Origin of the sequence: Amycolatopsis sp. NPDC047767 (genome assembly GCF_040704195.1) — a bacterium.
Taxonomy (GTDB): Bacteria; Actinomycetota; Actinomycetes; order Mycobacteriales; family Pseudonocardiaceae; genus Amycolatopsis.
Window position 1 is genome coordinate 113959 of the sequence record NZ_JBEYSJ010000003.1, and the last position, 112173, is coordinate 226131.

109 protein-coding genes, 3 tRNA genes and 3 pseudogenes (2 of these 115 cut by a window edge) are annotated in these 112173 nt (G+C 69.9%); 62 read left to right on the forward strand and 53 right to left on the reverse strand.

All coding sequences use genetic code 11. From position 1 onward, the window contains the following. The 5 genes in view from AB0878_RS06625 to AB0878_RS06645 are tightly spaced (at most 43 nt apart) and all read left to right on the forward strand, a layout consistent with a single transcriptional unit that may run on beyond the window. Positions 1 to 272, forward strand: the end of a protein-coding gene (locus tag AB0878_RS06625; RefSeq protein WP_366577180.1) for an SDR family NAD(P)-dependent oxidoreductase. The gene continues 460 nt to the left of window position 1, outside the view; 272 of the gene's 732 nt are visible here — the last part of the coding sequence; its start codon lies beyond the left edge, outside the window; its stop codon occupies positions 270 to 272. After that, on the forward strand, positions 269 to 1678 hold the full coding sequence (locus tag AB0878_RS06630; protein ID WP_366577182.1) for an AMP-binding protein: 1410 nt from the start codon (positions 269 to 271) through the stop codon (positions 1676 to 1678). Before AB0878_RS06625 ends, AB0878_RS06630 begins: the two co-directional genes overlap by 4 nt. Further along, positions 1675 to 2727: an acyl-protein synthetase gene (locus tag AB0878_RS06635; protein WP_366577184.1), complete on the forward strand. Its 1053-nt coding sequence runs from the start codon at positions 1675 to 1677 to the stop codon at positions 2725 to 2727. The genes AB0878_RS06630 and AB0878_RS06635 overlap by 4 nt, the downstream gene beginning before the upstream one ends. Next, positions 2724 to 3968: an acyl-CoA reductase gene (locus tag AB0878_RS06640; RefSeq protein ID WP_366577186.1), complete on the forward strand. Its 1245-nt coding sequence runs from the start codon at positions 2724 to 2726 to the stop codon at positions 3966 to 3968. Before AB0878_RS06635 ends, AB0878_RS06640 begins: the two co-directional genes overlap by 4 nt. Before the next feature lie 43 nt (positions 3969 to 4011). Further along, a complete protein-coding gene (locus tag AB0878_RS06645; RefSeq protein WP_366577188.1) occupies positions 4012 to 5007 on the forward strand; it encodes a lysylphosphatidylglycerol synthase transmembrane domain-containing protein in 996 nt (331 codons plus the stop codon). 4 nt (positions 5008 to 5011) lie between these two features. Here the strand turns inward: AB0878_RS06645 and AB0878_RS06650 are convergent, their stop codons facing one another. Beyond that, complete coding sequence (locus AB0878_RS06650; protein ID WP_366577189.1) at positions 5012 to 6940, reverse strand: DUF6541 family protein; 1929 nt, start codon at positions 6938 to 6940, stop codon at positions 5012 to 5014. Between the two features lie 293 nt (positions 6941 to 7233). Between AB0878_RS06650 and AB0878_RS06655 the strand changes: the two genes are divergently transcribed. From AB0878_RS06655 to AB0878_RS06665, 3 genes are all read left to right on the forward strand, one after another. Next, positions 7234 to 8772 carry a hypothetical protein gene (locus tag AB0878_RS06655; RefSeq protein ID WP_366577889.1) on the forward strand — a complete coding sequence of 513 codons (1539 nt, stop codon included), beginning with the start codon at positions 7234 to 7236 and terminating at the stop codon, positions 8770 to 8772. Beyond that, entirely contained in the window at positions 8769 to 10139 is a 1371-nt protein-coding gene (locus tag AB0878_RS06660) for a hypothetical protein (RefSeq protein WP_366577191.1), read from the forward strand. Before AB0878_RS06655 ends, AB0878_RS06660 begins: the two co-directional genes overlap by 4 nt. A 65-nt stretch (positions 10140 to 10204) precedes the next feature. After that, the gene (locus tag AB0878_RS06665; RefSeq protein WP_366577193.1) at positions 10205 to 10945 is read left to right on the forward strand and encodes a lysophospholipid acyltransferase family protein; all 741 of its coding nucleotides are present in this window, start codon (positions 10205 to 10207) and stop codon (positions 10943 to 10945) included. A 610-nt stretch (positions 10946 to 11555) separates the two neighbouring features. On the opposite strand, the gene AB0878_RS06670 is transcribed toward AB0878_RS06665, so the two are convergent. Further along, positions 11556 to 12341 (reverse strand): HAD family hydrolase, encoded by a 786-nt coding sequence (locus AB0878_RS06670; protein WP_366577891.1) that lies wholly within the window; start codon positions 12339 to 12341, stop codon positions 11556 to 11558. Positions 12342 to 12434: 93 nt separating this feature from the next. Here AB0878_RS06670 and AB0878_RS06675 point away from each other — a divergent pair, with 93 nt between their 5' ends. After that, the gene (locus AB0878_RS06675; protein ID WP_366577195.1) at positions 12435 to 13322 is read left to right on the forward strand and encodes an LLM class flavin-dependent oxidoreductase; all 888 of its coding nucleotides are present in this window, start codon (positions 12435 to 12437) and stop codon (positions 13320 to 13322) included. A gap of 200 nt (positions 13323 to 13522) precedes the next feature. On the opposite strand, the gene AB0878_RS06680 is transcribed toward AB0878_RS06675, so the two are convergent. After that, complete coding sequence (locus tag AB0878_RS06680) at positions 13523 to 15535, reverse strand: DUF6541 family protein (RefSeq protein WP_366577197.1); 2013 nt, start codon at positions 15533 to 15535, stop codon at positions 13523 to 13525. 88 nt (positions 15536 to 15623) lie between these two features. Here AB0878_RS06680 and glf point away from each other — a divergent pair, with 88 nt between their 5' ends. The 5 genes from glf to AB0878_RS06705 all read left to right on the forward strand — a co-directional run bounded on the left by glf (position 15624) and on the right by AB0878_RS06705 (position 20669). Then, positions 15624 to 16847, forward strand: a complete 1224-nt coding sequence (glf, locus tag AB0878_RS06685; RefSeq protein ID WP_366577199.1) for a UDP-galactopyranose mutase — start codon at positions 15624 to 15626, stop codon at positions 16845 to 16847. After that, positions 16840 to 17400 (forward strand): phosphatase PAP2 family protein, encoded by a 561-nt coding sequence (locus tag AB0878_RS06690; RefSeq protein WP_366577201.1) that lies wholly within the window; start codon positions 16840 to 16842, stop codon positions 17398 to 17400. Before glf ends, AB0878_RS06690 begins: the two co-directional genes overlap by 8 nt. After that, positions 17397 to 18446 carry a decaprenyl-phosphate phosphoribosyltransferase gene (locus AB0878_RS06695; RefSeq protein WP_366577203.1) on the forward strand — a complete coding sequence of 350 codons (1050 nt, stop codon included), beginning with the start codon at positions 17397 to 17399 and terminating at the stop codon, positions 18444 to 18446. The genes AB0878_RS06690 and AB0878_RS06695 overlap by 4 nt, the downstream gene beginning before the upstream one ends. A 113-nt stretch (positions 18447 to 18559) precedes the next feature. Beyond that, complete coding sequence (locus tag AB0878_RS06700; RefSeq protein WP_366577205.1) at positions 18560 to 19186, forward strand: hypothetical protein; 627 nt, start codon at positions 18560 to 18562, stop codon at positions 19184 to 19186. Positions 19187 to 19283: 97 nt separating this feature from the next. Then, complete coding sequence (locus AB0878_RS06705) at positions 19284 to 20669, forward strand: hypothetical protein (RefSeq protein WP_366577207.1); 1386 nt, start codon at positions 19284 to 19286, stop codon at positions 20667 to 20669. Here the strand turns inward: AB0878_RS06705 and AB0878_RS06710 are convergent. The 10 genes from AB0878_RS06710 to AB0878_RS06755 form a co-directional block, all read right to left on the reverse strand. Further along, positions 20666 to 22141 (reverse strand): beta-propeller fold lactonase family protein, encoded by a 1476-nt coding sequence (locus AB0878_RS06710; protein WP_366577209.1) that lies wholly within the window; start codon positions 22139 to 22141, stop codon positions 20666 to 20668. The two genes, AB0878_RS06705 and AB0878_RS06710, sit on opposite strands and share 4 nt — an antisense overlap. 23 nt (positions 22142 to 22164) lie before the next feature. Beyond that, a complete protein-coding gene (locus AB0878_RS06715) occupies positions 22165 to 22773 on the reverse strand; it encodes a hypothetical protein (RefSeq protein WP_366577211.1) in 609 nt (202 codons plus the stop codon). Beyond that, the gene (locus tag AB0878_RS06720; RefSeq protein ID WP_366577213.1) at positions 22770 to 23306 is read right to left on the reverse strand and encodes a sigma-70 family RNA polymerase sigma factor; all 537 of its coding nucleotides are present in this window, start codon (positions 23304 to 23306) and stop codon (positions 22770 to 22772) included. Before AB0878_RS06720 ends, AB0878_RS06715 begins: the two co-directional genes overlap by 4 nt. A gap of 99 nt (positions 23307 to 23405) precedes the next feature. Then, positions 23406 to 24041: a VC0807 family protein gene (locus tag AB0878_RS06725; RefSeq protein ID WP_366577215.1), complete on the reverse strand. Its 636-nt coding sequence runs from the start codon at positions 24039 to 24041 to the stop codon at positions 23406 to 23408. Positions 24042 to 24121: 80 nt separating this feature from the next. Then, positions 24122 to 24718, reverse strand: a complete 597-nt coding sequence (locus AB0878_RS06730; RefSeq protein WP_366577217.1) for a hypothetical protein — start codon at positions 24716 to 24718, stop codon at positions 24122 to 24124. Next, positions 24718 to 25422 (reverse strand): hypothetical protein, encoded by a 705-nt coding sequence (locus tag AB0878_RS06735; protein WP_366577219.1) that lies wholly within the window; start codon positions 25420 to 25422, stop codon positions 24718 to 24720. The genes AB0878_RS06730 and AB0878_RS06735 overlap by 1 nt, the downstream gene beginning before the upstream one ends. Further along, positions 25419 to 26909, reverse strand: a complete 1491-nt coding sequence (locus AB0878_RS06740; RefSeq protein ID WP_366577221.1) for a WXG100 family type VII secretion target — start codon at positions 26907 to 26909, stop codon at positions 25419 to 25421. The genes AB0878_RS06735 and AB0878_RS06740 overlap by 4 nt, the downstream gene beginning before the upstream one ends. A 2-nt stretch (positions 26910 to 26911) precedes the next feature. Further along, positions 26912 to 27415 carry a YbaB/EbfC family nucleoid-associated protein gene (locus tag AB0878_RS06745; protein WP_366577223.1) on the reverse strand — a complete coding sequence of 168 codons (504 nt, stop codon included), beginning with the start codon at positions 27413 to 27415 and terminating at the stop codon, positions 26912 to 26914. A 73-nt stretch (positions 27416 to 27488) separates the two neighbouring features. Beyond that, positions 27489 to 28244 (reverse strand): decaprenylphospho-beta-D-erythro-pentofuranosid-2-ulose 2-reductase, encoded by a 756-nt coding sequence (locus AB0878_RS06750; protein WP_366577225.1) that lies wholly within the window; start codon positions 28242 to 28244, stop codon positions 27489 to 27491. After that, positions 28241 to 29614 (reverse strand): FAD-binding oxidoreductase, encoded by a 1374-nt coding sequence (locus tag AB0878_RS06755; RefSeq protein WP_366577227.1) that lies wholly within the window; start codon positions 29612 to 29614, stop codon positions 28241 to 28243. Before AB0878_RS06755 ends, AB0878_RS06750 begins: the two co-directional genes overlap by 4 nt. A gap of 157 nt (positions 29615 to 29771) precedes the next feature. On the opposite strand from AB0878_RS06755, the gene AB0878_RS06760 reads away from it, so the two are divergent. From AB0878_RS06760 to AB0878_RS06770, 3 genes are all read left to right on the forward strand, one after another. Next, on the forward strand, positions 29772 to 30239 hold the full coding sequence (locus AB0878_RS06760; RefSeq protein WP_366577229.1) for a GtrA family protein: 468 nt from the start codon (positions 29772 to 29774) through the stop codon (positions 30237 to 30239). A gap of 5 nt (positions 30240 to 30244) precedes the next feature. Beyond that, on the forward strand, positions 30245 to 32155 hold the full coding sequence (locus AB0878_RS06765) for a glycosyltransferase (protein ID WP_366577231.1): 1911 nt from the start codon (positions 30245 to 30247) through the stop codon (positions 32153 to 32155). Positions 32156 to 32241: 86 nt separating this feature from the next. Next, positions 32242 to 33255 carry an acyl-CoA dehydrogenase family protein gene (locus AB0878_RS06770; protein WP_366577233.1) on the forward strand — a complete coding sequence of 338 codons (1014 nt, stop codon included), beginning with the start codon at positions 32242 to 32244 and terminating at the stop codon, positions 33253 to 33255. Here the strand turns inward: AB0878_RS06770 and AB0878_RS06775 are convergent. The 6 genes from AB0878_RS06775 to AB0878_RS06800 all read right to left on the reverse strand — a co-directional run bounded on the left by AB0878_RS06775 (position 33252) and on the right by AB0878_RS06800 (position 38085). Then, on the reverse strand, positions 33252 to 34448 hold the full coding sequence (locus AB0878_RS06775) for a cytochrome P450 (protein WP_366577235.1): 1197 nt from the start codon (positions 34446 to 34448) through the stop codon (positions 33252 to 33254). The genes AB0878_RS06770 and AB0878_RS06775 overlap by 4 nt on opposite strands. Positions 34449 to 34465: 17 nt before the next feature. Then, on the reverse strand, positions 34466 to 35266 hold the full coding sequence (locus tag AB0878_RS06780) for an ABC transporter permease (RefSeq protein ID WP_366577237.1): 801 nt from the start codon (positions 35264 to 35266) through the stop codon (positions 34466 to 34468). Next, on the reverse strand, positions 35263 to 36213 hold the full coding sequence (locus AB0878_RS06785; protein WP_366577239.1) for an ATP-binding cassette domain-containing protein: 951 nt from the start codon (positions 36211 to 36213) through the stop codon (positions 35263 to 35265). The genes AB0878_RS06780 and AB0878_RS06785 overlap by 4 nt, the downstream gene beginning before the upstream one ends. A gap of 27 nt (positions 36214 to 36240) precedes the next feature. After that, the gene (locus AB0878_RS06790) at positions 36241 to 37083 is read right to left on the reverse strand and encodes a DUF4097 family beta strand repeat-containing protein (RefSeq protein WP_366577241.1); all 843 of its coding nucleotides are present in this window, start codon (positions 37081 to 37083) and stop codon (positions 36241 to 36243) included. A 75-nt stretch (positions 37084 to 37158) separates the two neighbouring features. After that, positions 37159 to 37686, reverse strand: a complete 528-nt coding sequence (locus AB0878_RS06795) for a ribbon-helix-helix protein, CopG family (protein WP_366577244.1) — start codon at positions 37684 to 37686, stop codon at positions 37159 to 37161. A 156-nt stretch (positions 37687 to 37842) separates the two neighbouring features. Then, entirely contained in the window at positions 37843 to 38085 is a 243-nt protein-coding gene (locus AB0878_RS06800) for a hypothetical protein (protein ID WP_366577246.1), read from the reverse strand. Positions 38086 to 38220: 135 nt separating this feature from the next. Here AB0878_RS06800 and AB0878_RS06805 point away from each other — a divergent pair, with 135 nt between their 5' ends. The 3 genes from AB0878_RS06805 to AB0878_RS06815 are packed head-to-tail and all read left to right on the forward strand — an operon-like array spanning position 38221 to position 40522. Next, positions 38221 to 38967: an ESX secretion-associated protein EspG gene (locus AB0878_RS06805; RefSeq protein WP_366577248.1), complete on the forward strand. Its 747-nt coding sequence runs from the start codon at positions 38221 to 38223 to the stop codon at positions 38965 to 38967. A 32-nt stretch (positions 38968 to 38999) separates the two neighbouring features. After that, a complete protein-coding gene (locus AB0878_RS06810; RefSeq protein ID WP_366577250.1) occupies positions 39000 to 39428 on the forward strand; it encodes a hypothetical protein in 429 nt (142 codons plus the stop codon). After that, positions 39425 to 40522, forward strand: coding sequence for a hypothetical protein (locus AB0878_RS06815; RefSeq protein WP_366577252.1), 1098 nt, complete (start codon positions 39425 to 39427; stop codon positions 40520 to 40522). The genes AB0878_RS06810 and AB0878_RS06815 overlap by 4 nt, the downstream gene beginning before the upstream one ends. 53 nt (positions 40523 to 40575) lie before the next feature. Here AB0878_RS06815 and AB0878_RS06820 read toward each other — a convergent pair whose 3' ends face one another. The 3 genes from AB0878_RS06820 to AB0878_RS06830 are packed head-to-tail and all read right to left on the reverse strand — an operon-like array spanning position 40576 to position 43268. Next, positions 40576 to 41484, reverse strand: a complete 909-nt coding sequence (locus tag AB0878_RS06820; protein WP_366577254.1) for a glycosyltransferase family 2 protein — start codon at positions 41482 to 41484, stop codon at positions 40576 to 40578. After that, positions 41484 to 42299 carry an ABC transporter ATP-binding protein gene (locus AB0878_RS06825; RefSeq protein WP_366577256.1) on the reverse strand — a complete coding sequence of 272 codons (816 nt, stop codon included), beginning with the start codon at positions 42297 to 42299 and terminating at the stop codon, positions 41484 to 41486. Before AB0878_RS06825 ends, AB0878_RS06820 begins: the two co-directional genes overlap by 1 nt. A 3-nt stretch (positions 42300 to 42302) precedes the next feature. Further along, a complete protein-coding gene (locus AB0878_RS06830; RefSeq protein WP_366577258.1) occupies positions 42303 to 43268 on the reverse strand; it encodes an ABC transporter permease in 966 nt (321 codons plus the stop codon). 144 nt (positions 43269 to 43412) lie between these two features. Here AB0878_RS06830 and AB0878_RS06835 point away from each other — a divergent pair, with 144 nt between their 5' ends. From AB0878_RS06835 to AB0878_RS06855, 5 genes are read left to right on the forward strand one after another with little or no spacing between them, the layout of a single operon-like run. Continuing rightward, positions 43413 to 44042 (forward strand): hypothetical protein, encoded by a 630-nt coding sequence (locus tag AB0878_RS06835; RefSeq protein WP_366577893.1) that lies wholly within the window; start codon positions 43413 to 43415, stop codon positions 44040 to 44042. A 34-nt stretch (positions 44043 to 44076) separates the two neighbouring features. Further along, complete coding sequence (locus AB0878_RS06840; protein WP_366577260.1) at positions 44077 to 44523, forward strand: hypothetical protein; 447 nt, start codon at positions 44077 to 44079, stop codon at positions 44521 to 44523. After that, positions 44520 to 44981: a GNAT family N-acetyltransferase gene (locus AB0878_RS06845; RefSeq protein WP_366577262.1), complete on the forward strand. Its 462-nt coding sequence runs from the start codon at positions 44520 to 44522 to the stop codon at positions 44979 to 44981. Before AB0878_RS06840 ends, AB0878_RS06845 begins: the two co-directional genes overlap by 4 nt. A gap of 32 nt (positions 44982 to 45013) precedes the next feature. Beyond that, positions 45014 to 46063, forward strand: coding sequence for a pseudaminic acid synthase (gene pseI / locus AB0878_RS06850; protein ID WP_366577264.1), 1050 nt, complete (start codon positions 45014 to 45016; stop codon positions 46061 to 46063). A 10-nt stretch (positions 46064 to 46073) separates the two neighbouring features. Further along, positions 46074 to 46565, forward strand: coding sequence for a DUF4345 domain-containing protein (locus tag AB0878_RS06855; protein ID WP_366577266.1), 492 nt, complete (start codon positions 46074 to 46076; stop codon positions 46563 to 46565). Here the strand turns inward: AB0878_RS06855 and AB0878_RS06860 are convergent. Next, positions 46469 to 47605, reverse strand: coding sequence for an aminotransferase class V-fold PLP-dependent enzyme (locus AB0878_RS06860; RefSeq protein ID WP_366577268.1), 1137 nt, complete (start codon positions 47603 to 47605; stop codon positions 46469 to 46471). The genes AB0878_RS06855 and AB0878_RS06860 overlap by 97 nt on opposite strands. Further along, the gene (gene pseB, locus AB0878_RS06865; protein ID WP_364044034.1) at positions 47598 to 48581 is read right to left on the reverse strand and encodes a UDP-N-acetylglucosamine 4,6-dehydratase (inverting); all 984 of its coding nucleotides are present in this window, start codon (positions 48579 to 48581) and stop codon (positions 47598 to 47600) included. Before pseB ends, AB0878_RS06860 begins: the two co-directional genes overlap by 8 nt. A gap of 62 nt (positions 48582 to 48643) precedes the next feature. Here pseB and AB0878_RS06870 point away from each other — a divergent pair, with 62 nt between their 5' ends. The 3 genes from AB0878_RS06870 (at position 48644) to AB0878_RS06880 (ending at position 51630) form a co-directional block, all read left to right on the forward strand. Further along, a complete protein-coding gene (locus AB0878_RS06870) occupies positions 48644 to 49381 on the forward strand; it encodes a glycosyltransferase family protein (protein WP_366577269.1) in 738 nt (245 codons plus the stop codon). After that, the gene (locus AB0878_RS06875; RefSeq protein WP_366577270.1) at positions 49378 to 50349 is read left to right on the forward strand and encodes a spore coat protein; all 972 of its coding nucleotides are present in this window, start codon (positions 49378 to 49380) and stop codon (positions 50347 to 50349) included. Before AB0878_RS06870 ends, AB0878_RS06875 begins: the two co-directional genes overlap by 4 nt. Positions 50350 to 50487: 138 nt before the next feature. Beyond that, the gene (locus tag AB0878_RS06880; protein WP_366577272.1) at positions 50488 to 51630 is read left to right on the forward strand and encodes an epoxide hydrolase family protein; all 1143 of its coding nucleotides are present in this window, start codon (positions 50488 to 50490) and stop codon (positions 51628 to 51630) included. A gap of 984 nt (positions 51631 to 52614) precedes the next feature. On the opposite strand, the gene AB0878_RS06885 is transcribed toward AB0878_RS06880, so the two are convergent. Further along, positions 52615 to 53184, reverse strand: a complete 570-nt coding sequence (locus tag AB0878_RS06885; protein ID WP_366577274.1) for a bacterial proteasome activator family protein — start codon at positions 53182 to 53184, stop codon at positions 52615 to 52617. 112 nt (positions 53185 to 53296) lie between these two features. Here AB0878_RS06885 and AB0878_RS06890 point away from each other — a divergent pair, with 112 nt between their 5' ends. Then, positions 53297 to 54496 (forward strand): cysteine desulfurase-like protein, encoded by a 1200-nt coding sequence (locus AB0878_RS06890; RefSeq protein WP_366577276.1) that lies wholly within the window; start codon positions 53297 to 53299, stop codon positions 54494 to 54496. Here AB0878_RS06890 and AB0878_RS06895 read toward each other — a convergent pair. Continuing rightward, positions 54493 to 55470 carry an NAD(P)H-quinone oxidoreductase gene (locus AB0878_RS06895; RefSeq protein ID WP_366577278.1) on the reverse strand — a complete coding sequence of 326 codons (978 nt, stop codon included), beginning with the start codon at positions 55468 to 55470 and terminating at the stop codon, positions 54493 to 54495. The two genes, AB0878_RS06890 and AB0878_RS06895, sit on opposite strands and share 4 nt — an antisense overlap. A gap of 83 nt (positions 55471 to 55553) precedes the next feature. On the opposite strand from AB0878_RS06895, the gene AB0878_RS06900 reads away from it, so the two are divergent. Continuing rightward, positions 55554 to 57050 (forward strand): M28 family metallopeptidase, encoded by a 1497-nt coding sequence (locus AB0878_RS06900; RefSeq protein WP_366577279.1) that lies wholly within the window; start codon positions 55554 to 55556, stop codon positions 57048 to 57050. Positions 57051 to 57105: 55 nt separating this feature from the next. On the opposite strand, the gene AB0878_RS06905 is transcribed toward AB0878_RS06900, so the two are convergent. Then, positions 57106 to 58038, reverse strand: coding sequence for a neutral zinc metallopeptidase (locus tag AB0878_RS06905; RefSeq protein WP_366577281.1), 933 nt, complete (start codon positions 58036 to 58038; stop codon positions 57106 to 57108). A 575-nt stretch (positions 58039 to 58613) separates the two neighbouring features. Between AB0878_RS06905 and AB0878_RS06910 the strand changes: the two genes are divergently transcribed. Together AB0878_RS06910 and AB0878_RS06915 are read left to right on the forward strand one after the other, a co-directional pair. After that, complete coding sequence (locus AB0878_RS06910; protein ID WP_366577283.1) at positions 58614 to 59144, forward strand: MarR family transcriptional regulator; 531 nt, start codon at positions 58614 to 58616, stop codon at positions 59142 to 59144. Beyond that, positions 59108 to 59192 (forward strand) — tRNA-Ser (locus tag AB0878_RS06915). Before AB0878_RS06910 ends, AB0878_RS06915 begins: the two co-directional genes overlap by 37 nt. Positions 59193 to 59482: 290 nt before the next feature. Here AB0878_RS06915 and AB0878_RS06920 read toward each other — a convergent pair. Beyond that, positions 59483 to 59764, reverse strand: a complete 282-nt coding sequence (locus AB0878_RS06920; protein WP_366577285.1) for a DUF2277 domain-containing protein — start codon at positions 59762 to 59764, stop codon at positions 59483 to 59485. A 92-nt stretch (positions 59765 to 59856) separates the two neighbouring features. Here AB0878_RS06920 and AB0878_RS06925 point away from each other — a divergent pair, with 92 nt between their 5' ends. After that, a complete protein-coding gene (locus AB0878_RS06925; RefSeq protein ID WP_366577287.1) occupies positions 59857 to 60798 on the forward strand; it encodes an Ldh family oxidoreductase in 942 nt (313 codons plus the stop codon). Here the strand turns inward: AB0878_RS06925 and AB0878_RS06930 are convergent. Together AB0878_RS06930 and AB0878_RS06935 are read right to left on the reverse strand one after the other, a co-directional pair. Beyond that, positions 60795 to 61022, reverse strand: a complete 228-nt coding sequence (locus AB0878_RS06930; RefSeq protein ID WP_366577288.1) for an RNA-binding S4 domain-containing protein — start codon at positions 61020 to 61022, stop codon at positions 60795 to 60797. The genes AB0878_RS06925 and AB0878_RS06930 overlap by 4 nt on opposite strands. A 25-nt stretch (positions 61023 to 61047) precedes the next feature. Beyond that, positions 61048 to 61801: pseudogene (locus tag AB0878_RS06935) on the reverse strand (serine protease). A gap of 68 nt (positions 61802 to 61869) precedes the next feature. Here AB0878_RS06935 and AB0878_RS06940 point away from each other — a divergent pair. Together AB0878_RS06940 and AB0878_RS06945 are read left to right on the forward strand one after the other, a co-directional pair. Next, positions 61870 to 62703: an SDR family NAD(P)-dependent oxidoreductase gene (locus AB0878_RS06940; protein ID WP_366577895.1), complete on the forward strand. Its 834-nt coding sequence runs from the start codon at positions 61870 to 61872 to the stop codon at positions 62701 to 62703. Between the two features lie 138 nt (positions 62704 to 62841). Next, complete coding sequence (locus AB0878_RS06945; RefSeq protein ID WP_366577290.1) at positions 62842 to 63528, forward strand: hypothetical protein; 687 nt, start codon at positions 62842 to 62844, stop codon at positions 63526 to 63528. A 636-nt stretch (positions 63529 to 64164) separates the two neighbouring features. Here AB0878_RS06945 and AB0878_RS06950 read toward each other — a convergent pair. Continuing rightward, positions 64165 to 64821, reverse strand: coding sequence for a response regulator (locus tag AB0878_RS06950; protein ID WP_366577292.1), 657 nt, complete (start codon positions 64819 to 64821; stop codon positions 64165 to 64167). Beyond that, positions 64818 to 66401, reverse strand: coding sequence for a sensor histidine kinase (locus tag AB0878_RS06955; protein ID WP_366577897.1), 1584 nt, complete (start codon positions 66399 to 66401; stop codon positions 64818 to 64820). The genes AB0878_RS06950 and AB0878_RS06955 overlap by 4 nt, the downstream gene beginning before the upstream one ends. A 181-nt stretch (positions 66402 to 66582) precedes the next feature. Between AB0878_RS06955 and AB0878_RS06960 the strand changes: the two genes are divergently transcribed. From AB0878_RS06960 to AB0878_RS06975, 4 genes are all read left to right on the forward strand, one after another. Further along, on the forward strand, positions 66583 to 67389 hold the full coding sequence (locus AB0878_RS06960; RefSeq protein WP_366577294.1) for an ABC transporter ATP-binding protein: 807 nt from the start codon (positions 66583 to 66585) through the stop codon (positions 67387 to 67389). Continuing rightward, on the forward strand, positions 67379 to 68263 hold the full coding sequence (locus tag AB0878_RS06965; protein ID WP_366577296.1) for an ABC transporter permease: 885 nt from the start codon (positions 67379 to 67381) through the stop codon (positions 68261 to 68263). Before AB0878_RS06960 ends, AB0878_RS06965 begins: the two co-directional genes overlap by 11 nt. Beyond that, positions 68263 to 69315: an ABC transporter substrate-binding protein gene (locus AB0878_RS06970; RefSeq protein ID WP_366577298.1), complete on the forward strand. Its 1053-nt coding sequence runs from the start codon at positions 68263 to 68265 to the stop codon at positions 69313 to 69315. The genes AB0878_RS06965 and AB0878_RS06970 overlap by 1 nt, the downstream gene beginning before the upstream one ends. A 246-nt stretch (positions 69316 to 69561) precedes the next feature. Next, on the forward strand, positions 69562 to 70284 hold the full coding sequence (locus AB0878_RS06975) for a G1 family glutamic endopeptidase (RefSeq protein WP_366577300.1): 723 nt from the start codon (positions 69562 to 69564) through the stop codon (positions 70282 to 70284). Between the two features lie 40 nt (positions 70285 to 70324). Here AB0878_RS06975 and AB0878_RS06980 read toward each other — a convergent pair whose 3' ends face one another. The 4 genes from AB0878_RS06980 to AB0878_RS06995 form a co-directional block, all read right to left on the reverse strand. Beyond that, positions 70325 to 70633 carry an antibiotic biosynthesis monooxygenase gene (locus tag AB0878_RS06980; protein ID WP_366577302.1) on the reverse strand — a complete coding sequence of 103 codons (309 nt, stop codon included), beginning with the start codon at positions 70631 to 70633 and terminating at the stop codon, positions 70325 to 70327. Between the two features lie 40 nt (positions 70634 to 70673). Then, positions 70674 to 71279, reverse strand: coding sequence for a hypothetical protein (locus AB0878_RS06985; protein WP_366577899.1), 606 nt, complete (start codon positions 71277 to 71279; stop codon positions 70674 to 70676). A gap of 240 nt (positions 71280 to 71519) precedes the next feature. After that, a complete protein-coding gene (locus tag AB0878_RS06990) occupies positions 71520 to 72029 on the reverse strand; it encodes an O-acetyl-ADP-ribose deacetylase (RefSeq protein WP_366577304.1) in 510 nt (169 codons plus the stop codon). A 12-nt stretch (positions 72030 to 72041) separates the two neighbouring features. Further along, the gene (locus AB0878_RS06995; protein ID WP_366577305.1) at positions 72042 to 74921 is read right to left on the reverse strand and encodes an AAA family ATPase; all 2880 of its coding nucleotides are present in this window, start codon (positions 74919 to 74921) and stop codon (positions 72042 to 72044) included. 446 nt (positions 74922 to 75367) lie between these two features. Here AB0878_RS06995 and AB0878_RS07000 point away from each other — a divergent pair, with 446 nt between their 5' ends. Then, entirely contained in the window at positions 75368 to 76471 is a 1104-nt protein-coding gene (locus AB0878_RS07000) for a S1 family peptidase (protein WP_366577307.1), read from the forward strand. Between the two features lie 95 nt (positions 76472 to 76566). On the opposite strand, the gene AB0878_RS07005 is transcribed toward AB0878_RS07000, so the two are convergent. Both AB0878_RS07005 and AB0878_RS07010 read right to left on the reverse strand, forming a co-directional pair. Continuing rightward, a complete protein-coding gene (locus tag AB0878_RS07005) occupies positions 76567 to 76971 on the reverse strand; it encodes an SsgA family sporulation/cell division regulator (RefSeq protein WP_366577309.1) in 405 nt (134 codons plus the stop codon). Between the two features lie 266 nt (positions 76972 to 77237). Beyond that, complete coding sequence (locus AB0878_RS07010; RefSeq protein WP_360598817.1) at positions 77238 to 77708, reverse strand: Lrp/AsnC family transcriptional regulator; 471 nt, start codon at positions 77706 to 77708, stop codon at positions 77238 to 77240. A gap of 254 nt (positions 77709 to 77962) precedes the next feature. On the opposite strand from AB0878_RS07010, the gene AB0878_RS07015 reads away from it, so the two are divergent. Continuing rightward, a complete protein-coding gene (locus tag AB0878_RS07015; protein WP_366577900.1) occupies positions 77963 to 78922 on the forward strand; it encodes a beta-ketoacyl-ACP synthase III in 960 nt (319 codons plus the stop codon). On the opposite strand, the gene AB0878_RS07020 is transcribed toward AB0878_RS07015, so the two are convergent. Next, positions 78919 to 80397: an adenylate/guanylate cyclase domain-containing protein gene (locus tag AB0878_RS07020; RefSeq protein ID WP_366577311.1), complete on the reverse strand. Its 1479-nt coding sequence runs from the start codon at positions 80395 to 80397 to the stop codon at positions 78919 to 78921. The genes AB0878_RS07015 and AB0878_RS07020 overlap by 4 nt on opposite strands. 83 nt (positions 80398 to 80480) lie before the next feature. Between AB0878_RS07020 and AB0878_RS07025 the strand changes: the two genes are divergently transcribed. Then, complete coding sequence (locus AB0878_RS07025; RefSeq protein WP_366577313.1) at positions 80481 to 80969, forward strand: FBP domain-containing protein; 489 nt, start codon at positions 80481 to 80483, stop codon at positions 80967 to 80969. A gap of 957 nt (positions 80970 to 81926) precedes the next feature. Here AB0878_RS07025 and AB0878_RS07030 read toward each other — a convergent pair. Then, on the reverse strand, positions 81927 to 82625 hold the full coding sequence (locus AB0878_RS07030) for an FCD domain-containing protein (protein WP_366577315.1): 699 nt from the start codon (positions 82623 to 82625) through the stop codon (positions 81927 to 81929). Positions 82626 to 82690: 65 nt separating this feature from the next. On the opposite strand from AB0878_RS07030, the gene AB0878_RS07035 reads away from it, so the two are divergent. After that, entirely contained in the window at positions 82691 to 83032 is a 342-nt protein-coding gene (locus tag AB0878_RS07035) for a VOC family protein (RefSeq protein WP_366577317.1), read from the forward strand. Between the two features lie 212 nt (positions 83033 to 83244). Here the strand turns inward: AB0878_RS07035 and AB0878_RS07040 are convergent, their stop codons facing one another. Next, positions 83245 to 84201 (reverse strand): SDR family NAD(P)-dependent oxidoreductase, encoded by a 957-nt coding sequence (locus tag AB0878_RS07040; RefSeq protein ID WP_366577319.1) that lies wholly within the window; start codon positions 84199 to 84201, stop codon positions 83245 to 83247. A 22-nt stretch (positions 84202 to 84223) separates the two neighbouring features. On the opposite strand from AB0878_RS07040, the gene AB0878_RS07045 reads away from it, so the two are divergent. Beyond that, positions 84224 to 84868 (forward strand): TetR family transcriptional regulator, encoded by a 645-nt coding sequence (locus AB0878_RS07045; protein WP_366577321.1) that lies wholly within the window; start codon positions 84224 to 84226, stop codon positions 84866 to 84868. Between the two features lie 209 nt (positions 84869 to 85077). Here the strand turns inward: AB0878_RS07045 and AB0878_RS07050 are convergent, their stop codons facing one another. From AB0878_RS07050 to AB0878_RS07070, 5 genes are all read right to left on the reverse strand, one after another. Next, positions 85078 to 85842: an ESX secretion-associated protein EspG gene (locus AB0878_RS07050; protein WP_366577323.1), complete on the reverse strand. Its 765-nt coding sequence runs from the start codon at positions 85840 to 85842 to the stop codon at positions 85078 to 85080. A gap of 8 nt (positions 85843 to 85850) precedes the next feature. Beyond that, a complete protein-coding gene (locus tag AB0878_RS07055) occupies positions 85851 to 87227 on the reverse strand; it encodes a hypothetical protein (RefSeq protein WP_366577325.1) in 1377 nt (458 codons plus the stop codon). Further along, positions 87227 to 87850, reverse strand: coding sequence for a DUF3558 domain-containing protein (locus AB0878_RS07060; RefSeq protein WP_366577327.1), 624 nt, complete (start codon positions 87848 to 87850; stop codon positions 87227 to 87229). Before AB0878_RS07060 ends, AB0878_RS07055 begins: the two co-directional genes overlap by 1 nt. Next, positions 87847 to 88317 carry a hypothetical protein gene (locus AB0878_RS07065; RefSeq protein WP_366577329.1) on the reverse strand — a complete coding sequence of 157 codons (471 nt, stop codon included), beginning with the start codon at positions 88315 to 88317 and terminating at the stop codon, positions 87847 to 87849. Before AB0878_RS07065 ends, AB0878_RS07060 begins: the two co-directional genes overlap by 4 nt. A 149-nt stretch (positions 88318 to 88466) precedes the next feature. Further along, complete coding sequence (locus AB0878_RS07070; protein WP_366577331.1) at positions 88467 to 89081, reverse strand: DUF3558 domain-containing protein; 615 nt, start codon at positions 89079 to 89081, stop codon at positions 88467 to 88469. Between the two features lie 160 nt (positions 89082 to 89241). Between AB0878_RS07070 and AB0878_RS07075 the strand changes: the two genes are divergently transcribed. Beyond that, positions 89242 to 90003 (forward strand): sulfite exporter TauE/SafE family protein, encoded by a 762-nt coding sequence (locus tag AB0878_RS07075; RefSeq protein ID WP_366577333.1) that lies wholly within the window; start codon positions 89242 to 89244, stop codon positions 90001 to 90003. On the opposite strand, the gene AB0878_RS07080 is transcribed toward AB0878_RS07075, so the two are convergent. From AB0878_RS07080 to hisC, 3 genes are all read right to left on the reverse strand, one after another. Next, positions 89989 to 90171, reverse strand: a complete 183-nt coding sequence (locus AB0878_RS07080; protein ID WP_366577334.1) for a DUF397 domain-containing protein — start codon at positions 90169 to 90171, stop codon at positions 89989 to 89991. The two genes, AB0878_RS07075 and AB0878_RS07080, sit on opposite strands and share 15 nt — an antisense overlap. Next, on the reverse strand, positions 90131 to 91042 hold the full coding sequence (locus AB0878_RS07085; protein ID WP_366577336.1) for a helix-turn-helix transcriptional regulator: 912 nt from the start codon (positions 91040 to 91042) through the stop codon (positions 90131 to 90133). The genes AB0878_RS07080 and AB0878_RS07085 overlap by 41 nt, the downstream gene beginning before the upstream one ends. Before the next feature lie 105 nt (positions 91043 to 91147). Continuing rightward, positions 91148 to 92203, reverse strand: coding sequence for a histidinol-phosphate transaminase (gene hisC / locus AB0878_RS07090; RefSeq protein WP_366577338.1), 1056 nt, complete (start codon positions 92201 to 92203; stop codon positions 91148 to 91150). A 104-nt stretch (positions 92204 to 92307) separates the two neighbouring features. Here hisC and AB0878_RS07095 point away from each other — a divergent pair. The 5 genes and pseudogenes from AB0878_RS07095 (at position 92308) to AB0878_RS07115 (ending at position 97014) form a co-directional block, all read left to right on the forward strand. Next, a pseudogene (locus AB0878_RS07095) lies at positions 92308 to 92939 on the forward strand (dienelactone hydrolase family protein). Between the two features lie 49 nt (positions 92940 to 92988). Continuing rightward, a complete protein-coding gene (locus AB0878_RS07100; protein ID WP_366577339.1) occupies positions 92989 to 94980 on the forward strand; it encodes an acetoacetate--CoA ligase in 1992 nt (663 codons plus the stop codon). Positions 94981 to 95022: 42 nt separating this feature from the next. Next, entirely contained in the window at positions 95023 to 96732 is a 1710-nt protein-coding gene (locus AB0878_RS07105; protein ID WP_366577341.1) for a phosphatidylglycerol lysyltransferase domain-containing protein, read from the forward strand. Between the two features lie 76 nt (positions 96733 to 96808). Continuing rightward, positions 96809 to 96898 (forward strand) — tRNA-Ser (locus AB0878_RS07110). 42 nt (positions 96899 to 96940) lie between these two features. Continuing rightward, a tRNA-Arg gene (locus AB0878_RS07115) sits at positions 96941 to 97014 on the forward strand. A gap of 187 nt (positions 97015 to 97201) precedes the next feature. On the opposite strand, the gene AB0878_RS07120 is transcribed toward AB0878_RS07115, so the two are convergent. The 3 genes from AB0878_RS07120 to hxlA all read right to left on the reverse strand — a co-directional run bounded on the left by AB0878_RS07120 (position 97202) and on the right by hxlA (position 99304). Continuing rightward, a complete protein-coding gene (locus AB0878_RS07120) occupies positions 97202 to 97822 on the reverse strand; it encodes a GPR1/FUN34/YaaH family transporter (RefSeq protein WP_366577343.1) in 621 nt (206 codons plus the stop codon). A 449-nt stretch (positions 97823 to 98271) separates the two neighbouring features. After that, positions 98272 to 98562, reverse strand: coding sequence for a hypothetical protein (locus tag AB0878_RS07125; RefSeq protein WP_366577345.1), 291 nt, complete (start codon positions 98560 to 98562; stop codon positions 98272 to 98274). Between the two features lie 40 nt (positions 98563 to 98602). Next, positions 98603 to 99304, reverse strand: coding sequence for a 3-hexulose-6-phosphate synthase (hxlA, locus tag AB0878_RS07130; RefSeq protein ID WP_366577347.1), 702 nt, complete (start codon positions 99302 to 99304; stop codon positions 98603 to 98605). A gap of 502 nt (positions 99305 to 99806) precedes the next feature. Here hxlA and pqqB point away from each other — a divergent pair. From pqqB to AB0878_RS07175, 9 genes are all read left to right on the forward strand, one after another. Continuing rightward, complete coding sequence (pqqB, locus tag AB0878_RS07135) at positions 99807 to 100709, forward strand: pyrroloquinoline quinone biosynthesis protein PqqB (RefSeq protein WP_366577349.1); 903 nt, start codon at positions 99807 to 99809, stop codon at positions 100707 to 100709. Further along, complete coding sequence (pqqC, locus tag AB0878_RS07140; protein WP_366577351.1) at positions 100706 to 101401, forward strand: pyrroloquinoline-quinone synthase PqqC; 696 nt, start codon at positions 100706 to 100708, stop codon at positions 101399 to 101401. Before pqqB ends, pqqC begins: the two co-directional genes overlap by 4 nt. Then, a complete protein-coding gene (gene pqqD, locus AB0878_RS07145) occupies positions 101401 to 101676 on the forward strand; it encodes a pyrroloquinoline quinone biosynthesis peptide chaperone PqqD (RefSeq protein WP_366577353.1) in 276 nt (91 codons plus the stop codon). Before pqqC ends, pqqD begins: the two co-directional genes overlap by 1 nt. Beyond that, the gene (pqqE, locus tag AB0878_RS07150; RefSeq protein ID WP_366577354.1) at positions 101673 to 102779 is read left to right on the forward strand and encodes a pyrroloquinoline quinone biosynthesis protein PqqE; all 1107 of its coding nucleotides are present in this window, start codon (positions 101673 to 101675) and stop codon (positions 102777 to 102779) included. Before pqqD ends, pqqE begins: the two co-directional genes overlap by 4 nt. A 3-nt stretch (positions 102780 to 102782) precedes the next feature. Next, entirely contained in the window at positions 102783 to 105266 is a 2484-nt protein-coding gene (gene pepN / locus AB0878_RS07155; protein WP_366577356.1) for an aminopeptidase N, read from the forward strand. A gap of 380 nt (positions 105267 to 105646) precedes the next feature. Next, positions 105647 to 106798, forward strand: coding sequence for a LysR family transcriptional regulator (locus AB0878_RS07160; protein ID WP_366577358.1), 1152 nt, complete (start codon positions 105647 to 105649; stop codon positions 106796 to 106798). A gap of 43 nt (positions 106799 to 106841) precedes the next feature. Further along, positions 106842 to 107819: a class I fructose-bisphosphate aldolase gene (locus tag AB0878_RS07165; protein WP_366577360.1), complete on the forward strand. Its 978-nt coding sequence runs from the start codon at positions 106842 to 106844 to the stop codon at positions 107817 to 107819. Between the two features lie 153 nt (positions 107820 to 107972). Then, complete coding sequence (locus AB0878_RS07170; RefSeq protein ID WP_366577361.1) at positions 107973 to 108908, forward strand: fructose-bisphosphatase class II; 936 nt, start codon at positions 107973 to 107975, stop codon at positions 108906 to 108908. Further along, on the forward strand, positions 108905 to 109921 hold the full coding sequence (locus AB0878_RS07175; RefSeq protein ID WP_366577363.1) for an HAD-IIA family hydrolase: 1017 nt from the start codon (positions 108905 to 108907) through the stop codon (positions 109919 to 109921). The genes AB0878_RS07170 and AB0878_RS07175 overlap by 4 nt, the downstream gene beginning before the upstream one ends. Positions 109922 to 109923: 2 nt before the next feature. On the opposite strand, the pseudogene AB0878_RS07180 reads toward AB0878_RS07175, so the two are convergent. Continuing rightward, positions 109924 to 110395: pseudogene (locus tag AB0878_RS07180) on the reverse strand (ribose-5-phosphate isomerase). A 332-nt stretch (positions 110396 to 110727) separates the two neighbouring features. Between AB0878_RS07180 and AB0878_RS07185 the strand changes: the two are divergent. From AB0878_RS07185 to katG, 3 genes are all read left to right on the forward strand, one after another. Further along, a complete protein-coding gene (locus tag AB0878_RS07185; protein WP_360608428.1) occupies positions 110728 to 110904 on the forward strand; it encodes a hypothetical protein in 177 nt (58 codons plus the stop codon). A gap of 223 nt (positions 110905 to 111127) precedes the next feature. Next, the gene (locus AB0878_RS07190) at positions 111128 to 111682 is read left to right on the forward strand and encodes a manganese efflux pump (RefSeq protein ID WP_366577365.1); all 555 of its coding nucleotides are present in this window, start codon (positions 111128 to 111130) and stop codon (positions 111680 to 111682) included. Between the two features lie 24 nt (positions 111683 to 111706). After that, positions 111707 to 112173, forward strand: the start of a protein-coding gene (gene katG, locus AB0878_RS07195) for a catalase/peroxidase HPI (RefSeq protein WP_366577367.1). 1771 nt of this gene lie beyond the right edge of the window; 467 of the gene's 2238 nt are visible here — the first part of the coding sequence; its start codon is at positions 111707 to 111709; its stop codon lies off the right edge, out of view.

A 112173-nucleotide genomic window follows, 5' to 3' on the forward strand; every position in this document is an offset into this window, starting at 1 on the left:
CGAAGGCCGCCGTGGGCAACATCGCGCGGTCCGCCGCGAAGGAGCTGGGCCGGCACAACATCCGGGTCAACGCCGTCGCGCCCGGGGTCATCGAGACCGACATGACGTCCCACCTCGGCGAGAAGGTCATCGCCGGGCGCATCGAGGACACGGCGCTGGGCCGGCTGGGCAAGCCGGAAGAGGTCGCGAAGGCGATCCGCTTCCTGGTCAGCGACGAGGCGTCCTTCGTCACCGGACAGGTGCTGGGGATCGACGGAGGCTTGGTGCTGTGACGCTGTGGGGTGCGGGTGCCCGGCTGGTCGACGCGGCCGGGGGCCGCACGCTGGCGGGCGACGAGCTGGACGCGGAGGTCGCGCGCGTCGCGGCCGCGCTCGGTGAGCTGCCGGTGGGTGTGCTGTTCGCGCGGATGTCCGTCGACCTGGCGAGCGTGCTGCGGTACCTCGGCGCCGTCGAGGCCCACCGCGCGGTGGCGCTGATCGACCCGGCGCTCGACGCCGACGTGCTCGCGGGCCTGATCACGCGCTTCCGGCCCGCCGCCGTGCTGGCCGCGCCGGACGCCCCGGCGCCCGAGGGCTACACGGTGTCCGGCGAGAACTGGCTGCGCGAGTCGGCCGACGGCGTGAAACCGCACCCCGACCTCGCCGTGCTGCTGCCGACGAGTGGTTCCACCGGCAACCCCAAGCTCGTGCGCCTGTCGCGCAACGGCTTGCTCGCCAACGCCGAGGCCATCGCCGACGTGCTGCACGTCGATGCCGACGAGATCGCCCCCACCTGCCTGCCGCTGCACTACAGCTACGGCCTTTCGGTGCTGAATTCGCACCTCGTGCGTGGCGCGACCGTGGTGATCGAAGCGTCCGGCGTGCTCGGCCGCGGATTCTGGGACGCGGTGAACGAGTACGGCATCACGTCGCTGTCCGGCGTGCCGTACCACTACGAAATGTTGCGGCGCCTCAAGTTCGACCCCGCGAAGTACCCGACGCTGCGCACGCTGACGCAGGCCGGCGGCAAGCTGCGCGACGAGCTGGTGGTGGAGTTCAACGACAAGATGCGCGCGGTCGGCGGCCGGATGTACGTGATGTACGGCCAGACCGAGGCCTCGCCGCGCATGACCACCGTGCCCGCCGAGCGCCTCGCCGACAAGATCGGCTCCGCCGGTCCGGCGCTGCCCGGCGGCGCGTTCTCGGTGCGCCGCGACGACGGGGTCGAGACCACACACCCCAAGATCGTCGGTGAGGTCGTCTACCGTGGCCCCAACGTGATGATGGGGTACGCCGACGACGAGGCCGGGCTGGCCGCGGACGACGAGTGCGGCGGGCTGCTCGCCACCGGCGACCTCGGGTACCTCGACGAAGAGGGGTACCTGTTCATCACCGGGCGGCTCAAGCGCATCGGCAAGGTGTTCGGCAACCGCGTGAGCCTCGACGACCTGGAGCAGGCCGTGCGCCAGGCCGCGGTGGGCATCGACGTGGTGGCGGCCGTGCCGGCCGGTGACAAGGTCGTGTTGTGGGCCGAGCTGCCCGAAGGCGACGGCGCGAAGGCGATCTGCAAGGACGCGTCGCGCGCGTTGTCGGAGCGGCTGCACCTGCACACCAGCGGGTTCGACGTGCGGCCGATCGACACGGTGCCGCTGCTGGCCAGCGGGAAGATCGACTACCGGTCGTTGGAAGGACGGGTATGAGTGTGTTCACGCGCTCGCAGGCCGAGCGGGAGGCGCTGCTGCTTCCCGAGCTCGCGGAGCTGACCGCGCACCACCGCGCGAGCTCCGAGGGCTACGACCGGATCCTGACGTCGCTCGGAATCGCGCCGAACGCGCCGTTCGCCACGATCGCGGACCTGCCGTGGCTGCCGGTGCGCATGTTCAAGACCCACGACCTCAAGTCCATTCCGGACGACGAGGTGTTCAAGACGCTCACGTCTTCTGGCACCACCGGCGCCGGCGCGTCGCGCATCTACCTGGACAAGGACGCGGCGGGCGCGCAGACCAAGCAGCTCGGCGCGACGCTGCAGGAGGTCCTGGGTGGCGAGCGGCTGCCGATGCTGATGGTCGACACCATCGGCATCATCAAGAACCGCCGCTCGTTCTCCGCGCGCGGCGCCGGAGTGCTGGGCATGGCCAACTTCGGCCGCAAGCACACGTACGTGCTCGACGAGAACGACCAGCCCGACGTCGAGGCGGTGAAGAAGTTCCTCGCCGAGTACGGGGACAAGCCGTTCCTGATCTTCGGGTTCACGTTCATGGTGTGGCTCTACCTCTACGAGGTGGCGCGCGACCACGGGCTGGACCTGTCGAACGGCATCCTCATCCACTCCGGTGGCTGGAAGAAGCTCATCGACCGCGCCGTGGACAACACCGAGTTCCGCCGTCGGTTCAAAGAGGACACCGGCCTGACTCGGATCCACAACTACTACGGGATGATCGAGCAGATCGGCACCGTGTTCCTCGAAGGACCGTCGGGGAACTCCCTGTACTGCCCGGATTTCGCCGACGTCGTGATCCGAGACCCGGAGACGTGGCGGGAGCAGCCGGTGGGCAAGCCGGGCGTGATCGAGGTCGTCTCGACGCTGCCGCGCTCCTACCCCGGGCACGTGCTGCTGACCGAGGACCTCGGTGTGTACAACGGCATTGACGACGGCGACTGGCCCGGCAAGCACTTCTCCGTACTGGGACGGCTCCCGAAGGCCGAGGCACGGGGTTGTTCGGACACGTTCTCGGGGGCTGCCGCATGACTTCGCTGGAGCAGCGGTTCCCGATCGCGGAGCCGGTCGAGGTCGGTGCGCTGCTGGACGAGGTGCGTCTCGAGCCTGAGGGCGGCCGGCTGACCGTCGGCGACCCGCGTGTGGTCGAGTTCGTCACGAAGTTCGCGCGCAAGCTTCTCGCGCCCGCCCTTGCCCGCCGTTACCCGGAGCTGGCCTCGCTGGGTTTCTTCCTGCGCAAGGGAGAACTCGCGAAGGCACTGTCCACTTTGGAAACCACGGGCGACTCGCTGCGGTTCCCGCGCGGGCTCGTGTTCCACGTGCCGCCGGCCAATGTGGACACGATCTTCGTGTACTCGTGGGCCCTTTCGGCGCTCGCGGGGAACTCGAACGTCGTGCGTGTGTCGTCGCGCTCGGCCGGGGCGGCCGAGGCCGTGCTGGAAGCGCTGAACGCGGCGCTCGACGACGTCTCCCCGGAGTCGGCGGCGATCATCCGCGCGACGCAGCGCATGGTCACCTACGACCGCAGCGACGAGGTCAGCGGCGCGTTGTCGCTGGCCGCCGACCTGCGCGTGATCTGGGGTGGCGACGGTTCCGTCGCCGCGCTGCGCAAGTACCCGCTGGCGCCGCACGCGCGTGACCTCACGTTCCCGGACCGATCGTCGTTCGCCGTTGCGTCGGTGCGCGGCTGGCAGGAGGCCACGCCCGAGCAGCGGCGGGGCGCGGCCGAGGGCTTCTACAACGACTCGTACTGGTTCGACCAGGCCGCGTGCTCGTCGCCGCGTGCGGTGTTCTGGGTCGGCGACGCGGCCGGCGCGAAGGCCGCGGGCGAGGAGTTCCGGACGCTGCTGGCGTCGGTGCTCGAGGCCAAGCAGCACGTGACCGAGCCGGCGATGGCCGTGCAGAAGCGCGTGTCGGCCTACGGCGCGGCCGTCGACGGGCTCGTGTCCGCGATCTCGTTCGACGGCAACTCCCTGGCGACGCTGGAGCTCACCGACGCCACCGTGATGCCGCGCGAGTGGCTCGGCGCGGGCACTTTCGCCAACGCGCACCTCGCCTCGTTGGGTGAACTCGTGCCACTGGTTCTGCGCAAGGACCAGACCGTGGCCCAGTTCGGTTTCACCCGCGACGAGCTGGTGGAGTTCGTGACGGAGCTGGCCGGACGCGGGGTCGATCGGGTGGTGCCGTTCGGCTCAGCCTTGACGTTCGCGGGCGTCTGGGACGGTTACGATCTGCTTGCCGAGTTCAGCCGTCTGGTCACGGTACAGGCCTGACCAGCGGTGACGAGTCAGTGTTGCGCTGTGAGGAGACTGGTCAGTGACGACCGTTCGAACGCCTGAGGAGGACTCGCCGGCTCCTTCGCAGCCGAAGAAGGCGGCGAAGTCGACCAAGGCCAAGATCCTCGACGTGGTGCGGTGGCTCGCGATCGTGCTCGTGGTGGTCTTCGCGGCCAAGGCGCTCACGGACAACTGGACCGAGTTCTGGCACACACTGTCCGATGTGGCCTGGCAGTCGTCGGTGCTCAGCCTCGTCGCGCTGGTACTGGCGATCATGGTGTCGACCTGGGGCTGGCAGGTCCTGGTCGACGACCTCGGCAAACCCGTCGGCTACATCCGCGGCGCGCAGATCTGCCTGGTCGGCTCCCTCGGCAAGTACGTGCCGGGTTCGGTGTGGGCGTACCTGCTGCAGATGGAGCTCGGCCGGAAGGCCGGGCTCGCCCGCGCCCGGATTTTCACCGGCTCGCTGATCCAGCTGGGCGTCGGCGTCGTGTCGGCGCTGGTCGTGTCGCTGCTGGCCGCGCCGGCGGTGTTCAGCAACAGCCCGCGCGCGATGTGGCTGTTCGTGCTGATTCCCGTCGGGTTGGCGCTGCTGCACCCGCGCGTGCTGACCTGGGGCACCTCGCTGGTGCTTCGCGTGCTCCGCCGCCCGCCCCTCGAACGCCCCCTGACCTGGGGTGTTGTGCTCAAGACCTTCGGCGCTTCGACGCTGGCCTGGGTCCTGCAGGGCGTCCACCTGTGGCTGCTGGCCAACTCCGTCGGCGCGCCGGGCTTCAACGGTCTCGTGCTGTGCGTCGGCGCGATGGCCGTCGCGATGACCGTGGGGACCTTCGCCTTCATCCTGCCCAGCGGCATCGGCGTCCGCGAGGTGGCCCAGGTCGCCGTCCTCACGGCCAGCGGCCTCACGGTCGGCCAGGCCACCGCCTTCGCCGTGGCCTCGCGGGTCATGTTCACCGTCGCGGACCTCCTCACGGCGGGCGGCACCGCGGGTGCCGCCTGGCTGTCGAGCCGCCGCCTGAAGGTCGTCGCCGGCTGAGGCGTCAGCTCTTGATCCGGTAGATCACCGCGTCCGAGTTCCGGTACACCTGCTGCAGGAACGGCAGCTCGGCGATTCCCACGAGGCCAGGCGACGTGTACGGCGGGTCCGGCGGCGCCGCGGGCCTGCCCAGGAACACCCAGTGGATGTTCAGCCGGGCCACGGCGGCGCGGACCTGCGGGTTCGTCTCGTACTCCTTGAAGTGCCGGGCCAGCAGCAAGGCGTCCGACGGAGGCGCGGTGCCGTCGTCGTGGGCGGCGACCGTGCGGACACCCGAGAGCGCGTAGGTCCAGACCGAGCCGTCGAGCCGGTCGTTCATGACCCATTGACCCGCCGGCACGAGGTGGCCGAGCTCGACCATCGCGGCTTCCTCGTCCGGCGTGATGTTCTGGTTGTGGGGGTCGGGCGAGCGGTAGCCGGACGCGAGGCGATCGCCGTTGGTCGTCGCGTACAGGCCCTTCGTGACGCCCACGAAGCCCAGCAGCACCAGAACCGCCAGAATCACCGCGGGTACGCGCGGGGGCAGGTGCTCGCTGATCCACGCCTGCAGCGACGCGACACCGTGGCCCGCGATGAACGCCAACGGCACGATCGCCATGGAGATGAACCGGTACGGGTCGTCCCACCACGGCCGAGCCAGCGCCATCACCAGCGGCGCGTTCGACGACGAGACGGCCGCGTACGCGAGGCCGCTGATCAGCGCGGTCACCCCGACCCAGCGCAGGTCACCGAGGCGGCGGAAGAAGATGAAGCCCAGCAGCAGCGCGGCCGAGAGCCACAGCTGCGGGTGCGGCTCCCAGTGCTGGAACCCGAGCAGCGCGCCGATCGCGTTGGTCGCGCGCCACTCGCTCGGCCAGCCGAGGTAGGGCACGCCGCCGTTGGCCAGGCCGAGGGCGCCGAACAGCTGCAGCCACGCCACCAGCACGGACAACACCGCGATCGGCAGCAGCGCGAGCAGGTCGTGGCCGAATCGCCGCCGGCGCTCGCCCGGCGAAACCCAGCGCTGGAGCAGCAGCGGGCCGGCGAACAGAACCGCGCCGAACAACGTCGACGAGTGGATGCACAACAGCCCGACGGCCGACACGAGCAGCAGGAAACCCGTGTCCGGAGCGACGCGATCGAGGTAGCGCCGAAGCACCACCGCCGCGAGCGGCGTGAGGGCCAGCCCCAGCAGGAACGGGTACAGCGGCCCGCGGCTCATCGACTCGTACGTGCTCATCACCGGCGCCGCCGACGCGAGCGCCGCCGCGCCGGCCAGCACCGCGCGGCCGCGGAATTCGCGTACCAGCACGACCAGCGACAGGGCCAGAAGTCCCGGCAGCAGCACGGTGTTCACGTCGAGCGTCTGCGGGATCGATCCGCCGCTGAGCGTGTACTGGAGGGCTGCGAGCAGGTGGTAGGCGTTGGGGTAGAAGGGCGGCTTGCCGTCGCCGTACCAGTTGAGCGTGCCCATGCCGAAGAGGCTGCCGTCGCCGGTGGTGGCGATGTAGCGCACGCCGTTGGCCGCGTACGGCGCGTCACCGCCCTGCGCGATCGCGCCGAGGTGACCCATGCCGCGCACCGCGGCGTAGAACCCGAGCCCGGTCGCCAGCAGCAGGCACGCGATCACGCCCCACTGCCCGCGCGCGGACCACACCCGCGGTTCCGCCACCGGCGGCCACCGCCGCACCGTCAGCCGCCTCAGTCCGAACGCGACAGCCACGAAAACCACAGTGGTCAAGCAGAACGTGAGCGTGTTGAACGGCAGCCCCATCGCCGCGGTCCACGGCCCCGCGAGGCCGGCGATCGCGTAGCTCAGCAGCGGCGTCAGCCCGACCAGCACCCAGCCGCGCAGCCCCGCAGCGAGGCCGGTCAGCACCCCCGGCACGCCGAGCACGAGCAGCAGGACGGCAAAACTCGCCACATCGGACAACAGCGTGGGTTCGCTCGGCAACAGACTTCCTCGGCTGTGACGGATCCGCTCGGTACCCCCGGGTGGCGGATCGGAATCGGAGTCACAGATTAGCGGGCCCGATATACACCCGAACGGCTTATGTCCGGGAAGCGTAGTGAAGCGATTGACTGGACTGTGTGAAGTGACGACCGGAACCGCCCGACAACGCGGTGAATTCCGGTCAATCGCTCACCCGAAAGCGGGGTTTCACCGCGGGGATTCACCGTGGCCGCAGGTGGGCAGCGGGGTGGCGGCCGGTGGGGACCGGCCGGGGGCTGGAGGCGGGGGGTCGCGTGGTCTACGCGGTCGTGGGGGGCTGGCTGGTGCTGGGCGCGCTGGTCGTCTTGACCTGGCGCCGGATCGCCACCGACGCCGGGTGGCGGGCGTTCGTGGTGGTGCTCGTGCTCGCGTTTTCGCTGCTGCACCAGCTGTTGTTCGCCACCGTGACCGAAGATGCGCTCGTCACCTTCCGTTATGCCCAGAACATCGCCGACGGCAACGGGCCCGTGTTCAATCCCGGTGACCGGAACGAGGGTTACGCGAATTTCCTGTGGCTCGTGGTGATCGCGTTGCCGCGCGCGGCATTTGGTGCGGATATCGCGACGGCGGCCGTTGTGCTGGGTGTCGCCGCGACGTTGGGATGTGTTCTCCTCGCGTACTTCCTCACCAATCGCATCGTGCGCCTCGCGCTGCCGGAAGGCGCCCAGGTGCAGCCCGCGATCGGGGTCGCCGCCGCCGTGCTGACGGCCGGCGCGAGCGGCCTCGCCGTGTACGGGCCGTCGGGCACCGAGCTGCCGATGTTCGTGCTGCTGGTGCTGGCCGTGGCCAACGCGCTGGTCGCCCGCCGGTCCGTGGTGGCGGGTGTGCTCGTGGCGGCCGCGGTGATGACGCGACCGGAAGGCTTGGTGCTCGCCGTCGTCGCGGGGGTGTGGCTGGCGCTCGCCGCCTCGCGCGGCCGGCACAACTGGTGGACGCCGGCCGGGTACGTGCTGGGCGCGCTGGTGTTCCTCGTGCCCTGGACGGCCTGGCGCGCCACGTACTACCACCATTTCCTGCCCGACTCCGCCGTGCGCGTGCTCGGCCCCGACTGGCACTACCTCGCGGGATTTTCCTTGGCGCACCTGGGTTTTCTGGTGCTCGCCGGCGCCGCTGTGGTGGGATTGCTCGCGTTCCGCACGCCTGAACGTGCGGAAGAACCACGCTCGGCGCTGTGGCTGCTGTTCGCGTTGGCTTTGTGCTTCACGGTTTTCGTGGTCGTGCTCGACGGTGACACCGGCCCGTCGTGGCGGCTGCTGGTGCCCGTTCCGCCGCTGCTGGCCGTGGCTTCGGTGGGCGCGTACGGCGTGCTGACGGCCGCGAACCCGTCGCCGAAGCCGCGCACGGTGTCGCTGCTGGTGCCGGTGGTGGCGGCCGTGCTGACCGGATTCGCGGTACTCGTTTCGGTGGTGAGCCCGGACGTGCTCAAGAGCGTGCGGGCGTGGCACACGGACAGCGCGCAGCTCGCGGAAGTCGGCGACTGGCTGGCTTCGTACCTGCCGCCGGGCTCCGTGGTGAGCGCCGCCGCGCCCGGGGCCATCGCGAGCCGCGCGGGCTCACGGCTGCTGGTGGGCACCGACCTGATGCGCGCGACGCTCGCCGTGCCCGAGGAATCCGGTTACGCCAAGAGCCAGCACTGCGCCGACGACACCCGGGCCTGGTACCGCGTCGCGACGTTCCGCCGCATCGGCACCCCGTTCTGGATCTCCGTGTACCCGCGCGCCGACGAAGCGAGCCTGCTCATCGACTACCTCGATCGAGCGCCGGACTTCCAGTACGTATCGTGCCCGGGATGACGGTGACGCGCCGGTCCACGGCCCTCGGGCTCGGGGTCTTCGGCGTGTCCTTGGCCGTGTTGCTGGTGCGGTTCCTCGTGCCGCGCCCGGTGTCCATGTCCGACAACGGCGACGGCTTCCGTGTGCTGTGCGGTGCCGGGATCAAGTGGATCAGCAAGCCGGAAAAGTACGTCCACCTGGTGTACGCGGCGACACCCGGCGGCTGCGATCCGACGTATCAGCTGAGCCAGAGCTGGCTCGCCCGCCTGGCGGTGGCGTTCGGTTCGCACTCGGAGCTGAGCCTCGTGGTGCTCGGCGTGATTTCCTCGGTTCTCGCCGCGGCCGCGGTGGCCCTGGTGGTGGTCGGGTTGCCGTACGGCTTGCGCGTGCGGTTGCCGGTGGCCGTGGGGCTGTTGCTGGTGGTGGCGGATTCGGCGTTCTTCGGCTATTTCTCGTCGACTTTGGGCGAGGGGACGGCGTTTCTCGGCATTTTGCTCGCCGTCGGCGGCCTGCTGCTGATGGGGCGGCGGTGGCTCGCCGCCGGTGCGGTGGTGACCGTCGTCGGCGGGTTGATGGCGGTGAACGCCAAGGTGCAGACGTTGATGATCTTGCCGTTGCTGGTCATCGCGGTGCTGCTGGTGACGCGTTCTCGTTGGCTGCCGGGGATTCTCGTGGTTCTCGCGCTGGCCGGCGGGACTTGGTGGGCCCAGTCCGAGGTCACCCCGGCCGTCGCTCCGGACGGCACGGCGTCCGCGCGCCCCGGCGACGACTCGCGCGAGATCAACGTGGTGAACACGGTGTTCCTGAACATCATCGACGGCCACCACGACACCGCCGCCGACCTGGCGTCGCTCGGCCTGCCGGCATCGTTCGGCCAGTACGCGGGCAACGGTTGGTGGCACCCGCATCCCGTGACGCTGGATCCGCAGTACGCGCAGTACCGCGACCGCTTGAGCCGGCGCAACGTCGTGAAGTGGTTCGCCGCCCACCCGGACCGCACCCTGGGCATCCTCCACCGCGCGGCCGGCGACTTGCTCACGGCGCGCCCTCCGTACCTGGCCTCCTTCGACGCTTCGGCCGGCCTGCCGGCGGGGGCGCAGGAGTACCGGGTGCCTGTGTGGTCCGGGTTGAGCGGGCTGCTGGCACCGCTGGGCTCGTTTGCTTTGCTGCCGCTGTGGCTCTTGATCGGCTGGCGCGCGTGGCGACACCGGCGAGCCGCGCTGGGCGTGTCCCTCGCGCTCCTGCTGACGACTTCGGTGGGCCAGTTCGTCCTGGCTGCGCTGGGTGATGGGATCGAGAATGTGAAGCACCAGGTCGTGGCGTTGTTCTGCCTGCTGGTGGCGGTGGTCCTCGGCTGCTGCCCGGCGGTGGCGAAAGTTCCCGAATGACGGGTTTCGTGCCGACGATCACTTTGAGTAGCCGGGAGAAACCTACGGTCCCGTAGCCTCGCGGTATGGCTGACTTCGTGTACCCGCCCGTGCTGGTCGCCGCGCGGACGATGTTCCGGGTGCTGGACAACCGCATCCGCATCGACGGCGCGCACCACGTACCGGCGCGCGGCGGGGCGGTGATCGCGTGCACGCACGTCAGCTACCTGGATTTCATCTACTGCGGCCTGGGCGCCCGGCCGGCCAAGCGCCTGGTGCGGTTCATGGCCAAGCACGAGATCTTCGCGAACCGCGTCGCGGGACCGTTGATGCGGGGGATGCACCACATTCCCGTCGACCGCTCCGCCGGCCAGGCTTCCTACGACGAGGCCGTCGCCCGGCTGCGCGCGGGGGAGGTGGTGGGCGTGTTTCCTGAAGCGACGATCAGCCGTTCCTTCACGGTGAAGGCCTTGAAGACGGGCGCCGTACGGATGGCCGCGGAGGCGGGGGTGCCCATCGTGCCGATGGCGCTGTGGGGCACGCAGCGCCTGTGGACCAAGGGGCACCCCAAAAACCTCACGCGGCGCCACGTGCCGATCTCGATCCTGCTGGGCGCCCCGCTGCACCCAGGTCTTGGCGACGACTGCGAGACGGGTACCGCCGAACTCCGCTCCCGCCTGTCGGAACTCCTCGACCGCGCCCAGGCGGAGTACCCGGAATCCCCGGCCCCCTCCGAACGCTGGTGGCTCCCCGCCCACCTCGGCGGCACCGCCCCCACCCCGGAAGCCGCCGCCGCCCTGGACACCCGCCCGGCCACCCGGGACTGAGTTGCCACTCCGGTTGGCAAGTCGCCATGTCGATTGGCAAGCGGTCGCCCAATCGGCAAGTTGCCGCTGAAATGGCAAGGCGGGCTCGGTTGGCTGGCTTCGTGCCGCGGCAAGTGCGCAGGTGAGTGGCAAGTCGGGCCGGGTGGCTAGCTCCGTGCCGCGGCAAGCGCGCCAGTGATTGGCAAGTCGGCCCGTCGGCTGGCAAGTCGCCGATCCAAAAGCAATCCGCCGCTCGATTGGCGATCCTGATGCCCGGCAACTTGCCACTTGAGGTGGACCTTTGCCCAACGAATGGCAAGCGTCCACTCGTCCCGGCACGCTTCACCAACTTGCGGCAAGCCAGACCGATGAATGGCAACCCGCATCCGCGAATGGCAAGCCACGGCCCTATCGGCAAGGCCGGCATCCCCGGCAAGCGAAGGGCAAGCTCGCTGGCTGATGGCAAGTGCGAGCGCTGAATGGCAAGCCGGCGCGAAGGATGGCAAGTGCGTCGGCAAGTTGGCAAGTCGGCCTGTCGGTTGGCAAGTCAGGTCGCCGGGTGGCAAGAAGCCGCCACCGACGGCGAGTGCCGAAGCCAGCGGCAAGATGCCAACCCCACTGGCAAGCCCGCCTAAAACCACCGCTCCAAAACCTGCGCCACCCCGTCCTCCGCGGCTGGCCCAGTCACCTCGTCCGCCACTTCCAGTACCGCGCGGTGGCCGTTCGCCATGGCCACCCCGTGGCCGGCCCACTGGAGCATCTCCACGTCGTTCGGCATGTCGCCGAAAGCGATCACCCGCTCGGCCGGCACCGAAAACCGCTCGGCGACATCCGCGAGCCCAGTCGCCTTCGTGACGCCGTGTGCCGACAGTTCGATCAACCCGCCCGACGACGAGTACGTGATGTCCACGGCCCCGTCCAGCACCGCCCGCGCCGCCGCGGCCATCTCCTCCGAACCGAGGCCCCGGTGGCTGATGAGCAGCTTGATCGCCGCGTGCCCCAAGACCTCGGCGCGCGGCGCGGTCCGGCCCTCGCCGTCGCCCCACGGGTTGCGGTACTCGGGCTCGATCACGAAGCTGCGGACGTCCGTGCTGATGCGCTCCGCCGCGAGCCGGCAGCCCGGCAAGGCCTTGTCCAGCGCCGAAGCCAGATCGTTCAGCAGCACCGGCGAAAGCAACCCGTGCACGGCCACCACCGACGACGTGGCGATGTCCAGCAGTACCGCGCCATTGGCGCACACCGCGTACCCCGTCAGCCCCAGCGGTTCCGCGATCGGCGGGATCCAGCGCGGCGGCCGGCCGGTGCACAGGACGAACGGGACGCCATCGGCGCGCACGCGCTGCACGACCTCGATGGTTCGAGCGGAAACGACCTCGGTGGGGCCGAGCAGGGTGCCGTCGACGTCGGACGCGATCAAGCGGGGTTTCTCCACGGCCCCATTGTCCCCGAACCGGGCACGGGCACCGCCCGTTCGAGCGAATGTCGGTGGTTGCCGATACCGTCCACCCTCGTGCGAGCAGGCATCGTGATCCTTCCGGAAGATCGTTGGTGGGCGGCCGAGCCCAAGTGGCGGGCCGCCGAGGAGTACGGCTTCGACCACGCGTGGACCTACGACCACCTGGGCTGGAGATCCCTGGTCGACGGCCCGTGGTTCTCCGCGGTGCCCACTCTCACGGCCGCCGCCATGGTCACGTCCACCATCCGGCTGGGCACGTTCGTCGCTTCGCCCGTGGCGCGGCACCCGGTGCCGTTCGCGCGTGAGCTGATCACTCTCGACGACGTGTCCGACGGCCGCTTCGTGCTGGGCGTCGGCGCGGGCGTGGACGCGAAGAACTACGACGTGCAGGTGCTCGGCGCGCCCGACTACACGCCGAAGCAGCGCGCGGACCGCTTCACGGAGTTCGTCGAATCGCTCGACGGCCTGCTGATGACCGACCGCTTCGACTTCGAGGGCGAGTACTACCGGGCCCACGGCGCCCGCAACCTCCCCGGCACCGTGCAGCGTCCGAGGCTGCCGTTCGTCGTCGCGGCCAACGGGCCGCGCACGATGACGCTGGCCGCCCGCTTCGGCGCCGGCTGGGCCACCACCGGCCGCGGCGGCGCGACCACCGACGAGTGGTGGCAGGGCATCGCCGAGCTCAGCCGCGTGTTCGACGAGCGGCTCGACGCCGCCGGCCGCGAACGCGACTCCGTGCACCGCTACCTGAGCCTCGACGCGGCGCCGGTGTTCTCGCTGAGCAGCGTCGACGCGTTCCGCGAAGCCGTCGACCGCTCGCGCGAGCTGGGCTTCACCGACGTCATCGCGCACTGGCCGCGCTCGAGCGGCCCGTACGAGGGCCACGAGTCCGTGCTGGAGCAGGTCGTGGAGAACGTGCTGCCCACGCTCAAGGAAAACTAGGCCGATCAGGTGACTTCACCCCCGCCGGGAAACCGATTTCCCGACCCGGGCGTCAAGCAGGTGAGAAGAGGGGGACACGGCCCTTCACCGGGCCGCTCTTCTCACCTGTGAGCACCCCGGGGGTGCTGGGGAATGGGAGGTCCTCGTGACCGCGGCCGGGGCAGCCGCGGTCACGAGGCTCCAAAAAACCGCCACAAAACTCACTTCACGATCGTGTAGATCACCGCACCGGGATTCCGGTAGTCGACCCGCAGGAAATCGCGCCCGTCCAGGCCCTGCAGCCCGGGCGCGATGGGCGTGTCCTTCCGGATCGTGCCGCTGCCCACCAGCACGTGGTGCACGTCGAGCCGCCGCACGGCGTCGCGCACGCGCGGGTCCGTGTCGTAGTCGCGGAAGTGCAGGGCCAGGTACACGGCGTCGGGCGACACGCGACCGCCGCCGTCGTAGTGGCCGGCCACGGGGTGCACGCCGGCGATCGCGTACATCCACGCGGTGCCGTCCATGCGGTCGTTGAGCACTTTCTCCTGCGCGGGGATCCCCATGGTGCCGAGGTGTTCCATGGCGGTGATCTCGTCGGCGCTGACCGGCGGTGTCACCTCGCCCTCGGGCCCGTTGTAGTACAGGTACGAGACGGCCGTCGCGTTCGCGTTGCGGTAGAACCCGCCGGTCAGCACGGCCATCGCGGCCACCACGACCACGGCCGCCACCAGCCCGAGCCGCGCCAGCACCTGGGGCCGCGAGCGCACCCACGAGCCGCTGCGGGCCAGGCGCGCGATCCACCGCTGCAGCTCCGCCATGCCGTGGCCCGCGAGCAGGCACAGCGGGATCGCGGCCAGCGCCATCAGCCGGTAGCGGTCGTTCCACCACGGCCGTGACAGCGACACCACCCACGGCAGGTAGCCGTAGCAGGTGACCAGCACGAAGAACCCCGAAAGCCCGATCGCCGAGAGCAGCACCCAGCGCATCCGCCGCAGTGTGAAAAACGTGAGCGTGCCCAGTGCGAGCAGCACCGTCAGCCAGATCTGGGGCCGGCTGAGCACCTGCTGGAACGTCACGAGCAGCTTCAGCGCCAGCGGGATCGGCAGGTTCGAGTTCCACGAGTAGTACGGGTACGCGCCGGAGGTGAACCCGATCGCGCCCAGGATCTGCGGCGCCGCCAGCACGCCGCTGACCACCAGCACCGGCAGCATCCGCAGCACGTCGCCCAGGATCACGCGCCACGCCGGCACACCATCAGCCACGCCGTCGACCCGCTTGCGCCGCAGCGACCGGTACCAGCGCTGCACCACCAGCGGCAACGCGAACAGCACCGCGCCGAACAGCGCGCTCGAGTGCGCCGCCAGCAGCCCGTCGGCCACCAGTGCCACGATCAGGCCCGTGTCGACGCCGGGGCGCACCAGGAACCGCTGCAGCGCCACCACGGCCAGCGGCGTGAGCACGATGCCCAGTGCGTACGGCAGCAGCCCGCTCGACACGGACTCGTACGCGCCCGTCGTGGCGGCCGCCGCGACCAGCGCCGTGCACCCCGCGTAGACCGCACGGCCGCCGAGCTGGCGGATGAGCGCCACCATCGACAGCGCGAACAGGCCCGCGACCGGCATGGTGATGCCGTTGAGCGTCACCGGCACGCTCGTGCCCGAGATTTGGTAAACCAGCGCGCCGACCAGGTGATACGCGTTCGGGTAGAACGAGCCGTCGGGGTACCAGTTGATGGTCGACATGCCGGTGAGCGAGCCGTCGCCGGTGTCGGCGATGTAGCGGATGCCGTTCGCGTGGAACACGGTGTCCCAGCGCTGGAAGACGGCCGTCGTGCCACCGCGCGCCGAGAGCACCACGGCGATCGACAGGCCCACGGCCACGACCAGGCACCCGGCCACGGCCCAGTGCGCGCGGTTGCTCCACTCGATCGGCGGCTCCTCCGCACCGGGCCGGAGCCGGCCGCGGGCCATCAGCAGCCGCCGGACGCCGTACGCGAGAGCCGCCAGGCCCACGCTGCACAGGGCGGCGGAAAGTACGTTGTACGGGAGCCCGGCGTCGGCGAGCCACGGGCCGGCCAGACCCGTCACGGCGTAGCTGAGCAGCGGCGCGAGGCCGGCCAGTGCCCAGCCGCGCACGCCGGCGGCCCAGCCCACCAGGCCGCCGGGTATCGCCAGCACGGCCAGGTAGGCGACGACCGCTACCAAGTAGCTCCCCAAGGTGTCCGGTGCAGGCATGCTTCTCACGTGTGTCGGTGCGGTACGGCCGGCGGTATGCCGAGGTCGGTTCGGGCCGCGGTGTCAGGACTGCGTACCCTGGGCGCCCGTGAGCGAGCACACGAACCCCGCCAAGATTACTGAACACGAGTTCGCCGGCTACGACCTCGTCGTCGTCGGGTCCGGTTTCTTCGGGCTGACCGTCGCCGAGCGGGCCGCGGCCGAGCTCGGCAAGAAGGTTCTGGTGCTCGAGCGCCGGAGCCACCTCGGCGGCAACGCCTACTCCGAGGCCGAGCCCGAGACCGGCATCGAGGTGCACAAGTACGGTGCGCACCTGTTCCACACCTCGAACAAGCGCGTGTGGGAGTACGTCAACCGCTTCACCGAGTTCACCGGCTACCAGCACCGGGTGTTCGCCAAGGTCAAGGACCAGGTCTACTCGTTCCCGATGAACCTGGGCCTGATCAACCAGTTCTTCGGCAAGTCGCACACCCCGGACGAGGCCCGCGAGCTCATCGCCAAGCAGGCGTCGGAGTTCCAGACCGACGCCGCCGAGAACCTCGAGGAAAAGGCCATCTCGCTGGTCGGCCGTCCGCTGTACGAGGCGTTCATCCGCGGGTACACCGCGAAGCAGTGGGAGAACGACCCCAAGAACCTGGGCGCGAACATCATCACGCGCCTGCCGGTCCGCTACACGTTCGACAACCGGTATTTCAACGACACCTACGAGGGCCTGCCCGTCAACGGGTACACCGCGTGGCTCGAGAAGATGGCCGAGCACGAGAACATCGAGATCCGGCTGAACGTCGACTACTTCGACGTGCGCGACCAGATCCCCGCGGGCACTCCGACCGTCTACACCGGGCCGCTGGACCGCTACTTCGACTACTCGGCGGGCCGGTTCACCTGGCGCACCGTCGACTTCGAGTCCGAGGTCGCCCCGACGGGTGACTTCCAGGGCGCCCCGGTCGTGAACTACAACGACCAGGAAGTGCCCTACACCCGCATCATCGAGTTCCGCCACTTCCACCCGGAGCGGAACTACCCGAAGGACAAGACGGTCATCTTCCGGGAGTTCTCGCGCTTCGCGACGGAAGACGACGAGCCGTACTACCCGATCAACACGCCGGAGAACCGCGAGAAGCTCGAGAGCTACCGCGAACTGGCCAAGGCCGAGGCGCGCGAGAAGAACGTGCTGTTCGGCGGCCGTCTCGGCACGTACAAGTACCTCGACATGCACATGGCGATCGGCTCGGCGCTGTCGATGTTCGACAACAAGATCGCGCCGCACCTCACCGACGGTGCGCCGCTCGACGGGTCGATCGATGCTTGAGCAGACCACGGCGCCGGTTGACGCCGGCACTCCCGTGACTGCGCCCGCGGGCCCGGCGACCGGTGAGGTCGCCGTGTTGTCCCAGGCCCAGCGCTTCCTGAAGAAGCCGGGCACGGTGCAGGTCGCGCGCGGGATGTCGCTGTTCGGCGAGCACAGCGCGGGCTGGTTCGCGCTCGGCCTGATCGGCGCCGCGGTGGACAAGCCGCGGCGCAAGGACTGGCTCGTCGCGTCCGCCGGCGTCGTCGGTGCGCACGCCGCCTCGATCGCGGTGAAACGCGTGGTCAGGCGACGTCGTCCGGACCACCCGAGCGTCGAGGTCCTGGTCGGCACGCCGAGCAAGCTGAGCTTCCCGTCTTCGCACGCGACGTCCACGACGGCGGCGGCGGTGCTCTACTCGGGACTCACCGGGCGTAACCTGGTCCCCGCCCTCGTACCGCCGATGCTGGCCTCGCGGCTGTTGCTCGGCGTCCACTATCCGACCGACGTACTGGCCGGTGCGGCCCTGGGAGGCCTCGTCGGTGGTCTGATCCGACGGAAGCTGAAGAGACGATGAGCGAAACGACCGACGAGCGTGCCGAGAACTCGACCGACCCGGCTGAATCCGCGAAGACGGACGAAGCCGTGAAGGTCGAGACCGAGGAGGCTGCCGCCGACGCGGCCGCGTCCTCCGCTGCCGTTTCGGAGCCGGCGATCCCGGCTGCCGCTTCGGCCGGCACGAACCCCGTGGCGCTGCTGCTGGGCGTGATCAAGACCGCGCGCCCGAAGCAGTGGGTGAAGAACGTGCTGGTGTTCGCCGCACCGTTCTTCGCGTTCTCGAAGGCGACCAACCGCACCGAGCTGGTCATCGACGCGCTGATCGCGTTCGTCGCCTTCTCGTTGACGGCCTCGTCGGTCTACCTCATCAACGACGCCGTCGACGTCGAAGCCGACCGCGCCCACCCGACCAAGCGCAACCGGCCCATCGCGGCCGGGATCGTGCCGGTTCCGGTGGCCTACGCGGCCGCGGTGGTGTTCTTCCTGGCCGGTCTCGCGGTGTCGTTCACCGCGAGCTGGGAGCTGGCCGTGGTGCTCGGCGTGTACGAGGCTGTGCAGCTCGGGTACTGCTTCGGGCTGAAGCACCAGCCGGTGGTGGACCTCGCGATCGTCGGCTCCGGCTTCCTGATGCGCTCGATCGCCGGTGGTGTTGCCGGCGGGATCGCCATGTCGCAGTGGTTCCTGCTGGTCACGGCGTTCGGCTCGCTGTTCATGGTGGCGGGCAAGCGCTACGCGGAGATCATGCTGTTCGAACGCACGGGCGCGAAGATCCGGTCGTCGCTGAAGAAGTACTCGGCGAGCTACCTGCGCTTCGTGTGGGCGACGTCGGCGGCGATTCTGATCATGTCGTACTGCCTGTGGGCATTCGAGATTCGGCAGGCGGAACACGACTCGCTGTGGGCGGTCGTGTCGATGGTGCCGTTCGTGATCGCCGTGCTGCGGTACGCGGTGGACGTCGACGGCGGCAACGCCGGGGCGCCGGACGAGATCGCGTTGCGGGACCGGGTGCTGCAGGTGCTCGGGCTGACTTGGGTCGTGACGTTGTTCCTGTCGTTCTACCTGTGAATCGCGCTGGAATTTAGACAGCTGAGTATCAGGCTGCGCACAGAAATACCGGTCATCCTCGGAGGTGGGAGCGGGCAGGCCGCCCGTTCCCACTTCAGCCGGAGGAGCCGAAGATGAGTGACCAGGTCCCGCCGGAGCAGTCCGGCGAAGGTGGTTCGCCGCAGGACGCGACCGTCGAGAGCTCGCAGCCTGGTGTTGGTGGTTCTGGGGAAGACGCGCGGGGTGCTGCGGAGAACCAGCAGCAGGTCCCGCCGGGACAGCAGCAGGCGCCGGGGGCGCAGCAAGCTGCGCCGGGACAACCGGGGCAGCCGCAGGCCGAGGCTCCGCAGCCGGGTGTGCAGCAGCCGGGTGCCCAGCAGGTCCCGCCGGGGCAGCCACAGCCCGGCGTGCAGCAGCCTGGAATGCCGCAGCAACCGTACGGTCCTCCGCCTGGGGTGTGGGGCGGGCCGCAGCCGGTTCGTCAGCCGGGCGGGTTCCGCCGCTTCGTCGGCAATCGCGTGACCCAGCTGGTCGGTGTCGGTGTGTTGGGGCTGCTCGTCGGTGGCGGCATCGTGGGCGGTGTCATGGCCGCGACTCAGCACGACGGGCGGCCGGGGATGTCGCACTTCCGTGACGGTGGTGGCGGCGGGTATCGCGAATTCCGTGGCGGACCTGGGTTCGGCCAGGGCGGTCCCGGTGGTCCTGGTGGTCCCGGTGGGACGGGGACCAGCAGCGGAACCGGGACTGGTTACGGGATCTGATCGCTCGGCCCCGGGCTGGTTCGTGCGCGGCTGACGGGGCACAAGTCTTCGGAGTAGGTAACAGGAAGATCACGGCCGTTGTGTACGGTGTCGCGTGATGCGAAGCGACACCGTTGTCCGGCCGGCCATCGACAGGTGGCTGCCGTTCGGTGTCGCGGGCGTGTCGGCCGTGGTGTTCCTGCTGGCCGGCCGGCATTTGGTCGACGACGCCTACGTCACGCTGTCTTACGCCCGCAACCTGGCCCTGCACGGCCATTGGGGCCTCGTCGAGCAAGGTACGGCCAACACGGCCACCTCACCCCTGCACGTGTTCGCCATCGCCGCCGTGACGGTTGTCGTCCGGGACGCGCTGGTGGGGGCCGGTGTGGTGTTCGTGGTGTGCCAGGTGGTGCTGGCGATGGGGCTCAAGCGGCTGGCCGAACGCACCGGGATCCCTCGCCGTTTCGTGCCCCTCGCCTTCGCGGGGTTGCTGGTGAATCCGCTGCTCGTGTCGGCGGTGGGCCTCGAAGTGGTACCCGCGGCGGCCGGTGCCGTGTGGGTGTTGGTGTTCGCGGTGGAGCGGCGGCCGGCTGCGCTCGGGTTCGCCGCCGGCGCGCTCGTGCTGGTGCGCGTCGACCTGGTGCTGGTCGCGCTCGTGGTGTTCGTGGTGCGGCCGAGGTTTTGGGAGGGCATCTGGCAGACGACGTTCGCCGCCTTCGTCGCGGCGGTGCCGTGGTTCGCGTTCAGCTGGTTCGTGCTGGGGTCGGCGGTGCCGGACACCGTGGTGTTCCAGCAGCCGACGGTGCCGTGGCTCGACTTTCCCGCGGCCGCGCTGATCGCGTTCCTGCCGGTGCCGCTCGCGGTGATCGTGGCGCTGGTACGCCGCGACGAAGCCACCCGGCCGTTCGCCGTGCTCGCGGGCGCCGGCATTGTGCACGCGGTGGTCGTCGCCTCGCCCAACCCCTGGTCGTACGCACCCGCGATTGTCGGGGCGACGGTGTTCCTCGCCGCGTGGATTTGCCTGACGCCCCACCGCATCCCGGTGATGGCGGCAGCCGGGCTGGTACTAGCCGCCGCCGTCGGCGTCTACGTGGCTCCCGGCGTGCCCCGGCGCTTCGCGCCCATCACCGGCAACCTCGCCGCGACGGACGAGTACCGCGAGATCGGCACGCAGCTCGCCACGCTGGCGAAGGGCCGCGCCGTGGAGAGTCCCGGCGAAGCGGGCGCGCTCGCGTACGCGTGCGACTGCCACCTCGTCGGCGAGTTCTCCGACCGCGGTGCCGTCGACCCGGCCATCACCGAGACGAAGCTGCGCAGCAACGAGCTCGGCCGCGCCCTCATCGAAGCCAACTTCCACCACTTCGACCACGGCGTCGCACCCACGCCGCCGGACCTCGTGCTCGAAACGACGACGCACGCGCCGCCCCCGACGGCCCTGGCGACCTGGACCATCGACTCACCGCGCGCCGGCACCCAGCACCTCTACCTGGCGCCGGCGCGCTAGCAGCAGCAACACCCGCCGGTGTCGTCCATCGCCGCCTGCACCGCGCCCGTCGCGCCGGTGCTCAGCGCCACGCTCCGGCCGGTGAACACAGCGAAGGCCAGCACTTGTGGCGCGTTGCCCATCGCGTCGGTGCGGAAGCTGACCAGCGTCGTCCGTGCGCCGTGACTGTCCACACTGGACGCCGTGTAGGTCGTGTTCGGGGCCAGCCCGCGGGCCTGCAGGCCGATGCTGTCGAGGCCGGCGATCGGCCGCACGGTGACCTCCAGCCGGCGACCCGTGGCCGGGTCGAGCGTGGTGCCGTCCGAACCGTCCGGAAGTGTCGCGGCGACGTCGTGGCCCTGCTGGCCCAAGCCCTGTGTGCCGAGGTTCGGCGCGCCGCCGCCCGGTGCCGCGTTCGGCACGTACACCAGGGCCTGCGGTTCCTGCCCGACACCGAACGAGCTGACCACCCGCTGCGTGCGCGTGTCGATCACGTCCACGCTGTCGGACTTCTCCATGCCCACGTACATGCGCGAACCGTCACCACTGGGCCAGATCCCGTGCGGAGCGTGACCGGTGTCGTGGACGGTCGCGACCAGCTTGGGGGTGCCGGGGGAGCGGCGGTACACGAGCGTTTCGTCGAGGCCACCCACGGTGAGGTACGCGAAGTCGCCCGCGAAGTTCGGGTGGTTGGTGTCCGGCCCGGTGGTCAGCACGGCCTGCACGCGGTGGTGCACCAGGTCGACCACGCTGGTCTTGCCGGCGCGCTTGTGCGGCACCCACAGCTCGCGGCCGTCCGGGGAGATCGCCAGGTCGGACGAGAACACGTCGCCCAGGCCCGTGATGTGCCCTGTGATGCGCCGCGAGGCCACGTCGACCACGGTGATCTCGGGAAGCGCGATGTGGTTCACGTAGGCGGTGCGCCCGTCGGGGCTCATGACCACTTTGGACGGTCCAGTGCCCACCGGCAGGTTCTCGATCACCCCGCCGTGCAAGGCGTCGACGATCGTCACCGTGTCGCGGCCGCGATCGGCGACCCAGAACTCGCGGCCGTCGCGCGTGAACGAGCCCTCGTGCGAAGCGCGCCCGACGTCGGTGTGGCTGAGCACCTTGTTCGTGGTGGTGTCGATGATGTCCACGGTGTTGCTGCCGATGCTCACCACGCCGAGGCGCTGCCGGTTCGGGGAGTAGGCGAGGCCGTGCACGTTCTCGTCGTCGAGGTACTGCGGGTTCAGCGTGTTCGACAGCCGCTGCGCGCCGAGCGCGATCGTCCCCAGGACCTTGTTCGCCGAGGGGTCGATCACGGTCACCGTGTTCGACGTCTGGTCGGCGGTGTAGACGCGGTCGTGCGAGGTGACGGGGACCGGCGCAGGCGGCGGCACGGCACTGAACCCGTCGTCGGTCGCCGACGCGGCACTGCTCGCCACCGCCACGGCCCCACCCGCCGCGGCGACGATCGCGAGCGCGAAGGAGATCCGGCGTTTCCAGGGCATGGTTTGCCTTTCCGTAGGGACTTCTACCGAGGAGCGACCGCGAGCTGCGCGACGCTGTGGCCGGCGTCGTCGCGCACGAGCAGCGCGACGATGGTGTCGCGGCTCATCGCCGTGACCATGCGAGTGCGCACGGGCCCGGTCCCGTCGGCGCGGACGCTGCCCGCGGGCAGGCTGCGCCCACCAGACCCGACCGTGACCAGCTGGTAGGTCTCGCCGTCGCGCAGGCCGCTGAGCGTGATCGGCACCTCGGTGCCCCACGGGTGCGGAACCATCAGGCCGTCGCGGGTCAACGCGACCGGCTGCGGTGGCTCGCCGGACGACAGCACCACGGTCCCCGTGACGACCGCCGCCACCACGACCGCCGCGGCGGCCAGCACGAGCCGTCGCGTGCGGCGCGCCCCGTCCGCCGCGCGCACGCGGGCGCCGATGCGCGGCCCCAGCTCCGGCGGCGTGGGCACCCGCGGCCCGCCCTCGGTGTAGGCGAACGTGGCCGCGACCTCGCGGAGCTCGGCGGTGTCACGGGCGCAGCCGGCACACGTCGCCACGTGGCGCGCGAGAGGCTCGGGCAGGGAGCGGCCCAGCATCAGGGCCTCGGCGACCTCGCCGCGGACCCGCACGCAGTCGTCGGTCATCGCACGAGCCCTCCGCTCTCGTCCAGGATCAGCCGCAGCGCGCGGATGCCGTAGTAGAGCCGGCTGCGCGCGGTCGACGCGGAGATCCCCAGCTCGGCCGCGTAGTCCGCGCAGGTGCGGCCCTCCACGTGGACGGCGTGGACCACGTCGCGGTGCTCGTCGCTGAGCCGGCGCATGGCCTCGTCGAGCTGGATGCTCACGAGCAGCCGGTCGAACGGGTCGTCGGCCCGGTCCGGTTCGCCGAGGGCGGGTGCCGGCGCCGGCCGGGTCGCACGGCGGCGTGTGGCGTCGACGACGAGGTTGCGCAGGATGCCGAAGAGCCAGGTCCGCAGGCTGCCACGCGCCGGGTCGAAGCGGCGGCCGGCGCGCCACGCCCGCACGAACGTCTCCTGCACCACGTCCTCGGCCAGGTGCCGGTCGGCCAGCGCGTTGAGGGCGAAGCCGAACAGCTCGCCGCCGTAGCGCGTGTACGCGGCCTGCACGTCGCCTTCGCTGCGCATCGCCTCGGTGTCCGCCGACCGTTTCAGCCGCACCGCCCACCCCGTTCCGTTGTGCCGCGAGGGGATACGCGTGCCGGAGCCGGAGTGTTGAAGCGGAACGCGATCTTGTTCAGTGCAGCACGGCGGGACTCCTCAGCGCACGGCCGCGGGGCGCCCGATCACGGTGCGCATCGAGCCCTCGCGCACGAGCAGCACCTGGGTCACGACCTGCAGGAGCACGAAGAACACGATCGACACCACCGTGTCCAGCGCGGGGACGTCGTCGACGGGCAGCGTGTACGCCATGGCGACGCTCACGCCGCTGTGCACGAGGCCGCCGACGCCCCAGACCACGGTGAGCACCCGCCACAGGCGCCGGAACGACGGCCGCTGCTCCCACGCGTCGTCGAGCTGCGTGCCCTTGCCCGGAAGGAGCGCGCGGGCGGCCTCGTAGGTGACCGGCCGGCGGCCGATGACCAGGCTCGCCAGCAGCCAGACACCGGCGAGCGAGCTGAACCACGCGTTGCGCACCAGCAGCAGCCGCGCGTCGCCGGTGAGCAGCGTCGTCACCACGCTCACGGCGACGATCGCCAACACGAACAAGCCCATCCCGTCCACGCGCCGCCGCGTGACTGCCGCGTAGAGCACGCGCAACGCCGGCGGCAGGCCGCTCAGCAGCAGCGCCCACACGGGCACCACGCCGAACGCGCGCAGCAGGTAGTAGCCCCCGACAGGTGCGCCGATGTCGATGACCAGGGCGAACGCGGACGAACGGAAGTCTTTACCCATACGTCCGAGTGTTCGGGGGAACGCAGCGCGGAACCATCGTCGGTCCGGCCACCCGGCATCCACCGATCGGTTGATGCCCGTCAGCGGCGCGAGAGGGCCCTTCGCACCTTCATCGGTGCCAGCAGGTCACGCTGGGTCAGCGTGGAGCCGTCGGCGAAGGTGAACCGGATCCCCGGCTCGGGTGGGAAGCTGCGGCCGGGCGTCACGGCGTCGAGCCGCGCCACGACGTCGACCGGGAACTCCTCGGCCGTCACGAAGAAGTCCTTCGTGTCCGGTTCGGCCACGAACTTCGTGGGGTACACGAGCGCGAGCCGCCGATCGGTCCAGGTCAGGCGGGCGGCGCCGGCCGAGAACGCCAGGTGGTCGGCGATCCGCACGGCGAGTGCTGCGGGCGTTGCAGCTTCGACGCGGTAGGCCAGCGACGGGTCGTCGGTCCAGTCCTCGTCGGGCAGCCCGGCGGGCGTCGGCCAGCGGCCCGGCGCCGTCGTGACCTTCACCGGCTCGCGCGCCGGCGCGTACGGCAGGTGCAGCGCGCCGCCGACCCACGCGACGACGTGGCCGTGCGCGGGCGGACAGCCCAGCAGCAGCTTTTCCTTACGCCGCAACCACACCTTCGCGTAGTCGCGCTCGATGATCTCGTCGACCTCGCCGGCCTGCTTCAGCTCGACCGCACGCATCACGCGACCCCGTTCGTGCGGGCCAGCAGCCACTCGAACGCCTCGGGCTCCTCGGCGCCGAACCGCAGCTCGAAGCCGGAACCGTCCACAAGGGACATCCGCAACCCACTCCGGGCCACGGCGAACCCGGCGATCTGCTCACGCGGCAGCGCCGCCGCCTCCTCGAACTCCCGGGGAGCCACCGGCTCGCCCTCGCGGTTCTCGCCGTACGTCTTGCGCCGGTCCGTGACGATCTCCGCCACGTCCTTGCCGAACTTCGCCATCCCCCGCCCGAAGCCCATCGCCTTGCCCAGCAACGACTTCTCCGGTTCTACGGCCGGCTCTTCCGGTACGACGACCCGTAGCAGCAGTAGTCGCGAGGTGGTCAGCACCCACAACGCGGGCCGCGCGCCCCGCACCAGTTGCTCGGCGAGCAGCCCGGACCGGTCACCGAAAACGACCACCGCGGGTTTCGGGTTGGGGCCGGTCCCCCCGCTGCCGCTGTCCTCGTCACCGGACAACGCCGCGTCGACCACGCCGCCGGCGAAATCCGCCAGCCCCGAGCCGACCTTGCGCATGAGGCTCTTCGCGGGATTGCCGAACTCGTCGAGACCACGGACGTCGTACCCGGTGACACCACCGAAGGCAGCCCACAACAACCGCTCGTCAGCACGCAGGTGTGGCCGCGCCTGCGTGGCGGCACCCAGGGGATCGGCGAGATTCATTCTTCGAGTGAGAATCCTCGGTCGGTCGCCTCGCGGCGCTCGTCTTCACCTTCGGTCTGAGACTGGTTGTAACCGTACTTCACGCCCTGCTCGATGCCCTGCTCGGCGATGTTCCCCGCGCTGCCCCGCCACGCCGCCTTGCCCACGCTCGACGTCCCGCTCATCCCCGCCAGCCGCAGGCCGGTCTCCGTGAGGTTGGTGGTCAACGCATCGGCGCCGTTGCCTCCGACGCCCAGCGCGTTGGCGAACCGGTTGCCCGTCCGCGAAGCCCCGGTGGCCGCGTCGGCTTTGGTGAGGATCTTCGCGATCGGGTTCTTGTCGATCATGTCGGCCACGCGCTTTTCGAGGAAGTTGCCGTTGCGCAGGCCTTCCACGCGTTCCACGACCTTCTTCAACGGCCCCGTGCGCAGCTTCTGCAGGATCTTCTCCAGCTCCTCGATGAGCGGCTTCAGCTTGCCCAGCAGCTGCTTCACCTTCATCCCGAGCCGCCCGCCGGTCACCGCGACCTCGCCCGTGGTCGCCGCCCCCGCGGCCCCCACCGACGCGCCTGCCGTGATCCACGACGCCGCCAGTGCCGCGAGCCACTCGATGATCAGGCCCATCACCAGCTCTTGCAGGATGTCGATCACGATCTCCACGAACGCGTCGAACAGGTCCGCGGCCAGCTCCAGGATCTGCTGCAGCCCGCGCACCTCGTCCGCGAACGCCGAAGCACCCTCGGAGAACTCGCCCATCTGCTTGCGGAACGCGTCGCCGCCGGAGCCTTCCCACGGCTCCTTCGTGAGGTCCGCGCGCTTGCGCTCGTGCTCCCCGACGCCGTCGAGCCACTGCGCCACCTGCGCCCAGCCCTGCGCGGTGCTGCGCATCTGCTCGGGGTCGCCGATCGCCGGCTCCAGCACGAACTCCACGAGCGGGCTGATCACGATGCCGATGAGGAACCCGAGCCCGTTGTCCAGCAACGACTGCCCGGGACTCGTCACCAGCTGGATCTGCTCCATGCGCGTGTGCACGGCCGCGATCGCGACGTCCGGCGGGCTGCTCGCCTGCGACACCTCGGTCGACGTGGACAGCCACGAGCTGCCGTAGCCGCCGTTCTGCTCCAGGTAGCTCTTGCGGCCCGCGTCGCCCGCGTGGTTCACGTCCGACAGCGAGCCCGCGCCACTACCACCGTCGGCGAGCTCCTTGCCGAGCCCGGTCACGGCGTCGGTGGTCGCGTCCTCGTGGCCCTGGTAGGCCTGCGCGGCCAGCGTGGTCTTGTCCGCGATGGCGTCCAGGAACGTTTTCGCCTGGTCGGCGAGGTCCTGGCACTCCTGCAGTGAGTCGAAGTATTTGTACGCCATCAGCTCGCCGAGCGGGCCGAAGCAGTCGTCGCTCACCCGCGCCTGCTGCAGCAGCTGGGCGAGGCTGCCGAAGTGCCCGGCCGCTTCCTTCGAGCCGCTCGCGTGCGCGTTCAGCGCCGCCGGCTCGATCTTGAACCCACTGGTCACGATCACTCCCGCCGAAGAATGGGACCCCCGAAGTCGTCGTCTTCGACGGCTCGCGGGTTCGTCCGGTTCCGAGTGTTCTGCGGCGGTTGCGGCATTTGCGGCGGTGACGCGGGCTGTCCCGGCGCGGCCAGCGAGCTCGCCGGCGGCGGCGCACTCGGCCCGAGCGGCTCGACGTGCGCGTTGAACGCCTCGCGGAACTGCTCGGCCCGCTCACCCAGCACCGGCTCCACGGTCTGGTTCAGCGCCGCCGCGGCCTGCTGCGTCGCCGAGCGGATAGCGCCCAGGATCTCCTGCTGCAACGCGGTGTGCGAGCGGCGCATGGCCTGCGGGCTCAGCTGCAGTCCGAGCACGGCACCCGACGGGGCGACGGTGACCGTCACCGAGCCGTCGGCGTTGCGGGCGTGCCCGCGCAGGTTCGCGATCTGGTCCTTGAGCTCGGCGGCGCGGGCCGCCTGCTCCTGGAACCGCTGGAGCACGGCGTCGAGCCGCGCTGCCTGGTCCGGCATGGTGGAACCCCCAGAAAGGTGAAAGACCTTCGTCCACCATATGCGACGAAGGTCCCGCCTCGGGAGTTCCCGGTCAGATCGGCAGTTTCCGGAAAATCGGGCGCGGCACGTGCCGCAGCACCGACATGACCAGCCGGAACTGCGCCGGCGCCCACACCAGGTCCTTGCCGGTGCGCGCGGCGGTCACGGCGATGTCGGCCACCTGCTCGGCCGTCTGCGCCAGCGGGGCGTCCTTCAGCCCGGCCGTCATCTTCGTCTTCACGTGCCCCGGGCGGACGACGGTGACCTGCACGCCGTGGTCGGCGAGCGCCTCGCCGAGGCCCAGGTAGAAGCCGTCGAACCCGGCCTTGGTGGAGCCGTAGACGAAGTTCGAGCGCCGCACGCGCTCACCGGCCACCGACGACAGCGCGATGATCGTGCCGTGGCCCTGCGCCTTGAGCTTCTCCGACAGTGCCACGCCCACCGACACGGCGGCCGCGTAGTTCACCGTCGCCAGCTCCACGGCCTTGGCGTGGTCCTGCCAGACCTCCTCGGGGTCGCCGAGCAGGCCGAACGCGACCACGGCCACGTCGATGTCGCCGCCGGCGAACGCGCGGTCGAGCACGGCCGGGTGCGCGGCCGTGTCCTTCGCGTCGAAGTCCACAGTGGACACCTCGGCGCCGCGGTCCTTCAGGCGCTGCGCCGCGGCGTCGAGCCGGGGCGACGGACGCGCGGCCAGCACGACCCGCAGCGGCTTCTCCGCGAGGTACTTCTCCGCGATGGCCAGCGCGATGTCGGACGTGCCGCCGAGCAGCAGCAGGGACTGGGGGTTGCCAACGGCGTCGATCACAGTGCGAGCCTCCGGCTCATGTCAGAGGCGAAAACGCCTTCGGGGTCAACGGCGGCGCGGACCTTGCGCCACTCTTCGAGCCGCGGGTACATCTTCGCGAACGTCTCCGCCGTGGTCCGCGAGTCCTTCGCGGTGTACAGGCGGCCGCCCGCGGCGAGCACCTCGTCGTCGAGCTCGAGGCAGAACCGGCTCAGGCCGGCCTTGATCGGGAAGTCCACGCTCAGCATCCAGCCGGGCGAGGGCCACGACATCGGCGCCGGGTTGGCGTCGCCCATGCGCTTGAACACGTTGAGGAACGAGTAGTGCCCCGACGTCGCGATCCGGCGGCAGATGGCCTTGAGCTGGTCTTCCGCGCCGAACGGCACCGAGAACTGGTACTGCAGGAAGCCCTTGGAGCCGTACGCGCGGTTCCACTCCGAGATCATGTCCAGCGGGTGGTAGAACTGCGTCAGGTTCTGGACCTTGCCGCGCACGCCCTTCTTGGGCACGGTCTTCTGCCACAGCTCGTTGATCAGGCCGAAGGTGAGCTTGTTGCCGAGGCCGTTGGGGAACACGTCGGGCAGTGTCGCGAGCTTCGGCGCGTCGAACTTCAGCGGCTCGCTGCGCAGCTTCGCGGGCAGCTGGTCCAGCGTGGCGAGCGAGCCGCGCGAGAACGTGGCCCGGCCCAGGCGTGAGTCGGACGAGATCAGGTCCGGGACCGACATCGAGTAGTCGTAGTTGAGGTCCGAACCGTCGGTGAACAGCGCGAGCGTCTCGTCGAGGCTCGACGTGCGGTCGGCGTCCACGTAGAAATACGCCGACTCCGTCTTTTTCATCCGGATCGTGGCGCGCGTGATGATGCCGGTGAGGCCGATGCCGGCCACGGTCGCCCAGAACAGCTCCGCCTCGTCGCCCTCCGGAGTGAGCGTGCGGACCTTGCCGTCGGCCGTGAGCAGATCCATCGACACCACGTGGTTGCCGAAGCTGCCGGCCGAGTGGTGGTTCTTGCCGTGGATGTCGTTGGCGATCGCGCCGCCGATCGTCACCTGGCGCGTGCCCGGCAGCACCGGCACCCACAGGCCGTGGGGGAGCGCCTCGCGCATCAGCTTGTCGAGGCTCACACCGGCGTCGAGGTCGACCAGCCCGGAGCCGGGGTCGATCGAGTGGATGCGGTCGAGCACGGTCATGTCGACCACGAGCCCGCCGGCGTTCTGCGCCGGGTCGCCGTAGGAGCGGCCGAGGCCGCGCGCGATGACCCCGCGGGGGCCGGCCGACGCGACGGCGGCGGCGATGGTCTCGACATCAGGCGTGCTCAGGACGTCGGCGACGGTCCCGGCGGTGCGGCCCCAGCCGGTGAGCGTGCGTCGCTGTGTGTCGGGTGTCTGGGTCACCCGACCAGCGTATAGCCACGCCGAACACCGCCCGGAACGTGGCGTGCAAGTGACCGCTTCTACACTTTGCGCATCAAGGCACAAGCGTCCGCGCGTCAAAGTCGACACGGACAGGGCTTCCCGAGACGACGACGCATCGAGCCGAGAAGGTATTCCAGTGGTGGCTACGGAACCGCAGAGTGAGACGACGGTGACAACACCGACGGGCCCCGGTCTGCTCGGCCAGCTCATCCGCTTCGGGCTGATCGGCGGGTTCTGCGCGCTGCTGGACCTGGGTACGTACTCGCTGCTCAGGGCCGTCGGCATGGACGCGGTGCCGTGGGTCGACATCGCTCGCGCGATCAGCTTCGTCGTGGGCACGACCACGGCGTTCTTCCTGAATCGCCGGTTCACGTTCGCCGGCGGCCGTCGCGATGGCGGCACGCAGATCGGCAGCTTCATCCTGCTTTACGCCGTCACGTTCCTCGTGGCGGTCGGCGTGAACCAGTGGATGCTGCACCTGCTCCCGGAGTCGACGTGGAAGGCCACGTTCGGCTGGGTCGTGTCACAGGCGACGGCGACCGTGATCAATTTCGTCATGCTCAAGTGGGTCGTGTTTCGTGAGCGGCCGGTAAAGGAGAACTGAGTTCGATGCCCGGTAAAGCAGCCCCGGTCGCGGAGGCGGCCCCCGAAGGCGAGACCCGGTTCGCGGAGCACGCGCCCGAAGGGAGGCTGACGGCCCAGCGCGGGCTGTACGCCGGCCCGGCGCCGATCGTCAGCAAGGACCTCTACGCCGAGCTCGAATGGGGCTCCGCGGTGCGTGACCGCGACGCGCTCACCGTCGAACCGTCGTCGAAGGTCACCGGCAACACCTACTTCGGCCGCTTCCCGGCCAGCTACTGGCAGCGCTGGACCACGGTCACCTCGGTCACCGTGGAAGCTGTGGTCAGCGGCGACGGCCTGCTCTCGGTCGGCGCGTCCGACCTCCAGGGCGACGCCCGCGTGGTCAACGCCGAGCAGGTCTCCGGCGCCAAGGCCCGCAAGGTCACGATGGCCGCGAGCCTCGACAAGTTCTACGACGGCGGCGCGCTGTGGCTCGACCTCGAGACCGAGGGCGGCCAGACGCTGCGCGTCGAGCAGGTCCGCTGGACGGTCGACGCACCGGAGAAGATCCGCCCGACCGCGGTGACCATCTGCACGATGAACCGCGCGGACGACTGCCTCAAGAACCTGCAGGCGCTCGCCGCCGACGTGTCGTCGCTGCACACGCTCGACGCCATCTACGTCGCCGACCAGGGCACCGACCTCGTCGAGTCGCGGGACGGCTTCGAGCAGGTCGCGAAGGACCTCGGCGACAAGCTGCACTACATCAAGCAGCCCAACCTCGGCGGCGCCGGCGGCTTCACCCGCGGCCTGTACGAGGTGGCCGGCCACACCGCCACTGAGCACGCCAACGTGCTGTTCATGGACGACGACGTGCTCCTGGAGCCGGACCTCGTCGTGCGCATGACGGCGTTCTCCAACCGCTCGGCCAACCCGATCATCGTCGGCGGCCAGATGCTCAACCTGCTGCACCCGAACCAGCTGCACGTCGGCGCCGAGTACGCGCGCCTGAACACGCTGGAGCCGGGCCAGCCGGTCACGCACTCGCTGTCCACGGCCGACCTGCTGGGCGTCGACGAGGAGACCCTCAAGCCCAACCGCCAGGAGCGCCGCCTCGACGCCGGGTACAACGGCTGGTGGTCGTGCCTGATCCCCTACGAGGTCGTGAAGGCCATCGGTTACCCGATGCCGTTCTTCTTCCAGTGGGACGACGCGGAGTACTCCTACCGCGCCCGCGAGTACGGCTTCCCGACGGTGACCCTGCCGGGCGCCGGCGTGTGGCACGCGGACTTCCACTGGAAGGACTGGGACGAGTGGCACCGGTACTTCAACCTGCGCAACTCGATCATCACCGCCGCGCTGCACTCGCCGTTCAACCTGAACCTGCTTTCGCGCGTGCTGCTCGCGCAGCTGGTGCGTTACCTGCTGGGCATGCAGTACGGCCTGTCGGCCACGCTGATCAAGGCTGTCGAGGACTTCCTCGAGGGGCCGGAGGTCCTGCGTGACGGCGGTGTCGCGGCGATGAAGGAGATCCGCCGGATCCGCGAGGCGTACCCGGAGACCAAGCGCCACAAGGCCACCGACGTCCCGGGCATCGCGTCCAACGACATCGGCATCATCAACAGCGCGCCGCGGCCCAGCATGCAGCGCCTGGTGCTGATCAAGCGCGTGGTCGACCGCGTGCTCGGCCGCAGCCGCTTCGGCCTCGGCGCGGTGCCGATCGACGAGGCGCACTGGTGGCACATCGCGCTGTTCGACACGGCCGTGGTCACGGACGCTTCGCAGGAAGGCGTGCGCGTGCGCACGTACGACAAGGTGAAGATGTTCGACCTCGCCCGCCGTGGCGCTCGCGTGATCCAGCGGCTGCGCAAGGAAGGCGCGGGCGTGCAGGAGCAGTACAAGCGCGCGATGCCGGAGCTGACGTCGCGGGAGAACTGGAAGCGGCTGTACGAGCTCTGATTCTTTTCACGACGAAGGCCACCACTGATCTGTGGTGGCCTTCGTCGTATCTGGCGTTTCGTCGAAGTTAGGTTACCCTAATTTCTGTGTCGAACCTCGTCGCCCGAGCGCGGGCCCTCGCCGATGACGTGCTGTTCCCCGCCGCCGCACAGGTCGACCTGCGCGGCGAGGTGCCGCGGTCGCACTTCGACGCGCTGGCCGAGGCCGGGCTCTACGGCCTCGCCGCGCCCCCCGAGGTCGGCGGCCCCGGCGCGGGCCTGGCCGAGCTCGTCGCCGTGATCGAGACGCTGGCCGGCGGGTGCCTGAGCACCACGTTCACCTGGGTCCAGCACCACGGCCTCGTCGCCGCCCTGTCCGGTTCGGCCAACGACGCACTGCGGTCGCAGTACCTCGCCGACCTGGTCAAGGGCACCGTCCGGGCGGGCGTCGCGTACGCCGGCGTGATCCCGACGCCGCCGCGAACCCGGGCCCGGCGGGTCAGCGACGGCTTCCGCTTCGACGGGGAGGCCCCGTTCGTGAGCGGGTGGGGCGGGATCGATCTGCTGATGCTCTCGGGCCGGACCCCCGAGGACACGGTCGTCACGACCGTGGTGGCGCCGGTGGCGGGCCACGGACTTCACGCCAGTCCGCTGCGCCTGATTGCCGCACAAGGGACCTCGACCGTCCGAATCGGACTGGACGACTACTTCGTGCCCGCCGAACGCGTGCTCGCAGAGGTCTCGCACGCCGACTTCGTCGCGGGGAACACCTTCGCGTCGCGGCTCAACGGCTGCGCCCCGCTCGGCCTGTCCGAACGCTGTGCCCGCCTGCTCTCCGACCTGGGCCGGACCGAGACGGCGGCCGCCCTGCGCGCCGACCAGTCGCAGATCCGCATCCGCCTGGACTCGGGCCTCACCGACCCCGCCTCGCTCCCCGCCGCCCGCGCAGCCGGCGCCGAGCTGGCCTACCGCAGCGCGGGCGCCCTCGTGGCCGCCACGGGCAGCCGCTCCGTGCTCACCGGCGAGCACGCGGGCCGGCTGGTGCGCGAGGCCACGTTCCTCCTGGTGGCCGCCAGCCGCCCGGAAATCCGCGACGGCCTGCTGGCCCTGGCCCGGCGCTAGCCCTGATCCCAGGTGACCGGCAGCCGCTGCACGCCGTAGATGTTCTGGTGCCCGGGCCGCAGCCGCACGTCCTCGGGTGCGACGGCCAGCCGCAGCGTCGGGAAGCGCCTGGCCAGCGCCGGCAGTGCGACGCGGAGCTCGACGCGCGCCAGCTGCTGGCCGAGGCACTGGTGGATGCCGTGGCCGAACGTCAGGTGCCCGGGGCCGCCCCGGCTGAGGTCGAGCGCGTCGGGGTCGGCGAACCGCCGCGGGTCGCGGTTGCCGGCCTGCACGGACAGCGTGACCGACTCGCCCGCCTTGATCAGCTGCCCGTCGAGCTCGACGTCCTCCAGCGCCGCCCGCACGCCGGTGTGCGTGATGCTCAGGTACCGCAGCAGCTCCTCGACGGCCTTGTCGGCGAGGTCCGGGTCGGCGCGCAGCGCGGCGAGCTGCTCGGGGTGCTGGAGCAGGGCGAAGGTGCCCAGCGCCAGCATGTTGGCGGTCGTGTCGAGGCCGGCACCCAGCAGGAAGGTGGCGAGGCCGGCCAGCTCCTCGTCGGTGAGGTCGCTGGTGGTCAGCTCGCTGAGGATGTCGTCGGTCGGTTCGGCGCGTTTGGCCGGGACCAGCCTGGCGACGTACTCCTGCAGCTTGCCGTACGCGGCGAAGCGTTCTTCGGGAGCGGCGTCCACATCTGACACCGCGGCGGCGTGGCCCTGGAACGACTCGCGGTCGGCGTAGGGCACCCCCAGCAGTTCACAGATCATCACAGCGGGCACAGGGTGGGCGAAGGCCTGGACCAGGTCCACCACGGGCCCCTGCCGGGCCATCGCGTCCAGGTGCTCGGCGGTGACCTGCTCGACGCGTTCGGTCAGCTGCCGCATCCGCCGGACGGTGAACCGGCCGGTCAGGAGCTTGCGGTAGCGGGAGTGCTCCGGGTCGTCGACGCCGGTCAGGTCGCCAGGCGTCGCGGGTGGCACCTCGATGCCCTCCAGACCGGGCATCGGGTAGTGCGCCAGTTCGTAGCGGGAGCTGAAGCGCTGGTCGGCCAGCACCGCACGGACCTGCGCGTAGCCGGTGACGAGCCAGCCCTCGTGGCCGTCGGGGTAGGTCAGGCGGACCACCGGGTGCCGCTCGCGGATCGGGCCCAGCTCCGCGGGCGGGTCGAAGGGACAGCCGGCGGGACGGTCGGTCGGCAGTTCGGACAGGTGCGTCATCTCGGGTCCCTTCCGGCTCAGTGGGCGTATTCGCGGTTGAACAACCGCTTCGACCACAAGTAACCGCCCAGCGCGATCACCGCGCACCACCCCAGTGCGAACCACGCGTTGTCGCCGACCGGCTTGTCCATCAGCAGGCCGCGCAGGGTCTCGATGATCGGCGTGAACGGCTGGTACTCGGCGAACCAGCGCAGGCCGGCGGGCATGGAGTCGGTGGGGACGAAGCCGCTGCCGAGGAAGGGCAGCAGGATCAGCGGCATCGGCAGGTTGCTGGCCGTCTCGACGCTCTTGCTGACCTGGCCGAGCGCGACCGAGAGCCACACGAGCGCAAACGTCACCACCAGCAGGAATCCGCCCGTCGCCAGCCAGCCGCCGAGGCCGGCGGTGGGGCGGAAGCCGACGAGCAAGGCCACGCCGATCACGATGGCGAGGGTGAACGCCGCCTGGATCACGCTGCCGAGCACGTGTCCGGTCAGCACCGAGACGCGGGCGATGTGCATGGTCCGGAACCGCGCGATCACGCCCTCGGTCATGTCCATGGCGACCGAGATCGCCGTGCCCTGGACGGTGGCCGTCACGGTCATCAGGATGATCGCCGGCGCCACGTAGTTCACGTAGGTCTCGCGGCCGCCGCCGATTCCGGCGCCCATGGTGCCGCCGAAGACGTAGACGAACAGCAGCAGGAAGACCACGGGCATCCCGACGAGCATCAGCGTCATCGACGGGTAGCGCAGCATGTGCTTGAGGTTGCGGCGCAGCATCGTCGCCGAGTCGCGCAGCGGCTGGAAATTCAGCCCGGGGGCGGTGAGGGTAGTCATCGGGTCGTCACCTTCTCGTTCGCGGGGTTGCCGGTGAGGGCGAGGAAAACGTCGTCGAGGTCGGGCGTGTGCACGGACAGCTCGTCGACCTCGATGGCCTGGTCGTCGAGCCGGCCGATGAGGGCCTTGAGCGAGCGCAGGCTGCCGTCGCTGGGCACGCGCAGGGTGAGCGAGTCGTTGTCGCGCGACGCGTCGTCGAGCGTGATCACGGCCGCGTCGAGGCCGCGCGGGTCGGCGAAGCGCAGCCGGACGTGCCCTCCGGGGATGCGGCGCTTGAGCTCGTCCGCGGTGCCCTCGGCGACGATCCGGCCATGGTCGAGCACCGCGATGCGGTCGGCCAGCTCGTCGGCCTCGTCGAGATACTGCGTCGTCAGGAAGATCGTGACGCCGTCCGCCACCAAGCCGCGGACGATCTGCCACATGTTGCGACGGCTGCGCGGGTCCAGACCGGTGGTCGGCTCGTCCAGGAAGATCAGCCGCGGGCTGCCGACCAGCGTCATCGCCAGGTCGAGCCGCCGCCGCATGCCGCCGGAGTACGTCGACGCCGGCTTCTTGCCCGCCTCGGTGAGGTCGAACTGCTCCAGCAGCTGCGCGGTGCGGCGGCGCCGGTCGGCCCGGCCGAGGTGGTTGAGATCCGCCATCAGCAGCAGGTTCTCCTCACCCGTGAGCAGGTTGTCCACGGCGGAGAACTGGCCGGTGACGCCGATCGCGGCGCGCACCGCGTCGGGTTCGCGGACGAGGTCGTGCCCGGCCACCCGCACGTCGCCGGCGTCGGCGTTGATCAGCGTGGACAGGATCTTCACGGCGGTGGTCTTGCCGGCGCCGTTCGCGCCGAGCAACGAGAACACGGTGCCTTCCGGAACAGTGAGGTCGAGGCCGTCGAGCACGACGTGGTCGCCGTAGGACTTGCGCAGCCCCGTGGCGGAGATGGCGTGGTTGCTGGTCATGGTTTCCCCTTCGCTGGAAAGAAAAAGTCAGGCGCGGCGGATGATCACGTCGCCGTAGGAGGTGCGGCCGCGCACCTCGACGGTCTCGTCGGCTTCCTCGGGGCGGGTGGCGTTTTCCATCAGGTTGCGCACGTGTCCGAAGCCGGTCGTCACGGAAAGCCAGGCCGCGGTGCCCTCGGCGACCCCGATTTCCAGGTCCCCCATGGAGGTTTCGAGCGTCACTGCGCCGCGCACGATCTCGCCGAGGCGGATGAGGCCGGCCGACGTCTTCGCGTCGACGCCGGCGCCCGCGCGCTCGACGGTGATGTCGCCGTTGGCCGAGCGCACCCGCGCGTCGCGGCCGACGGAGCCGATCGTGGTCTCGCCGTTGGAGTTCTTGACCACCGCGGTGCCCTCGATCTCGCCGATCCGGATCTTGCCGGTGCCGGTGGAGATCTCGGCGTTGCCCGCCACGCCGTCGACGGTCACGTGACCGGCCGAAGTGGACAGGTGCAGCGGGCCGGTGCGGTCGATCCGCGCGTTGCCGGCGGAGGTCTTGAACCGGCTCTCGCCGAGGACGCCGGCGCTGCGGAAGTCGCCCGCCTGCAGTTCGGCGTTCACCGCGGACCCGGTGGGCAGCTCGACGGTCACGTCGACCGCGCGGGTCTTGCGGGAGAAGTCGAACGTGCGCTTCGGGCCGGTGACCGTGAGCGTGCCGTTGCTGTAGTCGACGCGGACCTGCTGCGCGGCCTTCACGTCGGACTCGTCGTTCTCGTCGCTCGGGCGGACGTCGACGACGGTGTCGAGCCGGTCGCTCGCGGAGATCTGCACGTCGCCGACGCTGAGGTCGACGGTGACGGAGATCGGGTCGGGGGTTTCGAATTTGGGCATGGCTGTCTCCAGAACTTGTGTCGGTGAACCGTCCCCGCAGGTCAGGGACGTGAGGTGAAGTGATGCGGAAAGGTGTTAGCGGACCCAGCCGGTGAAGCTCTGCTTCGTCCGCTTGCCGCTGCTCGGCGGCTCGACGCGCTGGTCGCGGTCGGTGCGCTGCAAGGCCGTGGCGGCCGCCCGGACGAGCCAGGCGTTGACGGAGCGCCCCTCCTTGCCCGCGGCCTCCTCGACGGCGGCCTTGAGCTGTTCGGGCAGGCGCACGTTGATGCGTGCGGCGGGACCGTCTTCGGAGATGAGCAGTTCGCTCTCCCCAGTGGCGGCCGCGGTCGTGTCTTCGGCCGCGAGCTCGAGCGGCTCGGCCGGCGGCGTGGTCACGACGAACTGCGGATCGCGGCCACGCAGGCGCAACTCCACGGATCCCGGAGCCAGGTCGCGGGTGATCTCGTCGGCGGCGGCCGACAGCGCGTCCAGCAGCGTCATCCGGATCGCCGACTCGAGCGACCCGGTCAGCCGCTCGACCAGCTCACGCGATTCCTCGCCGCCGGCTTCGGCCAGCGTGGCGAACTCTCGCCCGAGGTTGCTGACGTACGTGGTCAAGTCCATGGCGCAACTATGGCACACGGTTGGCACCATCGCAATGCCAAAGTGGCTCAGATTTGTGCCAAGGGTGGCACTCAAGTGGCGCTCACTTGGAAAAAGCACAGGTCAGGGCCGTTTCGACCCTGACCTGGATGTGGCACCTCCCCCCAGAACGGCGGGCTAGACCGAGAGCCCGAACTTCCCCTTCCGGCTCAGATCGTCGACGTACGCGGCGGCCACGTGGACGAAGTTCACCGACACGGTGTTGCCGTCGCGCGTCCGCACGGAGTGGACCCCGCCGTGCTTGAGCAGGTCGGGGATCTTCTCCTCCACGCCGGCGGATTCGTCGGTGGTGATGGGGAAGATCAGCGGTTCGCCACCGGAGGAGAGGTGCAGGACGAGCGCGGGTTTCGGATCAGCCATGACTCCATGCCACCAGCGCGCGATCACCGGCGGCAAGCGGGTTCGCGCACAGCAGAGCACTTCACCGGTCCGGGTGCGGCGCCCGCGCGGCGTCGGCTAGCGTTTCGTGGCGGAAACCCGACCTAGGGACGGACGATGCCGTACTCGTTCACGTTGTCACCCGCGGCGGTGGACCTGCTGCTGGAGCGGCAGGGTCTCGGCCGCACGCCGGCCCCGTTTTCGGTGGCGCACATCGGCATCACCGGCCAGGAACGCGCGGGCGTGCGCGACGCCGTGCTGCGCGACCTCGACAACCGGGGCCTGGTGCACCGCGGTTACCTCGACGACGACCTGGAGCTGGCGCTCACCACGTTCGCCCGCGGCCGGCTCGCCGTCACCGCGACGGCGCAGCTCGACGGTCGGCAACAGGGCGCGGGGCAGCTCTTCGCCCGCGTCGCGTCCACCGGCGACCAGGCCGTGCTGGTGAAGCAGGACGACGGCATGTTCGTCTTCGAGCAGATCCGCCCGACCGGTCTCGTGCCGGCGCTGGTCGACCTTCTGCCCCCCGGCGCCGCCGCGCCCGGCCAGTCCGTGACGATCACGCGCCCGGCGAAGCAGCCCCGTCGCGACGGGTACGACCCGTTCGCCGCGTCGAGCGCCCCGCGAAACCCGCAGCTCAGGTCCGTCGAGCGGATCTTCGAGAAGCCCCGGCTTCGGGTCGGGCAGTTCACGATCGGCGCGCAGCCGCCGCTCGTCTGGTTCGACACGGAGCTGGGCCGCTACCTGCTCAGCACCCGCGTCGCCGACGACGGGCAGCGCTGGCTCACCTACGCGCCCGCCGACAACAACCGCCTCGCCCAGCAGCTGTTCACGCAGCTGGAGGCGTATTCCGCAAACGCCTGACCGCGGCCGTTGTCGTCAGTAGACTTCGGGTCATGACCTTGGTGGAGCCGGGACAGGTCGCCGGCCTGGACCCGAAGGCCGTCGCTGCTGCCGCGGCCGAGACGACGAAACTCGTGAACGCCGCGAAGTCGGGCAGCTTCAGCATCTCCGGTGAAGCGCTCGAGGGGCTGCGCCAGGCGCTGTCCGACATGGTGACGCGCGTGGACCGGCTGACCGGTTCCACGGCCGCGCTGGACCAGGCCCCGCAGCTCGGGAGCCACCCGTACGGGCACGCGGTCGCGGCCCACGACCTCAAGGCCGCCTCGCAGGACACCGGGTCCGTCCGGTCGGTCCTGGGGCAGTTCCGTGACGTGCTGACACAGGCCGACGAGGCCCTGGCCCGCGCCGGCGGCGTCTACCGCACCGGTGAGGACAGCGCCGTCGACGCGCACGCCGCCCACAAGACGGGGGACCTCGCATGACCGCGCCGCAGCCGGGGCTCGAGCCGTCCGACGCCGACTACCTCGGCCACACCCACGAGCAGCTCCAGCAGTTCGTGACCATGAACCTCGACCCGAAGCAGGTCGCCGACGTCTCCGCGGCTTACACCGAGGTCACCAAGGCTTTCGACGACTTCGCGACGCAGCTGACCGAGGCCGTGAACAAGTCCAAGGGCTCGTGGGAGGGCACCGCGGCCGAGAGCGCGCAGGCCTACTTCGCCACGCTCGGCTCGTGGGCCGACGCCACGGCGCAGAACGCGAAGCTCGCCGCGCAGACCGTCGACGACCAGGGCACGGCCGCGCAGCACGCGCGCAACGCGATGACCGAGCCGATCCCGTTCGACTGGACCGACGAGATGGCGCACTGGACCTCGGCCGGGCCGTTCGACCTCGGCGACACCGTCGACCAGTCGCTGAAGAAGCAGCAGGCCAGCCAGTCGGCGCACGAGCAGGCCGCGCAGACGATGTCGGACTACGACCACTCGCTGTACGCGGCCGCGTCGAAGCAGCCGGTGTTCGCGGACCCGCCGAAGTTCGGCGCGGGCAGCGTGTCCACGGCTTCGGCCGTCCTCCCCGCCGCGACCTCCACGGACCACCACGGCGGCGGTGGCTCCGACTCCGGCGGCCAGGTTTCGGCGGCGCCGAGCCAGATCACGGGCTCCGGCCACATGCCGCCCGCCCCCAACACGGCCACCACGGCGTCGAGCTTCGAGCCCGCGGCGGGCCAGCAGCAGGCCGGTGCCGCGGGCGCTTCGGGCGCCGGCGGCATGCCCATGGGTGCGATGCCGATGGGCGGCGGTATGGGTGCCGCCGGCGGCGGCTTCGGCGCCGACGAGGAGTACCAGTCCAAGTTCAGCCGTGGCGGCAGCTTCGGCCCGGGAGAAGGCGCCGCACCGGCTGCCGCGGGTGGCCTCAGCGGCGCGCCCGCACGGGCCGGCATGGGCATGGGGATGGGCGGCGGGGCCGCTCGCTACGAAGAGGACGAAGCGGACGGCTCGCGCTTCTTCTCCCATGTGGACGAAGACGACGAGTACGGCGCCGACCTTCGTGCCGCTCCGCCCGTGATCGGCGAGTAGACCTACGAAAAACGGGCCCTCGAACTGGTCGAGGGCCCGTTTTCGTGAGTTCGTCAGTACCGGTAGAACTTCTCCGCCCGGCCCTGGCGCACCAGCTTCAGCCACTGCAGGAACGCCTTCGGGTCGCGCTTCACGCCCACGAAGTACAGGCCGAAGCGGATCACTTCCAGGGCACCGATCTTGCGCATGCCCGGCTGCGAGAGCAGGTAACCACGGTTGCGGTAGGTGTAGTAGCGCTTGACCTCGTTCTCCGGGTCCTGCGCGTGGAACTTCCCGCCCAGCATGGGCTTGAACTCGTCCGAGCCGTCGGGGTGCAGGTAGGTCGTGCGCAGCGACGTGCCGAACGGCAGGCCCGAGCGCACGAGCCTGCGGTGCAGCTCCACCTCGTCGCCGCGGAAGAACAGGCGCAGGTCCGGCACGCCTGTGACGTCCAAAGTGGACGAACGGAACAACGCGCCGTTCATGAGCGACGCGATGCCCGGCAGGAAGTCCGTGCCCAGCTCCGCAGACGAGCGCTTCCACGTCAGTCCGCGCCGCAACGGGAACGCGAGCTTGGCCGGCGCGTTGATGTTCGCCACCACCGGCGAGATCTCCGCGAGGCCGCGCTTTTCGGCTTCCTCCAACAGGATCTGCAGCACGTGCTCGTCGGCGGGACGTCCGTCGTCGTCGGCGAGCCAGACCCACTCGGCGCCGAGGGCGAGCGCGTGGAGCATGCCGAGCGCGAACCCGCCGGCGCCACCGAGGTTCCGGTGCGACGGCAGGTACGTGTACGGCAGCGGGTACGCCTCGACGACGTCCCGCGCCGACTGGTCCGGGCCGTTGTCGACCACCACGAGGTGGTCGACCGGCCGCGTCTGCGCGGCGATGATCTTCAGCGAGTCCGCGAGCAGCTCACGACGGTGGCGCGTCACCACCACGCCGACGACGGCGCCCTCGGGCAGCTGCTGGGTCTCGCTGGTCATCATTCCCCGCCGTTCTTCGTGCCCACGGGCTCGATGCCGAGCCGCTCCAGGCCTTCCTGGCTCATGTTCTCGAACGGGTCGCGGCCCTTGTAGCCGGTGAGGACCTCGCGCAGCGAACCCTGCTGCTTGAGGTGGCCCTCGTCCATCCAGATCGCGGAGTCGCACAGCTCGAAGAGGAACTCGTCGGAGTGGCTCGCGAAAACCAGGATGCCGGAGCGCTTCACCAGGTCCTTGAGGCGGTCGCGGGCCTTGTTGAGGAACGCCGCGTCGACCGCGCCGATGCCCTCGTCGAGGATCAGGATCTCGGGGTCGATCGAGGTGACGACACCCAGCGCCAGCCGTACGCGCATACCCGTCGAGTACGTGCGCAGCGGCATCTGCAGGTAGTCGCCGAGCTCGGTGAACTCCGCGATGTCGTCGACCCGCTTCTCCATCTCCTTGGCGGTCATGCCGAGGAAGAGGCCGCGGATGATGATGTTTTCCTCGCCGGAGATCTCCGGGTCCATGCCGATGCCGAGGTCGAAGACCGGGGCGATCTTGCCGGCGATCCGGGCTGAGCCGCGGGTGGGCTCGTAGATGCCCGCCAGAAGGCGCAGCAGCGTGGACTTGCCGGCGCCGTTGTGGCCGACCAGGCCCACGCGGTCGCCTTCGCGCAGCTGCAGCGTCACGTCGTGCAGCGCCTCGATGATCGGCACCTTCTGCTCGGTGCCGATCCTGCCGCCGACCTTGCCGAGCACGCGCTTCTTCATCGACCGCGTCTTGGCGTCGAAGATCGGGAAGTCGACGAACGCGTTGTGGACGTCAATGCTGACCATGTGTCACACCCAATACGAGACGCGAGAGCGGTAGTTGCGCATGACCACGAGCGCGAGTCCCCAGCCGACGATCGTGATGGCACCCACCACGACCCAGCTGGTCCATCCCACGGTCTGCCCGATCAGCGGCGCGCGCACCACCTGCATGTAGTGGTAGAGCGGGTTGGCCTTGATGAACGGCAGCGCCCAGGAAACGCTGTCGCGCGAGCCGCCCGCGAGGAGCTGGTCGACCGGCCAGACGATCGGCGTGCCGTAGAACAGCAGCTGGATAAGGGAGTTGATCACCTGCGGGATGTCGCGGAAACGCGTCGAGATGATGCCCAGCAGCAGTGCGGCCCAGCACGCGGTGAGCCCGAGCAGCACGAAGCCCGGGATGGCGAGGAAGATGTTCCAGCTCAGGCCGGGGTGGCAGTACAGATCCGGCGCGCACGCTCCCTCGGGGTAGCCCGGCTCGGTACCCAGTGAGTACGGCTGGTTCAGCGCACCGAAGAAGATGATCAGCAGTACGACGTACACGACCATGTTGTGCGCGAGCATCAGGGTCTGGCGCCAGACGGTGCGGAGCACGTAGACGCTCAGCGGCGCGGGGAGCTGCTTGATCATCCCCTCGTTCGCGATGAACGTCTCCATGCCTTCACTCAGGCAGCCCTGGATGAAGCCCCAGATGATGAAACCCGTCGACAGGTACGGCAGGAACACCTGGATCGGCGTGTTGAACAGCTGCGAATACAGCAAGCCCAGCCCGAGCGCGATCACGCCCTGGCTGATCGTGATCCAGAACGGACCGATCACGGACCTGCGGTACCGCTGCTTGATGTCCTGCCAGCCAAGGTGGGTCCACAGCTCGCGGGCTGCGAGACCCTCCTTGATGTCGGTGATCGCCCTGGAGAACGTCTTGCGGTCCGACGCAGGGGGCATCGGCATCGAGACCTCGGGTTCGGCTACGTGAACCGTGCTGGTGGCATGCACGTGGACGAGGGTACCGATCGGAGGTCTCGTCCTCGGGACGCCCCGGCCCACGCGGGCGCCCGACCTGTCGATGCCGCACCGGACACACGGTGTGTCCTGGTAGTTTCTTGCCCCATGACTGCTGCTCTCGGTGCGGCGAGCTTGATGGTCGATCTCCTCGCGGCGTACGCCGATCGTCCCGACCCCAAATCGGTCGCGGTCGTCGGCAACCAGCCATTGGGCCCGGACCCGGCTCGGGCCAAGGCCGTGGACGACTGCGATCTCGTGATCCGCGTCAACGGTTTCGTCGTCGACGAGCCGGAAGGTCCGGACGTGACCGGGCGCAAGGTCCACGCGGTGGTCTTCAACCGCGCCGTGCGGGCCACTCGCCACGTTTTCCGTGACTACCGCAGCAGGCTGTACCTGCTGGTGGAGCCGGGCCGGCTGCACTGGGAACCGGAGGCGCTGCCGGGCTGGTGGCCCGCCGACCTGGGGTTCGTGCCGGTGCCCAACCGCGAGGTCGTGCTGCCGCTGTCCGACGCGCTCGGCCTGCCGACGCGCACGGAGTCGACGTGGTCGACCACCGGCACGCTCGCGGCGTGGATCGCGCGCACGTCGTTCCCGGATGCGCAGCTGGTCCTCACCGGGTTCTCGTTCATCGACAACCCGAACCAGACGTCGTGGGAGCACGCCGCCGGCGATTCCTGCATCGTGGGTCCCGAGCACCAGATCGCGGCCGAGGGCAGGCTGCTGGACTCGTGGACCCGGTCCGGCGACACCGTTCTGCTGCGCTGACCCAGTTTTTCCGAATCCCGAAGGAACCGTCCCCATGGCAGTCCAGAAACTCCGTTCCGGCTTCATCAACCGGATCGCCCGGCTCATCGACTTCCGCATCGAAGAGCGCATGCGCGACACGGTCCGCGACCTGAACCACCGCGTGAACGACCTCGAGCACGCGACCGCCGACCACCGGCGCCGGCTCGACGCGGCGGAGTCGAGCCTCGAGCACGCCCGGGGCGACCTGCTCTGGACGCGCGCCGAGCTCGACCGCATCATCCCGCACATCGCCGCGCAGGAAGCGCAGCTCGAGACGCTGCGGGAGTCGATGGTGCTCACCCCGCGCGCCGACAGCGCCGAGATCGCCGAGTCGCGGTCGCTGATCGAGGAGATCCAGCGCCAGCACGCGCAGATCCGCGTCCGGCTCGCCGGCATCGCGCGTTACGAGGACCGGCTGCGCCGCCTCGAGGACAACCGCCTGGCGCCGTCGGCCCCGTGAGCCCGCTCGCGGCTCGCGAGGCCACCGAGGCCGACGCCGAGCTGCTGCTGGCCTGGCGCAACGACCCGCGCACGCGGGAGGCGTCGCGGTCCAGCGGCGTGATCGCGCTCGCCGACCACCTGCGGTGGCTGCGTGGCGTGCTGGCTTCGCCGGACCGGCTGCTGCTGGTCGTTTCCGACGCCGACGGGCCTGTGGGCACGGTGCGGTTCGACCGGGAACGGCCGGGGGAGTGGGAAGTCAGCATCACGCTCGCTCCGGCGAGCCGTGGTCGGGGACTTTCCCGCGACGTGCTCACCCTCGGCGAACGAGTGCTCATCGAGCGTGAGGACGTGCGCGTGATCCTTGCGGCCGTGCACCAGGACAACGCGGCTTCGGCGGCGTTGTTCGAGCGCGCCGGATACGTCGAGTCGGCGCCCGCCGAGGACGGCTTCCGGTGGCTGCGCAAGACTCGGGGGTGACCCGCACGCGCACCACCGGGAGGACGCCACCCATGTCCGAAGTCCGCATCGGCGCCCACACGCTCGGCCCGGACCGGCCGCCGTTCGTCATCGCCGAGATGTCCGGCAACCACAACGGCGACCTCGACCGCGCGCTCGCGATCGTCGACGCCATCGCCGACACCGGCGCGCAGGCGGTGAAGCTGCAGACCTACCGCCCCGACACGATCACGATCGACGTCGACGGCCCCGCCTTCCGCATCGGCGACGGACATTCCTTGTGGGGCGGGGAAAACTTGTACAAGCTGTACGAAAAGGCCCAAACCCCGTGGGAATGGCACGAACCGATTTTCGAGCGCGCCCGCTCGCGCGGCCTTGAGGCGTTCTCCAGCCCGTTCGACCCGACGGCGGTCGAGCTGCTGGAGTCGCTGGACGTGCCGGCGTACAAGATCGCGTCTTCGGAGATCGTCGACCTGCCGCTGATCGATCTGTGCGCCCGCACCGGCAAGCCGCTCGTCATCTCGACGGGCATGGCGAGCATCGCGGAGATCGACGCGGCCGTGCAGACCGCTCGCGCCGCCGGCAACGACCAGCTCATCGTGCTCGGCTGCACCGCCAGCTACCCGGCCTCGCCGTCCGAAAGCAACCTGCGCGGCCTGCCGGTGCTCGCCGGCGTCACGGGCACGCTCGTCGGCCTGTCCGACCACACGCCGGGCATCGGCGCGCCGCTGGCCGCCGTCGCGCTGGGCGCCGTGGCGATCGAGAAGCACGTGACGCTCGCCCGCGCCGACGGTGGCGTGGACTCGGAGTTCTCGCTGGAGCCGGCCGAGCTGGCCGCGCTCGTCGTGGAGAGCCACCGCGCGTGGGAAGCCCTCGGCCGCCCGGTGATCGGCCCGCGCGAGAGCGAGAAGGAAGGCCTCCGCCTGCGCCGCTCCCTGTACGTCGTGGCAGACGTCCGCGCGGGCGACGAGGTGACGCCGGCGAACGTCCGGTCCATCCGCCCCGCCGGCGGCCTGGCACCGGCGGAGATCACGAACGTCCTGGGCCGCACCTTCCGCGTGGACGCGGCAAAAGGCACCGCTTTGACCTGGGACCTGATCTAGTCTCGGCCGCATGGCCCGAGCCAAGTCCCGCACAGCACTGCTGACCACCCTCGGCGTCCTCGGGGCGATCCCCGTCGCCAGCGGCCTGACGGCCATCCTGGGCGGTCCTTCCCGCGCCCCGGGCGGTGCACCTGCCGCGCCGAGCGTCGACAGCGAATACCGCTTCGTCAACACGTTCTGGACCGCGGCGGGCCTCGCGCTCTGGTGGTCGCTGCGTCACCCGGAAAAACGCGCGACGACCACCCGGGTTGTCCTCGGCACCGCCGCCGTCGGCGGGGTACCGCGGCTGATCTCGGCCCGGCGCGTGGGTGCGCCGCACCCGGTGTTCCGGGCCGCGATCGTGCTGGAGCTGGTCGTGGTGCCGCTGGTGATGGTGTGGCACGCGGTGGTGATGCGCGGTGCGGCTCAGACCCCGAAGAAGCTCCGCACCCCGTCCACAACCCGGTCCACATCCGCGTCCGTCAGGGACGGGAAGAGCGGCAGCGACAGCTCCTGCTCGTAGTACGCCTCGGCGTTCGGGCACAGGCCGCGGCGGTAGCCGAGGTCCTCGAAGACCGGGTGCCAGTAGGCGGGGATGTAGTTGACCTGCACGCCGATGCCCAGGCCGCGCAGGTGGTCGAACAGCGCGCGGCGGTGGCCGTCGAGGACGCGCAGCGGGTAGAGGTGCCAGACGGGGTCGGCGCCGGGGCGTGCGGGCGGGGTGAGGACGCCGTCGACGTCGGCCAGGGCCGCGTTGTAGCGCGCGTGGATTTCGGCGCGGCGCTTCTTGAACTCGGCCAGGCGCGTGAGCTGGCTGCTGCCCAGGGCGCACAGCACGTCGGGCAGGCGGTAGTTCAGGCCGAACTCGTGCACCTCCTGGTGCCAGCCGCCTTCGTCCGGGTAGCGCTGCTTCGTCTTGTCGCGCACCAGGCCGTGGTTGCGGAAGGCTTGGGCGCGGCCCAGCAGCTCCGGCGAAGCGGTGACGACGGCGCCGCCCTCGGCCGTGGTGAGGTTCTTGGTGGGGAAGAACGAGAACGTGGTCAGGTCGGCGAGCGAGCCGACCGGGCGGCCCTGCCAGCTGCCGCCCACGGAGTGCGCCGCGTCTTCCAGCAGGAGTGCGCCTGCGTTGTGCGCGACCTCGGCCAGCGCGTCGAGCTCGGCGGGGTGGCCGGCGTAGTCGACGGCTGCCACGACCTTCGTGCGGCTGGTCACCGCAGCGGCGGCCGCGGCGACGGAAAGGTTTCCGGTGTCGGGCTCGACGTCGGCGAATACCACCTTCGCGCCGTGCAGTGCGGCGGTGGCGGCGGTGGCCACGAACGTCATCGGCGAGGCCACGACCTCGTCACCCGGCCCGACGGCAGCCGCTGCGTACGCGACGTGCAGCGCGGCCGTCCCCGAGGTCACCGCGACGGCCGGGACGCCGCCCGTGTGCAGGGCCAGGTCGGCCTCGAACCGCGCGACGGCGGGACCGGTCGTGAGCCAGGCTCCGCGCAGGACCTCGGTGACGGCGGCGATGTCGTCGTCGGTGACGGACTGGCGGCCGTAGGGAAGAAAGTCAGGCATACTGCTCGACCAGCTTGCGAAGTTCGTCCGCTTCGAGCCACAGGTCGTTGGTGTCCGAGCGGTACGCGAACCCTTCGGGCATCGGCTTGCCGTCGGCGGGCGCCTCGTAGCCCCAGCCCGCCAGGTGCGGCTGCACGACGTACCGATCGGGCAGCTGCACGGTCCGGCGCGCGTCGTCGGGGGCGATCATCTCCTCGTGCAGCTTCTCGCCCGGCCGCACGCCCACCTCGTGCATCGGCGAACCCGGCGCGATGGCCTGCGCGAGGTCGACGAGCCGCATGCTCGGGATCCGCGGCACGTACAGCTCACCGCCGTGCATCTGGTCGAACGAGTCCACCACGAACTGCACGGCCTGCGGCAGCGTGATCCAGAACCGCGTCATGTCCTTGTGCGTGATCGGCAGCGACTCGCCCTGCTCGGCGAGCTTGCGGAAGAACGGGATCACGCTGCCGCGCGAGCCCATCACGTTGCCGTAGCGCACCACGGAGAACCGCGTGACGTGCGCGGCCGCGTAGTGGTTGCCGCTGATGAACATCCGGTCGGCGCACAGCTTCGTGGCGCCGTAGAGGTTGATCGGGCTCGACGCCTTGTCGGTCGAGAGCGCCACGACCTTCTTCACGCCGGTGTCGATCGCGGCCTCGATGACGTTCTGCGAGCCCATCACATTGGTCTGGACGAACTCGAACGGGTTGTACTCACCGGTGTCCACCTGCTTGAGCGCCGCGGCGTGCACGACGTAGTCGACGCCGTGCATGGCGCGCTCGAGCCGGCGGCGGTCGCGGACGTCACCGATGAACCAGCGCAGCCGCGGGTCGTCGTTGAACAGCTGCCGGGCTTCGTACTGCTTGAGCTCATCGCGGGAGAGCACGACCAGCCGGCTGGGGTTCAGCTCGGCGAGGGCGTGGGTGATGAACGCCTTGCCGAACGAGCCGGTCCCGCCGGTGAGCAGGATGCTGGAACCATCCAGCTCGGACATCGACGACCTCCGCGGTTGGGGTTCTTGGTTCTGGCGCGTTGCCGCAGGCCATCATGTCACCCATGCGTGAAGGCCTCGGCGTCAACGCCGTGATCCAGGCCCGGTCCTCCTCGACGCGCCTGCCGGGCAAGGTGCTCCGTCCCCTGGCCGGGCGCAGTGTCCTCGGCTGGGTCGTCCGTGCGGCGGCCGCCGCTCCCGGTGTGGACCAGGTGGTGGTCGCCACCTCGGACGCGCCCGACGACGACGCCGTCGCCGAAGAGGCTTCGCGGTGTGGCGCCCTGGTCGCGCGCGGCCCGCTCGACGACGTCGTGGCGCGCTTCGGCGTGGCCCTGGCCGCCTACCCGGCCGACGCCGTGATCCGGCTCACCGCCGACTGCCCGCTGCTCGACCCCGCGTTGATCGGCCGGCTGGCGGCGGTGTGGCGCGCGGAGCCGTCTCTGGACTACGTCAGCACCACCCTCGTGCGGACGCTGCCGCGCGGCTTCGACGCGGAGTTGGTGCGGGCTGCGGTGCTCGCGGAGCAGGTGGAGACTGCCGAGGGCCCCGACCGCGAGCACGTGACGTCGGCGATCTACCGGCAGTCCTCGCGGTACTCCTGCACGGGCGTCGTGGTGAGCCCGGCCGCCGACGACCTGCGCGTCACCCTCGACACCCCGGAGGACTGGGACCTGCTCGAGGCGGTGGTTTCGGTTCTGGGTGATGAGCCGGCGTCCTGGCGTTCGGTGGTTTCGCTGCTGCGTTCCCGGCCGGACCTGGTGGCGTTGAACGCGCACGTCGAGCAGAAGAAGCTCGGCCAGTGAAGCTCCTGCTCCGCGCCGACGCGTCCCCGGTGATCGGCGCGGGCCACATCGCGCGCGTCGTGGCCTACGCCGAGCGCGCCGTCGCCCGCGGCTGGGACGTCTCGTTCGCGGGCGCCACGGACAACGCCGAATGGCTGGCCTCCCGCTTCGCCGCGCTTTCGGTGCCGTTTTTGCCGGTTTCCGACTGGGCTTCCCTGGCCGCCGGCTTCGACGCGGTCCTCGTGGACCACTACTCGCTGGGCGACGTGCGCGGCGAGGTCAACGCCTCGGGCGCTCTGCTCGTGTCCCTTGAGGACGACACTTTCGGCCGCCGGCCCGCGGATGTCGTGGTGGACGCCGGGTTTTCGCCCGCGCCTCGCCCGGCGGATGGTTCCGGCGTGGTGCTTCGGGGCGTCGAATACACGGCGCTGCGCTCGGGGGTCTTGGCGGCTCGGGCACGACGCTCCGCTGTTTCTTCCGCGCCTTTGCACGTCACGGTCGTACTGGGCGGCGGCGCCGAATGGTCAGGCACGGTCAGCGTGCTGCTCCGCGCCCTCGCCGCCACCGGTGAGCCCTTCGCCGCCGACGCCCTCGTCCGCGGCGAGCCGGTGTTGCCGGTTTTGTCGGCCGGCCAGTCCCTCCGGGTCACCGCGCCGCACCCGGGCCTGCTCGACCTCCTGGCCACCACCGACGTCGCCGTCAGCGCCACCGGCGTCACCTTCCTGGAACTCTGCTGCCTCGGCATCCCGACGGCGGCGGTGCAGCTGGTGGACAACCAGGCCCCGGGCTACCGGGCTGCCGTGGATCTGGGCCTGGCCGTGGGGTTGGGCGAGGCGGGCTCGTTGGAGGATCGGCTGCCCGAAGTGGTTACCGCGCTGGGTTCCCTGTTGACGGACGCCGGTTTGCGGTCCTCTTTGTCCTCCGCTGCGGGGTCTACTGTGGACGGACTCGGCGCGGACCGCGTCCTCGACGTCATCGCCTCGTTGTGATCGGAATGAACGTCGATCCCGAGGAACGACGGTTGGTGGCGGAGGCGCTCGACGACCTTGTCGGCTGAGGTCCTCCCGGGTCCGCGATTCGGTGATTGAGGGCGGGATCTGTCCTCGAGGGGTTCTAGCGTTTTCGGCATGAACCTCACCCCCTTCCGAGTTCATGTCCCGCAAGCCGACCTCGACGACCTGCGCGAACGGCTCGCCCGGACGCGCTGGCCGGACCAGCCCGAGGGCGTCGGGTGGGAGCTGGGGATTCCGGTGGACGAGGTGAAGGACCTGGCGGAGCACTGGCGCCTGCGGTTCGACTGGCGGGCGGCCGAGGAGCGGATCAACGCGTTTCCGCAGTTCACCACCACCATCGATGGCGAGAACGTGCACTTCCTCCACGTCCGGTCGCCCGAGGAGGGCGCCACGCCGCTGCTGCTGACGCACGGCTGGCCCGGGTCGATCGTGGAGTTCCTGGACGTGATCGGACCGCTCGCCGACCCGCGCGCGTACGGCGGGGACCCGCGCGAAGCGTTCCACGTGGTCGTCCCGTCGATCCCCGGCTTCGGCTTCTCCGGCCCGACGCGCGACCGCGCCTGGGGCCCGGCCCGCGGTGCGCGGGCGTGGGCTTCGCTGATGACCACCCTCGGCTACGACCGCTTCGGCACCCACGGCGGCGACTGGGGCGCACTGATCTCCCGCGAGCTCGGCGTGCAGTTCCCTTCGCGCGTGCTGGGCGTGCACGTCACGATGCTGCCCACCGCCGTCGCCCGCTCGGAGTCGGACCTGGCGGGCTTGACCGGCGCCGACCTTTCGCTGGGCGAACGGTCGTTGGCGAAGTCCCGCGCTTTCCAGCACACCGGAACCGGCTACGCGATCATCCAGTCCACCAAGCCGCAAACGCTTGCGTACGGCCTCACCGACTCACCCGCCGGCCAACTCGCGTGGATCGCGGAAAAGTTCCGCTCCTTCTCCAACGCCCCGCACGACCTCATCGACCGCGACGACCTCCTCACCGACGTCGCGATCTACTGGTTCACCGGCACGGCCAACTCGTCCGCCCGCATCTACGCCGCCCTCGAAGGCCCCTGGGGCGCGCCCCTCCCCACCTCCACCGTCCCCACCGGCGTCGCCGCGTTCCCCGACGACATCGGCCTGCCCCTACGCCCCCTCGCCGAACGCACCGACCACATCGTCCACTGGTCAGCGTTTCCGGCCGGCGGCCACTTCCCGGCCCTCGAACAACCGGACGCCCTGATCGGCGACATCCGGAAGTTCTTCGGGAGCCTCTGAGCTGGGGGTGCGGACGGTCCCTTTGCCCTCGACCTGCCGCCGCGAGGGGACCTTTCGCGCCAGGGCCGCGCCGCGAGGGGACCTTTCGCGACCACGCGATGGCACGGCGGGACCGCTCACGCCCACCGGCACAACTGGTCCCCTCACACTCGGCTGGCCCGCACGAGAGGACCGTTCGCCTTCATCCGGCGGCGCGAAGGGACGTTTCGTGATCGCGCGGTGGCGCGGCGGGACCACTCGCACATCTGGCGGCGCGAAGGGACGGTTCACACCAGGGTTGTGGCGGTGAGGGGACCTTTCGCGCCAGCGGCCGGGTACGGAAGGGCCGCTCGTGTTGGGAAAGCGGCACGAGGGGACTGTTCGTACCTATTCGGCGGCGCGAGGGGACTGTTCGCACCTACTTGATGGCGCGAAGGGACGGTTCGCGCTCGGGTTCCGGTGCGGTGGGACCGTTCGCGCGGCGGCGCCGGATCGAGCGGGCCGTTCGCGGTCGCCCGCGCGGTGTGAGGGGGCCGGTCGTGCTCCGGCGGCGGCGCGAGGGCACCCTTCGCGACCACACCGTGGCACGGCGGGACGGTTCGTGCTGGCCGGCGTGACCGATCCCCTCGCGTTCGATCGGTGGCGGACAGACCGGCCGCACTCATTCAGCGGCGCGAGGGTGCGGTTCGCGCTCGATTGCCGGCGCGGCGGGACGGTTCGCGTTCAGCCGGCGGCGCGCTGTGACCTGTCGCGTTCAGCTGGTGGCGCGCTGGGACCGTTCGCGCTGGAGTGCCGGTTCGAGCGGGCGCTTCGCGGCCGACCCGCGCGGCGCGAGGGGACCGGTCGCGCGGCAAGCGAGGGCACGAAACGACCGTTCGCGACCACCAACCAACCGCCCGAAAGCCCCCAAACCCCCAAACAGCAAAGAAGGGACCGCCCCCACGCCACTCAGCGCACGAACGATCCCCTCATCACCCACGGCTCAAAGCCGCGGAGAGCAAGACCTCACAGATACTGCCCAGTCCCACTGATCCCAGGCCGCTGGCCCTCAGCGCCGGGCCCGCCCGGCATCACCGCGCCCGACGAGCCCGCGGGCAGGCCGCGGCGCATCTGCTCCAGCTGGACCCGCGCTGCCATCTGCTGGGCGAACAGGGCGGTCTGGATGCCGTGGAAGAGGCCCTCCAGCCAGCCCACCAGCTGAGCCTGCGCGATCCGCAGTTCGGCGTCCGACGGGGTCGAGTCGTCGGTGAACGGGTGCACCAGGCGCTGCAGCTCCTCGCGCAGCTCGGGCGCCAGGGCCTCCTGCAGTTCGCGCACGGAGTTCTGGTGGATCTCGCGCACCCGGTTCCGGCTGGCGTCGTCGAGCGGTGCCGCGCGGACTTCCTCCAGGAGCTGCTTGATCATGGTCCCGATGCGCATCACCTTGGCCGGCTCTTCGACCAGCTCACCGGCGGCTTCGTCGCCCTCGGGCGTGGCCGTGGGAACAGCGCCGACCGGGACCCCGTCGGGGCCGACGACCACCACGTGGGGGGTCGACTCGGCGTCGGAAGTCTGCCGGTAGTTCGGCTCGCTCATGGGCTCATCCCAATCAGAAATCGCTGGCGGTCGCGTCCGAGCCTAGCGTCATCCGGCGGCCCGGACCCAACCCCGCGGTAACCGCTAAACCGCACGTCCGTACGGTGTCACCATGGCGTTCGACGTCGCTCGTATCCGTGGGTTGTTCCCCGCGCTGGGTGACGGCTGGATTCACTTCGACGGCGCCGCCGGAATGCTGGTCCCGGAACAGGTCGCTTCGGCCGTTTCGACGGCCATGCGTGCCCCGGTTTCCGGGCCGGGCGGAGCGTTTCCGGCCTCTCAGCGCGCGGAGAGCATTGTCACCGCGGCCCGGCGGGCAGTGGCAGATCTGGTCGGGGCGGACCCGGCCGCCGTCGTGCTCGGACCGAGCGCGCCGGTGATGCTGCGCCGCCTCGTCGACGCGCTCGCCGAGCGCTGGACGATCGGCGACGAGGTCGTCGTGTCCCGGCTCGACGAGGAGGCGAACCTCGCGCCGTGGCAGCGCGCCGCGAAGCGCGTGGGCGCGGTCGTGCGCTGGGGCGAGATCGACATCGAGACGTGCGAGCTGCCCGCGTGGCAGTACGAGAACCTCGTGTCCGCGCGCACCAAGGCCGTCACGGTCACGCTCGCCTCGGGCTCGGTCGGCACGCGCCCCGACGTCCCCACGGTCATCGAGTTCGCCAAGCGCGTCGGCGCGCTCGTGGTGGTGGACGCGACGTACGCGGCGCCGTTCGTTCCCCTGGACCTGCAAGAGCTCGGCGCCGACGTCATGGTCGTCTCCGCACAGGCCTGGGGCGGGCCGTCGGTGGGCGCGCTCGTGTTCCGCGACCCCGAGATGCTCGAACGCATCCCGTCCGCCTCGCTCGACCCGGCCGCCCGCGGCGCCGCGCGCCTCGAGCTCGGTCCCCACGCGTACCCGCTGCTCGCGGGGCTCGTCGCGTCGATCGACTACCTCGCCGGCCTCGACGACGCCGCCGCCGGCTCGCGCCGCGAAAGACTCGTGACGTCCCTCGGCTCCGCCAAGTCGTACCACGCGGGCCTGCTCGCGCAGCTGTCCACGGAGCTGCGCTCGCTGCGGCACGTGATGGTGATCGGCGACGCCATGCGCCGCATCCCCGCGCTCGCGTTCGCCGTGCAGGGCAAGAAATCGCCGGAAGTCGCGGAGTACCTGGCGTCGCAAGGCCTCTGCGCCTTCGCCGACGACGGCTCGGCCGGCGTTTTCGCGTCGCTCGGCGTGGGCGAAGTCGGTGGAGCAGTGCGCATCGGGCTCGCGCACTACTCCAACGTCTTCGAGATCAACCAGCTGGTGCGGGTGCTCGAAGAGCTCCGCTAGGACTTCGCGGCCAGCAGGATCTTCCCGAACACCGAACCCTCTTCGAGCATCCGGTGCGCCGAAGCCGCCTCGGCCATCGGCACGACCTGGCCGATGATCGGCTTCACGGAGCCGTTCTCCACCAGCGGCCACAGCCCTTCGCGCACCGACGCGACGACCTCGGCCTTCTGCTCCAGCGGACGCCACCGCAGCCCGGCCGCGAAGACGCTCGCGCGCTTGCCGAGCAGGCTGCCGATGTTCAGCTCGCCCTTGATCCCGCCCTGCATGCCGATGATCACGAGCCGGCCGTCGGCGCGCAGCGCGTCGACGTTGCGCTGCAGGTACTTCGCGCCCATGTTGTCGAGGATGACGTCGGCGCCCTTGGCCTCGGCGTGCATGACCTCGACGAAGTCCTGCTCCTTGTAGTTGATCGTGATGTCGGCGCCGAGCTGGCGGCAGCGTTCGAGCCGCTCCGCCGAACCCGCGGTGACGGCCACGGTCGCGCCGAGCGCCTTGCCGACCTGGATCGCGTGGGTGCCGATGCCGCCCGCGCCGCCGTGGACCAGCAGCGTCTGGCCTTCGGCGAGCTTCGCGTGCATCACGACGTTGGCCCACACCGTGCACGCGACCTCCGGCAGCCCGGCCGCCGCGAGCAGCTCGACCTCGCCGGGCACGGGCAGCAGCTGGCCGGCGGGCACGACCACGCGCTCGGCGTAGCCACCGCCCGCGAGCAGCGCGCACACCTCGTCGCCGACCTGCCAGCCTTCGACGCCCTCGCCCAGCTCGGCGATCGTGCCTGAGCACTCGAGGCCGATCGTCTCGCTCGACCCGGGCGGCGGCGGGTAGTTGCCCTGGCGCTGCAGCAGGTCCGCTCGGTTGACGGCGCTGGCGGCCACGTCGAGCAGCACTTCACCGGGGCCGGGGCTGGGGTCGGGGACTTCGGTCCACTCGAGAACTTCGGGGCCGCCGGGTTCGCGGGTCGTGATCGCGTACATGGGCCCGACTGTATCCCCCACCTCGCGGTCTCCGCCGAATGCCGCATTGACGTTCCGGACACCGGGCACAAAGGTGAGCAACCATGTCATTAACCCGTAAAAGACTCATCCCGCCGGTGATCCTGGCGGCCTGCGCGACCCTGGCGCTGGGCACCACCCCGGCCGTGGCCGCGAAGAGCGACGACCTCGCGAAGCAGCTGACAAAGAAGGTGACCCTCGACGGCGTGAACCGCCACCTGATCGCGCTGCAGCGCATCGCCGACGCGAACGGCGGCACGCGCGCGGCGAGCACCGACGGGCACAAGAAGTCCGCCGAGTACATCGCGGGCAAGCTCGAAGCCGCGGGCTTCAGCGTCACGCGGCAGGAGTTTCCCTTCACCTACAACGAAACCCTGGCCGAGACGCTCACCGTCGACGGTGCCGGCGTGCCCGTGATCGCGATGGAGTACACGCCGTCGACGCCGGTCGGTGGCATCAGCGCACAGCTCGCCGTGGTCCCCGCCGACGCCACCCCGGGCTGCGAAGCGAGCGACTACACCGGCGTGACCGGCAAGATCGTGCTCGTGCCGCGCGGCGCGTGCCCGTTCGCGCAGAAGCAGCAGGCCGCAGCCGACGCGGGGGCGATCGGCGCGCTCATCTCCAACAACGAACCCGGCCCGCTCAACGGGACACTCGGCACCCCGGCCGACGCGCGCATCCCCACCGGCGGCCTCTCGCAGGCCGACGGCCAGGCGCTCGCGGCGAAGAACGGCGCCACCGTGCAGCTGGAGCTGCGCACCTTCCAGGAAGCGCGTACCAGCTACAACGTGATCGCCGAGACGAAGACCGGCCGCAAGGACAACGTCGTGATGCTCGGCTCGCACCTCGACAGCGTCCCCGCCGGCCCCGGCATCAACGACAACGGCACGGGCTCCGCGGCCCTGCTCGAAACCGCCCTGCAGCTGGGCGCGAAGCCGAAGGTGAACAACGCCGTGCGCTTCGGCTTCTGGAGCGCGGAGGAGTTCGGGCTCGTCGGGTCCACGTACTACGTCGATTCGCTGAGCTTCGAGCAGCAGCTCGACCTCGCGCTGTACCTGAACTTCGACATGATCGGCTCGCCCAACGCCGGCTACTTCGCCTACGACGGCGACGATTCCGACCACGTCGGCGCCGGCCCCGGCCCGTACGGCTCGGCCCAGATCGAGAAGACGTTCGTCGACTACCTGACCGGCCGCGGCGTCGCCGTCGAGGGCACCGACTTCACGGGCCGCTCGGACTACGGCGAGTTCATCGCCGTCGGCATCCCGGCGGGCGGCCTCGACACGGGCGCCGAGGTGCTCAAGACCCCCGCCCAGGCCGCGAAGTGGGGCGGCACGGCGGGGATCGCGTTCGACCCGTGTTACCACCAGGCGTGTGACAACCTGGGCAACGTCGACCGCGTCGCCCTGGACCGCAACGCCGACGGGCTCGCGTGGGCTCTCGGGATGTACGCGACCAGCACGGAGTCGGTGAACGGCGTCGCGCCGGGCAAGCCGGGCAAGGCGGCGAAGAAGCACTCCGCGCACAAGCTAGCCACCACCGGCGACGCTGCGGCCGCGTAGTCCCGAAGCACCCCAATGTGGCGTTGGTCGCGTTCAACGCCACATTGGGGTGCGGTCAGCCCAGGTTGTTGGTGCTGAAGGTGTTGCACCGCGCCGGCTGGCCCGAGGTGAAGCCGGTGGTGAACCACTTCTCCCGCTGCGCCGACGTGCCGTGCGTGAAGCTTGACGGGTCCGCGTGGCCGCTGCCGAGCTTCGTCTGGATGTAGTCGTCGCCGATTCGGGACGCCGTGTCGAGGGCGCTGGCGATGTCGTCCTGCGTGATGTTCTGGACCAGCGGTTTGCCGGATTCCGTCGGCGTCGTGGAGGCGTGGTTGGCCCAGACGCCGGCGTAGCAGTCGGCCTGCAGCTCCAGCCGGACGGAGCCCGACGTCGGCCCGGTGCCGGTGCCGCGCTTGGACGTGCCGGTGAGGTTCTGCACGTGGTGGCCGTATTCGTGGGCCAGCACGTACGCCTCGGTGAACAGCCCGCCCTGGGCGCCGAAGCGGGTCTTGAGCTCGTCGAAGAACGAGAGGTCGATGTACACGTCGGAGTCGGCCGGGCAGTAGAACGGGCCCGTGTCGGACGTCGCGCTGCCGCAGCCCGTGCGCACGCCGCCGGTGAAGAAGCGCGTCGGCGCCTTGCGGTAGGTCTGGCCGCTGCGCGCGAACTCCTGCGACCAGTAGTCCTGCACGGAGTTGATGATCGCGACGATCGCGCAGTCGTGGTCGCGGTTCGCGTCCGCGCCGGTGTGGCACTTCTGCGAGAGCGTGGTGCTCTCCAGCTGCTGGCCGGAGCCCACGTTGTCGAGCCCCAGCCCGCTCGACGCGCTGTTGGTTCCGAGGCTCGCGCCGCCGAACTGCGAGATCAGGAAGTAGATGATCAGGCCCACCACGCCGATCCCGCCACCGCCGATCGCCACGCGTCCGCCGATGCCACCGCCGCCACCACCGCTGCCGCGGAGGTCCTGGACCTCCGAGGTGTCCAGGCCCGCGTCGTCGTCGAATTGCACAGCGGCAGCGTAACGGGCGAGCCGGACGCAAGCCTGCCTGCGGGCCGTCCCCCGGACACAAGCCTGGGTGCGGTCCATGCGCTGCGGACCGCACCCAGGAACTACCGAGGTTCTTCTGTTGACGGCGGTTGGCCACCGGCCGGGCCGGCGTCCGGCGGTGCCGTCGCGGTGCCGAGGCCGCGAGGAGAGAACAACGCCAGATCGACGCCGGATGCGCGAGAAGAATGCCGAGCGCACCGTAGATGCCCACTCGTGCTGTTCACAGTCGCGACCGGTCCGTATTCAGGCCGTGCCGGCCGCGGGGACACAGCGGGCGGTCAACCGCGGGAATCACCTGCCATGCAACCACCTGGCCTTCCCGGTGGGAGGTCGGTCCGACGGTGCCCTGGCGGCCCGCCTGATACCCGATCAGCCCATCCGCTGACAAGCAGAATGCGCTTCTTCGGCCCAAGTCTCAACCTTTTCGTAACCCACCTTCGGGGGAAGGTTTCCGAGTTTTTCACCTGACCCCTCGGTTGGGTCTCGACCTGGTGGCGGGACGCGCAGGGCGTCGGCCCGCCTTCTACCCTTTTGCGATGACCGACGAGCAGGCGGTGCGCTGGCTGACCGGCGTCGAGCAGCACGCGTGGCAGATGTACATCGTCGCCTCGCTCCGGCTGCGGCAGCGGCTGCACCGCGAGCTCACCGAGGCCCACGGCGTTTCGCTCGCCGACTACGAGGTGCTCGTCTGCCTCGCCATCTACCCGGACCGGCGCGTCCGCATGTCCGAGCTCGCCTACCAGCTGGGCTCCACCAAGAGCCGCCTTTCACACCAGATCAGCAAGCTGGAGGTCGGCGGTCTCGTCCGGCGCTGCCCCGACCCGGACGACAAGCGCGGCGTCATCACCGAGCTCACCGGTGCCGGCCAGGCCCTGCTCGACGCGGCCGCGCCCACCCACGTGCGCGGCGCCCGCGAGCACCTCATCGACCTGCTCACCCCCGAGGAACAGTCCACGGTCGGCGCGGTCTTCGGCCGCGTCCTCGAACACCTGGACGACCTGGACAACCGGCGCGATACCCTGACCGACAGGGAAGCGTGGCAGAGCGGCCGAATGCAGACGCCTTGAAAGCGTCCGTAGGGAAACCTACCGGGGGTTCAAATCCCTCCGCTTCCGCAAGTACGTGTCGAGAAGCCGCTGAGGGCGGCTTTTTATTTGCGCAGCATGATCTCCGGGTCCCTGTCACCGACCCGCGTGGAGGTCGACGAGCGAAGCCCAGGACGGATCGGTCGCGCTTCCGCGGTCACCCGCGCTCATCAGCAGGAACGGCGGTGAGCGTGATCATCAGCTCGCGCCCCGCCGGTGCGGGCAGGGGCGGCCGGCGCGGGTCGGGAACGTCCCCGGCCCTGTCACCCCGGCGGGCCCCCAGGTCGCGCCGCGAACGCCTCAAGCGTTTCCAGGCGGAGTCAGGGCTTCTTCAGTTCCTTCAACGCCATCCGCGCCCGCACTTCGGGCCGGCGCAGTGGCGGCACGGTGGCCGGGGGCTGGCGGCGGTCCGGGAGTTCGTCCAGGAGCCGCGCGGTGATCGTCGCGATTTCGGCCACGGCCGCCTCGAACGGGGCGCGCGTGGCGTCCGAAAGCGACTGCACGCCGGTCACCTTCCGGACGTACTGGCGTGCTGCCGCTTCGATCTCTTCGGTTGTCGCGGACGGTTGGAGGCCGCGCAGCGTCGTGATGTTTCGGCACATGCGTGACAGGGTACGTCCCTTCGGGAGCCCTCATCACACTGTCGGGCCATCCTCGTTGACGCCGCCAGACGCGCTTGGGCAGTCTCGATGAAGTGCCCCTCAGACCACGTTCGCTGCGTCCCGCCCGCCCCGCCGCCGCTCAAGAAGTCCCTGAAGACACACCGATTCCCGAACAGGTCTGGCAGCGCGTGCCCGCCGATGAACTGGTCACGCTCGTTTCCTTGATCCTGGTGGCACACGATTTTCCCGACGATCGCGCACGCATGGCCGCGGAAGCCTTGTGCCACGGTGATCTCACGGGCTCGCCCGACACCGGCGTCGTGGAGCTGCTGCGAATTCACCTGCCCGCCTTGGAAAACGGTGAGGTCGCCGCGCGCGCCGAGCCGTTGATGATCGCCGACCGCGGTGCCGCCGCGCTGATCGACTACCGCCGCGCGACGGGCCTGTGGGCCGTCGGCGACGCGATGGACCGCGCCGTCACGCGGGCCGGGCGCTTCGGCGTCGGGCTGATTTCGATGCGGGGCGTCGGACCGTTCGGCCGCGTCGGGCACCACGCCGCGCGCGCGTTGCCCCACGGCATGATCGGCCTGGTGATGGCGGCCGGCGAGGTCGGCTCGGGCCACCCGCTCGGCATGGCCGCGCCCGCCGGCGCGTACCCGGAGTTCGTGCTCGACGTCGACCTCGGCGACGCCTCGCGCAACCCGCAGTTCGCGGGCTTCGCGCTGCTCGTCGACGTGCTGGCGGGCGTGCTCTCGGGCGTCGCCGACCACGAGAACGACACGGGCCTGCTCGTGCTCGCCATCGCGCCCACCACGCTGCGCAGCGCCGACGGCTTCTACCGCGCGGCCAGCGCGTTGTTCGGCAGCATGCTCGGCTGGGAGGGCGGCACGCCGATCCGCTACCCGGGCTGGCGAGAAGCGCAGTACCTCGAACAGTGCCGCGCGCTGGGCGTCCCGCTCAGCGCGCCGGTGCGGCGCCAGCTCGACTCGCTGGCGCTCGGGCTGGGGCTGCCGCCGCTGACCAGCGTCGGTTAACGCGCGAGCGTCACCCGTCCGCGGTCGCCACCGACGGCCACCACGTCGCCGTCGGAGAGCTGGCGGCCGCGGCGGGTCTCGACCTCGTCGTTCACGGTGACCTCTTCGTTCTCGATGAGGTCCTTGGCGTGGGCGCCGTCCTCGGCGAGGCCGGCCAGCTTCAGGAACTGGCCGAGCCGGATCGGTTCGCCGGTGATGGGCACGTCACGCACGGGCTTGCTCATACGCCGCATCATCCGCCATCGGCGCTCACGGGCGCGAGGTGGCTTGCCGGTACAGCGTGGTGACGTCGTCGTCGAAGTAGCTGGAGTACGACACGTCGTCGGTGTCGCCGCCGGTCTCGAAGCCGCCGACCACCCCGACGACGGTGCCGAGCTTCGTGCGCGGGTCGGCGTCGGCCACGAACGGGCCGCCGCTGGTGCCGGTGGCGAACCCGGCGCAGTCCACGCGCAGCTGGAAGGTGTCCTGCTTCGACGTGGTCGTGCTGCAGACCGTGGGGGCGTCGGAGCCGTCGGGGTAGCCGGTGACCGTCACGGCGCGTGCGAACGGACCGTTCGCGCCGAGCCGGTTCGCGCCGGTCACGGTCTCGAGCGGTCCCTTCGCGCCGGCCTGGTGAGCGGTGGCGAAGCCGACGTCGAGGTCCGGGTCGGAGTCCTCGGCCCAGCCCCTGCGCCACGAGCTCGTCGTCGACGGCCCAGAAGCCGAACGGGGCGACGCCGTCGTGGAAGCCGGGCGCGAAGGTGACGCCGGTGAAGTACGTGCCGCCTGCACCGTCGTGAAGGCAGTGGGCGGCGGTGAGCAGCTCGTCGCCGCGGTCGCTGTGGACGACGCTCGCGGTGCAGTAGTGGGAGCCGTCGAGGAACAGCGCGCCGACGGCCGCGTTGTCGGGTCGGGTGGGCGTTTGCGCTGGTGACGCGCGGTGTCCGGCGACGGCCACGACGGTCCCCGTCGCGCCGAGCACCACGACCGCGCCCAGCGCGAGCAGCACCCGTGCCCGCCGCATCCGTCCTCCCGAAGATCGCTTCCGCCACTAGTATCCAAAACCTGGAGCACCGGACGAGGGGAGCGGCGATGAAGGAGTTCACCGACAAGGTCGCGGTCATCACCGGAGCGGGCTCGGGCATCGGCCGCGCGCTCGCGCTCGGGCTGGGCCTGCGCGGCGCGCGCCTGGCACTGTCCGATGTGGACGCCGAAGGCCTGGAGGGCACGGTCGAGGCGGCAAAAGCGCAGGGTGCGGACGTGCGGGGCTACTCGCTCGACGTCTCCGACCGCGCCGCCGTGCTGGCGCACGCGGACGAGGTGGCCAGTGCGTTCGGCCGGGTCAACGTCGTGGTCAACAACGCCGGCGTCGCGCTGGGCGCCACCGTGGAGGACATGACTTTCGAGGACTACGACTGGCTGATGGGGATCAACCTCGGCGGCGTCGTCAACGGGACGAAGGCGTTCCTGCCGCACCTCATCGGCTCCGGCGACGGACACCTGGTGAACATTTCGAGTGTGTTCGGATTCGTCGGAGTGCCCACTCAGAGTGCGTACAACGCGGCGAAGTTCGCCGTTCGCGGATTCACCGAGGCGTTGCGGGAAGAAATGCTCGCCGCGCGTCATCCGGTAGCCGTGAGCTGCGTGCACCCGGGTGGCATCAAGACCAACATCGCCCGCCACGCGCGCGGCGGCAGCGACGGCGATCAGGAAGCCGCGGCGGCGGGCTTCGAGAAAATTGCCCTGACCACACCGAAGAAGGCCGCCGAAACGATCATCCGCGGGGTGGAACGGCGGTCCGCCAGGATCCTCATCGGACCCGACGCGTACGTCATCGACGCCATCCCGCGCGTGCTCGGGTCGGCGTATCAGCGCCCGCTCGCGACTATGGCGCGCCTCGGCTTCAAACGGATGGGGAAGAACTGAATCGCGCCCGACGTGCGGGAGTTCGGCCGGGCCTTATAGTTGCCGTCACCCAATGGAGTTGCCTTTCTGACAAACCCGTCGGAAATGCACCAGAATGCTGACGTCCATCCGAGTGCCCGTACCCCGGAGGTACCTCCCATGCTGCGCACCGCCGAGCGACGCGCGACCTCGCCCGCCGATGAGCTGCTCGACCGCACGGGCATCCTCGCGGCGAGCGTGCCGCGCGGGCGCCGCAGCCCGGAGGACACCCAGCCGATCCCCGTGGTGCCCGCCCTCCTGCCCATCGCCGGCGACGGGGTCGCCCTCGCGCCTCTCGCCACGGCGCCGCTGCGCCCGCGCGCCGTCGCCCGCCGCCGCACGCGCGGCTGGGTCGCCGGCACCGCCGCCCTGGCGCTGCTCGCCCTCGGCTGGTTCGCCGGCGGTCTGTTCTCGGGCTCCTTCACCGGCCACACCACCGACGACGTCGCCGTGCCCACCGACCAGCACGAACTCGTCGCCCCGGCGGCCCCGGCCGCCCCGCCCGTTCCTGCCTCGAAGCCCGCCGCTCCCGCCGCACCCCCGGCCGCCCCGGTGACCGTGTACGTCCCGGTCCCCGACCACCAACCCGCCGCGCCGGCGAAACAGCACGTCGCCAGCCGCCCCACCAACCCCCGCACCTCCGCCGGCGGCTCCGACCACCGCCCCACCTCCACTCCGGACGACGAAGACCTCCGCTCCGACACGAAGTCCGACCCGGCCAAGTCGCCGGCCGCCAAGGAGTTCGACCAGTACATGTCGCAGTGGCAGCCGTGGATCGACCTGGCGGACCGGATGTCGCGTCGCTGACCAGCAGTTTCGTTCGGTCGGGACGGCTCGCGGCCGCCGGGCTCGGGCCGCGCCGGACGGTGTGCCCGCGAGCCGCGCAGCCCCGGTCAGCCGGGAGGCTGGCAGTCATCTGGCAGCCAGACGAGGTCCACAACGCGGCGTGCGCGCGAGGTATGAGGCCCGCGCTAGTTGTCGGCGGCCGGTTGCCGCAGGCCTCGTTCCGAATTTGCGCTGGAGCGGTTGCCGTTGAGGCCGCTGTTTGGACGGCTGGGAAGCACGTAACCACGCGGCGCACAGTGGCTGACTGGCGCGGCCAGGGGTTTGCGAGAGAGGGCGTGTGCGCGAGCGGCGAGGCCGACGCCAGGTGTCGGCGGCCGGTTGCCGCCGGCCCATTCGGAACCTGCGTTGGAGCGATTGCCGCTGGGTCGCTGACCAGTGGCTTAGCTGGCCAAGACGCACGTGACCGCCCGTGGCGCAGCGGCTGAGGGCGCGCGGCCCGGGTTCGTGGGAAGGGGCGTGCGCGCGGCGAGGCCCTGTGCCTCGCCGGTTGTCGGGCCCGAGAGCCGGTTGAGACGTGCAGCGCCGGAGCACTCGCGCTCGGGCCACTGCCCCACAGCCGACCCCGGATTGGCGCGTGACCCGGAGCCCCAGCCGGGGTCAGCCGATCCAGGCGTACTCGTGCTCGGGGCGGCCCGTGGCTCCGTAGCGGAGGCGCATTTCCACCGCGCCCGAGTCGGCGAGGGCGGTGAGGTAGCGCTGGGCCGTCGCGCGGGCCATGCCGAGTTCGGCGGCGATCTCCGCGGCCGACAGGGGCGCGGCCGAGGTGCGTAGCTGTTCCGAGACGAGCCGGGCCGTCGCGCTGGATTGGCCCTTCGGGGTGGCGGCGCGGTCCTGGTCGTGGAGGGCGCGGTAGGCGCGGTCGACGTCGTCCTGGGTGAGGGGGCGGTCGGTGGTCACGTGGGTGCGGAAGCGGGCGTACGCGGTGAGCCGTTCGGAAAGCTGGCGCGTCGTGAAGGGCTTGATCAGGTAGTTCAGCGCGCCGGCGCGGATGGCGGCGGTGATGGACGCCGCGTCGGTCGCGGCGGAGAGGACGATGGTGTCCGTGGCGAGGTCCGGCAGTACGGACAGGCCGGGTTCGTCGGGCAGGTAGACGTCGAGCAGCACGAGATCCGGCGTCAGCTCGCGCACGCGGGCGCGCGCCTCCGCGGCGGTGTGCGCGATGCCCGCGACGGTGAAGCCCGGCACCTCCGCGACGAACCCCGCGTGGACGCCGGCGACGCGGAAGTCGTCGTCGACGATCAAAGTGCGGATCATGAAGAAGCCTCCACGAGCAGATCGGGCAGTTTCGCGACGAACAACGCGCCCGCCGCGTCGCCGCCGGCGTCGGCGAGCCAAACGTCCCCGCCGCGGGCGCGGGCCGCCTGGCGCGCGAGGGCGAGGCCCAGACCGTGGCCGGGCGTGAGTTTCGTCGAGACGCCCTCGTCGAACAGTGTGTCACGCAACGGCTCCGGCACGCCCAGCCCACTGTCCACAACGGACACGTGCAGCGCCGCGCCCTCCGCGAACAGCCCGACCTCCACCGTCGCCGGCCGCCGCGGGCCCATGCGGGCGGCGTGCAGCGCGTTGTCGACCAGGTTGCCGATCACGGTGGCCGTCGCGACGGGATCGGTCACCGAGCCGCGCACGAACGAGTCGTCCGCCAGCTTCAGCTCCACGCCCTTTTCCAGCCCCTGCTCGGATTTCGCCACCAGCAACGCCTGCAGGTACGGGTCGCGCACCGCGTCACCGCCCAGCGGAGCCAAGCGCGCCGACGTCGTCTCGGTCAACGTCTGCAGGTACTCTTCGGCCTCGGCGTGGTGCCCGAGCTGCAACAGCCCCGACAACGTGTGCAGCCGGTTCGCGAACTCGTGCCGTTGCGCGCGCAGGCCGTCGGACAGCGACCGGATGCCGTCGAGCTCACGGCTGAGCGTGTCGAGGTCGGTGCGGTCGCGGAAGGTCAGTACGGTCCCCAGCGCCCGATCCTCGCCCTGCACCGCGCGCGAGTTCATCACCAGCACGCGGTTTCCCGCCACCGCAAGGAGATTGTCCACAGGCTGCCCCTCCACCACAGCCTTGCGCACCCGCGGCGACAGCTCCAGTTCGTCCAAAGTGGCCCCCACCGGCAGGTCGATCCCCAGCAGCCGCTCGGCTTCGTCGTTGCGCACGGACACCCGCCGCGAACTGTCCACCGCCAGCATCCCCTCGCCGATGCCGTGCAGCACGGCTTCCCGTTCGTAGAGGAGCTCGGTCAACTCGTGCGGTTCGAGGCCGTGGGTGACGCGGCGCAACCGGCGGTTGAGCAGCGCGGACGCACCGCCGCCGAGCAGCAGCGCGCCTGCGGCGAAGGCCAGGGTGATCAGCAGCAGCCGGTTGAAGTCCTCGGTCAGCTTGCCGACTTGGTACCCGACGCTGACCTCGCCGACCACCCGCGACCCTTGCCAGATCGGTGTCTTGCTTCGCACCGAAAGTCCGAGCGTGCCGCCGTCGAATTCGCTGATGACATCGTTGCCCGCCAGCGCTTCCTCTGCCGAGGTGCTGACCTTGTCGCCGATCTCGGCCGGCGTCGGGTGCGCGAGGCGAATGCCGTGATCGTCGGTGATCACCACGAACAGCGCGCCGTTGACCCTCGACACCGCGCCCGCGCGGGCCTCCAGCGCCCCACCCTGCCGCCGCGCCGCCGCACCCGCCACCACCACGGGGTCCGTCGCCACCGACTTCGCGACCGCCAGCGCCCGCTCGCCGTACTGCTCCGTCAACGTCGACCGCAGCTGCCAGCTCACGAGAGCGACACCGAGCCCCACCACCAGCACCACCACCCCGATCTGCAACAGCAGGACCTGGCGGGTGAACCGCATGCGTTCGAACAACGCCCACTTCGGCATGGCAGGCAACATACCCCCAGCTCAGGGCCGTGCGCGAAATGAGCAAAACGTGGAGAACGAGCAGAGCGTACGCAGAACGTCGACAAGCTTCCCGGGCTCTTGATGCGCTCTTAACCTCCGTCGCAGTCCCCACCGTGACGAAGGAGTCACCACGATGGCGCCACCCCTCATCGAACTCGAGCACGCGACGAAAAGGTTCCCCAGCGGCTCCGGATCCGTGCACACCGCGGTCCGCGACCTGACCATGACCGTGCAGCCGGGCGAGTTCGTCGCCGTTGTCGGTCCGACCGGCTGCGGCAAGTCGACGACGTTGTCCCTGGTCAGCGGCCTGCAGCCCGCGTCGGCCGGCAGCGTCCGCGTGAACGGTGCCGAGGTGACGTCCATTCCGGACGGTGTCGGCTACATGTTCCAGACCGACGCCGTGATGCCGTGGCGCTCGGTGCTCGACAACGTCGCCTCCGGCCCGCGCTTCCGCGGAGTGTCCAAAGCGGACGCTCGGGAGAAGGCCCGCGACTGGATCAGCCGGGTGGGGCTCGAGGGTTTCGAGAAGTACTACCCGCACCAGCTTTCCGGCGGCATGCGCAAGCGCGTCGCCCTGGCGCAGACGCTGGTCACCGACCCCAAGATCCTGCTGATGGACGAGCCGTTCTCCGCGCTCGACGTGCAGACCCGCGCCCTCATGCAGGACGAGCTGCTGCGGCTGTGGTCCGGTTCCGGCGCGGCGGTGATCTTCGTGACGCACGACCTCGACGAGGCCATCGCGCTCGCCGACAAGGTCGTGGTCCTGACCACAAGCCCGGCCACCGTGAAGGCCGTCTTCGAGATCCCGCTGGAGCGCCCGCGCAAGGTCGAGGACCTGCGCCTCACCGAGGAGTTCCGCTCGATCTACTCCGACATCTGGGAATCGCTGCGCGGCGAGGTCGACAAGGCCCGCCAGAAGGGGGCGACCAGTGTCGCTTGATCTGATCGTCCCGCCGTCCAACCCGAACCCGCGGATCGAAGACGAAGCGAGCATCATCGCGCGGCAGAAGCTCAAGTCCAGCGCGCGCCGGCGCAACATCTGGTTGCTGCGCCTGGCGATCGTCGTGGTGTGGCTCGGCAGCTGGGAGCTCGCCGGCCGCTACTGGATCGACCCGTTCTTCTACTCGATGCCGTCGAAGATCTGGGAACGGCTCGTGGAGTGGTTCACGACCGGCACCGACTTCGGCTCCATCTGGTACCAGATCCTGGTGACGGTGGAGGAAGCCGTGCTCGGGTTCGTGCTCGGCGCGATCCTGGGTGTGGTGTTCGGGGTCGTGCTCGGTCGCAGCCAGTACCTGGCCGACGTGCTGGCGCCGTTCATCAAGGCCGCCAACGCTCTGCCGCGCATCGTGCTCGCCGCGTTGTTCGTGATCTGGTTCGGCCTCGGCATGTCGTCGAAGGTCGCGACGGTCGTGGTGCTCGTGTTCTTCGCGGTGTTCTTCAACGCCTTCACCGGCGCCCGCGAGGTCGACCGCAACCTGATCGACAACGCGCGCATCCTCGGTGCCTCACGCTGGTCGGTGCTGCGCTCGATCGTGCTGCCGAGCGCGACGTCGTGGATCCTCTCGTCGCTGCACGTCGCGTTCGGGTTCGCGCTGATCGGCGCGGTCGTCGGCGAGTACACGGGTGCCAAGGCGGGCATGGGGTTCCTGATCTCCAACGCGCAGGGCACGTTCGACACCGCCGGTGTCTACGCCGGCATGTTGATCATCACCGTGGTCGCGCTGCTGGCCGAATGGGGCATCGGCACGGCCGAGTCGCGGCTGCTGCGCTGGCGGCCGCAGGTCGGTGCCCAGGCCGGTGCGGTGATCTGATGCGTCTGAAAAGGACACTCGCGGTCGCCACCGCGCTGCTCACCCTCGCCGGTGTCACGGCGTGCCGCGACTCGCGTCAGATCGACCTCGGCAACGGCGGCAAACCGCACCTGAAGATCATGATCGGTGGCATCTCCAAGGTCATCTACCTGCCGGGCCAGCTCGCGCAGCAGCTCGGCGAGTACGAGAAGCAGGGCCTCGACGTCGAGCTGTTCGACCAGCCGTCGGGCGCCAACGCGGAGACGTCGTTGCTGGCCGGCGAGGTGCAGGCCGTGGTCGGGTTCTACGACCACACCATCGACCTGCAGGCCAAGGAGCAGTGCCTCACGAGCGTGGTGCAGTTCTCGAACGTGCCGGGTGAGGCGGAGATGGTCGCGTCGGCCAAGGCGCCGCAGATTCAGTCCGGAAAGGACTTTCACGGCAAGAATCTCGGTGTGACGTCGCTGGGTTCGTCCACGGACTTCCTCACGAAGGCGCTCGCGAGCCGCGGCGGGGTGGACGGCAAGGACTACACGCCGGTGAAGGTCGGCGCCGGGCAGACGTTCATCTCCGCGCTGCAGCAGGGTTCCATCGACGCCGGCATGACCACCGACCCGACGATCGCGCAGCTCACCAACACCGGCCAGGCCAAGATCCTCTACGACATGCGGACGGTGGAGGGCACGCGCGCCGCCCTCGGCGGGCTGTATCCCGCCAGCTCGCTCTACATGAGCTGCGAGATCGTGAAGCGCTACCCGGACATCGTGCAGAAGCTGGCCAACGCGTACGTGGATTCGTTGCGGTGGCTCAAGAACCACACGGCTGAGCAGGTCGCGGATGTGATGCCGCCGTCGTTCGCGGGCGGGGACAAGGCGTTGTACGTGAAGTCCCTCAAGGACAGTCTGCCGATGTTCACTTCGGACGGACGCCTGGATCCGGCCGGGGCGCAGAACGTGCTCAACGTGCTCGGCGCCTCGTCGAGCAACGTGAAACCGAAGAAGGACCGGATCGACCTCTCGAAGACCTACACCACCCAGTTCGTGGACGCCGCGCTCACGCGCTCGGCGCGGTAGTCCACCCGTGTCCGTCCTTCCGCGCGGAGGACGGGCACACCGTGGCGGCCGCCTCGCCTTCCCGGGGCGGCCGTCACGGACTTCGGTGTACAGAAGGGAAAATCGGGACATATTGGTGAAGTTTTCCCGAGATGTGAATACCCTTCGAAAGTAGCTACCCACCTGCTCACGCGGATCCAACACTTGTTACCGGTGCGCACCGCCTGTAACACCCCGAGTCCCCATCGGTGATCAGATTGGATCCGCATGAACTCCCTCCTCTCCTCACGGACCGCGCGGGTGCTGGCCGTCACGGCGGCCGCCGCGGCGAGCATCGCGGCCGCGGCCGGCGTCGCCACGGTCAGCACGCCGTCGTTCGGCTCGTTCCACGGCCAGAGCTTCTCGGGCGGCAACTGGGGCGGCTACGTGAGCTTCGGCAGCTTCACGACCGCGACCGCGAGCTGGACGGAACCGTCGGTGACCTGCCGGTCGAGCAACGACCTGTTCGCCCCGTGGGTCGGCATCGACGGTGACGGATCGTCCACTGTGGAGCAGACGGGCGTGGCGACGGACTGCTCCAGCGGCCGCCCCGTCTACCAGGCCTGGTACGAGATGTACCCGGCCGCGCCGGTGTACTACTCGTCCTCGTCGGCCCCGGTCAGCGCCGGCGACCACATCTCCGCGACGGTCACGCGCACCGGGACGAACACCTACAAGCTGGACATCAGCGACACCACGAAGGGCTGGTCGAAGACGATCAGCAAGTCGCTGACCTCCAAGCACTCCTCGGCCGAGGCGATCATCGAGTCGCCGACCGACTCGTACCCGTCGATCTCGGGCGGGATCTCGTTCACTGGCGTGAAGTTCAACGGGCAGAGCCTCGCGTCGACCAGCCCCGAAGGCCTCGACGCCGACGACCGCGGCACCGGCACGTTCAGCCCGGGCGCCATCGGCTCCGACGGCCAGAGCTTCACGATGACGCGCCACTGACGTCAGGTCCGGTCCGCGGGGGTTCTCTCCGCGGGCCGGGTCAGCGCTTGAAGCCGTACGACCGCTCAACGCGCGCCACCCGGACCTCGAACTCCTCGTACCAGTCGGCGCGGCCCCGCCGGCGGCTCTCGGTGTGGTCGACGTTCCTGCGCCAGCCGGCGATGGCTTCCTCGTCGCGCCAGTACGACACGGTGATGCCGAGATTTTCGTCCCGGGCCGACTCCTCGCCCAGGTAGCCGTCCTGCTCCGCCGCGAGTTTCGACATCTCGGCGGTGCGCTCGGCGTAACCGTTGTCGCCTTCGGTGCGGCGGGAGGTGAAGATGACCGCGTAGTACGGGGGCTCGGGCATGCACCGGGTATACCTGGTGCCCGGGGTGCGCCGCGAGTGTTTATCCCCGTAACGCGCCGACCGCCCACGCGAACACCATAACGGCGAGCAGCAGTGACACCCCGGCCTGCACCATCATCGTCAGCTTCGCCCAGATCCGCAGCGGCATGACGTCGGTGGGGCTGAAGGCCGTGGAGTTGGTGAAGGACAGGTACAGGTAGTCGGCGTAGCGCGGTTCCCAGTCCTCGCTCGTGAGCTCGGGGCTGTCCATCTGCGGGAACTGCAGGTCGGGGTACTCCGCCCGCCCCTTCGCCCGCCGCGCCGGCCCGCCGCGGTCGAACTCCCAGTACCAGAGCGAGAAGACGACGATGTTCGTCCAGTACACGATCGCGCCACTCACCAGCACCTGCGGCGCGTCCCCGCTGAACGACCCCTGCACGATCCCCAGCACCAGCCGCACCGCCGACGCCGCCGTGGTCGCGCTCACGACCGCCAGCAGCACCAACGACACAATCCGCTCGACCCTGCTGAACTCACCCATCCGCCCGGGCTGGATCAACAACAACGCGACGAGCAACAGCACCGACACCGCGGGCAACAGCCACCACGGCCTCAACACGACCCGGTCCGGCAACGCCAGCTGCAACGCGAGCGTCCCCACCACCACCCCGGCCGCCGGCCACCGCGTCTCCCCGGCGGTCGCCCTCCGCCACGCCGGCAGGGCGCCGCCTGCATCTGAGTCCACGGGGGTCACGGTAAGGCGGAGGGCGTGGTGGTGCAGCACGTGGTGGGTGGGTGGGGTGTTTGGCTGGGTTGCGATTTGCGTTGCGTCGGTGTGGTGTCGCGTTGGGGTGGCTGGAGCCTGCCCCACCGAGCTCTCCGGCCGCGGGGGCAAGCCCGACGCGAACTACACCACCGCCGAGAAAGCGTCATACGCTCGCTGATCGAACAACACAAACCGCACAAACTCGAACGCCGAAGTGTCCGCCTCCCGGACCGTCGACACGGCGATGCGCGCCGCGTCGTCAAGTGGCCAGCGGTACACACCCGTCGAGATAGCCGGGAAGGCGATGGTCCGGGCGCCGAGGGAAGCGGCCACGGCGAGGGAGTTGCGGTGGCAATCGGCCAGCAAAGAGGAGCGGTCTTCCGAAGAAGACCACACCGGGCCCACCGTGTGCACGACCCAGCGGGCCGGGAGGCGGCCCGCGGTGGTGGCCACGGCCTGGCCCGTGCGGAGTCCCTTGCCGTAGTGGCCGGCGCGCAGGGCCCGGCATTCGGCGAGGATTTCCGGGCCGCCCTTGCGGTGGATGGCGCCGTCGACGCCGCCGCCGCCGAGGAGGGAGGAGTTGGCGGCGTTGACGATGGCGTCGACGTGTTGTTCGGTGAGGTCGCCGAGCGTCAGTTCGAGAGGGGCCATCCGAACAGCCTGTCACGAAACCGTCGCATCTCCCGACGGGAGGTGGCGGCCGACGTCGGCGCGGCCCCGGGCGCCCAGCTTGCGCAGGACCTTCGCGACGTGTTGCTCGACCGTGCGTGGTGACAGGAACAAGCCGTCGGCGATTTCGCGGTTCGTGCGGCCCTCGGCGAGCATGCGGGCGACCTCGCGTTCGCGCGGAGACAGCTCGCGCCCGTAGCCGCGGCGGCCGCGTTGGGAAGGGGCCCAGGCGCCGTGCTCGCGGAGCAGGTGGTGGCAGCGGCCGGCATCGCGCGTGGCGCCGAGGCGTTCGTAGGCGCGGGCCGCGGCCGCGAGGGCGTCGACGGCCGGGCGTTGGCCCGCCAGCAGGCGCAGGCAGGCGGCGCGCTCGACCATCGACGTCGCCAGGTACGGCATCGGCAGGCCGGCGTACGCGACGGCCGCGGCGTCGAAGCCCGCGGCCGCGGCGAGGTGTTTGCCGCGGGCGCCCGTCAGGACCGCGCGGCCCGCGGACAACGCTGCGCCGGCCACGGGTGCGTCGCGGCCGGTGATGCCGCGCGCGAACTCCTCCACGAACGCGTCCGCGTCCGACCAGCGGCCCGCCCGCGTGAACGCTTCGGCCGCCGCCGGCACGAGGGACGCCGCCCACACCCAGACGCCCTTGCGGCGCGCGGCGTCCACGGCGACGTCGGTGACAGCACAAGCGCCGGCCACGTCGTCGCCCGCCAAAAGCACCCCGATCTGCACCGACGCGGCCGAAAGCACCACGGGGATCGGCCCGTCGGCGGGCACCGAGGCGCGCGCCAAATGCTCAGCAGCCGTGGCGAAGTCACCACGCACGGCCGCCAAACCGCCGAGCACCAGCGAAGTCTCCATCACGATCGGACCCAGCTCCGGGTACCGCGAGCGCACGCCCTCCGCCGTCTCCGCGAGCCCGTCCCACTCGCCGCGGAACCACGCCAGCCGCGCCTGCGTGCCCTGGATCAGGCCGATCGCGTACAGCGCACCCGCGTCCGAAGCGCGCCGCGCGCCCTCCTCGACGAGCCGCGTGGCCCGGTCGAGGTGCCCGGCCCACGACTGCGCGTCGGCCAGGTTGCACCACAGCCGCGCCAGCTGCACGCGCTCGGCCACGCTGTCGCCGACGTCCGGCAGCGCCTCGAACTCCATCCACGCCGAGCCGTCGCCGATGTGCGAGGCGTTGGTGATCCGGTCGACGGTCAACGCCAGCCGCAGCTCCGGATCGGTCAGTCCGGAATGGACTTCCCGCGCCCGCCGCATCCAGCCTTCGTGCCAGGACAGGGGAGTGAGCCCGTCGATGGGTTGCGCCAGCAGGTTGATGCCGCGTGCCGCCAGCTCCGGGCGGTCCACGAGCTCGGCGACGGCGCGCTCCACCTCCTCGCGCCCGCGTTCCAGCCGTCCGATCGTGCGCACCAGCAGCAGGCCGAGCGACAGCCGGATCGTCCCGCGCACGGCCGGCGGCAACGGCCGGTCCTCCAGCACGCGTTCCAGCGTCTCGATCACGTCCGGGCGAAAACCGCGCAACGCGACCTGGCTCAGCTTCGTGGCGAGCCGTCCGACGTCGTCCGAAGCCGGCAGCACGGCCTGCAACAGATCGATCGCGCGTGAGGTCTCGCCGTGGACGATGGCCTCGTCGGCCGCAGCTTCCGCGTAACGAAGCCATTTCTCCGTACGCCCGGCCGCGAGAGCGTGCTGCGCCAGCAGCAAGGACGACGGCGACGGCAACGCGCCCAGCACCCGCATCGATTCGGTGTGCAGCAGCGTCCGCTCCGGGCCGCTCACCGTGTCGTACACGGCCTTGCGCGTCAGCGGATGCCGGAAGCCGTACCGGTTTTCACCCAGCTCGGCCACCAAACCCCCGGCCAACGCGGCCAGCAACGCCGGCCGCAGCGACTCCTCGCCGAGCCCCGCCACCTCGGCCAACGTCGTCGGCTCCGCAGGTACCGCCAGCACCGCCGCGGCCCGCGTCAGCTGCGCCGCCTCCTCCGGCAGCGCGGCCAGCCGCTCCGTCACGGACTCCCGCAACGGCGCCGGCACCTCCAGGTTCTCCAGCAGCCGATCCGACAGCCCCTCACCGGCCGGCAGCGGCACGTTCCGCAAGGCCCGCAACGTTTCCTCGACCACGAACGGGATCCCGCCCGTGCATTCGTGCAGCTTCGTCGCGAACTCGTCACTCACGCGCGGCAGCTCCAGCACGTGCACGGCCATCACCCGCACCGCCGCGACGTCCAGTGGCCCGAGCGCGACGCGTGCGGTGTGGACACTCGGCGCCGCTCGCACCGGCGCGCCCAGCGGCCCCGGCCACGGCTGCGCGCCCGTGCGATACGCGGCCACCACGGCCAGCTCCGGCGGCAGGTCGGCGGCGAGGAACCGCATCAGGTCGCAGGTGCCCTCGTCGGCCCACTGCAGGTCGTCGACCAGCAGGATCGTCGGTCCACAAGCGACGAACAGCTCCCGCACGGCGCGGAACACGCGGTGCCGCTGCGCGCCCGGGTCGTCCAGCGGCTCGGGCGTCGGCGGCAGCCGGTCGGCCAGCTCCGGTAGCAGCGGCCGCAGCACACCGGCGACAGGGCTCAGCGGCCCCAGCGGACGCTCGCCCGCCGCGTGCAACGCCTCCAGCACCGGCCCGTAGGGGAAGGGTTCGCGCAGGGGCTGGCAAGTGCCGCGCAGCACGCGGCCGTCGGCGAACTCGGGCCGTTGCGCCAGCTCCGCCAGCAGGCGCGAGCGGCCCATCTCCGGTTCGCCCTCCACGAGCACGGCGGCCGGTCGGTGGGTTAATACCTCGGCCACCGCGGCGAGTTCCCGGTCCCGGCCCGCGAAAGCCGTCGGCCCGGTGCGCACGGTGACCGACGTCGGACGGGAGACGGCCTGCCACATGTCGACCTCCCTGCGCGCTTGTCCGTTTCGTCGGGAGCCTAAGCAGCGTTCGGTCAGCCGTAAACCAGCCGACGACCTGCACCTCGGCACCCGGCTCACACGTCTGCGTACACAGCGTCACCGGTTGGCAGACGGATCTTCGGCCCAGGATCACCATGCGTACGAAACTTCGGGCATCCCCTCGTTCCAAGGGCGCATGACGCGTTCCGGCCGTTGAAAGAGCTACGCAAAGTAGTTGCCGGAATCCCTACTTATGGACGGTGCCGCGGGAGAAAATGAGGCCGATACGGCGTCTGGAGCAGGGCGTTGGGCCAAGGGGAATGCGTATACCTATCCGCGCCGAGCCCTTATTGCAGTGGACTGGACCACCCTGCACGCTCTCACCCCGGGGGAAGGGATGCGCCGCGTGGCCGCACCGGTGCCGCGCGTAATCACGAGGGAGAAGCATGAAGATCATCAGATTCCTCGGTATCGCCGCCGTCGCCGCCGCGACGGCGGGCACGATGGCCGCGGTCACGAGCCCGGTCGCGGGTGCCGCCTTGTTGAACCCCGACATGGTGCCGGCGATGCAGCGCGACCTCGGTCTCACCCACGACCAGGCCATCGCCCGGCTCGCTGCCGAGGACTCCGCCACGAAGGTGGGCCAGGCGCTGGAAACCGCGCTCGGCGACAGCTTCGGCGGCGCGAGCTACGACGCGGCCACGGGCAAGGCGCGCGTCGGCGTGACCGACGCTTCGCTCGTGGAGAAGGTGCGCGCGGCGGGCGCGGAGGCGCAGGTCGTGCGCTTCTCCGAACGTCAGCTCGACTCCAGCGTGGCCAAGCTCAACGCGGGCGAGAAGACCGCGCCGCAGTCGGTCACGGCGTGGGGTGTGGACCCGGCGTCGAACCGCGTGACGATCACCGTCCTCAAGGGACAGCGCGCGGCGGCGGAGAAGTTCGCCCGCCAGTCCGGTGTGGACACTTCCTCGCTGGAAGTCACGGAGACCGCTGCCACGCCGCAGCTGCACTACAACGTGCTCGGTGGTGACGCGTACTACATCGGCGGCTCGGCACGTTGCTCCGTCGGCTTCTCCGTGAACGGCGGCTTCCTGACCGCCGGCCACTGCGCCGCGCTCACCGGTGCCGGCCCGCTGACCGGCTACAACCGCGTGTCGATGGGCTCGTTCTCCAGCTACCGCTTCCCGGGCAGCGACTACGCGTTCGCGCGGGTCAACAGCAACTGGACCCCGGTCGGCCAGATCAACAACGGCACCCGCGTGTCGGGCTCCACGGCCGCCGCCGTGGGCGCGTCCGTCTGCAAGTCGGGCTCCACCACGGGCTGGACCTGCGGCACGATCCGCGCGAAGAACCAGACCGTGCGCTACCCCGAGGGCACGGTCACGGGCATGGTGCTCACCAACGCCCGCTCCGACAGCGGCGACTCGGGCGGCTCGTTCATCTCCGGCAACCAGGCGCAGGGCCTGCTTTCCGGCGGTGACACGGTGAACACGTACTACTACCCCGTCACCAACGCCCTCTCCGCGACCGGCACCACGCTCGTGCGCGGCTGATTTCCCGGTGAACAGAAGAAGGGCGGATCGAGTGCCTCCAGAGCACTCGAGCCGCCCTTCTCCCTGTACCGCCGCGGGATCGGCAGTCTTCGGGGTCAGACGTTGCTGATTTCCTCGATCAGCCCGTCGATGTCGAAGTTCTCGCTCTCGGTGCCGAGCGGAACCAGTCCGTAGGAGGACTCCAGGAAGTTCTCGATGTCCTCGCGCTCCAGCTCGAACGACGCGTACCCGTCGGGTGACTCGATCTCCAGCGTCAGCATCGCCGGGTCCTCGGACAGGTCGGGGCGGATGCGCACGTCGCCCAGCCCGGACGGCTCCTCGAGCCCGGTCACGAGCAGGTCACGTGCGAACGTCCACTCGATCCACCGGCCGCGCTCGGTCCGGAACGCCACGGTGACGGCGAACGGCTCCGAGCAGTGGTAGGACAGGCGGGACAGCACCGGCGTGGTGCTCTCGTTCAGCAACACGAACTGGGTCTGGTGTACGGCGTCGGTGTGCACGGCTGCTCCTGGTGTTTCCTCCGGTGGTTCGCGCCCTGCGAACTGGTCGGCAAGGAGATGATCAGCTTCGGCACTCGTGACGCCGGTTCGGCGCCATTCACGCGATCGGCTGCATCCGTCCTCTGTGGCGTAACACGGACCACATACCCCTTGCGTTCGACCGTTGACCGCCCGTCACCCGATTTCGCCCGAGCGGGCAGGAGGCAGGGGACTTTCGCGCATTGGTCACGGGATTGTCACGGACGGTCCGATGTAGACCGTCGCGCTCAGGCCAGCGGCAGCGTGAGCCCGACCTTCACCCGGTCCATGGCGACGCTCGTGGTGAAGTGCCGGACGTTGGGGTTGTCGAAGAACATCCGCCGCGTGAACGCCTCGAACCCCGCCATGTCGGGGCAGGTCACGATCAACACGAAATCCGCCGTACCCGTGACGTAGTAACACTGCTGCACGCAGTCGTCGCCCAGCACCTGCCGGCGGAACGCGTCCAGCACGGTCAGGTTCTCCCGCTCCATCTCCACCATGACGACGAACGTCATCGACAGCCCGAGGGCGCCGGGGGACAGCACGGCGACCTCCTTCTCGATCACGCCCGTCTCGCGCAGGCGCTTGATGCGGCGCTGCACGGCGGCGGCCGAGAGGCCCACCTTCGCGCCGATGACCTCGGCGATCGTGCGCGAGTCGGCCTGCAGGCAGGCGAGGATGGCGAGGTCCAGCCGGTCGAGGTCGGGAGTGAGCACGCTTCAGGCTAACCGGGTGCACCGACTCGACGCCTCGTCTTTACCGAGGCTCACCCACTGATCAAGAAGAGGTTCGCCCAATACCTCCTATCGAGCGAACGTGAAAGAGGAGGATGAGTGACGTGCACCACAACTGACCGGTCTACCCAGGGGTAGCCCATAGAAGTGGAGCGAGCCGGTGGAACCGCCACCCATCGGCCGGGGAGGTAATAACTGTGAGTCCTGTCGGGTTCCCACCTGGTCGTACCGCCGTCGTGACCGCGCTCGGCCGCGCGCTGCCCGAACGGGTCGTGACCAACGACGAGATCGCGCAGACCCTCGACACCTCCGACGAGTGGATCCGCACCCGCACCGGCATCCGGGAGCGCCGCATGGCCGCGCCCGGCGAGTCCACAGTGGATCTCGCCGTCGCCGCGGGCCGCGAAGCGCTCGGCGACGGCTCGGTCGACGCCGTGGTGCTCGCCACGTCCACGGCCGACCAGCTCTGCCCCGCCAGCGCGCCCCAGGTGGCGGCGCGGCTCGGGCTCGGCACGGCCGCCGCGTTCGACGTGAACGCCGTGTGCAGCGGCTTCGTCTACGCCTTGGCCACCGCGCAGGGCTTCATCGCCGGCGGCATCGCCAAGCGCGTGCTGGTGATCGGCGCCGACGTCTTCACGTCGCTGGTGGACCCGACGGACCGCACCACCGTGCCCATCTTCGGCGACGGTGCGGGCGCGGTCGTCCTGCGCGCCGGCGACTCGGACGAGCCGGGCGCGATCGGTCCGTTCGACCTGCACAGCGAGGGCGAGCTGGCCGACCTGCTGTGGGTCGAGGCGGGCGGCTCGAAGCACCGCTTCTCCGAGGACCAGCGCGACCACCACCTCGTCATGCAGGGCACGGCGGTGTTCCGCCACGCGTGCGCGCGGATGGCCGAATCGTCGCGAGCTGTGCTGGAGCAGGCGGGCTGGATGGTCGGGGACGTCGACCGGTTCGTGGGCCACCAGGCGAACATCCGCATCCTCCAGGCGACGGCGAAACACCTGGGGCTGCCTGCGGACGCGGTGGTGGCCAACATCGACCGGGTGGGGAACACGAGCGCCGCGTCGATCCCGCTGGCGCTGGCGGACGCGGTGGAGGACGGGACGTTGGTGCCTGGTCACCGGGTGCTGCTGACCGCGTTCGGGGCGGGGCTGACCTGGGGTTCGACGTTGCTGACGTGGCCTGAGCTGGGTTAGTTCGTCCAGGCCTCGGTGGCTTGCTGACGGCCGCGCAGCAGGAGCGAGCCGTGCGGCTGCCAGAACTCGCGCTCGCCGCCGAGCGCGGCTTTCACGGCGCCCTCGCTGGCCAGGATGCGTGACGGCACCGACTTCGCGTGCTCCGTGAGCCGCGCGGCCTCGTTCACGGCGTCGCCGATCACGGTGTACTCCAGCCGGCTCGACGTGCCCAGCTGACCGGCGAACACCTGGCCGCACGCGACGCCGATGCCCAGGTCGAGCTCGCCGTCGGCCACCACGGCATCACGGATCGCGCGGGCAGCGGCCAGCGCCATCGTCGGGGCGTCGGACAGGCGCGTGGGGGCGCCGAAGATGCACAGGGCCGCGTCGCCCTGGAACTTGTTGACCAGGCCGCCGCGCGCGTCGACGGCCGAGACCACGCTGGCGAAGAAGCGGTTCAGCTTGGCCACGAGCTCCTCGGGTGGCGTGCGCGAGGCGAGCGCGGTGGAGTCGACGACGTCGACGAACAGGGCCGTGACCTCGCGCACGTCGCCGGACAGCGAGGCACCGTACTCGAGGGCGTGGCGCGCGACTTCGGTGCCGACGTGCCGGCCGAACAGGTCGCGCATCCGCTCCTGTTCGCGCAGGCCGGCGGCGAGTTCGTTCACGGACGTCTGGAGCATGCCGATCTCGCTGGAGTCGTCGACGCTCACGGACACGTCGGTGGTCCCGCGGGCGATCCGGTCCAGCGCCACGCGCAGGCGGTGCAGCGGCGCGGCGACGGCGCGGGCGAGCAGCGCCGTACCGATGGCGCCCGTGGCGAGGCCGATCACGGACAGCGTGATCAGGCTGGCCGTCGGGTTGGCGCGGCTGACGTCGGGCGGCGTCGCGACCAGCAGCACGCCCACGAGCGGCACGCCGCTGGCCAGCGCCCACGTGACGATCAGCCTGGTCAGCACGGTGACGGGCAGCGAGCCGTGGGGTGGCGTCACGTCGAGCGCGATCGTCATCACGGGCCGCGCGACCCACTCCGCGGCGAGGTACATCAGGCCGACGGTGGTCAGCCCGCCGAGGCCGATCGTCAGCGCCATGCCGGACGCGTCGTCGAACGAGCCCAGCACGCCGGCCAGCGTGCCCAGCGTGACGGTGCCGATGAGCCACAGCGTGCCGCTGACAACCGCCATGTCCACGGGCAGCCGCAGCGCGCGCTTGGCCTCGTCCTCCGTCGGCGGGCGGCCGATCGTGAACCACACCACGGTGCGTCGCTGCAGGTAGGCGGTCCAGAGCGTGCCCACGAGGAGGCTCACGGCCACGATCCCGCCCGCCGTCAGGCCGAGGATCCACCCACGGTCGCCGACGTCGCCGGGCAGCCCCTGCAGGAACAGCAGCAACGCGACGACCGCCGACCCGGCGACACTCGACCCGATGCCGAGCGCGGCGAAGCCCAGACTGGTGCGCAGTACCAGCCGGAACCGCCCCGCCGTTCGCTTGCGCACGCCGCCGATCGTATGGGCTGGCGGGTCTGTCTGCGAGAAAAGGCGTGGCAGCTCTCGCGGCCGCGTCGCTACCGTGCTGACTCATGCAACCCCTCGACGCCGACGCGATCCGCGCCTCCTTCGTGAACTGCTCCCGCGGCGAGGCCAAGTCCGTCACCCTCCCCGCCGACGTCCCGTGGGCCACCCGCGACTTCCTCGGCTGGCGCGACCCGAAGGCCCCCGGCCGGGCGTACCTGGTGGTGCCCCGCGACGGCGGCGTCGTCGGCCTGTCGTTGCGCGCCGCCCCGCCCGCTTCGTCGCGGCTGCGCAGCAACATGTGCGCCTTTTGCTCCACCACCCACGCGACCTCCGACATCACGCTGTTCACCGGCCGCCGCGCCGGCAAACCCGGCCGCGAGGGCAACACCCTGGGCACCTACGCCTGCGCCAACCTGTCCTGCAGCGCGTACGTCCGCGGGGAACTCAAGCCGGACGTCCCGCAACCCGTGGAAACCCTGTCCTTGGCCGAGCGCGTGGCCCGCCTGGAGGACAAGGTGCGGCGGTTCGTGGACCGGATCCTGGAACCGCATTAGTACGGGTGCTCGTCACGGGGAGGTCGGGGGTGGGTAGGAGTGCGCTGCTGGCCGTGCTGGCCGAGCTGGCTTCGCGACGTTTGATACTGCGGCCCGTACACCTCGACGGTGAACGGGTGTGGCGCTCGGACGCCATGCCTGAGGTGTTGGGCTCGTCGTCTTCGCTGTTCGTCTCGGGCAGGGTGCGGAACCCGGCGCGGTTTCGGCGGTTGTTCTCGCACGTCGAACCCGTATGGGAAGGACCCGGCGGAACTCGCGGAGACGTTGGGGTATCTGGAAACTGTCGAGCCGTTACTACGCGCGTCGGCGACGCTTGAGGTGGTGACGACGGTTCCGGTGGCGGATCTTGTTTTGGCGCATGTGTTGTGAGGTCGGGTGTCTGGTGGCGTTCTCGCTGAGTCTCGGTGGCCCTGACTGCGCTTGAAGCTCTGACCCGTCGTCTCCACGAAGCCTGTCGACCGAAGGTATGTACGCGTTGCCCCGCGCCGGGATCGCTTGGTTGCGGACCGGATGCACCGACTGCCCCACAGGCACCTGGCGGCCCACACCACCGAACTGACCGACCCCTCATGACCCTCGACCGGGCTCCACGCCACCGCGACTTGAGCGATGTGTTTCCAGCACTCACCTTCGCGCGCGCCAGACAGCCCCCGCCCTCCCAAGGGGGGCGTCCCCATCCCAGTTTACCGTTGCCAGGCCTCAAAAAACGGCCGCGGCGGAATCTGTGGACAAGTGCGGTATCGAGTGGGGGAGCTGTGGACAAGTCCGGGTTCGTGGTTGACACGGGGAGCCGCTCGTGCAGAGCCGAGGCGGCGGTGAATTCGCTCGTGCAGATCTGAGGCAGCGGTGAAGGAGCGCAAACGCGCCTCGGGCGAGTCCAGGCGATGCGCGGGAGTGCACGCAGCAGCCAAGGCGCCGCATGCTCGAAATTCCCCGATGTACCCGGCAGACTCTCGGTTACATCGCCGAGTCGTTGCCCGCCGCATAATCGTGGGCGTAGGACTTCGCGTCCAGCAGGTGCTTCAGCGTGATCTCCCGCGCGGCAGGACCGTTGGAGGACTTCAAAGCCGACAGGATCGCCCGGTGCTCATCCACCGCCTTGCGGATCTGCCCCGGCAGCCGCAGCGCCGCGCGGCGTTCTTCGCCCACCAGGGCCAGGACGGAGCGCAGGAGGTCGGCGACGTCGTCGTTGCCGGCGTTGCTCGCCATGACGCGGTGGAACTCGGCGTCCGTCGCGATGACGCGGAGCATGTCGCCCTCGGCGGCCGCGGCTTCCATTTCGGCGACGTTGTCCTCGAGCTTCTGGATCGTCCGCGGAGAGTGGTTGCCGGCGAGGCGCTCGGCGAGGGTGGGCTCGACCGTGGCGCGCAGGTCGAACAGCTTCTCCACCAGCTGTTCGTGCTCGGAGAACCAGCTGCTCAGGGGTGCTTCGGTCTGCTCGCGGACGTAGGTGCCGGAGCCCGCGCGGATCTGGACGTAGCCGATCGAGTCCAGCACCCGCAGCGCCTGCCGCAGCGAGCCGCGGCTGATGCCGAGCTGTTCGCACAGGGCGCGTTCCGCGGGCAGCCTCGAGCCCGGCGGGAGCTCGCCACCGTCGATCATCGCGCGCAGGCGGTCGACGGTGGCGCTCCAGACCTGTTCGGATTCGTGGGCCACCCGCCCATCCTGGCAGGTCGCGGCGGGTGGCGGAAAATGTCGGTGGTGCGTGCCACGCTGAGGGCGTGACTGCGAAGTTCAAGGACTTGGCCCTCGACGCCCGGGACCACCAGAAGCTGGCTGACTGGTGGTGCGTCGCGTTGGGCTACACGCGACGTGCGGGAGATCGGTCAGCCGACGACCCGGTGCCGATCGTGGATGTCGCCGGGGTGGGGCCGTTGATCTGGGTGAATCCGGTGCCTGAGGCGAAGACGGTGAAGAACCGGATGCACCTCGACGTGTTCGGGGATGTGGGGGAGTTGGTGTCGTTGGGGGCGGTACTGGTGAGGAATAAGGGTGGGGATATTGATTGGTGGGTGATGGCGGATCCGGAGGGGAATGAGTTCTGTGTGTTCGATCCGCAGTGAATTGAGGGCTCGACCCGCTGCGCGGATCATTGCGCCCGGGGGCGAGTAGTGGGCACCTCGATCTTTGATTGTCACTACGGTCTGGATTGTTTGTCAAGGCGGGAAAGCGTGCCTTGACAAACAATCCAGACCGCGTGGAAGGCGGGGATCGAGGTGCAGGGACGGGTCTGGGTGCGCTGGGTGTTGGGTGGGTCAGTTGCGGGTGGAGGGGGTCAGTTGCTGACTGTTGGAAGGCTGTTTCCGCGTTGCTGGTGCCAATTCTTGTCGGCGTCCGGGTGATCCGTTGAGCGGCTGAGTTCTGCCCATTTCTCGTCCGCGGCAAGGCGGTTGCGCCAGATTTCGCGGCCGTATTCGTAGGCGTCGCTGCCCGCCAGGAGACGCAGCGGTGGGTCCGGGAGTTCGGCGACGCGAAGTACCAGGTCGGCGACGAGTGCTGGATCGCTGGTCGCGGTCTTTTCAAAGCCCGCCATGGCCCGGGCTGAAGCGCCGACGGTCGGCTCGTAGGGGGCGCTGATCGGCGGTGTCGTCATCGACGAGCCGGCCCAGTCGGTGCGCATGCCGCCGGGTTCGAGCACGGTGACCTTGATGCCCAGGGGCGCGACCTCGGCCGCAAGAGCTTCGCTGAAGCCGCCGACGGCCCACTTCGCCGACTGGTACGCCGTCATCCCCGGGCTGCCGATGCGGCCGCCCAGTGAGGAAATCTGGATGATCCGCCCGCCGCCCTGCCGGCGAAGCACCGCGATCGCCGCCTTCGTGACGTAGACCGTGCCCAGGAAGTTCGTCTCCACCTGGCGGCGGAAGACGTCCAGCGACGTGTCTTCGAGGGCTGCGCGGTCGCCCTGGCCGGCGTTGTTCACGACGACGTCGAGGCGGCCGAAAGCGCGCACGCCACCTGCGACGGCGGCTTCCGCGGCGGCCGGATCGGTCACGTCCAAGGCCTCGACGTGGACCTGCGACCCGAAGCGTTCCCGCAGGTCATCGAGCGAACGCGGGTCACGGGCGGTCGCCACGACCTGGCGGCCGGCGGCCAGCGCGCGCTCCACGATCTGGCGGCCCAGGCCGCGCGAAGCGCCGGTGACGAAGAAAACCACAACAACCCTCCGAGATCCGATGTAACGCAAGTTGATTGCGTTAAGGAGACCGTAGCACCCCGAGGCGAGGTAACGCATCCGACTTGCGTTAAAGTGTGGTGTGCATCGCCGAGCGCGTTCCGAGGAAGCCAAGCTGCAGCGCGCCGAGGACCTCCTCGCCGCGGCGCGCAGGCTGGCCGTCGAGCTGGGCGGCGTGCGGCACGTGACGCTCGCGGCCGTCACGGAGGCGGCGGGGCTGCACGCGTCGGCCGTGCGGCGGTACTTCGCCAGCCGCGAGGAGCTGTTCCTCGAGCTCGCCGAACGCGGCTGGGAGGAGTGGCGCGACGTCCTCACCACGCGTCTCGCCGGCGCCCGCGGCCTCTCGCCGGGCGAGCTCGCCGAGGCGCTCAGCACGACGATCGTCACGCTCCCGCTCTTTTGCGACCTGCTCACGCACGTGTCGCTCAGCCTCGAAGGTGACGTCTCCGTCGAGCGCGCGCGGCAATACAAAACGCGGTCGTTCAAGTCGTGCGACGTGATCGTCGAGACCCTCGTCAGCGCCGGAACCCTTACCGCGCAACAAGTCCACGACGTCATCGCCGCCCTGCTCGGCACCACGTCGTACTTCTGGCAGCTCTCCCACCCCACCGCCAGCCTGGCCGAGCTCTACCGCCAGGAACCCCGCTGGTCCCACACGGCGCTCGACTTCGAGCCCCGCCTCACGCGGCTGCTGAAAGCGACCGCGGAGGGCCTGGCGGAGCGTTAGACGAGCGCGTTCGACGCCAAGCGCAGGACTTGGCAACGCGGCGCAATTGCCCGTCGTCGGGATGGCTGCTCGACCTGAGTCCACTGTGGCCTCGCGCCGCCGCGGGGAGCTTCCTCGAACGGCAGGAAAGCGCCTCCAGCGCCACGCTCGGAGCCTCCTCGTTGCAGGTGACAGCGTTCGCTGCATTGTGTCGCGCGCTACCGCCCGCGTTAGACGAGCGCGTTCGACGCCAGGTGCAGCGCTTCGATCAGGTGGGCGCGGTGTCCAGGGTGGACGTTGATGCGGGCCTCGCCGTTGGTGTTGCCGATGAACGTCAGCACGCGGCCGCGGTCGGTGAGGTCGAGGACGGACATGGGGGTGCTGCGGGTGCGGCGGCCGGTGCCGTCGCGGGTGGCGACGTAGAGCTGGTGCGCGGCGTCGCGGCCGGCGCGCATGAGGCGGCGGAGCTCGTCGGCTTCGTGGGACATTTCGGTCAGGGGATTGTCGGACTCGTAGTCGCGGCCGGCGTCCTCGAAGTGGGCCTTCGGGACACTCATGGGCGCCAGCCGCGCCGGCGGGCGGGTGGGCAGCGCGTCGACCAGGTGCTCCGCGACCTCGCGCGCAGGGATCGGGTCGAGCTGCACCACGCGGTGGTCGGTGATCAGGCGGACGGCGTCGCGGCCCGACTCGGCCACGAGGATCGCGCCGTCGTCTTCGCCGTCGCGGAAGTTGCTCCACGAGTACATCTCGCGCGCGGGGTTGGCGAGGACGTCGAGCGTCGCGCGCCACTGCGCGGTGAGCTCGCCAGCGGACGTCGCCAGCCCCAGGTCGTACAACGCATCCAGCGCGCGTCGCCGCAACGTCGCCGCGGCTTCGTCGGTGCGGTACGTCTGGTCCGGCCCGACCACGATCGGCGGCTCGCCGAGCTCGGCGACGGTCCAGGCAACCAGGAACACCGGCCGGGGCAACCGCACCGGTCTGTCGATGATCGTCATCGGTCTGCTCAGGCTCCGATGGTCGGGGGCGTCGGCGGGAGGCCGGTGTGGGGGTCGAGGAGCCGGCCGTCTTCGTCGTCGAGGAGTGAGAAGGCCGAGTCGTCGTCGATGCCGTACTTGCGCTGGTGCTCGGCGTCTTCCTCGCCTTTGCCCTTGCTGCCGGCCGCGCCCATGCCGCCCATTCCGGGCGAGCCCTTGGCGCCGGCCGCACCGGCTGCTGCTCCGCGGCCGGCCAGCGCGCCTTCTTCCCCGAACGCCCCGGATCCGGCACCGAGCCGCGACCCGGTTCCGGCGCCTGCGCTGCCACGTCCGCCGAAGGCCCCGGACCCGCCTGCTCCACCGATGCCGGCACCGGCGCCTACGCCGAAGCCTCCAGGCCCGAAACCGTCCCCGCCACCGGTCGCCGACCACGACGGATTCCCACTGCCGACCGGGAACCGCTGCCCCGGTGGCGTGACCCGCTGATCGTCCAGATCGCTGGACGTGTGCGTGTCGTCGTCATCCTTCGTCCTGCCCGGCGGGTCGATGTCCCGCGGCGGCTTCTGCTCCGGCGGCGTGATCGGCCGCCCCGTCGGCGGCGGCGCGATCCGCGGCGGAATGTTCGGCGGGGGCGTCACCGGCGGCGGCGTGGTGGGCGGCGGCACATTCGGCGGCGTCACGTGGCGGGTGTCGACCTCGGACTGTGAGGTGGACGTCTTGTCGTCGCCGCCGGTTTTCGTCTTGCCCGTCTGCGTGATCTTCTTGCGGACGACCTTCGTCGGCTGGGTGACCGCGACGTTGTCGTCGAAGGGGTTCAGCTGGCCGTAGTCCGCCTTGAGGCCTTGCCCGCTGGTCTGTGCCTGCTGCGCATACCCGTTGTAGCGCTGGAGGTTCTGCTGGGCGAGCTGGTTGTACTGGTTGATCTTGTCTTCGGTGTCGGTGTCCCACGGCGTCGCCACATCGATGAAATCCTTGTGCGGCGGGGTTCCCGGCATCGGCTGCAGGGCCTTCTTCATCTCGTCGAACCCGTGCGCCAGTCCGGTCAGGTTCTGGCTGTTCGTGGTGTACGTCTGCGCCGCCGACGTGGTGGCGTCGGAGAACATCTTGATCCGGGCCTGCGCGGCGTCGGCCCCGTTTCCGGTCCACACGGATTCGAGGCCGGTGCTGAGCCGTTGAATGTCCGAGCTGAGATTGTGGTGATCGGTCGCCAGCTGGGTGGCCTTTCCGCCCCCATCGTGCCAGCTCGAGGCGCCGCCGCTGGCGAGGATCTTCTGTACCAGCTCAGGGGCGGGGACGGACTGTGTGCCGACGTTCCCGTGCCAGACGTCGCTCGCCCAATGCCCAGCGTCGCTGAAGCGGTCACCCACCCACTTCGCGCTGTCGCCGATCATGTCGAAGAAGCCCACTACGCACCTGCTTTCTGGCGCAGGTTGGTGACGACCATGCCGGCCACTTGCGCGGCAACATCACAAGGATTGGCCTTGCCGACTTTGGCGGTGCTCAGAGTCAGCGATGTGTCGAATGACAGATCGTCGCGGATTCCGGTGCTGACCTGGCAGAAGACGTGCACTGAGTCAGGGCTCTCGGACGAATGTGCCGCGGCAGGGAAACCTTGGATGGGAGAACGTTCTTGCCACGTTTTGACCTGCGGTTTTGTGTTCTGGTAGACGCCGCTGAGTCCCTGGTGCGTCTGAGTGACGTAGTTGACGTCGACAGCGGCGCCAGTGTCGGTGTTGTTCCAGTGGCAATCAGGGCCGAGGCCGGAAGTGTCGTCGCGCTTGCCTTGGACCACTGTGCCGAAGATTTCCTTGAGCTGGTCCGAGGTCAACGCTTCCTGACACGGGTCGCCGGACAACACCGCCGCGGGCAACGGTTGCTCGACCTTGGGGGCACCGCTGTGCGGCAATGCCTCGGCCGACGACGGTGAGTTGGTCGCCGGAGGAGCGACGGCTCCACCCGAGCATCCTGCGACGACCGCGAAGGTCGCCGCAGCGCTCGTGAAAGTCAAAAGCAGTCGCTTGGTCGTCACGCGAGTCCCTCGCTCTGGTTTCCAGTTGCTGCGTTCTTGACCGCATTCGCCGACGCCGCGTCTGCGGCCACGGTGATCCCCAGCGCGTCCTGGAGCTTCTTGACCAGCTGAATCGAGTAGGTGAGTTCGCGGTTGACCTGCTCGGCGCCCTTGTTGAACGCGCCGCCACCGCCGTTGCCGACGAGCAGCTGGTTGTAGCCGGCACTGCCTGGGTCGTCTGTCGGAGGACGGACCTGGAGCAACCCTTGTGCCGTCCGGTTCATCATTTGGAGACTGTCGCGCACGCGTTGGGCGACCGTGAGCATGCTCTGCGCTTCCTCACGGCTGAGGCTGAACCGGCCGCCCGGGGGTGGGCCGCCGTTGGGCACGGCGCCGCCACCGGGTGCCGCGCCGCCGCCGGCGGGCGCGTCGGTGATGACGAAGTCGAGCCCGGTGAGCCAGCTTGGCTCCGAGGCAGTCTCAGCCACTGCCTTCCCCCCTCGTGAAAACGCGTCGGCCCGACCGCGGGCCCTCCCCGGCGGTAACGGTAATGGACTGATCACCCTCGGATGGGCATTTTGCCGAAGTCGGTCGAAAGGCGCTAGCACGCTGTCGCCGATCGGGTGGAGGTTGTCCGTCACGCGCCGGCTTTGTGGCGGAGGTTGGTGACGACCATGTCGGCGACTCGGGCAGCCACGTCGCAGGCGTCGACTTTGCCGACCTTCGCAAAGCTCAACGCGAGAGAAGCGTCGAACGAGTGTTCGTCGCTGATACCGACGCTGACCTGGCAGAAGTCGTTCCGCCTGTTGGGGAAGGTGGAGTGGGCGACGGCCGGGAGTCCTTGGATCGGAGGAAGTTCGCGCCAGATCGTGGCTTGAGGTTTGGTCCCGGCGTAGACGGCGCTGAGTCCACCAGCCTGTTGTGTCGTGTAGCCGACGGCCGTCATCGCGCCGGTGTCGACGTTGTTCCAGTTGCACTCTGGGCCGAGAGACCCGATGTCGTCACGCTTGCCCGATGGCACCATCCCGAAGATCAATTTCAACTGGTCCGAGGTGAGTGCGTCCTGGCAGGGGTCGCCTGAGAGGACCGACGCTGGGAGTGGGTGCGAGACCTTCGGGGCGCCGCTGTGGGGCAGTGTCGCGGAGGGCGGAGGGGTGCTGGCCGGAGTAGCCACAGGATGGCTCGAGCAGCTGGCAACAGCGGCTGCAATCCCGGACAAAGCGACAAGTCGCCAAGAGATACGCAATGCCATCCCCCTCGGATGAGCCGGCCGGGGTCGGTCGGTTACTCCAGGTTACCGGGGCAAAGGGGACAGAGCGTCACCTGCTAGGGGGCAAGGCGGGACTGTTCCTCCTGACACATCGCGTCGCGGGGGTGGGGTGGGGTGCTTAGGGTGCCGGGGTGGGTGAGTTATGACGTGGTGGCATGCGGTGATCATCTTTGTCGCCGGGGTGTGGGCGGGGACGATCAACGCGGTGGTCGGGTCGGGGACGTTGGTGACGTTTCCGGTGCTCGTGGCGTTGGGGTATCCGCCGATCACGGCGACGACGTCGAACGCGGTGGGGCTGGCGCCCGGGACGATCAGTGGGGCGTACGGGTACCGGGCCGAGCTGGAGGGGTACTGGCCGCAGGTGTGGCGGTTCTCGATCGCGTCGTTTTTCGGGGCGATCGGGGGGACGATCCTGCTTCTCACGTTGCCCAAGGACGCGTTCGAGACGATCGTGCCGGTGCTCGTGGGGCTGGCGGTGGTGCTGGTGATCGTGCAGCCGAAGGTGTCGAAGTGGGTGCAGAAGCGGCGTGACGCCAACGGCACCGAGCACAAACCCGGGCCGCTGCTTCTCGGGTTGTTGTTCGTCATCGGGATTTACGGCGGGTACTTCACGGCTGCGCAGGGCGTGATGATGATGGCGGTGCTGGGGATGCTGCTGTCGGAGCCGCTGCAACGGCTCAACGGAGTCAAGAACGTCCTCGCCGCCGTCGTGAACGTCATCGCCGGCCTGATCTACGCCGTCGTCGCCCCGGTGAGCTGGCCGGTGATCGGGTTGCTGGCCGTCGGGTCGACGATCGGCGGGCAGATCGGGGCGAAGATCGGGCGGAAGTTGTCGCCGACGGTGTTGAGGGCTGTGATCGTGGTGATCGGGGTTGCGGCGGTGGTGGAACTAGTTCTGAAGTGAGACGAACGCCTGCCACGCTTCGGCGGGTACGTGCAGTTCGCCTGCTTCGCGAGCCTTCGTGTCGCGGATGCCGACGACGGTGCCCAGCGCGACCTCGACACAGTCAACGGTGGTCCCGCTGCTGTTGCTATAGCTGCTCTTGCGCCATGCCTGGCTGCGCGAGGTCATCCGAAACACCCTTCGCTTGCTCCACTTCGCTTGCCAACGCGGCAAGCCACTCACGGGATTCTCCTCCATCCAACGCGAATCCTGCCACCTGTGCCAGCAGTTTGCGGTAGACCTCCACGTCTTCGGTCTTCTCCAGGAACAGGCTGGAGATGTGGTTCTCGACGTAGATGGTCGGCCGATGCTCCCGATAGCGCATGACTCTGAACCCGGTGCCCAGCACGCCCTGCGGGCAGTGCCGCGAGGGAATGATCCGCACGGCGCACCGCGGGAGCGAAGAAGAAAGCAGCAAGTGGAGGATTTGTTCATGCATAATCGCGGGCTCGGCGACTTGCGAGCGAAGGACTCCTTCGTGGACATAGAAAGTCGTGTAGGGCGAGTCCCGTCGCCGTAGCAACCTCTGCCTCGTCATCCGCGCGGCAACTCCACCCTCGACCTGCTCTGCGGTGAGCCGGTTGGGCCAGCGGAACAACGCGCGAGCATAGCCCTCGATCTGCAGCAGCCCTGGCACGACCAGCGGTTCGAACTCGATGATCTCGGTTGCTGCCGCTTCGTTGACGATGAGCGAAGGAAGTTCGTCAGAGAGTCGCTCCTCATGCGGGCGCAGTCGGTAGCCGTCATCTGCTTCGCGCACGAGCCCGACCAGGTGCAGCACCTCCTTGCGAGAAGCGCCGCAGTTCGCCGCGAAGAGAGTCGCGTCGATCTCGGTCACCCCGCGGGCGCCGCTCTCCATGCGGGAGATCTTGCTCGCCGAGAAGCCCACGCGCTTCGAAAGGTCGGCCGCAGTCAGGTCCGCGCGCACGCGAAGTCGTTTCAGCTCGTCGCCGATTTCGCGCTCACGCGCGGTGGTGTCTCGTTCGGTTGTCCCCGCCATCGGGCAAAACTAAGCCCGAGACCGCTCACGCAGTGAGTGCGACGCGGCAAGATCAGCGGAACGGATGCCGTCCCGCTGATCCATGCCACCCCGTCACACCAAAGATCAAGCCAGGAACTCGCGCGCGGCCGCCAGGAACAGGTCGTTCTCTTCCGGAGTCCCGATGGTGACCCGCGCGCCGTCGCCGGGGAAGGGGCGGACGATGAGCTTGCGGTCCAGCATGTGCTCGGCGAAGGCCACGGTGCGGTCGCCCAGGGGGAACCACACGAAATTGGCCTGGGTAACCGGAATCTCGTAGCCCATGTCCAGCAACGCGTCGCGAACGCGGTCGCGCTCGGAACTGATTTCGGCGCAGCGTTCCATGAGTTCGCCGGCGGCGTCCAGCGAGGCCATGGCGGCGACCTGGGCGATGGCGTTCACCGAGAAGGCCACGTACACCTGGCGAAGCGCCTCCGCGATCGGAGCGCACGCCACGGCGTAACCCACGCGAAGCCCGGCCAACCCGTACGCCTTGGAGAAAGTGCGCAGCACCGCGACGTTTTCCCGCGTGCGTGCGAATTCGACGCCGTCGGGCACATCCGAATCCGTGACGAATTCTTTGTAGGCCTCGTCCAGCACCACCAGCACGTGCGAGGGCACGGCGTCGATGAAGCGTTCCAGCTCGTCGTGCGTCAGCACGGTGCCGGTGGGGTTGTTGGGGTTGCAGACGAAGATGAGTTTCGTCCGGTCCGTGATGGCCGCGAGCATGGCGTCCAGGTCCAGGCCGTGCGAAGACGTGAGCGGCACCTTGACCGGCTGGGCGTGCGCGACCTGCGTGACGATCGGGTACGCCTCGAAGGAACGCCACGCGAACATGGCCTCGTCGCCGGGGCCGCAGACGGCCTGGATGAGCTGCTGGCACAGGGAAACCGAGCCGCAGCCGACGGCGAGGTTCTCGATGGGCACGTCCAGGTCACGGGCGAGGCGTTCGCGCAAGGCGTGGGAGCCGCTGTCGGGGTAGCGGTTGACGTCGGCCATCGCGTCGGTGATGGCGGCGCGCACGCTGGGCAGCGGGCCGCCCGGCACCTCGTTGCTCGCGAGCTTGATCGCGCCTTGGATCGTCCGGCCGGGGACGTACTTCGGCAACGAATCGAGGTCGGGGCGGGGTGCGAGGGACGGCATCGTCGGAACTCCTCGGGTCAAACGGGACGGCCTGGCCACCGTATCTCGCGACGGCGGATCCACAAAGGTTCCCAATGTTCACCCGGAGGTGATTGCATGAGGTGATGACGTCGACGAGCACCGTGGATTACCAGCGTACCGACGGTCGCACACTGCGCCTCACCTTCGCCGAGCCCGACGGTGCCATCCGCGGCGGCCTCGTTGTCCTGCACGAAGGCGACGGGGTCACCGACGGCGTGGTACTGCTCGTCGCGAGCCTGGCGAACGAAGGCTGGCTCACCGTCACGCCCCACATCGACGGCGGCGAAAAGCTCACTCAGCAGGACCTGCTCGACGCGACAGACATCACACTCGAATGGCTGGTCGAGCACGGGGTGGAGGCCGATCTGCGCGGCGTCGTCGGGTTCGACCTGGGTGGCACGGCGGCGCTCGTGGTCGCGTCGCACCGCCGGCTCGGGGCGGCGGTGAGCGTCGGCGGCCAGCGCGTGACGGAGCTGCCGCGGCTGCTCGACATCGCGGGTCACGTGACGAGCCCGTGGCTCGGCATGTACGGCGACGCCGGTGACGAAGCCGGGGCGCCGAAGTGGAGCAGCTGCGCGAAGCGGCGGCGTCGGCGAAGGTGGCCACGAACGTCGTGCGCTACCCGGGCGCCAACCACCGCTTCGACGCCGACCCGGGCGCGGCCGAGGAAGCCTGGCAGCGCACGCTGGACTGGTTCGACGCACACCTGCGCTGAGCCGGTGACAAGCCGAGACAACACCGTTAGCCGCAGTTAACATCGGCGGGTGACCCAGACTGCCGATGTTCCCGAAGTGCTCTGGCGACCCGACCCGAGCCGCGTGTCCGACACCCGCATCGAAGCGTTCCGCCGCTGGCTGCGGGAAGAACGCGGGGTGGAGGTCGGCGACTACGACTCGCTCTGGCGCTACTCCGTGGAACACGTGCCCGACTTCTGGGCGGCCGTCGCCGAGTTCTCCGGCGTGCGCTGGCACGACGAGCCGCGAGAGGTCCTCTCGGGCACGATGCCGAACGCCAAGTGGTTCGACGGCGGCACGCTGAACTACGCGGAGCACGCGCTCAGCCCGGGCATCGCGGGCGCGGCGAAGGGCGACGACGAGCTCGCCGTGATCTTCCACCGCGAAGACGGCTTCGCCGAGCAGCTCACGTACGGCGACCTTCGCGCGCAGGTCGCCGCGGCGCGCGGAGCGTTGAAGGCGCTGGGCGTCGCGAAGGGCGACCGTGTGGTGGCGCTGGCGCCGAACTGCCCGCAGACGCTCGTCGCGTTCCTGGCGGCGGCCTCGCTGGGCGCGATCTGGTCGTCGTGCTCACCCGACTTCGGCGTGCGCGCGATTTCCGACCGCTTCACGCAGATCGAGCCGAAGGTGCTCATCGCCGTGAACGGCTACGCCTACAACGGCCGCGAGTTCGACGTCACCCCCACGGTCGAGCGGTTGCGCGCCGACATCCCGTCGCTGAGCGCGACCGTTCTCGTGAAATACGTCGGCGGCGGGACCGTTGACGGCGCCCTGGACTGGAACGCGCTGCTCGCCGAGCACGCCGGCACGCAGCTGGCCTACGAGCCGGTGGAGTTCGGGCACCCGCTGTGGGTGCTGTACTCGTCGGGCACCACGGGCCTGCCGAAGGGGATCGTGCAGGGCCACGGCGGGATCGTCGTCGAGCACCTCAAAGCCCTTTCACTGCAAGCGGATCTCGGGCCGGGCGAACGGTTCTTCTGGTTCACCACCACCGGCTGGATGATGTGGAACTTCCTCATCTCGGGCCTGCTCGTGGGGTCGACGATCGTCCTCTACGACGGCAGCCCCGGCCACCCGGACCTCAACGTGCTGTGGCACCTGGCCGAGCAGCACCGCATCACGTACTTCGGCACGTCGGCGCCGTTCATCCAGAGCTGCCTCAAGGCCGGCCTCGAACCGTCGGCGCGCTACGACCTGAGTGCGTTGCGCGCCTTGGGTTCCACGGGTGCGCCGCTGTCGGTCGAGGGCTTCCGGTGGATCGTCGACAAGATCGGGAAGTCGGTGCAGATCTGCTCGGTTTCGGGCGGGACGGACCTGTGCGCGGCGTTCGTCGCGGCGTCGCCCGACGTGCCGGTGTGGCTGGGCGAGCTGTCGTGCCGGGCGCTGGGCGCGGCCGTCGCGTCGTACGACGAGGCCGGCAACCCGCTGGTCGACCAGGTCGGTGAGCTGGTGATCACGGAGCCCATGCCGTCGATGCCGGTGTTCTTCTGGAACGACCCCGACGGTAAGCGGCTGCACGAGGCGTATTTCGACATGTACCCCGGCGTCTGGCGCCACGGCGACTGGATCCGCGTGACCCCGCGCGGCTCCGCCGTGATCTACGGCCGCAGCGATTCCACGCTCAACCGAGGCGGCGTGCGCATGGGCACGGCCGAGTTCTACCGCGTGGTGGAGGGCTTCGACGAAGTCGCCGATTCCCTGGTCGTGGACACCTCCGCGGCCGGCAACGACGATGGGCAGCTGCTGTGTTTCCTCGTGCTGGCGCCGGGTGTGGATCTTGCCGATGTCGAGCCGAAGCTGCGGAAGGAGCTTCGTAGCGCTCTGTCACCACGACACGTTCCCGACCGGTTTGTGGTGGTCGGCGAAATCCCCCGTACCTTGAACGGTAAGAAGTGTGAGGTACCGGTGAAGAAGATACTCTCCGGAGTCGCGCCGGAGAGGGCTGTGAGCAGGGACGCGCTGGCCAACCCGGCCGCGTTGGCCCCGTTCACGGAGCTCGCGGGGGAGCTTGCCGGGCGGTGACGAAGCAGGGGGAAGCATGGCTGGGCCGTACGTGTTGCACGCGTGGTGACGGGGACACGCGCGCAGCACACCTGGCAGGTGGCGGGAGTGACGTCCGTCAAGGCGATCACCTGGGTGACCAGGCTCGCCGGGCTGTTGACGTTACTTTCCGTGGTGGTGCCGTCCGGCCGTAACCTGCGCGGTCACCTGGCCGAGTGGCTGGAGCTGCCTCAGGAAGCGACGGTGGCGGCGGCGACCGTGGCCGTCGTCACGGGCGTGTTGCTGATCATGCTCGCGGCGGGGCTGCGGCGGCGGAAGCGGCGGGCGTGGCAGCTCGCGGTCGGTTTCGCGGTGTTGTTGACCTTGTCACACTTGGGGCTGCGGCACGTGTTCGGCGCGGGCGTCGTGTCGGTGGTGCTGCTGATCGGGCTGATCGTGAACCGGCGCTACTTCGTCGCGGAGCCGGATCCGACGACGGGCCGCTGGCGCGCGGTGCGGGTGTTCCTGCAGCTGGTGCTGGCCGGGTTCGTGATCAACGTGGTGCTGCTGTCGGTGGCGTCCGGGCGGATGCTCGAGCCGCTGAGCTTCCCCGGCCGGCTTTCCCAGTCCGGGCTGGCGCTCGTGGGCGTGAGCGGTCCCGCCGTGTTCCACGGGGCGTGGCTGGAGGACCTGTCGGCGGCGATCGGGCTGCTGTTCAGCATCGCGGCGGTGCTCGTGTCGGCGTACTTCCTGCTGCGCTCGGCGGAGCCCGCGCCCGGGCTGTCGGACGAGGAGCTGGCGCGCCTGCAGGTCCTGCTGACCGAGCACGGTGACCGCGACTCGCTGGGCTACTTCGCGCTGCGGCGCGACAAGTTCGCGGTGTTCTCGAAGACGGGCAAGGCGGCGGTGACGTACCGCGTGATCGCCGGCGTCGCGCTCACGTCGGCCGACCCGCTGGGCGACCACGAGGCCTGGCCGGGCGCGATCGAGGAGTACCTGGAGATCTGCAAGCGCAACGCGTGGGTGCCGGCGGCGATGGGCGCGTCGGAGCTCGGGGCGACGGTGTGGGCGCGCTTCGGGCTGGAGGTGCTGGAGATCGGCGACGAGGCCATCGTCGACACGGCCGGCTTCACGCTGGACGGCCGCATCATGCGTGGCGTCCGCCAGGCGGCTTCGCGGACGCGCCGGGCGGGGTACAAGGTGCTGGTGCGGCGGGCGGAGGACCTGCGGCCGGGGGAGCTGGACGAGCTGGTGCTGCTGGCCGCGGCGTGGCGCGGCACCGAGACCGAACGCGGCTTCTCGATGGCCCTGGGGCGCATGGGCGACCCCGGTTCGGTGATCGTGACGGCGGAACAGGGCGGCCGCGTACGCGGAGTGCTGCAGTTCGTGCCGTGGGGCGCGCGGGGGCTGTCGCTGGACGTGATGCGGCGGGACCGGTCGGCCGACAACGGCGTGAACGAGCTGATGATCTCCGAGCTGCTGGTCTATTCGCGCGAGCACGACATCGACCACGTCTCGCTGAACTTCGCCGCGTTCCGGTCGCTGATGGAACAGGGCCAGCGCATCGGCGCGGGTCCGGTGGCGCGTATCTCGGCGAAGGTCCTGCACTTCTTCTCGCGGTGGATCCAGATCGAGAGCCTGTACCGCTTCAACGCCAAGTTCCAGCCGCGGTGGGTCCCGCGGTACCTCGTGTACCCCGGCGTGCGCGAACTCCCGCGCGTCGGCGTGGCCACCTTCGAAGCCGAGGGCCTCGGCGGCCGTTCCCCCTGGTTGCGGCGGTTGCTGCAACGCTGATCTTCACTTTCGGGGGGTGCCTTCGCGGGGTTTTGGGGGGTGTGTAAGCTATCTGGGCAGTGGTCGTTAAGGCCCAGGAGGCTTCGCCTAGTCTGGTCTATGGCGCCGCACTGCTAATGCGGTTGGGGGTAACCCCCCCTCCCGGGTTCAAATCCCGGAGCCTCCGCTGGTGCCTGTTTCGGCAGGTGCTAGATTAACAACTGAACAAGCGCCCGTAGCTCAGCTGGATAGAGCATCTGACTACGGATCAGAAGGTCAGGGGTTCGAATCCCTTCGGGCGCACGTCTGGTTGAGACAGCAGTACCAAGAAACCCTCTGCATTGCAGGGGGTTTCTTGCTGTCCGGGTGTTGTCCAACCCCGTGGACGCAGCAGACCCCGCCCGGGGCCGTGTCGGGGCGGGGTCTGCTCGCGGTGGTCCGTCGACCACCGCCGGGTGGGCGGTGAGAGTCACGCCCGCCCGGGGTCGGGTCAGGTCAGTACCGGGCGGCCCAGCGGCAGGCCCTTGCCGCCCGTGGCGGCGGACATCGCGCCGAGGTAGAGGTAGACGCCGACGGCGGTGAAGGCGAACGTGACGTAGCCGCCCGCGGTGGCGGCGCCCGGAGCGTTGCCCACGGTGCCGTACAGCACGAGGGCGAGTGCGAGGTCGATCAGTACGAACAGCACTGTGAACGCGGCGGGCAGCCGGAGGGTGCCCAGGGTCAGCAGGACGATCGTGATGAGCCAGGCGATGAGGAACACGCCCTGGGTGGCGACCGCGGCGTCCGGCGTGATGCCGAACCAGTTGTGGGCCAGGCCGAGCACCAGTGCCGAGTAGCTGATCCAGAACCCGGCGAAGATGCCGAACACGGAGGCGACGGCGTTCTGGCCCAGCGACAGCGCCCACACGGCGGCGACGAGCTGGCCGAGGCCGGTCGCGGGCAGGATGACCGCGATCGAGGCGCCGACGGCACTCGCCGGGACGTACCCGGTCAGCACCAGGCCGAGCGCGATCGCGCCGACGATGAAGGTGGGCACGCCGATCATGGCGGGGTCACCCACCACCGCGGGCCGCGGCGGGGCTTCGACTTCGGTGGCAACGGCAGTGGACATCGTGTACTCCTCGTTGAGCTGCGAATGATCCTCGAGTGCGGTCGGGTCGGGCGGCGGTCCTGTGATCGGCCGGTCGTGACGTGGTGGCACCAACGCTTTCCGTGCCGAGCCGGGTTGTCGGCGCCGGGTCGAACTGGTGCGTCGGCCGGTCCTGGGAGACGCGTGGCGCCACCCATGTCCGCCGCCGAGCTGGGTTGCCGGCGTCGGGTCGAGGTGGCGCGGCGGTCCGTGATCAGCCGGACGTGCCCAGATGCGGTGGTGTCACCCGGTTTCCGGTGCCGAGCTGGTTGCCGGCGTCGGGTTGGGTGGTCCACCGGTCGGTGATCGGCCGATCCCGCGAGACGCGGTGGCGTCGCCCACGGCCCCGGTGCCGAGCTGGGTTGTCGGCGGTGGGGTGCAGTGGCGGGGCCGTCTGTGGCGGGTGGTCTCCCCGGAAGGGGAAAGCCGCTTCAGACGGTTCTGGGCCACAGAGCCGACAGCTCGGGGTGGTCGTCGTCGATGAGGCGGTGGGCCAGGGCGATCGCTTCTTTGGGGTCGATCTGGTCGAAGTCGGGATGGCCCTTGGCGAGGCCCTCGAAGACGGCGGCGAGTTCGCTCGCCGCGGTGGGGGACAGGGTGGTGTCCTGAGTGCACTGCACGTAGCGCAGGCGCAGCACCTCCGAGGCCTGCATCAGCAAGGCGCAGTAGGTGTTCCGCGCGGCTGGTGCTCCGGATCGAGCACCGGACTCTTTGCCCTTCACGCCGACTCCTCTCTCTCGTCAAGTCTCCCGGCGCGTTCGGTCAGGCGGTGGCGCGCTTTTTGAGTTCCTTGGCCGCGGCGCCCGGGTCGGCGGCGTTGTAGATCGCGCCCCCGGCCACGGCGACGGTGGCTCCGGCGTCGCGGACGGCGCCGATGGTGTCGATCTTGATGCCGCCCGCGATGGAGAACGGCACACCCGCCTCACGCCCGTCCTCCAACAGCGTGTCGATCGTGTAACCCGGCCGGGCCTGCTCGTCCAGCCCGGCGTGGATCTCCACAAAGGACACACCCAGCTTCGAGACTTCCCGGATCCGTGCGACCCGGCCCTCGACCACGGTGATCATGTCCGCCACCACCTGCTTGCCGTACTTGCGTCCCGCCGCCACCGCACCACGCACGGTGTCGTCATCGGCCGCACCCATCACGGTGACCAGATCCGCGCCCGCCTCGAACGCCAGCGCCGCTTCCAGCTCACCGGCATCGGCGGTCTTCAAGTCCACGAACACCAGCTTGTCCGGATGCGCCGCCTTGATCGCGCTCACCGCACCGATCCCCGCCGCCTTCACCAACGGCGTCCCCAACTCCAAAATATCCACATGCTCGGCCACCTGATTCGCCAACGTCAACGCCGCCGGCAGATCCAGCACATCCAACGCCACCTGCAACCGCACAACCCACTCCTCACAACCAGCCAACAAATTGACCCCCACAACAATCCCCACCTGCCCCACCACCAGCAACACCCCACGACATGCAAAAACACAATCCCCCAATGCGCACAACAAATACCCACGTTTGCCGGACACGCGCGGCCCGGCCCTGGTCAGGAGGGCTCGGCGGCCGGCTTCGACCCGGGGCCTCGGCCCGTGTGGTGCGGCCGAGTACCGAACATCGGCAGGTCAAGGGCCAATTCCGGCAGGGGTTCCCGGTACTGGCTGTGCGGCACTCCGCTCGTGGAGGCGCGGCGGCCGTTCGTCAGTGATTCGGTGCCGGTCGTTCGCGATTGGTTGCCAGGGCAGGCGCCGGCGAAGAAGCTGGGAAAAGAACAAGCCGGGTTCAGGGCGACGTTAGCAGAAGGCCGCCCTGGCCGAACCCTCGACGGGCAACGGTGCCTGATTTTGTCCGGCCGTTGCCGAGGTCGAATGTGAGGGAGGACGCCATGAGGTGGGAAACGCGTTATTCCGTGCTGCTCGAGGCGTGCTCCGACGCCGGCCCATGCCGGTATTGACGGATTGATTTCGGACGGTGTTCATACATTGCCTCGGAGCCGCGGCCGGTGGCGGTTATCCGCAGTGGAATTGCGCTTGCGCCGGCTGCCGCAAGGCCCGGGCCAAGCCTGAAGCCGCGACGGCACACGCCGGGATCGCGATCTCCGGAGACGGCGAGCAGTGGTTCCTGCTCAACGCGACCCCGGACGTCCACCACCAGATCGCGGCGGATCCCGCGTTGCACCCCGGCCCGGAGATCAGGAAGACGCCGGTCGCCGGTGTTCTGCTGACGGACGCGGAGTTCGACCACACGATCGGCCTGCTGATGCTGCGCGAGGAGTCGTCGCTGACGGTGTACGGCACATACCCCGTGCTGGAAGCGCTGACCCTGTGGTTCCCGGTCCGCGAACTGCTCAGCGACTACGCGAACCTCACCTGGTCCCAGGTCGACGTCGGCAAGCCGCTGGATCTGGACGACCGGCTGCGCGTGACCCCCTTCCTGACCGGGTCCAAGGCGCCGCGCTACGTCGGGGAGTCCCAGCTTCGCGGCCCGTCGTCGGAGTGGGAGGTGGGCTACCGCCTGGAGGACAAGCAAACCGGCGGGATCGCGGTGTACGCGCCGACGTTGCCCAAGTGGGACGACAAGTTCGCCGCCCAGGTGAGGTCGGCCGACTGCGTTTTCGTGGACGGCACGTTCTGGACGGACGACGAGATGTCCAGCCAGGGCGCGGGAAGCCGGACCGGCCGCTCCATGGGCCACATGCCCGTCAGCGGTGACGACGGCTCGGCCCGCGCGCTGGCCGCACTGCCCGCGAAGCGAAAGATCTACACGCACATCAACAACACCAACCCGATTCTCGACGAAGAGTCCCCGGAACGGCGCTGGGTCACGGACTTGGGCATCGAGATCGGCCGAGCCGGCTTGGAGGTGGAAGTATGAACCCGTGGTCTGCCGAGGAGTTCGAGGCGCACCTGCGGTCCATCGGAGAAAAGCGGTACCACCATCTGCACCCGTTCAACGAGCGGATGCACTCGGGCACGCTGACCGAGGAAGAGTTCCGGGGCTGGGTGCGCAATCGCTTCTACTACCAGATGAACCTGCCGAAGAAGGACGCGTTCATCCTGACCAAGCTTCCCGGCCGGGAGGACCGGCGCCAGTGGATCCAGCGCATCATCGACCACGACGGGCGCACGGGAGACGAGGGCGGTCTCGAGAAGTGGATCCGGCTCGGCGCGGCCGTCGGCCTGAGCCGCGAAGCGTTGTTCGACACCGACACGGTGCTGCCCGGGGTGCGGTTCGCCGTTGACGCCTATGTGGACTTCTGCCGCCAGAAGCCGTGGCTGGAGGCCGTGGCGTCGGCGCTGACCGAACTGTTCGCGCCGGATCTGCTCAGCCGGCGGATCACCGACGTCGAGCACCACTACCCGTGGATCGCCTCGGAAGGCCTGGAGTACTTCCGGGCGCGGCTCACCCAGCAGCCGAAGGACATCGCGCACCTGCTCGACCTGGTGCTCACCCACGCGAAGTCGCGGGAACAGCAGGACGCGTGCGCCCGAGCCCTGGAGTTCAAGTGTGACGTCCTCTGGAGCCTGCTGGATGCCGTGGAGCTCGCGTACAGCAAGAGTTCGTGATGGACGAATCCGACTTGACGGCCATTCCGAAGCTGGCGACCAAAGCGATGCTCAAGCACGACAACGTCCGTGACGTGGAACTGCTCCTGTTGCCGGAGCGGGTCGTGCTGCTGAACAAGTCCGGGGCGGCGATCCTCGGGCTGTGCGACGGCAGCCGGACCGTGCGGCAGCTGGTCGACCAGCTCGAACAGGATTTCGAGGCCGCCGATCTCGCGAACGACGTGATGACGTTCCTCCAGGATGCGCGCGGACGAGGTTGGGTGGTGGTCTCGTGAACGGCACACCGCAGCCGTACGGCCTGCTGGCCGAGGTGACGCACCAGTGTCCGTTGCACTGTGTGTACTGCTCGAACCCGTTGGAGCTGCTCGACCGGCAGGACGAGCTGGCGACCGAGGACTGGCTGCGGGTGATCCGCGAGGCCAACGACCTCGGGGTGGTGCAGGTGCACTTCTCGGGCGGCGAGCCCCTCGTCCGCGGCGACCTGGAGACGCTGGTCGCCGAGTGCCGGCGCCTCGGCCTGTACACGAACCTGATCACCAGCGGCCTCGGGCTCACCGAAAGCCGGGCGAAGTCGCTCGTCGAAGCCGGCCTCAACAGCGCGCAGCTGAGCATCCAGGGCGACGCCGCCGAGTCGACGAACCTGGTCGCGGCGAGCAAACGCTTCGACAAGAAGGAAGCCGCCGCACGCATCATCCGTGACGCGGGCCTGCCGTTGAACATGAATGTGGTCCTGCACCGGATGAACCTGTCCCGGCTCGACGCGATCATCGACGTCTGCGTGTCGTGGGGCGCCGAGCGGCTGGAACTCGCGAACTCCCAGTACTACGGCTGGGCCCTGCGCAACCGCGATCTGCTGATGCCGACCAAGGCCCAGCTCGACGACGCGGTCGGCGTCTACGAACGCCGGAAGGCCGAGCTCGGCGAGAGCATGGAGCTCCTCTGGATTCTCCCGGACTACTACGAGCCCTACCCGAAGCCGTGCATGGGCGGCTGGGCGCAGAACGCGCTGACCGTCGCGCCCGACGGCACCGTTTACCCGTGCCCGGTGGCCGCGGAGATCACGACGATGACCTTCGCCTCGGTTCGCGACCACGACCTCGCGTGGATCTGGGCGAAGTCCGACGCGTTCCAGGCCTACCGCGGCACGGAGTGGATGCCCGATCCGTGCCAGAGCTGTCCGCGCAAGGAACTCGACTTCGGCGGCTGCCGGTGCCAGGCGTTCGCGTTGACCGGTGACGCGGGGCGCACCGATCCCGTGTGCATGCACTCGCCCGATCACCACCTGGTGCAGGACGCGCTCGTTCGCGCCAACCAGGAGACGGTCCCGGCCGGGAGCCTGGTGTACCGCCGCCCGACGGTGTCGGCGCGCCGGCCCTGACGGATGCCGGTCGACGGCGGGGCCGCGTCAAGCGACAAGCTGACGGAGGCCGAGGCGGCAGCGCGTTCGGCCGAGGTCTCCGACGTCCACTACGCGGTGGCGCTCGACCTGACTGTCGGCGCGTGGAAGTTCGCAACGAGCACGGTGGTCCGCTTCCACGCGCGGTCCGGGGACGCGTTCGTCTTCCTCGACTTCGCGGGGCAAGTCGAGTCGGTCGAGTGCAACGGCCGTGAGCTGGAGCCGGGCGCGCACGAAGGGTCGCGCGTCCGGCTGGCCGTGCGGCCCGGCGCGAACACGGTGCGCGTGACTGGGTTCGCCGAGTATTCGCGAACCGGTGAGGGGCTGCACCGGTTCCAGGACCCGCTCGACGGCCGGGTCTACGTGCACACCAAGTTCGAACCCTTCGCGGCGCACCGGGTGTACGCGTGCTTCGACCAGCCCGACCTGAAGGCCACAGTGGACCTGACCGTCACGGCCGAGGCCGGCTGGGTCGTGGTCGCCAACACCGATCCCGAGGAGCCACCGACGGCCGGCGAGCGCTCGACGTGGCGGTTCGGCCGCACGCCACCGCTGCCGCCGTACCTGGTGGCGTTCGCCGCCGGCCCGTTCCGCCGGCTGCGGTCCAGCCACGGGGAAGTGCCGCTGGCGCTGTACGCGCGTGGCTCGCTCTTCGCGGACCTCACCCGCGACGCACCCGAGCTCTTCGCCGTGATCGGACGTGGGCTCGACTTCTTCCGCCGGTTGTTCGACCTGCCGTACCCGTTCGCCAAGTACGACCACGTCTTCGCGCCCGAGTACGCGTTCGGCGGCATGGAACACCCGGGCTGCGTGACGCTCAACGAGCGGTTCGTGTTCCAGCACCGCGTCACGGCGGAAGCTCGGCGACAACGGGCCGAGGTCCTGCTGCACGAGATGGCGCACATGTGGTTCGGCGACTACGTGACGATGCGCTGGTGGGACGACCTCTGGCTGAACGAGGCCTTCGCGACGATGATGGCCGTTGTCGCGCAGGCCGAAGCGACGCCGTACGGGGAAGGCTGGACCGCCTTCACCCACCACGCCCTGCCGGCGGCCCGGCACGCCGACCGGCTGCCCACCCGCCACCCGATCCGGGTGGAAACCGCCGACACCGACGCCGCGCGGTCGAACCTCGGCCCGATCGTCTACCTGCGGGGCGCGGCGGTGCTCCACGACCTCGCTTCGCGCGTGGGCTGGGAAACGTTCGTCGCCGGCGTGCGGACCTTCCTGCGGACGCACGCGTGGAGCAACGCGGGCCTTGACGACTTCGTGGCCGCGCTGCGGAAGGTGTCCGACGAGGACGTGGACCGGTGGGTCGACGAATGGCTGCTGCGGAGTGGAGTCGACACGGTCGAGGTCGTTCGCGGCCGTGTGGCGCAGGTTCCCGATCCGGAGGCACGGCACTTGACGGTGCGCGTCGCCGCGTTCGAAGAACACCAGGGCGAGCTGGTGCTGCGGCACCGGGAGCTCGTGTCGCTGGGTCCTCGCGGGGGCGGCCGTGACTTCGCCGGAGAACTGATCGTGCCCAACGACGACGCGGTGAGCCACGTGAAAGTCAGGCTGGACCCGCAGTCCCGGCGGGCCGCCTTGCGTTGTCTGTCCACACTGGACGATCGGCGGACGCGGGCCGTCGTGTGGGGTGCGCTGTGGGACGACGTGCTCGATGCGCGCCTGCCCGCCCGCACCTATGCCGCGGCCGTGCTCACCCACGGCGTCCTGGAGAGCGATATCGGTGTCCTGGAAGCACTTGTGGAGCGTGCGGTGCGGGCGGTCGAGCTCTACGGGGACCCGGCCGACCGGGGCCGGCTGCTCGAAGCCGTGGCACGCCGGGTGCGTGCGCAGGTGGCCACCGCGGCGTTCGGCAGTGACCGCCGGCTGGTTTTCGCCCGAGCTCTCGTCGACGTCAGCCCGGATCACGGTCTGCTGGGCGACCTCGTGCGCGGCCGGTCGCCGTGGCCGGACCTGGAAGTGGATCGGGACCTGCGGTGGCGCGCGGTGGCCCGGCTGGCCTCGATCGGGGGCGACGTCGACGGAGTGTTGCGCGTCGCGCGGGAGGCCGATCCGGGGGACAACGGCCGCAGGAACGCCTTGACGGCGGAAGCCGCACGGCCCACCCGGGCCGCCAAAGAAGAAGCTTGGACGCGGGTGTTCGGCGAGGGTTTCTCGCTCGCGGAACGGAAAGCCGTCATGGCGGGGCTCCGGCAACCGGGGCAGGAGGACTTGCTCACCCCGTACGCGGACCGCTACCTGCGGGCGCTGGAGAACCGCGCCGACGAGCCTGGGTTCGCGGTGGCGTTCGCCCGGGGGCTCTTCCCGCGGTTCACGACCAGGGAGGACGTCGTGCTGGCGCGCACGGATCTCCTGCTCGAGAGCGGGCGGCTGCCCGAGAACGTGCGCAAGGTCGTCCGGGAGGAGCGGGCCGAGCTGGCCCTCATGCGGGCCGCGCGGGCGTGTGACGCGGCGCGCTGAGCCCGGCAACAAGGTGGATGGCGCAAGGTCCCGGTGCTCTGTGCAGGCCGGAACCTTGCGCCAGTAGGAGTCCCGCCCGCGGACTCGGCCGAACACCGCGACGGCGAGAAAGGGAACAAAACTGTTACGGTTCTCCCGGGAGAAATCAGCTGCGGCCCGGAATCCAGAACTTCGTCGCCGAACTATGGTCGCCGCGACGAAATTGCGGCAAGCCAGGGCGAACGAATGGCGGTGAATCCAGGACGAACGGTGCCGGTGCTGCCACGAAGGGGAACTCGAGTCCCTTGACGGCCGGCTGTCCGCCGTGTTGAGATTGCCGAACGGGTGCAGTTCACGGTCTCTTCGCCGCCACCCGATTGAGCCGAACGCCCGTATGTGGCGTGGTGCACACCGTTCATGTTCGCGCGGCGCGCGTTCGTGTCGAACAGATTGACCACGCAATCCGAGGCCGGGCACGCTCGTTGCACACCGGGAGCCGCCGGTGTAGCCGACAACTGCATTTCGGTCGAGCGAAAGGTGGAATCGTGGTTCTTCCGTCAAAGATGCCTCAGCTCGCCGACCTCGATCTCCTGCTGTCCGTGGAAAGTCACGGCAGTGTGGGAAAGGCCGCGCAGGCGCACAGTCTTTCCCAGTCCGCCGCCAGTATCCGGATCAGCGCGATGGAACGCCGTCTAGGTCTTCGGCTGCTGGAGCGTTCTCCTACCGGTTCGAAGCTCACCGAAGAAGGAGAAATGCTGGCGAAGTACGCCCGCAACGTGATGAGTGCCGCGCGGGAGTTGCTGGAGTTCGGATCCGGGGCTCCGGCCGCGGAGGCGAAGCGGCTGCGGGTCGCGGCCAGCCCGGGCGTTTCCGAGCATTTGATCCCCGAGTGGCTGAACCGCTCCGGGTTCTCGTTCGGCGAGGCCCGGGTGGAGGTGCAGACCGGCAGCATCGACGAGCTGCGCCGGCTGATCCGGGCGAGCCACGTCGACCTCGCGTTCATCGATGGCTGGTGCCAGGCCGGAAGTCACGTGCAGAAGCAGTTCGGCGACGACATGGTCACCCGGTACATCTGCGACGACCGGCTGGCCGTGGTGGTCGGCGCGAAGCACCCGTGGGCCAGGAGGACCCGGCCGTTGACCGTGCGGGAGCTGGCGGCCGCGCCACTCGTCCTGCGCGAGCGCGGCTCGGGGCTGCGGGAGTTCACGGACGAGCTGCTGGTGACCGCGCGCGCCCCGCGCAGTTACGTCGAACTTCCCTCCAGCGCCGCGATCAAGCAGGCGGTCGCGACGAGCCAGCGGGTGACCGTGCTGAACATTTCCACCGTGCGGTCCGAACTCGCGGACGGCCGGCTGCACCTGGTGGCAGTTGACCAGGAAATGCCGGCGAAACCGATCTACGCGGCGTGGAGTGAGCGCCGGGAGCTCCCGGAGTACGCGCGGGAACTGGTGGAGATCGCGGCTTCGAAAGGAAGCCCGATGCCGGTATTCGTGCCTGGGCAGAAAGTCAACGGCAGCGGGCTCGCGGTCGCGAAAACCACCACGAAAACGTAATACGACGGTCACCGTCGGTCGATTCGCAGGAGGAGCAAGGTAGATGTCAGCACTGAACAAAATCGCGCGCACGCTCGTCTCCAACCGGCGCGGTATTCTCGCTGCCGACGAAAGCATCGGGACGATGTCTTCCCGCCTGGAGAAGGTGGGGGTCGAGCCGTCGGAGGAAAGCCGCCGGGTCTACCGCGAACTGATCGTGACGACTCCCCGCCTCGCGGAATCGATCAGCGGCGTCATTCTCGCGGACGAGACGTTCCATCAGAAAGTGACCAACGGGCGCACGTTCCCGGAGTTCCTCGACGATCTGGGGATCCTCGCCGGGATCAAGGTCGACACCGGAGCGAAGCCGCTGGCCGGCGCGTCGGACGAGAAGATCACCGAAGGGCTCGACGGGCTGCGCGAACGCGTCGCGGACTACGTGCGAGGCGGCGCGACCTTCGCCAAGTGGCGCGCCGTGATCACGATCGGCGACAACGTGCCGTCGGAGCGCGCGGTGCACGCGAACGTGCACGCGTTGGCGCGGTACGCGGGCCTGTGCCAGGAAGGCGGCCTGGTGCCGATCGTGGAACCCGAGGTGCTGATGGACGGTTCCCACTCGCTGGCGCGGTGCCGGCAGGTGACGACGTCCGTTCTGGAGGTGCTGTTCGAGGAGCTCGACCTGATGCGGGTGCAGCTCGACGGCATCGTCCTCAAGCCCAACATGGTCGTCGCCGGGTCCGGCAGCGGAGAGCAGCCCTCGGTCGCCGACGTCGCGAAGGCCACAGTGGACACTCTGCGCGCGACGGTGCCGGCGTCCGTGCCGGGCATCGCCTTCCTCTCCGGTGGGCAAAGCCCGGAGCTGGCGACCGAACACCTCGGGGCGATGCAGAAGCTCGACCCGTTGCCGTGGGAGCTCACTTACTCGTTCGGCCGGGCGCTGGTCGGGCCGGCTCTGGAGACGTGGCGGGGCGACGAGAGCAAACGGGCCGCGGCCCAGCAGGTGCTCTCGGACCGGGCCGTCGCGAACGCCGCTGCCCGCTGAGCGCTCGAGCCGGGGCGCCGCCCGCGGTGCCGGCGGTCGGCGCCTTCCTGAAGAGGGCGACCGGATCGATGAGGTGGTCTGCCGGTCCGGTCGCCCTCGGTTCCGTGTTCACGACAGCCACCTTCACCGACCAGTCCGAGGGGATTGAGGTTCATGGAAACCATGGAATGGGGCACCGGCGTCGACGGACTCGATCACGCCCTTGCGCTCGAACTCGTGCAGGTCACCGAAGCCGCCGCGCTCGCGGCCGCGAGGTGGGTCGGGCACGGTGACGAGATCAGCGGCAAGGCCGCCGCCGTCGAGGCGATGCACAACGTGATCGGGTCGGTGCCGATGCGCGGCGTCGTGGTGCTCGGCGAGGACGGGAAGCGACTGGTCAAGGGGGATGTGGTCGGCTCCGGAGCCGGGCCGGCCTGCGACGTCGCGATCAACGCGGGTGACGGAGCGCTTTCCGTGGCCAGGGACGTGCCGAACGCGCTCGCGGCGGTCGCGGTGGCCGAGCGTGGAGCGTTGTACGACCCGCCGCCGGATGTGGCCATGGAGAAGCTGGTCGTAGGTCCCGAGTGCGCCGGCGTCGTCGAGCTCGACCGCCCGGTGGGCGAGAACCTGCGCGCGGTCGCGTCGGCCAAGGGCGGCCGGGTCTCGGACGTCGTCGTCGCCGTGCTCAACCGGCCCTGGCACCGGGAACTCGTGCACGAAATCCGCGACGCTGGTGCGCGCGTGCACTTGATCGAGGGCGGCGAGATCGCAGGTGCGATGGCGGTGGCCCGCCCCGAGAGCCCGGTGGACGTCTTGCTGGGCACCGGGGGCGCGGCGGAGGGGGTCATCGCCGCAGCTGCCCTGTCCTGCCTCGGCGGGTCGGTGCAGGCGCGGTTGCGGTCGGACGGCTCCGGCACCCGCCACGACGTTCTCCACACCGGCGACCTGGTCCGCGGCGAGCGCATTCTGTTCTGCGCCACCGGGGTGACCGGCAGCGAGGTGCTGCGCGGGGTGCAGCAGCACGCCGGCCGGACCACGACACAGTCCATTGTGCTGTGTTCGCGGCCGGAAACGGCGCGGATCGTCAAAACCCAGCACCGATCCGCATGACCGGGCACGAGCCCCTCATCACGGGTTACCGCGGCCTGATCTGCGATCTCGACGGCGTGGTCTACCGCGGCGCCGACGCCGTCCCCCGCGCGGTGGAGACCTTGAACCGGGTGACATCGGACGGCGTCCCGGTCGTCTTCGCCACCAACAACGCGTCGCGCCCTCCCGAAGACGTGGGCAACCACCTGCGCGGTCTGGGGATCGCCCCGCGCGGCTGGTCGGTCGTCAACAGTTCGCAGGCGGCCGCGGCCCACCTGGCGCGGCAGCTGGCTCCGGGGACGCGGGTGTGCGCGGTGGGCGGGCCGGGCGTCGCCCAGGCACTCGCCGAAGCCGGCCTGACGCCGGTCCGCGTCGCGGATCTGAGCGGCGGACCCGTCGAGGCCGTGGTGCAGGGGCTGGGATCCGACGTCACCTGGACCGAGCTCGCGGAGGTGGGCCACCTCGTCGGCACCGGAGTCACCTGGGTGGCCACGAACGTCGACCTCACGTTGCCCACGCCGTACGGAGAGGCGCCCGGCAACGGCGCGCTGGTCGCGTTGGTGCAGACGGCGGTCGACGCCGCGCCCCACGTCGTCGGCAAGCCGCAGGCCGCCCTGTTCGACCTGTCCCGCGCCCGGCTCGGTACCGATCGGCCGGACACCCTGGTGTGCGGGGACCGGCTGGAGACCGACATCGAGGGCGCCAACGCGGCCGGCCTCGACTCGCTTTTCGTCCTGACCGGGATATCCCGGCTCCGGGACCTGGCGTTCGCCGAGCGAGCCGCGCGTCCGACGTATGTGGCCGCCGATCTGAGCGGACTGCACGAACCCGCCCTGGCGTTGTCCGCCGACTCGGGCGAGCAGGTCGTCGACCTCGGGCCCGACGCCGTCCCCCGAATGCCGAACGGCGGCGACGACGGCCAGGCCTTGCGGTCAGTCGTCACCACGGCGTGGGCTGCTCGCGACGCCGGTCGTGCGCTCTCCGACGACGAAGGCCGGTGGGGCGAGATCGAACGGCAGCTCGGGCTCCTCTGAGGTCACTGTCCGGGCAACGCGGGCGGTTCGCCCGTGCGCTCGTAGTCGGCCAGCAGGTCGATCCGGCGCTGGTGGCGGCCGCCCTCGAACTCGGTGCCGAGGAACGCGTCCGCGATGCGCTCGGCCTCCTCGACGGTGTGCATCCGGGCGCCGATGCCGGCCAGCTGCGCGTTGTTGTGCTGCCGGGCCAGCTTCGCCGTGTCGACGTTCCAGGTCAGCGCGGCCCGGGCGCCGGGCACCTTATTCGCGGCGATCTGTTCCCCGTTCCCGGAACCGCCGATGACGAGGCCGAGACTGCCTTCGTCGGCGACCACGCGCCGCGCCGCCTCGACGCAGAACGGGTGGGTAGTCGTCATTCGCGTCGTAGGTCGCGGGGCCGACGTCGATCACCTCGTGGCCGAGTTCCGTGAGCCTTTTGACGAAGTGGTTCTTGAGTTCGAGTCCGGCGTGATCGGAGCCAAGATAAATTCGCACGGGAACAGTCTAATTCCGGATTTGTGAATCGGTCCTTCGTTATTTGCCGGACGGGCATGAGGATATTCGATGGGACAGTTGACGTCCCCGCTCGCGGACTCGTAGTCTGGTTCTGGAGTGTGCCCGGACCACGGGGCTCGACATGCTCCGCTCGTGGCCAGGTTCTCGCAGGTCGACGGCGTGTCCGGGTGGTTGGGACGGCTGTCGCGCGGGGTGCCGTCGGTGAGCGTGGCCCCTCCACTCGTCGGCCTCGGGGCGCCGTTCGGCACCGGTTCCCGACCACTGGTTCAAGGTCGGTTGCGACAACTGCGTTAAATCGATGATGCTCTTTCATGACCGCGAAATTTCGTGACGTTGTCCGCGAAATTGCGCGGATCACGAATGTCCGGTTTTGGCTCAGTCGCCGGGCGCAGCCAACAGCTGAGGAGGAAAACATGCAGTGGGAAACTCCGGAGTACACGGTCGTCGAGGTGTGCGCTGAGGCCACCGGCTACTTCTACCGGGGCTGACAGCCGGGCTCCACGGCCCGTGCCGCTTGATTTCTCGTAGCCGCGGCAGCCGGCCGAAGTCCGCGGCCGGGCTATGTCTGTGTCGCCGCAAGGCCCCGGAGCGAGTGAACCGTTCGCACCGGGGCCTTGTGTCGCACGCTGAAAACAGTGCCTGCCGAGAATCGACTCTTGTGCGCAGTCTCCCTCCCCGGTGAACCCTGGTTGATCTGTTGAGGTGGTTCGGGTGTCTCTTGAATTCCTTCCGTTGATAGCGCTTGCCTTCGGCCTCAGTCTCGACAACTTCCGCTCGTCGATCGCCATCGGCACCATTCCCTTCGGCTGGCGTCGTGCCGTGCAGGTCGCCCTCGTCTTCGGGGTGTGGGACGCCGTGAGTCCGCTGCTGGGCGGCTTGATCGGCCACTTCCTGGGCGACTTCCTCGGCGACTGGGCGGACTACGTCGGGGCGGCCGCGCTCGGCTTGTACGGCGTCTACTTCATCGTCGGAGCGATCCGGCACCCGGAGCCGGCGGAGGAAGACCTGGACCACCCGTGGGTGACGCTCTTCGGGATGCCGCTTTCGCTGAGCATCGACAACTTCGTCGCGGGTGCGGGCCTGGGGATCGCGGGGTTCTCCCTCATCGTCCCCATGGTGGCCTTCGGCGCCATGACGGTGATCATGTCGCTGGCCGGGCTCTTCGTCGGGCGGATGGCCGCCAAGGTCATCCGGATCCGCGCCGACCTGGTCTGCGGTATCTCGCTGCTCGGCGCCGCGATCCTGCTCCCGCTGGTGTTCGACTGATCGGCGCGGCCGGGGAGGACCTCCATGCCCGAGAATCCCGACACCCACGTCTACCGCACCTACGACCGGGTCCTGGAAGAGTCACAGCCGGCCCGGCGGCGCAACCACCCCACGGCGAGCGGCAACCCCAACGACTGGTGGCCGCACCGGCTCGACTTGAAGACCTTGCACCGCAACCAGCCCGCGGACAACCCGCTGGACGCGGATTTCGACTACGCGGCGCAGTTCGCGACGGTGGACCTCGACGAGCTGGCGCGTGACGTCGACGAGGTGCTCACGACCTCGCAGGACTGGTGGCCCGCCGACTTCGGGCACTACGGCCCCCTCGTGCTGCGCATGGCCTGGCACGCCGCGGGGACCTACCGGGTCAGCGACGGCCGAGGCGGTGCGAGCGCCGGGATGCAACGGTTCGCCCCGTTGAACAGCTGGCCGGACAACCGCAACCTGGACAAGGCTCGCCGGTTGTTGTGGCCGGTCAAGAAGAAGTACGG

Bases quoted from the DNA above. Each gene is read 5' to 3' on its own strand.
- AB0878_RS06790 (WP_366577241.1), bottom strand. From the start codon at position 37,083: ATGCCCAAATTCGAAACCCCCGACCCGATCTCCGTCACCGTCGACCTC.
- AB0878_RS06680 (WP_366577197.1), bottom strand. From the start codon at position 15,535: ATGCCTGCACCGGACACCTTGGGGAGCTACTTGGTAGCGGTCGTCGCC.
- AB0878_RS07050 (WP_366577323.1), bottom strand. From the start codon at position 85,842: ATGACGATCATCGACAGACCGGTGCGGTTGCCCCGGCCGGTGTTCCTG.
- AB0878_RS06730 (WP_366577217.1), bottom strand. From the start codon at position 24,718: ATGCGTGCGGTCGAGCTGAAGCAGGCCGGCGAGGTCGACGAGATCATC.
- AB0878_RS06860 (WP_366577268.1), bottom strand. From the start codon at position 47,605: ATGCCTGACTTTCTTCCCTACGGCCGCCAGTCCGTCACCGACGACGAC.
- hisC (WP_366577338.1), bottom strand. From the start codon at position 92,203: ATGCCGTCCCTCGCACCCCGCCCCGACCTCGATTCGTTGCCGAAGTAC.
- AB0878_RS06960 (WP_366577294.1), top strand. From the start codon at position 66,583: ATGGCGCCACCCCTCATCGAACTCGAGCACGCGACGAAAAGGTTCCCC.
- AB0878_RS06990 (WP_366577304.1), bottom strand. From the start codon at position 72,029: ATGGCCCCTCTCGAACTGACGCTCGGCGACCTCACCGAACAACACGTC.
- AB0878_RS06795 (WP_366577244.1), bottom strand. From the start codon at position 37,686: ATGGACTTGACCACGTACGTCAGCAACCTCGGGCGAGAGTTCGCCACG.
- AB0878_RS06715 (WP_366577211.1), bottom strand. From the start codon at position 22,773: ATGACCGACGACTGCGTGCGGGTCCGCGGCGAGGTCGCCGAGGCCCTG.
- AB0878_RS06980 (WP_366577302.1), bottom strand. From the start codon at position 70,633: ATGCCCGAGCCCCCGTACTACGCGGTCATCTTCACCTCCCGCCGCACC.
- pqqC (WP_366577351.1), top strand. From the start codon at position 100,706: ATGAACCCGTGGTCTGCCGAGGAGTTCGAGGCGCACCTGCGGTCCATC.
- AB0878_RS06880 (WP_366577272.1), top strand. From the start codon at position 50,488: ATGAACCTCACCCCCTTCCGAGTTCATGTCCCGCAAGCCGACCTCGAC.
- AB0878_RS06900 (WP_366577279.1), top strand. From the start codon at position 55,554: ATGTCATTAACCCGTAAAAGACTCATCCCGCCGGTGATCCTGGCGGCC.
- AB0878_RS07040 (WP_366577319.1), bottom strand. From the start codon at position 84,201: ATGCGTTACCTCGCCTCGGGGTGCTACGGTCTCCTTAACGCAATCAAC.
- AB0878_RS06825 (WP_366577256.1), bottom strand. From the start codon at position 42,299: ATGGTCAGCATTGACGTCCACAACGCGTTCGTCGACTTCCCGATCTTC.
- AB0878_RS06640 (WP_366577186.1), top strand. From the start codon at position 2,724: ATGACTTCGCTGGAGCAGCGGTTCCCGATCGCGGAGCCGGTCGAGGTC.
- pqqD (WP_366577353.1), top strand. From the start codon at position 101,401: ATGGACGAATCCGACTTGACGGCCATTCCGAAGCTGGCGACCAAAGCG.
- AB0878_RS06660 (WP_366577191.1), top strand. From the start codon at position 8,769: ATGACGGTGACGCGCCGGTCCACGGCCCTCGGGCTCGGGGTCTTCGGC.
- pseI (WP_366577264.1), top strand. From the start codon at position 45,014: ATGTCCGAAGTCCGCATCGGCGCCCACACGCTCGGCCCGGACCGGCCG.
- AB0878_RS06775 (WP_366577235.1), bottom strand. From the start codon at position 34,448: ATGACGCACCTGTCCGAACTGCCGACCGACCGTCCCGCCGGCTGTCCC.
- AB0878_RS06810 (WP_366577250.1), top strand. From the start codon at position 39,000: ATGACCTTGGTGGAGCCGGGACAGGTCGCCGGCCTGGACCCGAAGGCC.
- AB0878_RS06765 (WP_366577231.1), top strand. From the start codon at position 30,245: ATGCCCGGTAAAGCAGCCCCGGTCGCGGAGGCGGCCCCCGAAGGCGAG.
- AB0878_RS06885 (WP_366577274.1), bottom strand. From the start codon at position 53,184: ATGAGCGAGCCGAACTACCGGCAGACTTCCGACGCCGAGTCGACCCCC.
- AB0878_RS06800 (WP_366577246.1), bottom strand. From the start codon at position 38,085: ATGGCTGATCCGAAACCCGCGCTCGTCCTGCACCTCTCCTCCGGTGGC.
- AB0878_RS06735 (WP_366577219.1), bottom strand. From the start codon at position 25,422: ATGAATCTCGCCGATCCCCTGGGTGCCGCCACGCAGGCGCGGCCACAC.
- AB0878_RS06890 (WP_366577276.1), top strand. From the start codon at position 53,297: ATGGCGTTCGACGTCGCTCGTATCCGTGGGTTGTTCCCCGCGCTGGGT.
- AB0878_RS06700 (WP_366577205.1), top strand. From the start codon at position 18,560: ATGAGTGACCAGGTCCCGCCGGAGCAGTCCGGCGAAGGTGGTTCGCCG.
- AB0878_RS07075 (WP_366577333.1), top strand. From the start codon at position 89,242: ATGACGTGGTGGCATGCGGTGATCATCTTTGTCGCCGGGGTGTGGGCG.
- AB0878_RS07085 (WP_366577336.1), bottom strand. From the start codon at position 91,042: ATGGCGGGGACAACCGAACGAGACACCACCGCGCGTGAGCGCGAAATC.
- AB0878_RS06725 (WP_366577215.1), bottom strand. From the start codon at position 24,041: ATGGGTAAAGACTTCCGTTCGTCCGCGTTCGCCCTGGTCATCGACATC.
- AB0878_RS06690 (WP_366577201.1), top strand. From the start codon at position 16,840: ATGCTTGAGCAGACCACGGCGCCGGTTGACGCCGGCACTCCCGTGACT.
- AB0878_RS06975 (WP_366577300.1), top strand. From the start codon at position 69,562: ATGAACTCCCTCCTCTCCTCACGGACCGCGCGGGTGCTGGCCGTCACG.
- AB0878_RS06930 (WP_366577288.1), bottom strand. From the start codon at position 61,022: ATGAGCAAGCCCGTGCGTGACGTGCCCATCACCGGCGAACCGATCCGG.
- AB0878_RS07080 (WP_366577334.1), bottom strand. From the start codon at position 90,171: ATGACCTCGCGCAGCCAGGCATGGCGCAAGAGCAGCTATAGCAACAGC.
- pepN (WP_366577356.1), top strand. From the start codon at position 102,783: ATGCCGGTCGACGGCGGGGCCGCGTCAAGCGACAAGCTGACGGAGGCC.
- AB0878_RS06955 (WP_366577897.1), bottom strand. From the start codon at position 66,401: ATGCGGTTCACCCGCCAGGTCCTGCTGTTGCAGATCGGGGTGGTGGTG.
- AB0878_RS06920 (WP_366577285.1), bottom strand. From the start codon at position 59,764: ATGTGCCGAAACATCACGACGCTGCGCGGCCTCCAACCGTCCGCGACA.
- AB0878_RS06995 (WP_366577305.1), bottom strand. From the start codon at position 74,921: ATGTGGCAGGCCGTCTCCCGTCCGACGTCGGTCACCGTGCGCACCGGG.
- AB0878_RS06665 (WP_366577193.1), top strand. From the start codon at position 10,205: ATGGCTGACTTCGTGTACCCGCCCGTGCTGGTCGCCGCGCGGACGATG.
- AB0878_RS06695 (WP_366577203.1), top strand. From the start codon at position 17,397: ATGAGCGAAACGACCGACGAGCGTGCCGAGAACTCGACCGACCCGGCT.
- AB0878_RS07170 (WP_366577361.1), top strand. From the start codon at position 107,973: ATGGAAACCATGGAATGGGGCACCGGCGTCGACGGACTCGATCACGCC.
- pseB (WP_364044034.1), bottom strand. From the start codon at position 48,581: ATGTCCGAGCTGGATGGTTCCAGCATCCTGCTCACCGGCGGGACCGGC.
- AB0878_RS06895 (WP_366577278.1), bottom strand. From the start codon at position 55,470: ATGTACGCGATCACGACCCGCGAACCCGGCGGCCCCGAAGTTCTCGAG.
- AB0878_RS06945 (WP_366577290.1), top strand. From the start codon at position 62,842: ATGCTGCGCACCGCCGAGCGACGCGCGACCTCGCCCGCCGATGAGCTG.
- AB0878_RS07000 (WP_366577307.1), top strand. From the start codon at position 75,368: ATGAAGATCATCAGATTCCTCGGTATCGCCGCCGTCGCCGCCGCGACG.
- AB0878_RS06815 (WP_366577252.1), top strand. From the start codon at position 39,425: ATGACCGCGCCGCAGCCGGGGCTCGAGCCGTCCGACGCCGACTACCTC.
- AB0878_RS06635 (WP_366577184.1), top strand. From the start codon at position 1,675: ATGAGTGTGTTCACGCGCTCGCAGGCCGAGCGGGAGGCGCTGCTGCTT.
- AB0878_RS06820 (WP_366577254.1), bottom strand. From the start codon at position 41,484: ATGACCAGCGAGACCCAGCAGCTGCCCGAGGGCGCCGTCGTCGGCGTG.
- AB0878_RS07185 (WP_360608428.1), top strand. From the start codon at position 110,728: ATGACCGCGAAATTTCGTGACGTTGTCCGCGAAATTGCGCGGATCACG.
- AB0878_RS06745 (WP_366577223.1), bottom strand. From the start codon at position 27,415: ATGCCGGACCAGGCAGCGCGGCTCGACGCCGTGCTCCAGCGGTTCCAG.
- AB0878_RS06835 (WP_366577893.1), top strand. From the start codon at position 43,413: ATGGTCGATCTCCTCGCGGCGTACGCCGATCGTCCCGACCCCAAATCG.
- AB0878_RS06805 (WP_366577248.1), top strand. From the start codon at position 38,221: ATGCCGTACTCGTTCACGTTGTCACCCGCGGCGGTGGACCTGCTGCTG.
- AB0878_RS06710 (WP_366577209.1), bottom strand. From the start codon at position 22,141: ATGCCCTGGAAACGCCGGATCTCCTTCGCGCTCGCGATCGTCGCCGCG.
- AB0878_RS07025 (WP_366577313.1), top strand. From the start codon at position 80,481: ATGCAACCCCTCGACGCCGACGCGATCCGCGCCTCCTTCGTGAACTGC.
- AB0878_RS07120 (WP_366577343.1), bottom strand. From the start codon at position 97,822: ATGTCCACTGCCGTTGCCACCGAAGTCGAAGCCCCGCCGCGGCCCGCG.
- AB0878_RS06780 (WP_366577237.1), bottom strand. From the start codon at position 35,266: ATGACTACCCTCACCGCCCCCGGGCTGAATTTCCAGCCGCTGCGCGAC.
- AB0878_RS06970 (WP_366577298.1), top strand. From the start codon at position 68,263: ATGCGTCTGAAAAGGACACTCGCGGTCGCCACCGCGCTGCTCACCCTC.
- AB0878_RS06870 (WP_366577269.1), top strand. From the start codon at position 48,644: ATGCGTGAAGGCCTCGGCGTCAACGCCGTGATCCAGGCCCGGTCCTCC.
- AB0878_RS07175 (WP_366577363.1), top strand. From the start codon at position 108,905: ATGACCGGGCACGAGCCCCTCATCACGGGTTACCGCGGCCTGATCTGC.
- AB0878_RS06840 (WP_366577260.1), top strand. From the start codon at position 44,077: ATGGCAGTCCAGAAACTCCGTTCCGGCTTCATCAACCGGATCGCCCGG.
- AB0878_RS06785 (WP_366577239.1), bottom strand. From the start codon at position 36,213: ATGACCAGCAACCACGCCATCTCCGCCACGGGGCTGCGCAAGTCCTAC.
- AB0878_RS07070 (WP_366577331.1), bottom strand. From the start codon at position 89,081: ATGGCATTGCGTATCTCTTGGCGACTTGTCGCTTTGTCCGGGATTGCA.
- AB0878_RS06705 (WP_366577207.1), top strand. From the start codon at position 19,284: ATGCGAAGCGACACCGTTGTCCGGCCGGCCATCGACAGGTGGCTGCCG.
- AB0878_RS07165 (WP_366577360.1), top strand. From the start codon at position 106,842: ATGTCAGCACTGAACAAAATCGCGCGCACGCTCGTCTCCAACCGGCGC.
- AB0878_RS06855 (WP_366577266.1), top strand. From the start codon at position 46,074: ATGGCCCGAGCCAAGTCCCGCACAGCACTGCTGACCACCCTCGGCGTC.
- AB0878_RS06910 (WP_366577283.1), top strand. From the start codon at position 58,614: ATGACCGACGAGCAGGCGGTGCGCTGGCTGACCGGCGTCGAGCAGCAC.
- AB0878_RS06940 (WP_366577895.1), top strand. From the start codon at position 61,870: ATGAAGGAGTTCACCGACAAGGTCGCGGTCATCACCGGAGCGGGCTCG.
- AB0878_RS06950 (WP_366577292.1), bottom strand. From the start codon at position 64,821: ATGATCCGCACTTTGATCGTCGACGACGACTTCCGCGTCGCCGGCGTC.